We start from the raw sequence: 112,779 nt of genomic DNA, 5'->3' as shown, positions 1-112,779 counted from the left end.
TCGACAGCAATCGCGCCCCCCGGGCATGGGCCTGGCGCAGGGCGGCGAGCAAAGGTTCAGGCACCGCCGCGCTGCGGTCGCGCCAGCCGGGGATGATGATGGTCCGGGCCTCTTCAAGCAGTTCCATCCCGCCGTCGGCCAGCACCTGAATGCCGCCCATGGCACGCATCGGCCCTTGGTCGACGGCGACAATACGATGCTCATACCAAGGGAAATCGAACTCCGGCCGTGCCAGACCGAAGATCTCCACGGCAATGCCGAATTCGAAAGTGCAGAGGCCGTCGTAGGCCAGAATCGCGACCAATCCAGGGGTGGGCTGCATTTGGCGTAAAATTCCCGGTGAGTGTCTTGTGCGCCACTGTAGCGGCAAGCGTAGGGCAGATAAAGTCTTCCCACACCCACCGAGACTTTGGAGTACAGCCCATGCCCAGCCTGGTTCGCGAAATTCCCGCAGCCCCATCTGCCATTGCCCTGATGCATTTCAGCAACCGTCTGACCTTCGAGACCGATTGTTCCGACGTCTTTGGTAGCCAACAGGCCGGCGAGGTGGATTTTGTCCTGGTCGACGTGCGCGGACCGTTGGCGTTCGAACGCGGACATGTGCCGGGCGCGATCAACATTCCGGGGCGACTGATCACGGCTGAAGGCCTGGCGGCCTATTCGAAGTCCACGCTGTTTGTGGTTTATTGCGCAGGCCCCCACTGCAATGGCGCCAACAAGGCTGCGGTGAAACTGGCGGCGCTGGGTTACCCGGTCAAGGAGATGATTGGCGGGGTAACTGGGTGGCTGGATGAGGGGTTTGAATTGAGTGTTGCGGTTGCACGCACCGCAACGGCGGTCATTGGTTGCGAATGCTGACATTCAGGCACAGGTGTTCAACTGTGGCGAGGGGGCTTGCCCCCGTTGGGTCGCGAAGTGGCCCCCAAACCAGTCACCGCGATCCCCAAGGATTTACGACTGCTTCGCAGCCGAACGGGGCGATGCGGCTTTCCGACAAGCCCCCTCGCCACAAAAACCCATCAATTCTCAGATTCAGCGATTAGCTGATGAAGCCGCCCACCACTCATCCAGCGTCACCTGCAACCAGCCAAACACGGCTGCATAGGCGGCGCTGTCCTGTGGACCCCGAGGCAACGGCGATTCCTCGGCAAAGTGCTCATTGAGGGTCGCCACCGATTCAGCATTCCACTCCGGGTGGAACTGCAACCCCACCCGAGTCGCCCCGACGCGGTACATCTGCTGCTCACACACGTCACTGCTGGCCAGCAATTGCGCATCCACTGGCAGATCGATCGCGTCTTCGTGCCATTCCAGCACCTTCAGCGTCTGGCCATCCGCAAAGGTCACGGTCGTCCAGCCAGTTTCGGGGCGAGACATCCGCCGCACATTCCCACTCAGGCTCAACGCCAGCAGTTGCGCGCCCAGACAAATCGCAAACACCGCCGCGTCCTGATCCAGACTGCCCGCCAGCCACTGACGCTCCGCTTCCAGCCACGTCGGCCCGGCGTTGGACTCATAAGGCCCACCCAACAGGATCGCGGGTGCCGCGCTCACCGGCGGCAACTGGCCGAGGTCGGCGCGAAACACGTTCAGCGTAATGCCACGGGCCCGGGCCCATTCGGCGATGGCGCCAGGACCTTCGGCAGGATGGTGCTGGATCAGGTTCAATGCGGGCATCACGCTTCTCTTACGGGGATGGGTTGGCGGGGTCAATGTGCCGCAAAAAAAGCTTCATCGCCAGCGCGACTGTTCAATCGGATCACGCCCGAAATCTTGTAGGTTTTGTCTGAAACAAAGAATTGTCCTACAGCCCTTGCACCACCTTGGCGCACGCTTCAAGTGCCTTGAATCCCGTGGCTGTTTTTCTATAAGTATTTGTCGCTTAAACGCAATTTGCCCTCCTGAAGCCGCTCTAGACTGCCGGCCACTTCGGTCTTCACTAACCGAAAGTTGCCAATCGAAAGCTGCCAATAAAAGCCTCCGCACACAGGAGTTATAAATGAAGAAGCGAGTGATGTTCGGTGCCCTGGCACTGTCGATGTTGTCCCTGACCGCCGTGGCCGAAGACGCCAAGCCGATTCGCCTCGGTATCGAAGCCGGTTACCCGCCATTTTCGATGAAAACCCCTGACAGCAAACTCACCGGTTTCGACGTGGACATCGGCGATGCGTTGTGTGAGCAGATGAAAGTGAAGTGCACCTGGGTCGAGCAAGAGTTCGATGGTTTGATCCCGGCCCTGAAGGTCAAGAAAATCGACGCGATCCTGTCGTCCATGACCATCACTGACGATCGCAAGAAGAACGTCGATTTCACCATCAAGTACTACCACACTCCGGCGCGCTTCGTGATGAAGGAAGGCACCGACGTCAAGGATCCGCTGACCGAGCTTAAAGGCAAGAAAGTCGGTGTGCTGCGCGCCAGCACCCACGACCGCTTCGCCACTGAAGTGCTGGTGCCGGCCGGCATCAACCTGGTGCGTTACGGTTCCCAGCAGGAAGCCAACCTGGACATGGTCGCCGGTCGCCTCGACGCGATGCTGGCCGACTCGGTCAACCTGGACGACGGTTTCCTGAAAACCGACGCCGGTAAAGGCTTCGCCTTTGTAGGCCCGACCTATGAAGACGCCAAGTACTTCGGCGGCGGTGCCGGCATCGCCGTGCGCAAGGGCGATAAAGAGCTGGCGGACAAATTCAACACCGCTATCACCGAAATCCGCGCCAACGGCAAGTACAAGCAAGTGCAGGACAAGTACTTCAATTTTGACGTTTACGGCCATTAATACGCCGTAGAAAAAAGTGGCCACTGTTGACGCGGTGGCCACTTTTTTATGCGCTCACTATTGAGATGAGAGACCTGTGGGAGCGAGCCTGCTCGCGATGGCGGCTTCAGCAACACCTGAAATGCCCCAGCATGCTTCACAGTGTTAGGCTTTGCCCCGAATCCTGCGCTCTGTGAAGGAAGGCTTATGTTGAAGTTGCTCGCTCTGCTCACGCTCTTGGCGTCCGCCGCCGTCCACGCTCAAGCCCCGCTGCACACCGATCTGCCGCTCAAGTACCTGGAGCAGGCCGACTCTGAATCCCGCAACCAACCCTTGGTGATTTTCCTGCACGGTTACGGCAGTAACGAGCAGGACCTGTTCGACATCAGGGATGAATTGCCGCCGCAGTACAACTACCTGTCGGTGCGGGCGCCGATGACCATGGAAGAGGGCAGTTACCAGTGGTTTCGCCAGAAGGGCGAGGGTGCCTATAACGGTGAGACGGACGACCTGAAGGCCAGCGGCCAGGTGCTGAGGGATTTTGTCGCACAAGCGGCGAAGAAATATCACACCGAAGCGGACAAGGTATTCCTGGTGGGTTTCAGCCAGGGCGCGATGATGTCCTACGAGGTCGCGTTGCGTCATCCCGACGCAGTGGGTGGAATTGCGGCACTGAGCGGGCGAATTCTGCCGGTGCTCGAATCCGAGCTCAAACCGGATGAAAAACGCCAGCAGCTGGCGATTTTCATCGGTCATGGCACCGCCGACAAACTCCTGCCCTACAACGACGGTACTGAGGCCGACAGCCTGTTGCAGCGCCTGTCACTCAAGCCCGAGTTTCATGCTTATCCGGGTGTCGGTCACAGCATCAGTGCCACCGAGATGCAGGATTTGAGCGCCTGGTTGCAGCGCCTCAATCCCTGAAACGTTCGGGTTTATTTGCCGCTGACGATTTGTTTCACCAGCGTTTCGTGGCCGGTTTTGTCGTTGGGGCGGGAAATGATCTGAACGATGGCCATGCGCGTGCCGGAAGCGGCCATCAACGTGCTGTCCAGCGTCATGCCACCGCCCTGAGTGGCGGTGCTGTCGAGCTGCCGAAGGCCCAGGCCCGTGCCTTTCTGGGTCAGACTTTTTTCGCTGGTTTTGTTGAAATCCGGCAAGGCGTTGCGTTGCTCGGTGGCAAACGCGGACACGGTGGCGTCAAGGAACTCGCCGTCGTTGTCCTTGACGTTGGCGCCGCCAGGGATGGTGTTTTCAGCGGCGATCACCACGGTTTTGGTGGTCTGGTTGGTGTACATCGTGCCCGTCGCCCCGGCGGTACCGGTGGCCGCATCGCCGGCTGGCAGCGGGTTGGCGATGAAACCCTTGGGCAGAGTGAAGGTGAACTTGCCACCGAGCATCGAGACCTTCTGGGCCGGCGCTTTGTCGCTGGCAGTGACCTTGGCCGCCTGGACATTCATGGCGCCCAGGCTGGCAACCGCCGTCAGCAGCAGAACAACGGCTTTTTTACTCAACAATGACATTCAAACTCTCCATGGGATGATCCGCGCTTTGACGGCGATCATCCCATGGAGGTCAGGAAGCACTCCAGCGCGAATGTGCTGACTGGTTACGCAGTACTGGCGAATGAGTTGGTTGTGGCGAGGGGGGCAAGCGCTCTCTCAAGCATCCACCGGCCACGTCCCACGCCGCACCATCTCCCTGACCCGATCGGCACCGTTGGCGCGCACCAGCAGTTCCATGCGGGCTTTTTCGATGTCTTCGGCGCTCCACTTCTCCGTGGCCATGGTGGCTTTTTCATGAGACCAGCCGTTGTCGTAGTGGCGGACTACGTATTGCTGCTGGTATTCCCACATTTCAGTGCCTGGAATCGGCGTGACGATAAAGGGATTGGCATAAGCCATACCTGCGCCCATCAGGTTGACGGCGTAGTCGATGGTATTACTGATCTGCCCCAGGCTTTCAATGAACGGTTGCTCACCGGCCGAAGCAGGCGGGTTGACGAAACCGAGCATGAACCCACCGGTGACCTGAATCCCGCATTCGGTAAACATCTGAATGATTTCGAAGGTTGCCTGCTGGATGGCGTTGAAGCGTGACTTGTTGGAGTTCACCAGGCTTTCTTCGTTGGCACTCTCCACTGCCAGATAAATGTTGTAGCAGCCGTTCTCGGCGATTGACCGGATGAATGCCTTTGCCGTTAGCCCGCCGCGAATGGCCGCGATGACATTGCGGTAATGGGGGCTTTTGAGTTCCTGTTCGTCGAGTTCGGCCAGAAATTGCTCGCCCTTGTGCAACAGCACCAGATTGAACAAGCTCAGCCCACCTTCCTCGACCCAGGGCAGGTTGTGTTTCTTCAATAATTTGCCGACTTCCATGGCGTACAGCGGGTCGTGCATCAGGTGATCGTCTTCGATCAGCACTTCAGTCACGCCCTGTTTGACCAGGTCGGCCAGGTGCAGATCAAACCAGTCCAGCCCAAGTGCCCGCCAGGGGCCGTTGATCTTGGGGATGTAGCAAAAGTTGCAATTGACGTTGCAGCCGATGGTGGAAAAGATCTGTGCCCAGGCCCCGTTCTTGCGCACCCTGGCCCCGGAGGAGTGATAAGGCTGCAGATAGTTGTTCATATCGAGGAAACTGAAGTCCGGCAGCGGCATCACGCCCAGACGCTCTTCCAGATCCTGCCGGGCCGGGACAATGCTCAAGTAGCTGGATTTGCGTGTCGGGCGAACCAACTGGCCGCTGTAGTTGCGGTAGGCAATACCCGGTACCGCGTCAACATTGCCGGCGTCATGGGTGAGGGCGTCGAGCAACAGGGTGAAGGCACGATCGGCTTCGTTGATCAGCGTGAAGTCGAAGGGCGAGTCGAGCAAGACGTTCTGCCAGTCGCCGCTCGAATGCGCGCCACCGGTGACCAGCAGCAAGTCGGGGTCGATGGATTTCACCAGATCGGCCAGCGCCCGTGCGTTGCCCCACTGCACGGTGTAGTTGCATTGGATGCCGACGATGTCCGGCTGGGCGTCTTCGATGATCTTGCGCATCTGCGCGTCGGTGAGGCCATAGCGGATCAAGTGGCCCTGATCGACTGCCACCAGTGTCTGTTCCTGAGACCAGCCGGCGAACGGCGCATCGACAATTTGCACGTCGTAACCGGCACGCCTGGCCACCGTGGCGATGCGCAACAGGCCGATGGGCGTACCCGCGCGCTTCATGACTTCGAACGTGTCGATGCCGATATCGGCAAACGCGCTGCCCAGCGGCACCGGTTCGATCAACCGTGTGTAGGGTGGCACGAATAGCAGCACTCGCGGGGCTTCGCCGTTGGCACGACGGCGAATGCCGCTGCGGCTCGATTTCAGTGAAGGCAGCCCCAGGTGCTGGAGTGCAGGTCGATTGGGGGCCACGCTAAAACGTGGCAGGTCGCGTTCAGTCCTTACTGTTCCTTCAGAGGCAATCAGGTCCATCTCCACAGCTCCTTTACAACATTGATGTCAGGCTTTGGGCTGACCTGTTCGCGAGGTTGCGATAACGGCGCCGACGATAATCAGCAGGGCGGGAATAATCAGGAACGGGCTGGCATGGCTTTGCCCGATGGCCACCAACAGCAGGGTCGAGATCAGTGGCGCGAGGTACGACAGTGCGCCGAGCATCGACAGGCTGCCGTGCTTGGTCGCGTGATCCCAGGCAAAAAACGCCAGCCCCACTGGCCCCAGGCCGAGGCCGACGATGGCCGCCCATTGGCCGGAGTCGGGGGTGACCGAGGTCTCAAACGCCAGATGACAGACCAGACCTGCCACCGCGACCAGGCCGCAGATGCCGCCGATGATGCTGCTTGGCACTTCGTTGAAGCGCCGGTTGATGACCGAGTAGGACGACCAGACCAACGCGCAGGCGAACGCGGCCAGGTAGCCGGCCACCGGCATGTCGGCGACTTCCGCCGAAGCACGCTGCTGCATGATGAATGCGGTCCCGGCCAGCCCCAGCAGCGCACCGAGCAGTTGGCGTTTGCGTAGCTGTTCACCGGTGGTGAAGGCCGAGAGCAGCACAATCAGCAGCGGCCACAAGTAGGCGATCAGGCTGGCCTCGGCGGCTGGAGCGGCTTTGAGGGCGAAAAAATACAGCGCGTGGTAGGCGAAGATCCCGAGAAAACCGACCGCCCAGACCGACCAGGGCTGGTTCCAGCTGCGAAACCCTGCCACACCGCGTCGCCCGAGAATGCACAGACTCGCCACAAACGCGACGCCGAAGCTCAGGGTCAGCAACTGAAAGGGGGGAATGCCTTCAGTAAGGGTGGTCAATAACGCCAGGCAGGACCATAGAAACACTGCGATCACACCGACGGCAGTGGCGGATGTCGCGGTCTTGGCGGACCCAAGTGTTTTGGTTGTCTGCGTCGCTTCGCTCATCTGTGCCTCGTCTGATTCTTCATGTCAGTGAGGCGATGATAGAAAGGTCTGGTGCGGAGGGTATTGACGGAAACTGCTGAAGATTTGTTCAGGCCTGCCGGATTCACGCCAAGCGTGAACTTCTGCGGACGGCGGCCGGGGTGAGGTCACGGTGCTTTTTCAGCGCATGGGTGAGGGCACTCTGATCGGCATAGCCGACCCGATGAGCGATTTCGGTGATCGACAGCGCGGTCTCGCAAAGCAGCTCGATGGCTCTGTTCAGGCGCAAGCTCGCAATGTGCGCGAAAGGTGTGGTCTTCAAGTGCTGATCGAACAACACGTAGAGGCGCCGTTCGCTGGTTCCGGCCACCCGCGCGATGTCCGTGGCGGTGAGCGCGCTGTCCAGGTTGCTTTCGATACAGGCCAGGGCCCGGGCGAGCGTGAACTGGCTGTGATCGGGGATGTTTCTGGAGGGCAGCGTCAGAGAGGACAACAGCAACGTGCTCCAGGATTCGGCCACCTGAGGCGAGCTGATCAGCATCGGCGCGCTGCGGGCGGCGTAATCGAGCAAATGGCGGATTTCCGGGCGCACCGGGAAGAAGAGTTTGTCGACCAGCAGTCTGCTCGACAAATCGATATTCTGCTGCCCGCCGAAAGGCGCCGCTGGCACGTCGAGCACCAAAAAGGTATTAGCCTTCTGCGCCAGAAACGCATGACGCGCACCGGCGGGAATCACCACTCCCTGGCTCCAGTCGACTTTGCCGCCCTGGCCGTCAACCTCGATGTCCATGGCGCCGGACTGCGGTAGCACGACTTGATGGAAGTCGTGATCATGCAGCTCGACCTGACCCGTATACGAACGCAGGGCCAGTGAAACCGATGGGCTATCGTTGCTGCTCATTACGCCTCTCCGTTGGCTGAAGTTCGCATCATGCCTGAGTCACCGAACTCTGTGCCACCCTCGCAATCGTTCAAGAAAAACGGCCTCTTCATGGGGAAAGGACGGGACGCATCATGCCGTAATGCCTGCGGTTTTTGCCGGCGTGATGTCTAACCGCTGAAAAGCCAAGGCTATCCATTCATCTTGCGCAGCTTTCGTGTTCCTGGTGCATTGTTTCCAGATCGCAAAAGCAAGCGTTTCGTGATCAACAACATTCCCATCGATACTCCCACGCCCAGAACAAACCCCTGCCACCCAAACTGCGGCAGCGCAAGCGCCAACACCAGACAAAACGCCGCAAACGAATACATCCCCGTCGCCGTCGCCCTGAGCAACACCGCAGTAAAAGCAGGCCCACGAGTCTGCTGGGAAAACACCGCCATCACACTGCCCAGCACCGGGAATACCGCGAGCAACCCGCTCCAGCGTTCGCCGACGGTGCTGGCCAGCAACGTCACAGCCAAGGTGAGCAGGGCGCCGGCCATCATGCGCAGCAGCAGTTTGTCGGACTTCGGCGCAGGGCCTGAAACGATAGGCTGCACCGTGGGAAACAGGTACGGTGCGGCCAGCAATGCAGTGGCAGCCGCGATCACCGAGAACACCAGCGACGGCGGGATCAGCGACAGCACAATAGCCGCCAAGGTCCAGACCAACAGCGAAATCGTCAGTGCCCACGGCCAGCTCAAGCGTTGTGCAACCTGGGCGTAGGTCACGCAGAAAGCAATCATCGCGAACATTGCCGATAACGCTGCCGTCGCCGCCTGAGCGGCGAACATCACGCCTTGCTCGATGGCGAGAAAAAACAGAATCGGCCCGACCACCACCGGCAACCCCGATAGCCAACCGGCCACGCTTGGCCCCCAGCGTTTTCCAGCCAGGGAAATCATCAACAGAAATCCCGGAATCACCAGCAGTTTGAGCATCAGCACGCACGCGTCTCCATTCGGTGTGAGCCGGCCACGTTAGCATTGCGGGCGATGGATTGCTCAGGGCGGTTTCTGAGTCGGGAGGTGTCTTGCCAGGCCGGGCCTCTTCGCGAGCAAGCCCGCACACACACATTGGAACTGTGCCGATCACAAAATGTGTGATCAACCCCGATCAACTGTGGGAGCGGGCTTGCTCGCGAAGAACGATGACGCGGTCTCCCGCCCAAACGCCTCGACCAGATAATCGATAAACACCCGGGTCTTGACCGGCATCAACGTGCGGCTCGGGTAATACAACGAGATTGGCCCCGCGTCGGCATGCCAGTCAGGCAACAAGCGCACCAGCTCGCCACGCTGGATATTGGCGACTACATCGGGCAACACCAGCAGCGTCACACCGAGGCCGAGCAGGGCTGCTTCGCGCATGGCGGCCGGGTCATTGAGCACGATGTTTTCACTCAGCTCGGCACTTGCTTCATTGCCCGCGCCATCCTGCATGACCCAGTGACGCAGCCGCCCAGTGTGCACGCCGCGCATCACAATCCCGTTGTATCGAGCCAGGTCCGCCGGGCTGTCGGGCGACGTGCGTCCGGCCATGTAGGCCGGTGAGGCCACTGCCACCACATGCGCCGCCGCCAACGTCCGCGAGATAACCCCGGGCGTCAATTCGAAACCACCGCCGATGGCCGCGTCATAGCCTTCGGCGATCAGGTCCACCTGGCGGTTTTCGAAGTGCCACTCGGGACGAATCAGCGGATAGCGCGCCAGAAAATCCGGCAACAACGGCAATACATGGCCGATGCCAAAAGTCGGCGCCAGGCTGACTTTGAGCACGCCCGCCGGCTCCGCGCGATCACTGGACACTGCACTGATCGCCGCCTGCAACCCTTGCAGATTGCCGCTGATACTCGCCAGAAAACGCTCCCCGGCTTCGGTCAGCGACAACTTGCGGGTCGAGCGCTGGAATAGCCGTACTCCGATGTTGCGTTCAAGCATCGCCACGTTGCGGCTGACGGCGGCGGGTGTCAGTGCGAGCAGCCGCGCGGCGGCGGAGAAGCTGCCGGTTTCGGCGCTGCGCACGAAAGATTCGAGGTTGGCGAGGGTTTCCATCTCAGACACCTGATAGTAATGCTTGAAGATAATTCAAGCTATTACCGTCTAATCAAGTCGTAATGGCAAGCGCAGTATTCACTCCAACGACAACCCACGGAGTGAATTCCCATGACAAACGCTCAACTTCCCCTTGCTGGCAAAACCGCTTTGGTGACCGGCGGCTCCCGTTCCATCGGTGCGGCTATCGCCAGACGCCTGGCTGCCGATGGCGCCAGTGTTGTGCTGACCTACAGCGCATCCCCGACCAAAGCCGCCGAGGTGGTGCACGCCATCGAAGCTGCGGGTGGTCGTGCCCTGGCGATTGCCGCCGATGCCGGTGAACCGACGGCGGTGCGCGCGGCGGTCACTCGCACCGTCGAGGTGTTTGGCAGTATCGACATTCTGGTGAACAACGCCGGCATCGCTCTCGGCGGGCCGATTCAGGACATCAGCTTCGATGACTACCAGCGAATGATCGCGGTCAACGTCACCGGTGTGTTCGTTGCCACACAGGAAGCGGCACGGCACATGAAGACCGGTGGTCGCATTGTGCACATAGGCTCGTCGATGACCCATTACGCGGCGTTCCCGACGGCATCGCTCTACACCTTGACGAAAGGTGCCATCGCCGGCTTCAACCGCAGTCTGGCCCGGGATCTCGGTCCACTGGGTATCACCGTCAACACCGTTCACCCCGGCCCGACCGACACCGACATGAACCCTGACGGCGGTCCGGTGAGCGAAATCGTCGGCCCTGGTATCGCCATCGGCCGTTACGGCAAAGCCGAGGAAATCGCCAGCGTTGTGGCATTCCTTGCCAGCCCGGACGCAGCGTTCGTCACCGCTGCCGACATCGTCGCCGACGGTGGCTTCACCGCCTGACCCCACCTGAACATTAAGGAGAACACCATGAGCACAATCGGAATCATCGGCGCTGGCGCCATCGGCACAGCCTTCGCCAAAGCACTGTCCCGTCAGGGTATCGAAGTCGTCATCGCCAACAGCCGTGGCCCGCAAACCCTGGCCTCACTGGTAGCAGAACTCGGGCCGACAGCGCGGGCCGGCACTCGTGAAGAAGCGGCTGCACAGCCGATTGTTTTGGTGGCGGTGAATTGGTCGAAGTTACCGACGGCACTGGCCGGGCTGCCAGATTTCGGCGGGCGGATTGTGATCGATGCGAACAATTCGATCGAGGCGCCATCGTTCAAAGCGGTGGATTTGCAGGGGCGTCCGTCCAGCGAAGTGTTTGCCGAATGGGTGCCCGGTGCGCGGGTGGTGAAAGCGTTCAATCACCTTCAGGCGCATCTGCTTGAGAGTGATCCGAAAGCGGAGGGCGGTCGGCGGGTGCTTTTTCTCTCTGGTGACGATGCCGAGGCCAAGGCACAGGTGGCTGCGTTGATCGAGCGGTTGGGGTTCTTTGGAATCGATCTGGGCGAACTGAGTGTCGGGGCGCGGCTGGTGCAGTTTCCGGGCGGACCGTTGCCAGTCTTGAACCTTGTGAAATTTGCCTGAGGGCCAGAGACCATAACCTGTAGGAGCGAGGCTTGCCCGCGAAGAACGATGACGCAGTTTATCTGTTGCACCGAGTTATCGTTCTTCGCGGGCAAGCCTCGCTCCTACAAGGATGTGATTAGCGCTCGATCGCCAATGCCACGCCCTGACCACCACCGATGCACAGGGTGGCGAGGCCTCTTTTGGCGTCCTGCTTGATCATTTCATGCAGCAAGGTCACCAGCACCCGGCAACCTGACGCACCGATCGGGTGGCCCAAGGCAATCGCGCCGCCGTTGACGTTGACCTTGTTCAGGTCCCATTCCAAGTCCTTGGCCACGGCCAGAGATTGCGCGGCGAAGGCTTCGTTCGCTTCGATCAGGTCCAGTTGATCGATGGACCAACCGGCCTTGTCCAGGCAGCGGCGAGTGGCCGACACCGGGCCGATGCCCATGATCGCCGGGTCGACGCCCGCGTTGGCATACGCAGCGATTTTCGCCAGCACTGGCAGCCCGAGGGCCTTGGCTTTTTCGGCGCTCATCAGAATCACCGCAGCGGCGCCGTCGTTCAGCGAAGAAGCGTTGCCGGCGGTCACCGAACCGTCCTTCTTGAAGGCCGCTTTCAGTTTGCCCAGGGAGTCGGTGGTGGTGCCGGCCCGAGGTTGTTCATCGGTGGCGAAGGACAGCGGATCGCCCTTGCGCTGCGGGATCAGGATCGGCGTGATTTCATCAACGAAGCGTCCAGCTTCGATGGCGGCCACGGCTTTCTGCTGCGAGGCGGCAGCGAAGGCGTCCTGTTGCTCACGGGTCAGGCTGTATTTCTCAGCCAGATTCTCGGCGGTGATGCCCATGTGGTAATCGTTGAACGCATCCCACAAACCGTCGCTGATCATCGTGTCAACGATCTGCGCGTGACCCATGCGCAAACCGGTGCGGGCGCCCGGCATGACGTAATTGGCCAGGCTCATGTTTTCCTGGCCGCCGGCAATGATCACTTCGGCATCGCCGCAGCGAATCGCCTGAGCCGCCAGATGCAGCGCTTTCAGGCCCGAGCCGCAGACCTTGTTCAGGGTCATGGCCGGCACGGCGAAGGGCAGGCCGGCCTTGATCGCGGCCTGACGTGCAGGGTTCTGCCCGGCGCCGGCGGTCAATACCTGGCCCATGATCACTTCATCGACTTGCGCCGGGTCCAGACCGGTTTGCGCCAGCAACTGGCGGATTACCGCAGCACCGAGGTCAACCGCGGACACATTGGCCAACGAGCCCTGGAAGCTGCCGATGGCAGTGCGAGTGGCGGCAACAATCACGACTTCTTGCATGGAAAAATTCCTCACTGGGCAGCGAACTGCATTTCCGGGACGTGGTCAGGCACGATCAGTTTACCAGCGGTCTTGGCGACGATTTCTTCGACGCTGACGCCCGGCGCGCGCTCTTTGAGAATGAACGCACCGTCCTTGATTTCCAGGTAGGCCAGGTCGGTCAGCACGCGTTTGATGCAACCGGCGCCGGTCAGCGGCAGGCTGCAACGCGACAGCAGTTTCGACTCGCCGTCTTTGGAGGCGTGGGTCATGGTGACAATGATGTTGTCCGCACCGGCCACCAGGTCCATCGCGCCGCCCATGCCCTTGACCAGTTTGCCGGGGATCATCCACGAGGCGATGTTGCCTTCGACGTCCACTTCAAACGCGCCCAGCACGGTCAGGTCGATGTGGCCACCGCGAATCATCGCGAACGATTCGGCGGACGAGAAAATCGACGCGCCAATACGCGCGGTCACGGTTTGCTTGCCGGCGTTGATCATGTCGGCGTCGACTTCGGCGTCGGTCGGAAAGGCGCCCATGCCAAGCAGGCCGTTTTCCGATTGCAGCATGACTTCCATGCCTTCAGGGATGTAGTTGGCGACCAGGGTCGGGATGCCGATGCCGAGGTTCACGTAGTAGCCGTCCTGCATTTCGCGGGCGACGCGTTGAGCCATTTGTTCGCGGGAAAGTGCCATTGTTGTTATTCCTTCATTCGGTCCGGGGGCAGGGGATCACTTACGCACGGTGCGCTGTTCGATGCGCTTCTCGAACGTGCCGCAAATGACCCGGTCGACGTAGATGCCAGGGGTGTGGATCTGCGACGGGTCCAGCTCGCCGGGTTCGACGATTTCTTCGACTTCGACCACGGTGATCTTGCCGGCAGTGGCGGCCAGCGGGTTGAAGTTCTGGGCGGTGTGGCGATAGACCACGTTACCGAAATGGTCGGCTTTCCAGCCTTTGACGATGGCGAAGTCACCGGTGATGGATTCTTCCATCAGGTACTGGCGGCCCTTGAATTCGCGGACTTCCTTGCCGTCGGCCACCGGAGTGCCGACGCCGGTGGCTGTGAAGAACGCCGGGATGCCGGCACCGCCTGCGCGCATTTTCTCGGCGAGGGTGCCTTGAGGTGTGAGCACGACTTCGATTTCGCCGCTCAGCAGCTGCTTTTCGAACAGCGCGTTTTCGCCGACGTAGGAGGCCACCACTTTGCGGATCTGCCGGTCCACCAGCAGCACGCCGAGGCCGAAACCGTCGACGCCGCAGTTGTTGGAGACCACGGTGAGATCACGTGTGCCGCGGTGCTGGATCTCGGCGATGAGGTTTTCCGGAATCCCGCACAGGCCGAAGCCGCCGGAGATCACGGTCATGCCGTCTTCAAGACCTGCCATCGCTTCCTCGTAGGAATACACGCGCTTGTCGAACCCTGCCATATGCACCTCTTTTATTCTTTGTGGGCGGCTGGCTAGCCGGATGGGGAGGGAGTGTCGCGCTGGAGGATTTATTTGTTAAGTTGATTTTTAAGGTTTATTGATAGATAAAACTCACTAATAGGTAGGGGCTGCCGCAGACTGCGCCTACATTGAATGTGCTTACCGTTGGAGACCTTGGTCATGACCGTCAAACAGATCCGCGCATTCCTGGCCGTGGCCCAGAGTTTGAGTTTTGCCGTGGCGTGCGAGCGGCTGCACCTGTCCCAGTCGGCGTTGAGCCTGACCATCAAGGCGCTGGAGGAGGGTTTGGGCGGGCGCCTGTTCACGCGCAATACCCGCAACGTCGCACTGACCGCCGAAGGCGAATCGCTGCTGCCACTGGCCCGTCGATTGATCGCGGACTGGGACAATGCCGAGGATGAACTGCGCCAACGCTTCACCCTCCAGCGCGGCCGCGTGACGCTGGCGGCGATGCCGTCGTTTGCCGGCAACCTGCTGCCGCCGATCCTCAAGACCTTTCGCGCGCGTTACCCCAAGGTCAACGTCACGGTGAACGACGTGATCAACGAGCAGGTGCTGGAAATGGTCCGCGACCGTCAGGTGGAGTTGGGCGTGGCGTTTGAACCGACCCAGAGCTCGTCGCTGGAATTTACCCCGTTGTACATCGACCGGTTTGTGGCGGTGGTGCCCCTCGATTCACCGCTGGCGGAGCTGGCCGACATCGATTGGCAGACCTTGCTCAAGGAACCGTTCATTACCTTGCAGCGACCATCGACGGTGCGGGTGATGCTCGAAGAGCACTTGCAGGCGCGGGGCATGAAGTTGCCGGTGGAGTTTGAAAGTCATCAGTTGGCAACGGTCGGGCGGATGGTGGCCAGCGGATTGGGCGTCAGTGCGGTGCCGGCCTTGTGCGCCGGGCAGATGCGCGAGCTGGGCGCGCGTTGCATAACCCTGCGCGACCCGGTGGTGGAACGGGCGATCGGGGTGCTGACGACAGGGCATGAACTGTCGGCGGCGGCGCAGGCGTTGTTCGATATTCTCAAGGCCGAAAACCTTGGCGAACGCCTCGCCATGCACTGAACACAATCACCTGTGGGAGCGGGCTTTTGTGGCGAGGGGGCTTGCCCCCGTTCGACTGCGAAGCAGTCGTAAAACCAGTCACCGCTTTCTAATTCAAGATCGCAGACACTGGTTTTAGGGGGGCTTCGCGCCCCAACGGGGGCAAGCCCCCTCGCCACAAAAGCCCGCTCCCACAGGCTCCGGTTTTGTCAGTTGCATCCGGGCAAACCGGCCTGCCCTTATTTACGCGCCTCCAGAATCAGGTTGAACGGCGTTTCCGTGGCCCGCCGGAATTGTGTGAATCCCGCCTCGGTGAAGACCTTGCGCAACCGCGCCTCACCCGCCTGGGCGCCGAGTCCGAGGCCGACCTCCTGGGACAGTGAGTTGGGCGTGCAGATAAAGGTCGAGGCGGCGTAGAACAGTCGTCCCACCGGAGTGGTGTTGGCATCGAGCGTGTCGTTGGCGAAGGGTTCTACCAGCAGCACCGAGCCGTCGGGTTTGAGCGATTCATAGGCATGCTTTGCGGCGCCGACCGGGTCACCCATATCGTGCAAACAGTCGAAGTAGCAGACCAAGTCATAGTCGTCGCCCGGATAACTCTTGGCGGTGCCTTGGAAGAACCGCGCCCGGCCGGACACACCACCTTCTTCGGCGCGCTGGGTGGCGACGGTGACCGAAGGCGCGTGGTAATCGAAACCGACGAACCGTGAATTTGGAAACGCCTGGGCCATGATCACGGTCGAGGCGCCGTGGCCGCAGCCGATGTCCGCTACCTTGGCGCCGGCCTCCAGTTTGGCGACCACTCCATCAAGGGCCGGCAGCCATTCGCTGACCAGGTGCGCCTTGTACCCAGGGCGGAAAAACCGTTCGGTGCCGCTGAACATGCACGGATGGTGATCGCCCCAGGGCAGGGCGCCGTTGCCGCGCATGGCATTGACCAGTTTGTCCTTGTCATGGAAAAACGACGCGACCACCCCGATACCGCCGGCCACATAGACCGGTGAGTCTTCGATCGCCAGCGCCAGGGCTTGCTCTTCGGGCAGGCGGAACTGACCGTCGCGGTGTTCCATGTAACCGGAGGCGGCGTGGGCGCTGAGCCATTCACGCAGTAGGCGGGTATTGCAGCCGGTCTTTTCGGCGAGTGCTTCGGGGGTGATTGGCTGACTGTCGGCCATGGCCCGGTACAGGCCGAGTTCTTCACCGAGGATGACGTTGGCGAGCATCGCCGCGCCGCCCATGTCGCTTACCAGTTTGCCCATGAAATCATTGAGTCTGGCCTCGTCCATCATGTGTGCTCCTTCAGCAGGATCACGGTCCAGAGGCATTGTTTGTCGAGGCATGCACCTTTGGGCGGTGATCGTGGGAATGAACAGGACGATAACCGCGTCCTGGCTCCCCTACGGGGGTAATCAATAAGTCTAGTTGGTGTATCCCACTGTATCTGACTGCCTGTCCGATACAGTGGCCTGAGAAGAGCGGCGTTGGTGAACACACACCCGACACACCATGGCGCTTGACTGGGCCTGCCGGCCGGCACTGAGTTTTCAGACGCTGGAGACCGGATCCCAGGATGAGATCGACACCATGCAGACTCCCCTCACATCAGCGAAGGCGAGCGTCGGGCTAGGCTTGCGCCGCGGTTTAATGAAGGACCTTCAAGCGGCCCCGGTGGGCGCTTTCGACTTTCTGGAAGTCGCGCCGGAAAACTGGATCGGCATCGGTGGCGCTCATGGTGCGGCGTTTCGCGCCTTGGCCGAGCGCTATCCGTTGTCCTGTCACGGCTTGTCCTTGTCGTTGGGCGGATCGGCACCGCTGGACGTCGGGTTCCTGCAGGAGGTGCGGGTTTTCCTCGATCACCACAACGTGCCGCTGTACAGCGAGCACCTGAGCTACTGCAGCGATGACGGGCATCTTTACGATCTGCTGCCGTTGCCGTTTACCGAAGAAGCGGTGCGCCACGTCGCCGCCCGAATCCGCCAGTCACAGGACATTCTCGGTCGGCGCCTGGCGGTGGAAAACGTCTCCTACTACGCCGCGCCACAACAGGACATGGACGAACTGACGTTCACCAACGCGGTGCTGCGCGAAGCCGATTGCGACCTGCTGCTGGACGTCAACAATGTCTACGTCAACTCGATCAATCACGGCTTCGATCCGCAGACGTTTCTGGCGGGCATCGATATGGGGAGGGTGGTCGCCATGCATGTGGCGGGGCATTTCGATGAGTCCGACACACTGAAGATCGACACCCATGGCGCCTCGGTAAAACCGGTGATCTGGTCGCTGCTGGCCGACGCTTATGCGCGGTTTGGTGTGCAGCCGACGCTGCTTGAGCGGGATTTCAACTTTCCGGCGTTCTCTGAATTGGTGAGCGAATTACAGACCATTCGCCGCCTGCAAAATGAGGAGGTGAACCGTGGATAAACCTACGCTGTATCAGCAGCAACACACATTGACTCGCTACCTGCGCGACCCCGATCAATGTGCGCCGCCGACCGGGATGGACGTGGCACGGGCACAGGTTTATCGCGACTTGGTGTTCTCGAATCTATCGTCGTTGCTCAGCGGGACTTTTCCGGTGCTGGTGAAGATATTGGGTGATGGTGAGTGGCGTTCCCTGGTGCGTATCTTCCTGCGGGACTACCGCGCTCATACGCCGAAATTCGGCGAGATTGCCCAGGAGTTTGTCGAGTTTCTGGCCTCTGAGCCGCTGGCGCTGAGCGATGGCGCGTGGCCGCCGTTCATGGTTGAGCTGGCGCATTACGAGTGGGTCGAAATGGCGCTGCAACAATCCGACGCCGAGCCATTGCCGGCCAGCGATGCCGGGTTGCTGCTGGATCGACCGTTGCAGGTTTCGCCGCTGGCCTGGCCATTGGCGTATGCCTGGCCGGTGCAGTTGGTGGGGCCGGATTACCGGCCGGACTCGCCGCCGGCTCAGCCGACGTTGCTGTTGGTTTGTCGGGGCGAGGACTGGGGTGTACGGTTTTCCGAACTGAGCCCTTTGGCGTGGCGGTTGTTGCAGCGAATCGGGGAATTTCCTCAGCTCGATGGCCGGGCACAGCTGGAAGGGTTGGCGGTGGAGGCAGGGATGGTTGGGGCGTCGGAATTCATGGACAGTGGGTTGGCGTTGTTGCGGCAGATGCACGGGGAAGGAGTGATCGGCATAGTCGCCTGACCGCACACAATCTCCCAAACACCCAATATCCCTGTAGGAGCGAGGCTTGCCCGCGAAGGCGTAGTGTCAGCCAACATCAATGTTGAATGTGCTGGGCCTCTTCGCGGGCAAGCCTCGCTCCTACAATGATGTAGTCTGAGCTGGCAACTTGAGCTCCGCACACAAACCACCACCGTCACGATTGCTCAATTTCAATGACCCACCAATCGCGATGGCCAACTGCTGGGCAATCGCCAACCCCAAACCGGTCCCTCCCGTACTGCGATTGCGCGAATTCTCCACGCGGTAGAACGGTTCCATCACCTGCGCCAATTGCTCTTCGGCAATCCCCGGCCCACGGTCCATCACTTTCACCGACAAGCAGCCATCAGCCTGCGTTTCCACCCACAACTCTGCGGTGCCGGCGAATTTCAGTGCGTTGTCTATCAGGTTCACCAGCACCCGTCGCAAGGCATGCGGCCGGGTGTTGATCACGGCTGCGCTTTTGCCGTCGAGCCGGACGTCTTTGCCCATGTCCTGATAGTCGAACACCAGGCTGTCGAGGAACGAATCCAGATCGGTGCGACGACTCTCCTCGGTGGCCCCATGAATGCTGCGGGCATAGGCCACGCCTTCGCGCACCAAGTGTTCCATCTCGCCGAGGTCGTTCCACAGTTTGTCTTTCTCGCTGGAGTCATCCATGAACTCGGCGCGCAGTTTCATGCGGGTGATCGGGGTTTGCAGGTCGTGGGAAATTGCCGCCAACAGTTGCATGCGCTCCTTGAGATAAGCGGCAATGCGCGCCTGCATCGCATTGAAGGCCCGCGCAGCGTAGGCGACTTCGGTCGGGCCTTTTTCGTCCAGGTGTACGGCGTGGGTGTTGGGGTCGAGGGTTTCCACCGCTTGGGCGAGGCGGGTGAGCGGGCGAATGGCGATTCTCACGGCCAGCCAGGTGCAGATAATCATCAGCGCCAGTTGTCCCAGCAATACCGCCGGCAACCACGGCGACAACGGCACCATCGACGGCCGCACGTCGATAGTGACAGGGCTGCCGTCCTTGAGTTTCAGATGGGCCTGGAAGTGTTTTTTCGGGCCGGGGATGTCGGTAAAGGTCAGCGGGTAATCATGGCCGATGGCGTCCTGAATCGAGGTCACTGCAATCGACACATCGCGAGCCGCCATCGGCGTGCCCGGCGAGCCTTCATTCAACAGATAGTTGTAGTTGGCGCGTTCCAGACGCGGTAGCCAGTTCGGGCGTTCGTCGGCGGGCAAACGGTCGAGGATGGCCAGGGAGGTCGAAACATCGGTTTCCAGGTTGCCCAACATGGTGTTTTTCGCACTTTCGTAACGCTCGTAGTACTGAGCGCCAAAGGACAGCGCCTGGGCGAGGATCAGGCCCACCAGAAAAATCAGCGACAGCCGCGAGGCCAGTGTGCGGGGCCAATGCAGCGCAAGATTCATGACGGCGCACCGAGCACTTCCACTGGCAGGGAAAACACATAGCCTTCACTGCGCACGGTCTTGATGTAGGCCGGTTCCCGGGCATCGTCCAGCAGGCGCTGACGCAAGCGGCTCACCAGCAAGTCGATGGAGCGGTCGAACAGATCGGCATCGCGGCCCTGGGTCAGGTTGAGCAACTGGTCGCGATTGAGCACCCGCTGAGGATGATCGAGGAACACCCGCAGCAAGCGATATTCCGCGCCGCTGAGGGCGACCATGGTGCCGTCTTCATCCAGCAGATGCCGGGCCGAGGTGTCCAGGCGCCAGCGACCGAATGCCAGCAGGCGACCGCTTTCGGTGATCACCAGGTTCGGCGGCAGCATCCGCGTGCGTCGTAGCACAGCGTTGATGCGGGCGAGCAATTCACGGGCGGCGAACGGTTTGACCAGGTAATCGTCGGCGCCCATTTCCAGGCCGATGATGCGGTCGGTTTCATCGTTGCGAGCGGTGAGCATCAGCACCGGGGTGGCCTTGTGTTTGCCGGCGCGAAGTTCGCGGCAGAGGACCAGGCCATCGTCCCCCGGCATCATGATGTCGAGCACGATCAGGTCCACCGGCGTGGACTCCAGAAACGAGCGCATCTGCCGCCCATCCGCCACCACGGTGGTGCGCAGGCCGTTCTTTTTCAGATAGTTGCCTACCAGTTCCCGGATCTCGCGGTCATCGTCCACGATGAGAATGTGATCGACGTGTTCCATGGTGACCAAGCCTCTTGAATGGGAGTTGTCGCGCAGTCTATCGAGCCTTGGCCCGCTCGCCTGCCGTCGATTGTATTGCAGTGTATCTGGCGTATCAGCAGATACACGGGGACGCAAAAAACAGCCGATTTCAGGGCAATGCTGTTCACTTAAGCGCGACTCTTTGTGGCGAGCGAGCTTGCTCGCGTCGGGCTGCGCAGCGGCCCCAAAAAATCTGACAACCTTTGCCGATTATTGTGAGTGCTACGCACTCAAGCGGGAGCAAGCTCCCTCGCCACAGGTTTCTCACTGACTCAAGACAGCATTGCGATTTCAGAGGGTTTTGTATCGCTGTGTATCGCAGGCCTGCGCGGATACATAGCGATTTACCCGCGCCTGTTCTCGACACAGACGAGATACCTCGCGGGTTTCAAATAGGTTCCATCGAGGCAAACCCAACCGCCTCGGCTCAATCAACGATTGACCTATTGAAGCCTTGAGGAAATCACCATGAACACCAAAGCCGTGTACGCCGCCTGCCTGTTTGCCGCCCTGAACATCTGCACTTTGTCGGCCCGCGCCGAAGCCGATGTAACCCCTCAAACCTACACCTACGGCACGCACCTGGACATCCAGAAAGTGCTGTCGATGAAACAGGACGCCACCCCTACCTGCGGGATTGTGAATGCCCGGATGACCTACCTGGATTCCCAAGGCAAAACCCGGGTCCTGGATTACAGCAAATTCGCTGACGGCTGCAACGAAGGCAGCTGAATCCTTCGACGACCCATTGCCCATCCCCTTTGAAACAGGAAGAACATCATGAACAACATCACCCGCTTTTTCACCGCCCTCGTTTTCTCCGTAGCCGGCGCCGCTGCCCATGCCAACGCTGCGGTAGAACAGAGCAGCTGTGGCAGCAGCACCTGCTTCCAACTGACTCCGCTGCTGACTGAGGATGGTTCCAGCCGCACACCGCAAGGGCAACTGGTTGCAGAGAACGGCTACAGCCGGACGCCACAGGGCCAGCAGCTAGAGGCCTGAAGCCTGCACAGTTCTGTCAATTTCCGCCGTTCCCACATGGGAACTGCGGTGTATCGCCCCTCACATTTTTAAGGTGATCCCCCATGTTCCTCATCGCATTCCTGGGCGGTATTTTGACCGTCCTCAGCCCCTGCATCCTCCCGGTCGTGCCGTTTTTGTTTGCCGGGGTTAAACGTACGCGTTCTTCGATCCTGCTCACCCTCGGCGGCATGGCCCTGACCTTCGCCCTGATCTCCAGCCTGGCGGTGGTCAGCAGCGATTGGGTGGTGCAAGCCAACAACACCGGCCGCCATGTGGCGCTGATTGTGATGGTGCTGTTCGCGCTGTCGCTGATCTCCGCCCGCATCGGTGGCTGGCTGGCGCGCCCGTTCGTGCTGCTGGGCAATCGCCTTGATCCCAACACTCGCAAAATGTCTGGCCCGTTAGGCTCGGTGATGATCGGCGTCGCCACCGGTCTGCTCTGGGCGCCGTGTGCCGGGCCGATCCTCGGGGTGATCCTCACCGGCGCCATGCTACAAGGCGCCAACGCTCAGACCAGTCTTTTGCTGGTGGCGTACGGCCTGGGCAGCGCGTTGTCCCTGGGCACTTTGATCTTCGCCGGTCGCAGCTTGGTCAATCGCTTGAAACCGTCGATTCCGCTCACTGGTTGGCTGCGTCGTGGCACGGGGGCTGCGGTGTTGGTTGCTGCAGCAGTCATCTCCACGGGTGCCGACAACAAATTGCTCGCCAGCACCTCATCCGAAGGCGTCACCATGGTTGAACAACACGTACTGGAAACCATACCGAAAGTGGTCGATTACTTCATCAGCAAGGTCAGGGCCGACTCGACCATGGACGCGGCCAAAGGCGCGATGCCGTCACTCTCTGGCGCGGTCGAATGGCTCAACTCGCCAGCGCTGAGCAACGATGCCCTGCGCGGCAAAGTGGTGCTGGTGGACTTCTGGACCTACGACTGCATCAACTGCCAGCACACCTTGCCCTACGTGAAGGACTGGGCGAAGAAATATGAGAAGGACGGCCTGGTCGTGATCGGCGTGCACACCCCTGAATACGGTTACGAACGCATCATCAACAACGTCCGCGACCAGGTGAAAAAACTCGGCATCACCTACCCGGTGGCGATCGACAACAACTACGCGATCTGGCGCGCCTTCAATAACCAATACTGGCCCGCTCACTACCTGATCGACGCCAAGGGGCAGGTGCGTTACACCCACTTTGGCGAGGGCCGTTATGAAACCCAGGAGCAGATGATTAGGCAACTGCTGGAAGAGGCCAAGACGCCCGCCGCATAACCCGTTTAGGCGACGCAAGCCAATCTGTTAATGCCGCGTTACAGATAGGCGACCATGCATCGGAGAATGCCATATTTCGTGAATTCTCCGGACGATCGGCAGGACGCCGGCGTATCCGGGAGCGATAGTTTGTGGACGACGGGATCATTGCGACCCTGTCATCACCCACAAGAAAAGGAACTTGCCATGCCTAAATACATTATTGAACGCGAGCTTCCGGGTGCCGGCGGACTGCCGCAACAGGAGCTCAAAGCGATCTCGCAAAAATCCTGCGATGTGTTACGTGAGATGGGGCCGGAGGTGCAGTGGCTGGAGAGTTACATCACTGGCGACAAGATTTACTGCGTGTACATCGCGCCGAATGAGGGACTCATCAGGGAGCACGCCCAAAAAGGTGAATTTCCCATCACCAGCGTTTCCCGGGTCATGAACATCATCGATCCCACCACGGCGGAGTGAGTCGGGACGCGTTCCAATCCGCAACGGAGCAGACTCCATGAGTACCCCCATTGACCTCACTGCCCTGAAAAATCGTCAAATGGCCACATGGGCCAGCGGCGACTACGCCGTGATCGGTACCACCTTACAAATCGTCGGCGAACAACTGGCCGAAGCCTGCGACTTGCTCTGTGATGAGCAGGTGCTGGACGTCGCCGCCGGCAACGGTAACGCAACGCTCGCCGCCGCGCGCCGGGGCTGCAAGGTCACGTCCACCGACTATGTGGCCAAGTTGCTTGAACGCGGCGAAGACCGCGCGCGGGCGGAACATCTGGACGTGACCTTTCAGGTGGCCGATGCCGAGGACTTGCCGTTCGAGGACGCCAGTTTCGATGCCGTGCTTTCGACCTTTGGTGTGATGTTTACGCCGGATCAAGCCAAGGCCGCCGCGGAACTGGCGCGGGTGTGTCGCCCGGGAGGCCGGATCGGCCTTGCCAACTGGACGCCTGAAGGCTACATCGGCCAAGTGTTCAAGACCCTGGGCCGCCACATGCCGCCACCGCCAGGCGCGCAACCCCCTTCGAACTGGGGCTCCGAAGCCTGGTTGAACTCGCACTTCGACCAGCGCGACTTCCAGCTCCAGGTGACACGGCGGTTGTTCAACTTCCGCTATCGCTCGGCCGCACACTGGATTGACACCTTCCGTACCTGGTATGGGCCGGTTCACAAGGCCTTTGCGACCCTGCCACCTGAAGAGGGCACGGCCCTGGAAAACGAACTGACCGAACTGCTGAATCGCCTGAACCGAGCGGGGGAACGGTCGCTGGTGGTACCCAGTGAATACCTCGAGGTGGTGATTACACGGCGTTGAAACGACAACACAAATCCCCTGTGGGAGCGGGCTCTGTGGCGAGGGGGCTCCCACAGGGGTATGTGCAGAATTGACTACCTGACCAGCCCGATCATTCATCCAGCCGCTCGGTATAGACCACCCAGACACTGCACGGCATTTTGTACAGCAGATGCTCCACCGTGCTGCCGATCAACCGGCCCATACCGCGATGGCCGACCCGGCCCATCACAATCACGTCGACGTCATAAGTATCGGCATAGCGGGTGAGCACTTTGGTCGGGCTGCCCATGAGCATGTGCCGTTGCTCCGGCGCGATGCCGTTGCGCGCGGCCAATTCGTTGAAGGCATCCTCCTGGAAGTCGAACAGGGTCTTGGCCTTGTCCGAAGCAAAAAACGCCGAACCGTTCTCGAAGCTGAACTCGTCCGAGCTGATGGACGAAAGGTCATAGGCGTAGACCACGTCGAGCTCGGCATTGCAGGCGCTCGCCAGTTTTGACGCTTCGTGCAGAATCCGGTCATTGAAGCTTTTGTAGTGATCATCACGATGGAACGGATCGACCGCGGCGACAATCTTGCGCGGCAACGCATGCTTGGCATGGCTGACGAAGTGCAGCGGCACCGGGCATTCGCGCAGTAAATGCACGTCGAGAGGGGTAAACACCAGCCGCGACAGCCGTGATTGATGCTCCAGCGCCTTGATCAGCACATCCATCGGCTGCTCTTTGAGGTGAGTCAGGATTTCTTCCAGCGGATTTTCGACCCATGCCACCTCCGTAGTGACGTGCACACCGATCTTGCGCAGGGGGCGGGCCTGTTCCTCAAGCCACTGGCGGTGGCGCTCGACATAGCCCAGACGCATCTGCTCCAGGGCCTTTTCGTTGACCAAGCCGGCGGTCGCCAGACCCTCCAGGTAGTCGAAAGCTACGATGTGCAAGGCTGCATCCTCAGCCTTGGCCAGCGCCGCGGCACGGTCGAAGGCAGGGCTGTGTTCCATCAGGGGCGAGGCGACCAGCATGAAACGAGCTTGACCAGACATGACAAACCTCCCGTGGGTAAACGAGCAGACGACGGTCCCCCTGGGCTGTGATGGGGGAGGGACTGTGCGCCCGACGTGTGGTCATTCGATAGCCATTCAATCCTCTAAGTATTGACCATGATCAACCTCTCGTCCGCAAGGCAGGTGCGGGCTGAAGTTCGTGCTGCATTCAAGTGCAGAGGTGTCACACCGAAGTTCAATTGTGGGAGCGAGCCTGCTCGCGATGGCGGTGTGTCAGGCAACATTGATGCTGAATGGGCTGGCCTCTTCGCGGGCAAGCCGCGCTCCTACAGGGGATTTGTGGTGTTTTCTTTATCTAGACAACCTTCGCGCCCCGTGCCTCCAGCAACTCCCGTAACACGGAACGGTGGCAGTGGGCCTCGTCCTCGCAATAACACCCCACGGCCAGAGACGTTTGATGGGAGAGGGCGGCCAGCAGGTCGAGCAGCTGACTGGGTGCGGGATGGTTCATCTCGGCCTTGAACTTGCGCTTGAAAGCATCCCAGGCTTTGGCATCTTCAGCCGCTTTGGCTTCGGCCACCAACTCGGGGCTGGGGGACAGCAGCGGTTGCCACACGTCGTAAAAATCCCGGCTGGCAAATTCGGCCTTCGGTACACCGCGGGGCGGGCGGCGTACCGTGCCCAGGCGCAGGCCTTCATTCGCGGTGCGGGGTGAGCCGAGTTGCACGATGTGGATCGGCATGATCGCAGTGCCTATTTGAGCCGCGAGCCGTCGAACCACTCCAACGCTGTGCGCCAGAAGCAGATCCCCAGGAAGTACGCCGACATTAGCAGCCAAAGGCCCATGACCAGTGGATTGATGACCGGGTGGTTGACCACCAGCGACAAGCTGCACAGCAGCCAGATGGCCGTCACGGCAATGTTGATCGGCATGAACCGGCGCACGCGGAACGGGTGCAGGAATTTCATTCGGGTCACGGTCAGCAGCGCCAGGCCGATGACGGTGAGCAAGGTGATCCATGGCGATGGGTCGATGATGTACAGGCACAACGCGACCACATTCCACGCGGCGGGGAAGCCCTGGAAGTAGTTGTCTTTGCTCTTCATGTTGACGTTGCAGAAGCAAAACAGCGACGACACCAGAATCAGCGACACGGTCAGTAGCAGGGTGTAGTCCGGCAACGGGATGTAACGGTAGATGAACAGTGCTGGGATAAACACGTACGTCAGGTAGTCGATCACCAGGTCGAGGATCGAACCGTCGAAACTCGGTAGCACCGACTGCACATTGACCTTGCGCGCCAGCGCGCCGTCCAGCCCGTCGACGATCAGCGCCACGCCCAGCCACAGCAGGCAATTGGTGGGCTGGTTCTCCAACAAGGCGAGGGTCGCGAGGAAGGCTGTGACCACGCCAGTGGCGGTAAAACCATGGGCGCCCCATGCTTTGAGCCTGGCAATGTGTACAGTGGATATCACGGGGGCGTTCTCCAGAAAGTGAAGCAAGCCAGTTATCACCCTCTTGTTGAGGGCGTCGGCAAACCGGGTCGGGTTGCAGGTATCGACCGGATTTTCGGGAATAAGGTTCACCACCTATGAATCTTAGCCGCCGCGCAAAAAAATACCCCGGAAATATCCGGGGCAGGTATTGAGCGTTGACCGATGTCGAGACGGGTGTCAGTTGAGCGAGGGGCAGAACACGCGCAGCCGATGGTTATCCGGGTCGAGCGCGACGAAGGTGCGCCCGAAATCGAGTTCTGTCGGCGGTTGGGCCATGGTCAGCCCGAGCGCGCTCCAATCGGCAAACAGTGCATCGACCTGCTCGACGGACTCCACCGGGAACGCCAGTTCGGTTCCACCGCCCGTCGCCCCCGCAGCAGGTTCGGCGGTGTGCCGTGACCAGAGCCCCAGTTTGTAGCCACCATCTAGCACAAACAGCGCGAAAGTCGGCGACTCTTCCACGGGCATGCGCTCCAGCAGAAACTCATAGAACCGTGCACTCACGGCGGGGTTTTCCACGTAAAGCAAAATAAAACGGGGAGTGATCATTGGGCTGCTCCATTCAAGGTGGGGGCAGCATAAAAGGAGGCGGTGTCAGTTTCTGTCAGGAGTGTGAAGGGCAAGAGCAACACACATGACTTCAGCCAGACGGAGTTGGCGGAATGTCTGGCGGGGACTATCGTTGCCTGACTGAGTTTGTGCCCATTAATGAGGACGTCGTCATGAACACCAGCGATTTGCTTGAGCAATTACTGCGGGCCGGCCAGGGCTCGCAGTCGCAACAAGGTGGCGGTGCGGCGTCAGCTCAAGGAGGTTTGGGCGATCTTGGCGGATTGCTGGGTGGTCTGTTAGGGCGCGGCGGGGGCGCCGGTGCGGGCGGCGCAGGTTTAGGTGGTTTGCTCGGTGGTCTGCTGGGCGGCGGATCACCCATGGGCGGTTCGACGCAAACGCGTTCGGGCGGCACCAACTACGCGGCATTGGCTTCTTTGGGGATGATGGCGTTCCAGGCATATCAGGCCTGGCAACGCAGCCAGGCCTCGGCACCGCAACAGGCACCGCGCACCGTTGACCTGTTGTCTGGCCCGGAAATCGAAGACCACAGCCACGCCATCCTTCGTGCGTTGATCGCCGCCGCCAAGGCCGATGGTCGCATCGATGATGCCGAGAAACAAATGATCAGCACCGAAATCGGCCGCCACACCGACGACCCGCAACTGCAGCAATGGCTCGATGACGAAGTCGCCCGACCGCTGGATGCCGCCGATGTGGCGCAGTCGGCCCAAGACCCGGGCATGGCCGCCGAGATGTACCTGGCCAGCGTGATGTTGGTGGACGATCAGCAGGACGCCGAGCGCAACTATCTGGATGAACTGGCTGCGGCGTTGAAGATCGATCCCGAGTTGCAGCTGCACCTGGAGCAACAGGCCAAGAGTGGTGCGGCCTGAACGTTCCCCTACGCGTGTCCTGGTGATTTTGGCAGCAGAAACGTAACACCGAAGCCTTCAGATATCTCCAGTATCCGAGGCAGGTCTTCGGGCACTTTGAGCTGATCCAGCGCCGCAAAGAACTGACCGCCGCGTGGATCGGAAACCACGCCGATCATTTTCGCGGTAGGGCTGATGTTCTTGTAGGCATGGATCGACCCGGCGGGGATGTGCACGTAACCCCCGGGCGAGACGGTAGTGGATTGACCTGCGACGGTCACTTCAACCTGTCCATCGATGACATAGAACGCTTCGTCCCAAGGGTGAAAGTGCAGCGGTGGCCCGCCACCTTGTACACCTTCCTGGATGTGCACTTCAAAGGGTTTGGTCAAATCGCCACCGGCAAGAATAGTGATCGTCTCTCCAACAACTTTGACCGGTGCGGGGGTTCTCCCGGCTTCGATGACGTGAACCGTGCGCATGATTGCTCTCCGAGGTATGAGTCCCCCTCCGCTGAGTATATTCACTGCGCCGTCAGTAAGTGCCGCAACACCGGTCCGTCTGTCCGGGCAATTTCAATGTCAATATTAGTGCTGTCATTTAATTGGCATGAGTGACCGGGCATTCATGAGGCTTGTTGATTTGCTCACCCTTTCATGAATGTTTTTCCCCATGGAAGAAATGCAGGTACTTTCATTTGACATTCTGGATCCAATGTCTAGACTCGATCGCATGAGTCCTCTCTGGGGGGCTGAAAAGTATAAAAGTAAAGGGACGATACAATGCATGGAAGCTCTCCGCGTCACCGTATTGCAGTATGCAATACCTTCATATTGCACCTCGCAACAGCCATCACTGAATTTCCCGCCCCGTCGCATCGCGATGTGAATTTTATCGCTCGCATACGATTTTAGTTAGTTTCGATTTTCCTGCATGTAATGGTTTTGGTTAGTAATAGCCAAAACTTATCATGTCTGGCTTGCCATGGCTCGTTATTGGCAAATTCGCACTTTCGATAGAATTCGAAAGGGCTGGCGTGATTCGCCCCGAAAAAATCTGGCTGATCAAATGGAATTCTGATTCTCGCTAAAGGAGTGGCTTGGCCATGTTTAAAAGACGCAAGCGTATCGCGCTGGATGATCCCAGTCTGGAACGTGTGAAGTTGACACCTCAGATGCTCACCTACGATCAATTCGCCAGTCGCAGTCGTTCCCAATACCTGCCTTATGTGATGGGTTTCAATGCCGCCGACTACCGTTCGGAATCGATCAATACCGATCGGCTCGGATTTCGCCTGGCCCATGATGCGCAAGGCAGGCCGATCAGTGTCGGCACCCTGGAGGCCAGCGCGCTGTCAGAGGTGAATTTGCTGGTCGGGGCCTCGTCAGCCTTGGGTTACGGGGCTTCCAGCGATGCCGCTTCGGTAGCAAGCCGCCTGTCCACGTATGATCCAGACGATACGCCATGGCTGAATTTTGCCGGGCATACCTTCAATGCGACCCAGGAATTGATGCTGTTCGTGCTGCATGCCCATCGACTGCCCAAAGTGCGACGCATCGTGATCATGGGCGGCTTCAACACTCTGGTCATGGCGCGTCTTCCTGAGTTCATTCGAGGTGATCTGCCGCCGTTCTACTTCTGCGGTGACTACTACGAAAAGTTTGATGAAATTGCTGAGGAGAATGGCGCAGAACTGCCGCCTGGCAAACTTCCAAAGTGGCCCGCCGAAACGACCGAGGTGCCGCCAATTTCGCAAACTCTGGTGCGCGCTCTAAAAGACACTATGAATTGTCTGACTACTTGGAAGCGACTCGCGGAATCTTTGGATGCGGAACTTACGTTTGTTCTCCAGCCCTTGGCGACGTGGGTAAGAACGCCGTGCGCCGAAGAGCAGAAATTGTTCGATGAACTTGATCGGATTTCCAGGTTTGGTACTTGGCAGCAGTTGTATGGCGACATATCCGCGCCCGCTGTCGCGGAATATTACGCTGATAGTTTGGCCAATAGTTGTCATGACTTGGGTATTCGATTTGCCAGTCTAATCGATGATTTTAGAGAACGTCCGGCCGATGAATGGTTGTACGTTGATCGTGCGCACTTTACCGACCTCGGCAGTGATGTCGTAGCACACGCCATTCATCGATACCTTCAGTGAAAGTTTAGGAGGCTCTATGTTCCAGCGAATTCGCAAGGCACTTGGTTCTTTGTTCAAGAGAAAGAAAAAAGCCAAGAAGAAAAACAATTCTTCCATCTATCCAATGCACTGATGAAGACTAATAGGCAAATCTTTTCCAGTTTCCTCGGGGCAGAGACCGGGGGAGAGGCCAGGCGCATGTTCACGCCGGTCACCCTGCGCACTTGCCTGGGTGCGGTGCATGGCACGGAGCTGGCAGACGTCGACTTCACCAGCGCGCCAGCCTTGGCAGGGCTGGCGAGCGTTGCATGCGAACGGCTTGGGCCATTGCGCGACGGATTCCGACGGTTGGCACAGGCAGTCGAGACGAACGAAGCGGATGCCCAGGCGCTGGGCGCCAAGGCGGCACTGGAGTCGGCTCCCTTTCTGATCGGCAGCCAGCACCTGATTCATGGGCTGTGTGGCAGTTGGAATAATGAAGCGCGCCATGCCATGGCAGCGCTGAGTATCCATGCGGCGGATGTGGGTGCCGGTCAGCCGGGGGCCAGTCGTATCCAGCGCTACCAGGAATTGCTGCGTCAGCATTCGCTGGCAGATGCTGGCGAAGATCTCCTGCGAGCGGTGGCCGACCCAAGGATCTCGGACGGGGCCTTCAACGTTGCCTCGACCCTAGTCGTACTGGGGCATTTCCCGGAGTCGCTGACGGCCCAGATCCTGGGGGTCAATCTTTACCTGCGCCATTGCGGGCTGCTGCCCTCGTTCGAGTTCATCGCCCGTAATGAGCCGTCCGCCCGCCAGTTTCTCGATCTGCGTCACGACCCCGCCGGTAGTACCGATGATCTCGCCGTGCTCGCTGAAGTGGCCGTCCGGGAATTTCTCGTGCAAATGGGAGCGGCCGGAAACGATGGGGTGCGCCAAGGCTACCTGTGGGCGCGCCGGCAGGTCGAGGAGATGAACGAAGCGCTGCTCAATTTGCTTGAGCGCTGGCTCGATCCGAGAGAGGCGGCATGCCACCTGATCAGCCGACGTCGGCTGGATGCTTGCCAATACCATGACAAGACACGGCTGAATAAGGTGCCGATGAAGCCCTTGCTCGCGGTCGACGACTCGTTGAAGTTCCTCGACCATCTTGCCGCCAGCGCCTACGTGCGTGCGGGCAAGCCAGAAGCGAGTCCACTGCTCACCAGCCTGATTTCGCCGCGGGGCAAGATGTTCCGAATCTTCAGTCGCGACGATATCGCCATTCTTCACCGCTGGATCTCCAGCTTGCCTTACTCCGATGCGCCCATGCAGCCCCCGGCTTTCCAGGTATGGAAAGACGACGGCAGACTCGCCGGGACTCTTCGCGAGAATGCTGAAACCCAAGCGTTGGTCGCCAGATTCAGTCCACGAGAGGCTTACCCACGCCTGTTGCGTATGGAGCTCACGTCGTCAGAGGAATCCTTTGCCGGTCACTACGTGAAGAGTTGGCTGGCCAGGGCCGCCCGTGGCGTCGCCAAGGGGCGTTGCTCGTTGCCAGAGCATTGGGCGCCCGGTGTCCTGCAGCAGTGGTTGCAAGGCCAGCATGAAGCGTCCAACCAGGCACTGGAGCAGAACGAAGAGCTGCCATCTCGCGATGAGGTGGTCGCCGATATCCTGTCCTTGGCGCCGCTGACAATGATCGACGGGGCTTGGCTGGCCGGGTTCGCCCACCCGGCGGTAGCCTCCACGGCGTACGGCAGCCGACTGTTTGAAACGCTTTTCGATGAGTTGGGCAACGGAATCGAGGCGCAGAACCATCCCGTCATCTACCGCCATCTGCTCAAGGCAGTGCATGGCGAGTTGCCGGCCACCGCCGACCCTGGCTACGCCAACGCAGCTTGCTTCAACGACGAGGACTTCGAGCTGCCCGTGTTCTGGTTGTCCATCGGACGATATCCCCAAACCTATTGCCCGGAGATTCTCGGGCTGAACCTGGCGATGGAGCTATCCGGTGTAGGTGGCGGTTATCGGCGTACCCACAAGGCGTTGGTCGCCTACGGCTATCCGACGATGTTCGTTGATCTGCACAACTCCATCGACAACATCTCCACCGGGCATACGGCATGGGCTGCCGCGAGTCTGGATACCTACCTTTGCGCATTTTCTAGAAGTGACCGTGATGAACTTTGGGCGCGCGTGCGTAATGGATTCGTCGCGCTCAATCCACCCAGGGAGCAAACAATGCTGGATAAGTTTCGCGAAAAAGTGAGGTCGCTGCTATGACGATAACGCTTGGCATCTCTGCCTTTTATCACGACAGCGCGGCCACTCTGGTTGTGGACGGCAAGATCGTCGCCGCCGCCCAGGAAGAGCGTTTCAGCCGGATCCGACATGACCCGGGTTTTCCATGTAGGGCCATTGAGTACGTTCTGAAGTACGCAGGTATAAACCTGGCCGATGTCGACCATGTCGCCTATTACGAAGACCCGGCGCTCAAGTTCCGTCGGGTGCTCTCGACGGCAGCCGTGGCCGGGTTTTCGGCAGCGCGCACCTATGCACCGGTGATTGGCGAATGGCTATCGAAAAAGCGCCGAATGGACCGTGAGGTCGTGCGTCATCTCACAGCGATGGGAGACCGGGACGGTCGCCGAATCGAAGTGCATGGCCACCACGAGTCTCACGCTGCATCGGCGTTCTTCCCCAGTCCGTTCGAGAGCGCTGCGATCCTGTGTATCGACAGTGTCGGCGAATGGGCCACGACCACTCTCTGGCACGGTAAGCCAGACGGCATCAAGCTGGTCGCGGAGTTGTCCTTCCCCCATTCGCTCGGCCTGCTCTACTCGGCTTTCACCTATTTCTGCGGCTTCAAGGTGGACTCCGGCGAATACAAACTGATGGGGCTTGCGCCTTATGGCAAGCCTCACTACGTCGACACGATCCTCTCGCATCTGATCGATGTGAAGCCCGATGGCAGCTTCAGGCTTGACTGGACCAAGTTCGAGTTCATCAAGGGCCAAGTCATGACGGGCGATGCCTTTGAGCAGCTATTCGGTGGCCCCCGGCGCTTGCCCGAGGCACCACTTACCGATCGCGAGTTCGATTTGGCAGCATCGGTGCAGAAAGTCACGGAGATAGTCGTTTCGCGCCTGGCCAAGACCGCCCGTGAGCTCACTGGCGAGACATCGCTATGCATGGCCGGGGGCGTTGCCCTTAACTGCGTAGCCAACGGAGTGATTTCACGTGAGCGGACTTTCGACCGGCTGTGGGTGCAACCGGCGGCAGGCGATGCGGGTGGCTCGCTGGGCGCCGCGCTGTTGACCGACCGCAAATATCGTTGGGTAACAAGCCGCGAACTACCGGCTGACGTCCGTGATGGCATGAGCGGAGCGTTGCTTGGGCCGGAGTACAGTGAGGAGCAGATCAGGGACGAACTGGAAGCCTGCGGCGCTGTTTTTCACCGGCTTTCGCAGGAAGAGCTCGACCAGCGGGTGATCACCAGCATAGAGGGCGGAGGGGTCATCGGCTGGTTCCAGGGTCGAATGGAGTTCGGTCCACGATCACTTGGCAGCCGTTCGATCCTGGGTGATCCGCGTCGCTCGGACACCCAGTCAAACATGAACCTGCGCATCAAGTTTCGCGAGTCCTTCCGACCCTTCGCTCCCGTGGTGCTTGAGGAGAAAGCGGCAGACTACTTCGACATCGTCGAGGAAAGCCCCTACATGCTGGTGGTCTCGCCCATTGCAAAGCACATTCGCAAGGCGATCCCGCAGGAGAATGCGCGGCTTACCGGCATCGACTTGCTCAAATTGGTGCGTAGCGATCTGCCGGCAATCACCCACGTGGATTTCTCGGCAAGGGTGCAGACCGTGGACCGGGAGCGCAACCCGCGGTTCCGAGCGCTGCTTGAACACTTCTACCAGCGTTCAGGGTGTCCTGTACTGGTCAACACCTCGTTCAACGTGCGCGGTGAGCCCATTGTGAACACGCCGTTCGAAGCTTATCGCTGCTTCATGCGTACCAACATGGATGTGTTGGCGATCGGCGATTTCTACCTCGATAAATCGGAGCAGCCTCAGTTTGAGGAAGCGGTCGACTGGCGCGAGACAGTACCGCTGGATTAACTATTTCATACACTAGGGAAGGTGCACTATGGATTATGTTCTGCTCTACCTGATCCTGCCGTTGGGGATATTTATCCGGCGAACCAAAGCGTTTGCCCATCGGCCAGACCCCACGGTCACCTCATACCTGAACCGCAAATCATGAGCGTCATGGCCTTGGATGTTCAGGAGGCGTCGTTGGTCCAGGTGATGGTCGTCAATGATCCCGACCTGACCGGGCTGAAGGACTGTCGCGTGAGGTTGGCCGAAACGCCGCACTGCGCTGACAGTGTGGGAGCCGTCGGCGGGGACTGGCTCGGCACAGTGTTGGGCCGGGATGTCGTCGAGGCGATTCGCGCATTTCCCGCCAGCCCGCACAAAGCGTTGCTCATCAGAGGTATTTCGCTCTCTACGGACGTCGCGACGCCGCGCAATGGCTTCCTGCCCAATGCCGAGTGCGTTCTTGATTTTGATCTGCTGCACTTTGGCATGTTGCGGTTGCTGGATGTCAGGCCGCATGCCGTCGAGTATGAAAACTTCGGCAAGCTGGTCAGAAACGTCGTTCCGGTTCCAGAGGCTGCGGGCACCACGAGTTCTTGGGGTGCGGATGTGGAGTTTTTCTGGCACACCGACAACCCCAACTGGCCCTTCGCCGATCAAAGCCGAAGTGTCGCGACCTCCGTGCCGAACTTTTTGGCCTTCACCGCCGTGCGCAACTTTGAAGGCGCCTCCACCGACATTGTTTGTGTGGATCATGTCCTTTCACAGTTGCCTACCTGGGCGATCGCCCAGTTGCAGAAGGCTGCCTACACCTTTGGTGCCCCAGCCTCCAACGAGGGCTTCGATGGCCAGCCGAGGGTGCTGCCGGTGCTGGAGCAGGACGAGGGCGGTTATCGCCTGCGCTTTGACGACGGCATCGTGGCCGCGCTCGACCGGGACAGCGAAAAGGCGCTTGCGCTGCTGCGCCAGTGCCTGCGTGATGCCCAGGGTATAGAGGTGGTGCTGCAACCAGGCGACTTCTTCATTTTCAAAAATGCCCGCGTGCTGCACCGACGCAAGGCGTTCCAGCCTTTGCTCAACGGCAAGGCGCGCTGGCTGCGCAGGGTGTACGGCAGTTGAGCCTTTTCTTCAAAAACCATCACACAAGAACCATCCCAATAGACATGGAGTTTATGCATGAATAAGCGTATCGCAGTAGTCGGTGGCCGCCCCGCGCCCATTCACGGTGCCAAGGAACTGGGCATCGACGTGGTACTGGTGCATCAAGAGGGTGACTACGAGCAGGAGATCCTCGCCCATTGCGAGCAGGTGGTGCATGCCAGGCTTGACGACGCCGAGGCCATTATCAAGGTCCTCGAACCCCTGCACCGCGCCCGTCCATTCGATCGCATCATTACCACCACCGAAGTGGCGGGCGAGTCAACGGGCAAGGTGGTCGATCACTTTGGCCTCACCGGGGTTTCCTATAAGACTGCGCGCCTGCTCAAAGACAAAGTGGCCATGCGCGAGTTGCTGGTCGAGCACAACCTGAGCCCGGTCGCCTATCGCCATGTCACCTGTGCGCAGGATGCCATCACGTTCGTCAAAGCGCATGGCAAGTCGGTTCTCAAGCCAGCCGAAGGCGTAGCCAGCCTGCACATCCATCCCTGCGATGACGAAGCTTCCGCTTCCAAGGCCTGGCAAGCGCTTCAGGATGCCGACGTCAAGCACATCATCATCGAGGAGTACCTGGAGGGGCCGGTCGTCAGCGTCGATTCCTTCTCGTTCAAGGGACGCCATCTTCCGATTGGTTACTCCCAGTACCGCATGAACGACAAATACGTTGAGTGGGAGGTCAGCACGCCGAGTACTGAAGCCAGGAAATGGCTGAGCGAGCTGAAGGAAATGACCTGCCGCCTGCTCGACGCCGTAGAGCTGGAGGAGGGGCCTTCCCACAGCGAGTTCGTGCTGACCCCGAAAGGTCCTCGTGTACTCGAATCCCACGCTCGCCTGGCGGGCTCGGGTGCTCCGGAATTGGTGCGGCGCGCGTTCGGCCTGGACCTGAACCGCATGTTTCTGACTGTGCCACTGGGTATCGACACCCTGCCGGATGTGTCGCCCGAGCCGATAGCGGGTGCAGCGATCCAGTTCTTCGTACCGACTCCGGGCAAGGTAAGAAAGGTCGAGCTCGATCTCAAGCCTGACGTCGATGTGCGCCATACCAAGCCAGGCGAGACTCCACTGGTGTTCCTGCCGTTCCTGTTCGAACTGGGCGCAGCCGAGCGTGCCGTGGTCATCCAGAAGCATGAGGGCGACAAGATTCCGCCGCTCGACACCGTTGCCGACTGCGTTTCAGGGTATGTCCTGGCAACAGGCTCCTCGCGTGAAGACGCCGTTCGTATCGGCGACGAACTGGTGGAAGCGGTCCACTTCATCGTGGACCCCACGGCATGAGATATGTCCTCTGCTTGCACCGTTGGGTCGGCTACCAAGCGCTCTACGACCGATACGAACTGCCTGCGGGAATGCAAATTCGGGCGATCTGCACGCCCGAATCCCTAGCGTCCCTGCCGAGCGAGCGTCTGGCGTCAAGCTCGACGCTCGCCTCGCTGGACGATGCTGAGGCGGTCATGGTCGAGGTTGAGCGCCTGGTCGAGCAACATGGCGTTCCAGCGCTGGTGGTTGCCCTTAACGAGGGCGACCTGCTCAATGCTGCTTCTATCCGCGAGCGATGGCAGATACCGGGAGATCTTGTCGCGTGGACCGAGCGGTTCCGCGACAAGCTCACCATGCTGCAGGTCGCAGGCCGGCAAACGTCGATCGGCGTGCTGCCTGCCTCGGCCGCCGATTCCCGCGAAGCGGTGGAGCGACTGGCGGACGAACACGGTTATCCACTGGTGCTCAAGCCGCGCTATGGCACGGCGAGTCGCGGCGTAAAAATTCTTCGCGGCCCAAAGGATCTTGATCAGATCCGGCAGGCAACAGAGCCGATGATGGTCCAGGCTTACTGCGCGGCCCCCATCCTGCACGTAGACGGCTGGTGGGATGGGCAACGGATTGTGGTGGTCACGGCGTCGCGTTATGTGAATAGCTGTGCCGATTTCGGTCCGGACAGCCCGCTGGGTAGCATCGAACTCGAGGAGGGCGATGACGAACAGCGGGTTGCAGGACGCGTCGAGCAACTGCTGGCAGTCTTCGCGCCTGAGCGAGAAATCGTCTTCCACCTCGAACTGTTCGACCTGGATGACAAATGGCTGTTCCTGGAAATCGGTGCCCGGGTCGGTGGCGCCGAAATCCCGTTCCTCTGGCGAGAGGTGAGGGATATCGACCTGCTGGGGATCGCTTGGGAAATCCAGACAGGGGCGTCTACCCGCTACAGGGACCTTGCGCGCAGCCTTAGCAAGGAGGGCAGGCCATTGCACCGCGAGCGGGGGGCATGGGTGATCGCCCGCCGTAACAGCTCGCCGCGCGATGGCTTGGGTACCCTGTACTGGGCTCAGCCGCAGAACCTGGATCGCCTCGCCAGTGGTGTTTATGAGGGCGCTGGCACCCGTCTTCGCCTGCGCAGCTTCGATCGTCCCGCGCTGGTACGCGACGTGGGGAAGATCTTCGAACAGTTATCCGAGTCATGGGAGGCTCAATCTTGAAAACAGCAGTGGTTACGGGTGCCAGCAGTGGCATTGGCGAGGCGTGCAGCCGTACCTTGGCCAGTCGTGGCTGGCGGGTATTCCTTGTGGCGCGCAGAGGGGATCGGCTCGAACAGATTGCCGGCGAAATCCGCGGACACGCCATTGTGCTGGACGTGACACAAGCGCGAGAGGAGGACTTGGTGCAGATATCCGAGTGCGATCTTCTAGTGAACTGTGCGGGTGGTGCGATCGGCCTGGATGCGGTAGACAGGGCCAATGCCGAGGATTGGACGAACATGTTCAACAGCAACGTACTGGGGACTTTGCTGATGACCCAACTGATGTTGCCTCGGCTCATCGCATCCCAAGGGGCCATCGTCAATATTACCTCTACGGCTGCCCTGGCCAGTTATGAGGGGGGCGGCGGCTATTGCGCGGCCAAGAGTGCTCAGCGTGCACTGACCCATTCCTTGCGGCTGGAGATGAAGGGCGTACCGGTGCGCATCACCGAGGTGCTCCCCGGCATGGTGCATACGCCAGAGTTTTCCTTGAAGCGTTTTCGCGGCGACGCCGAACGGGTCAACGCCATCTACGAGGATGTCGACCGGCCTTTGAGCGCGGACGATGTCGCCCAGGTAGTGGCCTGGGTTGCCGATCAGCCGGCACATGTCAATGTCGACGAAATCGTGGTTCGGCCAGTGGCACAGCGCGCTCAGCATGCGCTGTTCCGAGGCAATCTCGGCTGGCTCGAGCAACAGCGGGCCGACCAAGCCCCTTTGAACGAAGGAGCACTCTAATGATGGCACTGGAAAACCTGGCCGGTGTGGCCATCATCTCCTTGGGCATGGTTCTGACACCGGGTCCCAACATGATCTACCTGACCTCGCGGGCGATTTCCCAAGGGCGGCTGGCCGGGATGATTTCGCTGGCGGGTGTGGCGCTAGGCTTCGTGTGCTACCTGCTGGCTGCAGGGCTGGGGCTGGCAGCCTTGTTCAAAGCGGTGCCAGTTGCCTACGATGTCGTCAGGATCGCAGGCGCATTCTATCTGGGCTACCTGGCCTGGAACATGCTGAAGCCCAGGGGCGCTTCCCCCTTCGAGGCGCGCGAACTGCCACCTCACTCGCCGAGACGGCTGTTCACGATGGGGCTAGTGACGAACCTGCTGAATCCGAAGATTGCGCTGATGTATTCAGCGCTGATTCCCCAGTTCATCGACCCTTCCGCAGGGTCTACCTTCCAGCAATTCATCCAGATGGGGCTGGTACAGATCACCATTGCCGTCACAGTGAACGGCATCATCGTCCTCGCCGCTTCCAGGGTCAGCGGATTCCTGGCCAAGCGACCCTCTGCCATGCGCACCCAACGCTGGGTGTCCGGGACTGTCCTGGGCGTCTTCGCGGTCGATATCCTGCTGCGTAAACCGCTCACCTGATAAACGACCGAGTGTTTCGCAAGCCCTGCAACGACAAGGCCCGGCCAATAGCCGGGTCTTGTCGTTTGGCGGCCTCGGTACTCATGTTTTGCAAGACTACTGAACCTTCGCGCACTCATCCGGGGTCTCATGACAATAACGGTTTGATTCAGTCATAAACCCTGTGGAGGGCGCCATGGACAAGCCGCTCGAAAAGTACAACAACATGAGGGACTTCGAAAAAAGTCCCGAGCCTGCCGGTGTTTCCAAACCCACTAAAGGCAGACGACAAGGCCAAGCACATGCGCTGCAATTCTGCATTCAGAAACATGACGCTTCGCACCTGCACTATGACTTTCGCCTGGAACTCGACGGCGCGCTGAAAAGTTGGGCCGTGCCCAAGGGGCCGTCGCTGGACCCCAAGATCAAACGCCTGGCCATCCACGTTGAAGACCATCCGCTGGATTACGCCACGTTCGAGGGCACCATTCCCGAAGGGCATTACGGCGCCGGCGATGTGATCGTCTGGGACCGTGGGGTGTGGATTCCTCAGGATGATCCGGCCAAGGCGTACACCAAGGGCCGGCTGAAATTCGAGCTGAAAGGAGAAAAACTCGGCGGCCTGTGGAACCTCGTGCGCACGCACATGCCGGGCAAGCAGGAGCAGTGGTTTCTGATCAAGCATCAGGACAGCGCCGCCAGACCCGACAGCGAATACGACGTGGTTGCCGCCGAGCCGGACAGCGTGCTCAGCGATCGCACCATTCTGGAAAAAAAGCACGGCGCTGAAAAAACCAAACCGATCAAAAAAGCCCCGGCCAAGGCGCGCAAGGAAAAGTCGCCGCAACTGACGGGCGCGCGCAAAGCCAGGCTGCCGGAGCTGCTCAAACCCGAACTGGCAACGCTGGTGGAATCCGCGCCGAGCGGCGAATGGAGCTATGAGATCAAGTTCGACGGCTACCGGGTCATGGCGCGCATCGACCACGATGAGGTCAAACTCTTCACCCGCAATGGTCACGACTGGACCCACAAACTGCCCGGGCAAGCCGAGGCACTGGCAGCGCTGGGCCTGGAATCGGCCTGGCTCGACGGCGAAATGGTGGTGGCCAACGAGCAGGGCGTTCCGGATTTCCAGGCGCTGCAAAACGCGTTCGATTCCGGCAGTAGCGCCAGCATCGTTTACTACCTGTTCGATTTGCCCTACCTCAATGGCGTGGACCTGCGTGAAGTACCCGTCGAGGAGCGCAGGGCGGCGCTGGCGACGGTGCTCAAACTCAATGAAAACCCGCTGTTGCGATTCTCCGACGCCTTCGACGAATCCCCGGAGGCCTTGCTCAACAGTGCCTGCGAAATGCAGATGGAAGGGCTGATTGGCAAGCGCCTGGGTTCGCCTTACGTGTCTCGGCGCACCCGTGACTGGATCAAACTCAAGTGCAAGCATCGGCAGGAATTCGTTGTGGTCGGCTTCACCGACCCCAAAGGCGCACGCAGCGCCTTTGGTGCGTTGCTGCTGGGGTTGCACGACCGTGACAGCGGTGAATTGCGCTATGCCGGCAAGGTTGGCACCGGGTTCAACGAGGTGACCCTCAAGCGCATCTACGAACAATTGAAACCGCTGCAGACGAAGAAGCCGTCGGTGGTCAATCCGCCCAGCGGTTTCGAAGCCAAGGGTGTGCATTGGCTTAAACCCACTTTACTGGCGGAAGTGGCCTTTGCCGAAATGACCAAGGACGGCTCGGTGCGCCACGCCGTGTTCCATGGTTTGCGCGATGACAAGCCTGCCGAAGAAATTACCGAGGAGCTGCCGAACGCTGTGAACACTTCAGCCTCGAAAACCGCCGCGCCAAAATCCGCAGCGAAGAAGAAATCCGCCGCTGAGAAACCTGACGCCGCGGAGCCAAAAAGCGCCCAGTCGACTGTCGCGCCGTCGCAGATCGGCCTGGCCAGCGGCAAGGTGCGCATCACGCACCCGGACCGGGTGATCGACGCCAGCAGCGGCACCACCAAGATGCAACTCGCGCAGTACTACGCCAGCGTCGCCGAATGGATACTGCCGCAACTCAAGGACCGGCCGGTGGCGCTGGTGCGCGCGCCGGACGGCATCGCCGGCGAACTGTTCTTTCAGAAGAACGCCGAACGCCTGGCCATTCCGGGGATTGTTACCCTGGACAAGGAACTGACGGGCCAACCGGTGATGATCATCAACAACGCCAAAGCGCTGATCGGCGCGGTGCAGATGAGCACGGTGGAACTGCACACCTGGAATGCCACGTCAGTCGATCTGGATAAACCCGATCGATTCGTCCTCGATCTCGACCCGGATCCGGCGCTGCCCTGGAAAAGCATGATCGAAGCGACCCAGCTGACGCTCACAGTGCTGGATGAGCTGGGGCTCAAGGTGTTTCTCAAAACCAGTGGCGGCAAGGGGATTCACCTGGTGGTACCGCTGACCCGCAAACACGGCTGGGACGAGGTCAAGGACTTCAGCCATGCGATCGTCAGCCACATGGCCAAATTACTGCCGGATCGTTTTTCCGCGGTGTCCGGACCGAAAAACCGCATCGGGCGTATCTTCATCGACTACCTGCGCAACGGTCTGGGCGCCACCACTATTTGCGCCTACGCCGTGCGCACCCGCGAAGGGCTGCCGGTGTCGGTGCCGATCTTTCGCGAGGAGGTGGCCGAGCTCAAGGGTGGCAATCAATGGAACGTGCACAACGTGCATGAGCGCCTGGCCGAGATCGGTGATGAACCCTGGGCCGACCTGAAGAAAACCCGACAGACGATAACCGCCGACATGCGGCGGCGGGTCGGGATGAAAAAATAGTGAATCAGAAGGAAAGTGGCGAGGGGGCTTGTCGGAACGCCGCATCGCCCCGTTTGAGTGTGTAGCACTCACAAAACTTTGGTGTATCAGAGATTTTGGGGCTGCTTCGCAGCCCAACGGGGGCAAGCCCCCTCGCCACAGGCAAGCCCCCTCACCACAGGCTCGCCGCCTAGACGACTATTGCTTGCCGAGCGCGGCAGCCAGCAGCGGCGCCGCCTGTTCATCGGTCAATGCGGCGTGGACTTCCATGCTCATGAGGTCGCTCCATTCCAGCACCCACTTCTGAATCGACACCGGATCACTGGCCTCTGCAATGCCAAAACCACTCGAGCCACCGATGGCATGCCAGCGCCCCAGCATCTTGACGTCTGCGGGTGGCGCGCCACCGGTCTTGAGAAAACGTTCGATTGCGCTGTTACGATTTTGCGGACTGATGGACCAACGGACGATGAATAACATCTGCCACCTCCTGCTACGGATTGGCACCTTTATCTTCGCGCACCTGGCTGGCGCCGGGGCCACGGCCACGTTTGTGTTTCCAGTTCCATCCTGGCTGGCCTGAAAGTCTTTCTCCCATGAGAAGGCATAGCAGTGGCCCGCATTTCGCGTACGACCGCTGATCCTCTTTCAGGCATTTGAAACGAACATATCGTGATAACCGCGCAAACCATCAGGCATCACGCAACAAGTCGTTGGCATTGAGCAGCTCGTAGGCAATCTCCGGGCGCTTCTCCAGCCCTCGACGAATCGCCGCCGGAATCGACTGACGGGTTTTGCGGCACAGGCCCGGCAGTTCGCCGAGGGTGATGTTGATGCCGCGCATGGTGCGCACTTCATTGAAGCCCGGAACGATCTCGACGCGCAGACCCAATTGCTCGTACATCCGGCGTTGCAGCCGCTCCAGATCGCTCAGGCTCTGAAGGTTTTCCAGGCGTTCGACCAGGCGCTTTTCCTCCGATCGGGTCAGGCTCAGGATGCGCAGATCCGCGCCGGGGGTTTCCAGCAACGGCTCACGCTCGCAGATGCAGGCACCGGGCGGGCAGGGTTGGCGGATCGGAAGAGAGGTCGTCATGGGGTTCAATCATAGAGCGCTATGGTCGGGTTTGCCCATGGGGTTGTTGTGCCGTTGAGCGCGATGTCTGCATCCCGGGCTTGCTGGGCTCGGCTGGTTTTATCGCGGATCGTGTATTTCGTACCAGGGCGCTTTCGAGGATACACAGACATGTTTCTGCTTTTTCGCCAGTAATGGCGTATCCAGCGTACCTATCGCGACAGAAATCCAGTCCTGAAACGATCCTTTCGAATCAGACCAGAACAACGAGGAGCCACAGTTGGAGCAGAACTGTCGTGTTACGCCTTCGGACGACTGATAGCCCTTGAGCGTCTCTGTGCTGGTCATGATCGAAACCGCTGACCTGGGGGCGCTGGCATACGTCGCGAAGGCTGCACCATGCCCCTTTCGGCATTGGCTGCAATGGCAATGGGTGACGGCTTTCAGTTCAGTTGAGACCTGATACTTCACCGCGCCGCATAGGCAGCTACCTTGGTGAAACCCATCCATGTTCATCGTTCCCCGGATTTTGATCGCGCTACTTTAGATGGGAGGGTGGGGTTTGGGGAATGGCTGCTATTGACTGTGGATTCAACCGGTTTCTGAAGCCATCCAGGTCAAAAAACTATGTAGTTGAGTCGTAAACTCTTTTGGATTAGCGTACGGGGTCCTTGCCTGGGACAAGAAAAAAGAGATCTGCATTCTCATACACGGGTAATGCTGAACAAACAGCTCGACATGTTCTTCCAGTGTTTGCGGCCACATCAAGTCCTGTTCAGAGCGAAGTACTTGAGTTGACCGGATGAGTTTGCGCGAGGCTTCGCGTTGCAAGCGTAGCGATTGCGTCGGTGTCGCCGCCTGATCGATAAGATCGGCATACTCGGTCAGAACGGATTCGAAGTCACCATTTACGGCAATGGCGATATCACGCGACGGCTTGAACCGGTCGAAGCGCTTGGTCAGATCATTCCCCCATAAGCATCTACAGTGATGCTTGAGCCAATACCCCCAGCTCAATCGATTGTCAGCCGCCAATACTTCAAAACGACTACCGATATCGAAATCGATCTTGATGACTTCGGTATGCCGACTTTCCAGCGTGCGCCTTTTCGACTCCAGCATTTCCAGAGCCTGCGATGCAGGAGGGCTATGCAGGACAAGGGTTAGATCCAGGTCGGAAACCCCCGGCACGGCGTCGCCTCTAGCGACGCTGCCATAAAGATAAATCCCGTCCAGTAGAGGTTCCGACCGAGTGAGCGTCATGCAAACATCCGCCAGCAAATCCTGAAACTGTGGCTGCACCTCGACATTGGGCACGGTGAGGATATAACCATCTGCATCAATGCCACTAGGATGGAATCGTTCCATGAAGCCGTCCGTGAGTTGTGTTCGGAGAGGTACCTTAACAGAGCCAATAGTGTCTGCTTCTGGCCGTATTCTGCCGATCGCTTCTTCGAAGGGCATTGGCGAGTCGAGTGTAAACGCTACTCAGCACTAAAGTGACTTGTGATGGTCAATAAATCCCGCAACGACCATCAGTAGTCGTACTGCTCGGAACCAACCGGATCCGCATCGACATTTTGATCAAGGACAGTGAAAGCATGCTCGCCGCACTATAATCAGCAACCGCCTCCACCAGGTTCCGTGAATCGGGACTCGCCGTACGTTTACCCCTCAATCCAATTCGAAGATTTAAAGCATGCACCTACGCAAAATTGCAGTTGGGCTGTCGGCCCTTGTTTTGCTCTCGACCGGGGCGCAAGCCCGCAGTCTGCTGGATCTCATCAAGCCGCCCACCCAGCATCAGGAACAAGTATCCCGCTCGGGCTCGATCAGCCAGAGCGCGGCCCTGGGCCTTTATTCGAACAAACAGAAACAGGCATCGTTTGATGGCTGCGCAGAACTGTTCCCGGGGGCGAAACCGATCAACACGGCCACTGTGCCTGCAACCATGAAACCCCTGGCCCTGTGTTCCGACAACTTTGCGGTGCTGTACTCGCAAACCAGCAAGACGCCGTTGGTAGTCGTCGAACGCCTTAATGCCGCCCAACTGCTGGATGCCAAAGGCGAGGAGCGCACCAACCAGTTCTACCCGGACCCACGCATCCCCAAGAGTGGGCGGGCAGAGTTGAGCGACTACCGTAGCCAACATCCGGCCGTGGACCGCGGCCATCAATCCCCGGCAGCCGATGCGCCGAACCCCAATGCAATGGCCCAATCCTTTGCACTGTCGAACATGGTGCCGCAAGACCCAACCAACAACCGGAAGATCTGGAGTAAGGTCGAGTCCGATGTCAGAAAGTTTGCCAAGCGAGCCGATGGTAATGTTTTTGTCTTTACCGGCCCGCTCTTTGATTCAGGCCACACCACCATCGGCGACAACAAGGTCTGGGTGCCGACGCGCCTGTTCAAGCTGGTTTACGACGCATCGTCCAAGCGTGCCTGGGCCTACGTATTGCCCAACGCTGAAACTCGTATCGAGCGACCGATGGACTATGACGCTTTCGTGAAGAGTACCGGGCTCAAATTGCTGGGGAATCTACCGGTCACAGGTTCCGCAGGGCGCTCTTGATGGCTTGATGAATTGCACCCCAAAGGCTGGAGGCAACCGATGGGGTGTTTCATTCTGGCCCAATATTTTAAGCTGATATCATTCAAGAGCTTACAAACCGAGTAGAAAAATATGAATCGTCGTAAAAAAATACAGCAGTTATTAAAGGCTCACGCCAAAAAGGCCAGTGCCAAATTGGCACCGCCAAGCAAGTCTAAATACATTAGTAAAGCTGACCGATTGAAGCTGGCCGCTGAATCCAGTCAGGACTCAATCGTTTCTTCTGAGAACTGAGCGAAGAAGATCGTCAGTAGCATCTCCACGGTAAGACCGCCCATGGTCACGCCGCCCAGTGCGATGATGCCCAGGATTGCGACGTAGCCTGGCGGCGACTGAAACACCAGCCGCGTCGGCACCACTCCGATCAAGCCCAGCGGTGCGGTCAGCACCACCATCCACACGCGAGAGAAGCTCTGCAGCTGCAGCTGCAGCTGCAGCATCAGCAGAGCCACCGCCAGCAGCGCCTTTTTGGCTTTGTCACTTTCCCCCACCACGCCGCCCACCGATCAGAAACTGGCCCTCGGTACAGCCCGAATTGCTTCGTCAAAATTAATGACAAAAATATCAATATTGAAATATGTCTCAATTTTACATACCTTCACCTTGCCTGACGATGAGATCTCCACGTCTCACGACTTCAATCACAACAAGGGCTCGAGATGAACAACAAGAAAAGTACCGAACTGCCTCCCACCACCGTCGATGTGCTGGTCGTCGGTAACGGTCCGGTAGGGGCGACAATCGCGGCGCTGCTCGGCCGCTATGGGGTAAAGACACTGGTATTGGACAAGACCCATGACGTCCTGCTAATGCCCCGTGCCATCGCTCTGGACAACGAGGCGCTTCGCATCCTGCAACTCGCCGGATTGTCGGAAGAAGCTTTCGAGAAGATCATTATCCCTGAAGTGAAGATGCACTCGCCGGTCCTCGGGCAATTCAGTCGGGCCAACACCGCCGGGTGCATCGACGGCCATCCCAAACTGGTGACTTTCTATCAACCCGACCTCGAGCACGCGATGCGTAAACAGGTCTCTGGGCTGAAGTCAGTGACCAGCCTGGGTGGATTCGAGCTCGAGAATCTGGTTGAGGAACCGGATTGTGTCGTCGCCTCCGTGCGGGATCAGGACGGCCATCTGCATTTCGTTCGCGCCCGATATCTGGTCGGTGCCGATGGTGCAAGCTCCAGGGTCAGGGCCTTGATTGGCCAGGAGTTCGAAGGACAGACCTATGCGGAGGATTGGCTGATTGTCGATGCCAAAAACCGGCATAAGTCCGCCATTGATCACATTGAGTTTATCTGTGATCCGCAGCGCCCAACGCCGCACATGCCCGCTCCCGGCGGCAGGGAGCGTTGGGAGTTCATGCTACACCCAGGCGAATCCCGGGAAGAGCTGGGAAGCCCGGAAAGCATAGCCCGGCTGATCGCGCCATGGATCAATCCGCAGGAACTGGAAATCGAGCGCAAGGCGGTGTATCGATTCCATGCACGTTGCTGCAACAGATTCAGCAAGGGGCGAACTTTTCTTGTCGGGGATGCAGCCCACATCACTCCGCCCTTTGTCGGGCAAGGTCTGGTAGCGGGGCTTCGAGATGGCGCCAACCTTGCCTGGAAACTGGCGTGGGTCCTTCAGGGCCAAGCCTCGCCTTCAATACTCGATACCTATGACGTAGAGCGCCGCCCCCATGCCCAGGCGATGATCAATCTGGCGAAACTCATGGGCCGTCTGGTGATGCCGAGAAACAAGGTCGCCGCTTTCTTCATCCACGGAATAATGCGCGCGCTGGCGTTGACTCCCGCTTCCAGAAAGTACTTCGAGCAACTGGACATCAAGCCGAAGAACATCTTCAAAGACGGTTTGTTCGTGCAGCATCGTCGGGGCGACAAGCTGGTGCGTGGCAGTCTGTTTCCCCAGGCCTGGGTTCGCAACACGCAACAGCAGATCCAACTGAGCGACGATGCTCTTGGACACAACCTGACCCTGGTGGGATTCGGTGTTGACCCGTTGTCACTGCTGAGCGCTGCCGAGGTCTTTTCCTGGATAAAGATGGGAGGTGACTTCTTGCAGATCGGAACCCGCGGTCAGCGCTCGGGCAGCGCTTGCGACTTCATCGAAGACTTGAACCATGACATCCTGCCGCTGGCTGCCAAAGGCACGCTCGTCGCGATCCGCCCCGACCGTATCATCATGCACAGCGCTACCGGCTTCGATGCAGGCAGTCTGGTTCGAGACTGCCTGATGCTGATGGGGAGCGCCGATTCCACTGCCGATAGCGTTTCCATTACCATCAATGAACCCCCTCGATTAAGAGCCTGAAGATGCCTTCCCCCACTTTTCCTTCAGAAGCAACTGAGCAAGAGCCTCTCACTCGGGGCCACAAGAAACGTGAACGCACCCGTCGCGGCCTGGTGGATGCGGCATTGCGTCTTGTCGCACGAAAGGAGGTGGGGGAGATTGCATTGCTCGATGTCGCCTCGGAGGCCGCGGTATCCAACGGCACCATCTACAACTATTTTCGAACACGTGACGAAGTGCTCGAGGCGGTTGGCATCGCCATGGCGAGCGAGTTCTCCGATGCCATTTCCGCCCTGAGTTCGGACGTGCACTGCGGTGCACAGCGGCTTTCGATTGGTGTGCGCATGTTCGTATGCCGGGCCGCGTACGACCATCAATGGGCCAACGCACTGCTGCGCATCATCCATTCCGACCAGGCCATGCGCTCGCGCCTGGCTACCCATGTGCTTGGCGACCTGCGTGAAGGTCTGCGCGCGGGTACTTTCGCTTATGAGGACGAAGGGATCGCCCTGGACATGGTTGTATCGTGCACAACCGGCGCCATGCGCTCGGTTGTCGAGGGGCGTACGGTGGCGGAGCACGATCTGTTGGTTGCGGAAATGATTCTCAAGGCTCTGGGCGTAACACCTGCCAAAGCCAAGAAAATCGCCGGTAAGCCGCTACCCTGATGTCATCCTCGACCCGCTAGGCCTCAATGCCGATAAGAAGGACTTTCTGGCTTCGTGCATTCCCCGTAGCAGCTGCCGAAGGCTGCGTTCGATCGCGCGCGATCGCAAAATCAGGCACCGCGGTGTTACAGGTTGATCTGAACACGCGTGTTCATTTGTGTCAATTCTGAGTGGCCTTCATTGACTTTGATGTCACTCGCTACGCCCAGAATTTATAAGGCACATAACGGTTTTTATCGAGGGAAAGCTTTTTAATCAAAAAACGTTGTTGACGGCGAATGAACACGCGTGTTCAATTGGGCCATAAGGTAATCCTGGAGAGAGAACCGTGGAATCCCTAAATCCAACACAGCGCCGCATTCATCAAGCCGCCTTTCGCCTGTTCGCTGAAAGAGGCACCTCACAAGTGAACATTCTCGACCTTGCACAAGAGGCCGGCGTGGCGCGCGGAACGGTCTATAGCAACATCGACAGCATGGAAAGCTTGTTCGAGGCAGTCGCCAGCCATCTCGCCAAGGAGATGCATGAGCGCGTCAACAAGAGCTTCAATTCCCTTATCGATCCGGCTCAGCGTCTTGCCAATGGCATTCGATTGTTTATTCGTCGAGCGCACGAGGACTCCCAGTGGGGGGCGTTCATCCATAAATTCGCCATGAGCAATGCTTCGTTGCGCGAAATGTTCAGCAGCCAAGCGACGACGGACCTTCTGAGCGGACTGTCCAGTGGGCGGTACACGTTTGAAAAGGAGCAATTACTTTCGGTAATGACGCTGATATCGAGCAGTGTCCTGGGCTCGATTTTCCTGGTGCTGGAAGGGCACAAAACGTGGCGCGAATCGGGCTCTGACACCGCCGAGCTGGTGCTGCGGGCATTGGGAGTGCCGCTAGAGGAGGCTCGTGCGCTGGCGACCACAGAGTTGCCAACACTTCCTTCTATCGACTGAGTTAGTTAACCGACTCAACCAGACATCCCTGGATTTTCAGGGGTGCGGGGACGGCTTTACCCTGAAAACCGGAAAACAAGAACAATGACGAACAAAAATGAATTGCCCAGGCTAGCGACACCACAACCTGCCCGGCATCCGCAGCCGACGGTGAAGGCCCGGGATCTGACTCACCTGATCTTTCAACGGCCGGACTTGAACGAGGCGGCGCGGTTCCTGACCGACTTCGGCCTGTCGGTCAGTCAGCAGGACGCCGATACGCTTTACCTGCGCGCCACCGCCCCCACTGCTTACTGTTACCGTGTCCATCGTGCAGAACATGCACGTTTTGTCGGGTTCGGACTGGCAGTCCAGTCGCTCAAGGATCTGGAAAAACTGACGCGTATCCCAGGCGCGTCATTGGTAGAAAAATCAGAACATCCTGGTGGTGGGTATTGCGTCAAACTCACCGATCCTTCCGGATTCATCGTGGAAGCTGTTTGCGATCAGACGGCAGGTATAACGCTGGGACACCGGGCTCCTCTTTCCTGGAATCTGGCGCAAGAGCAACCGCGAATCAACGCCACGCAGCGCCCGCCGATTGCTCCGTCTGAAGTCCTCAAACTGGGTCACATCGTCATCGAAGTGGCCGACTACCAGGCGACCTGTGCCTGGTATACGGAGCATTTCGGGTTTATTCCCAGCGATGTGCAGGTACTCCCCGATGGCACGCCTATCGTCGCCTTCATGCGCCTTGACCTTGGTGACATTCCCGCGGCTCACCATACGCTCGCGATAGCGCAAGGGTTCATGGCGACCTATAGCCATAGCGCCTATGAGGTCGTCGATGCAGACGCTGTGGGCATGGGGCAGCGCGTCTTGCGCGAGCGCGGTTGGGAGCACTCATGGGGGATCGGCCGACACATTCTGGGCAGTCAGATCTTCGATTACTGGCAAGACCCTTGGGGTGATAAGCACGAGCACTACTGCGACGGGGATATTTTCACGGCTGCACAGCCTACGGGCATTCATCCCGTGAGCCCCGAGGCAATGGCGCAGTGGGGGCAGCGCATGCCCAAGCGTTTTACGAAACCGAAGATGAGCCTGGCCAATCTGCGTGCGCTGTTGCGCAACCTGCGACGCAGCCCGGACTTGAGCATTCGCAAGTTGATAACACTCATGCGGATGTTCGGGTAGAGCAGCCGCCATGTCGGGCACTGCAACCAGGTATGGCCGTCGGGATGTGCTCAAAGCCGGCGCCTTGATCGTCGGCGGCTCGTTGGTCTACAGCGTTGCCAGCCCCCCCTCAGAACAACACCACAGTTCTCGCGCCGCCGAGCGCGGGACAAACGCCGCTCCAGGAGTACCTTCAATGTCTGCTGTACACGTAGTCCGCTTCGAATTTCAGAACGGTATCCACTGGGGCGTGCTACGCCAGGGCCGTATCACGGTTGTCCCCGGTGCTTTTGAAACCACCGGTGATTTCATTCGCGAGAACAGTATCGACGACCTCGCTCAATTGAAAGGTACGGAGCTTGCGGAGGGCGAAGTGAAACTGCTGTCGCCGGTGACCCGCAACCAGCAGTTCGTCTGCCAGGGCGCCAATTATCGCCAACACATGATCGAGTCGGGCATGGACCCGGATGCGAAGAAATTCAACATGATCTTCACCAAGGCGACGAGTTGCCTGGTGGCGGCTGACAGCGACCTGATCAAGCCGCGCACCGTGCGCTTCCTCGACTACGAGATCGAACTGGGGCTGGTGATGAAACGCGCGATCACCGGCGCTGTTGCTGTCACCGACGCCAATCTGCATGAGTTCATCGCAGGCGTCGTTATCGTCAATGATTACTCGGCGCGTGACATTCAGATTCCTCAGATGCAGTTTTACAAGGGCAAGAGCTTCCGCACTTTTGGCCCGGTCGGCCCGTACCTCTGCCTTCTGGATGCCACGAACATTCGTTACCTGAAAGAGCTGCAATTGCGCCTGACGGTCAACGACCAGGTGCGACAGAACGACAGCACGGCCAACCTGGTTTACGGCCCCGCTGAAACCCTGACTGAACTCTCTGCCTTGCAAGATCTCGCCGCTGGAGACTTGATCGCCACCGGTACGCCTGCCGGTTGTGCGCTCACGGTGCCTTCGCCTGCCAAGCAGCGTATTGCGGCGCTGATGCCGGAAGCCACCAAATGGAAGCTTTTCCTCAAGGCGCAGGAAGGTCGGACGCAATATCTCAAGCCAGGTGACGTAGTCGAGGCGCGCATTCGCAGCGCCGATGGTGTGATCGACCTCGGCGTGCAACGCAACCGAGTCGTGGAGCAAGCCTGATGGTTGTGCAGACCCTGAGTAACATCGAAAGCCTCGAACAAGTCCCCCTGTCGGAACGTGGCCTGGCATCCAGTACTTATGAAGCGTTGCGACAGGCAGCCCGGCGCTCCCCTCAGGCACCGGCGCTAAGCTTTTTCGCCGATGCCGCCGATTTCAAGCGCACCTACAAATGGAACTACTCCCAGCTCTTCGCCGATATCACCCGCGCGGCAAATGCCTTCGATGACCTGGGTATCAAACCGGGCGAGGTACTTGCCTTTATCTTGCCCAATCTGCCGGAAACCCATTTCACGATATGGGGCGGGGAGGCGGCGGGCATCGTCATGGCGATCAATCCGCTGCTCGAGGCCAAGCAGATAGCTGGCTTGCTGAATGCCGCGAAGGCATCCGTGGTAGTGACGCTCGCGCCGACGGCGGGCAGCGATCTGTGGCCCAAACTGGCTTCGCAACTGGATCAGTTACCCTCGGTCAGGTCTGTCGTGTGGGTCAGCATGGAGCCCTATGTCGCCGAACCCGTGCGTGGGGCCCTGAAAGCAGCGGCACTGAAGGAACGAGACTTACACCGAGATATCGCGATCCACGATTGGCAATCGCTGATGAGTACTCAGCCGCACACACACCTGAAGAGTGGTCGGCAAATCCGCCAGGATGAGTGCTCCTCCTACATCTGCACGGGCGGCACCACCGGGCTCCCAAAGATCGCCGCGCGTACCCATGGCTCGGAAGTATTCAATGCATGGGCCATGGCTGCTCATATGCAGCCACGCAGTAGTGGTCAGGTTATCTTTTGTGGTCTGCCGCTGTTTCATGTCAATGGACAACTGGTGACGGGACTGATGCCTTGGACTCAAGGCGACCATGTGATCCTCGGGACACCTCATGGGTATCGTGGCGAGGGTGTGATCCCGCGATTCTGGGAGATGGTCGAGCACTTCGGTATCAACTTCTTTTCCGGTGTGCCAACTGTCTATGCCGCACTTCTGCAAAATGAATGTGAGGGCCGCGACCTGTCCAGCCTTCGCTATGCAATGTGTGGCGCCGCCCCCCTTCCGGCTGAGCTTTTCCGGGAGTTCGAGCGCCGGACCGGGCTAAAGATCCTTGAAGGCTACGGTCTTACCGAGGGTGCCTGTGTTTCCTCGGTCAATCCGCCCCATGGCGAGCGCCGTATCGGCTCCATCGGGATACGGATCGCCTACCAGAATATGCGCGCGGTCGTGCTCAATGATGCTGGAGAGTACCTGCGCGACGCCAACGTGGATGAGATCGGCCTCATCACGATCAGTGGTCCGAACCTCTTCGATGGCTATCTGGAGGAGCGTCATAACCAGGGCCTTTGGATCGATATCGACGGTCAGCGCTGGCTGAATACGGGCGATCTGGGCCGTCAGGATGCGCAGGGTTACTTCTGGCTGACCGGACGCAAGAAAGAGTTGATCATTCGCGGTGGCCACAACATTGATCCCAAGCAAATCGAGGAGGCTCTGCAGGCGCATCCCGCCGTCGCCTTGGCCGCCGCAATTGGCAGCCCCAATGCCTACTCGGGCGAGGTGCCAGTCGCCTACGTTCAACTGCGCCCCGGTCAAGTTTGCAACGCCGAAGAGCTTGAGGCATTCGCTCTTCTAAACATCAGCGAGCGAGCAGCAGTCCCCAAGCGCATTGAAATCCTCGAGGCGTTGCCACTGACTGCCGTGGGCAAGATATTCAAGCCCGCTTTGCTACAGCGCGAGATTGCCAAAGTAGTCCAGGAAGAAGTGGAACGCCTGGGGCTTTCGAATATTGCTGTTGAGGTCGTGCAGGACAATCGCCGTGGGCATGTCGCCTGCATCAAGGCCGGAACTGGCCAAGAAGTTCTGGCTCCGCTCTTGGGGCGCTATAGCTTTCAAGTCGAGTGGCTTAATTGAGTCTCTGATTCACATCTGTAAGTCCAGCAGTCATGCCCTGGCGCTGTTCGGTCAGGTTGTTTAACACAACTTCGATCAATTCCAACCGGCACTGAAAAGTGCACAGGAAGGCGAAGCCTTGCCTGCGTGCAATCAACAAAAACAATAAACAAGAGGTGGACAATGAAACTGAATAGCCGTGTGATCCCGTGTCTCTCTGCTCAGCGAAAGTATGCTGTCTGGATCAAGTTCACCAGTGCCATGGCCCTGCTCAGCGCCTCTTCTATTGCAGGTGCCAATGGCATTGCTCTAAACGAACAAAGTGCAAGCAGTGCGGGAACTGCTTATGCGGGAAGGTCGTCTTCCGCGCTGGACGCCAGCACGATCTTTGGCAACCCTGCAGGCTTGACCAAGTTGAAGCGTAGCGAGATTTCCGGCGGGGCAGCGGTGGTCTCGGTTAGCGACGACATCAGTGATGCGCAGAGCAGTGCCCCAGGCACGAATGAGGGGGACTCGGTACCTTTGGGGGCCGTTCCTTTCGCCTATATGTCGACACCGCTTGATGATCGTTTTTCGATAGGTCTGGGCCTCTATGCTCCGAGTGGTCTGATCAATGATTACGAGGGCTCTTTTCAGGGCCGCTACCATGGCTCCTACAGCACGACCAAGGAAATAACCCTGCAGCCCACCATTGCCTGGCGAATCAATGATTACGTATCCATTGGTGGCGGACCGACCCTGAACCGTTTCAATGCAAAGCTTGAGAATTACCTGGCCACCGGTGCCCTGAACAACGGGCAGGACACACAAGTGACCATCAAAGGCGATGACACGGCACTTGGCTACAACATCGGCGTCCTGTTTGACTTGAGTGATGCGACCCGCTGGGGGATTAACTATCACTCGAAGGTGAGCTATGAACTCAAAGGGCACACTGAGGTTTCCGGCTCCCCGAGCGTTATCCCGCTGGATGGAAAGTATGACAACAAGATAGACCTCACGATGCCCGAATCCGTGGACACGTCCATCACCCATCATTTCAATAGTCGCTGGACGGGATACCTGGGGACCACCTGGAAACGTTGGAGCCGTATCCAGAAGGTCGAGGCAGTCAACAGCGGTCTTTCCCCCGTGGGCGAGGCGGCTGGCCTGGGACGTGTGACCGAAGAAATGAACTGGCGCGACACTTGGTCCACCGCAGTTGGCGCATCTTATCAATTGAACCAACAATGGCTGCTGCGTGCAGGCTACGCCTATGATCCGTCGCCCATTAGAAATGCCGATCGCAGCGTGCGCGTTCCGGTCGGGAATCGTCAGGCCGTGACCTTGGGCGGCGCTTACTCGCCGAATTCCGATCTGACAATAGACTTTGCTTATGGCTATCTGTGGGATTCAAAAGCCTCGGTAAAACACTCGAACAACTCCGGTCTTCAACCGGAATACAGTGCCAATTACGAAAACAGTGCGAATGGAATCGCAGTGCAGGCAACCTATCGGTACTGATCGATACGCCTTCCACCTTTAATCGATAAGCAACTATCCCAACGGGGCGTGATGCAGTTCTGCCTGTCAGTCAGTACCCACTGCCGCGAATACTTTTGCGGTAGTGGGCGGGGTAGGCCGGCCCGATGCGCTTGGCTATCGGTCCAGCAGAGGTGCCAACAATGCACACATGCTGCGCCAGTGCGAACCCTCCCAGTAAACCCGTTGGCAGGCGTCGCAGCGCAGGAAGTGCGAATAGAGGGCGCCCACGCGTGGCGGCACCTGCGGCCGGGCCAGTTCCGGGCTGATCTCGTGCAGCGGCAGGTTGCAATGAAGGCACAGGCTGAATGGCCGCGCGCAACGCGCCAGGTCGAGGCGCTCGTACAATTCGCGCAGTTGCAGCGACGGTTTCAGGGCATGCACGTAACAGCCGTGGCTGATGATCCGCCGCTTGAGCAATTCGCGGTCGCGGGTAAGCACGATGCGTCCTTGCTGCGCTGCGATCTCGGCGATCTCGCCATCCTGGAAGCCATTGTCGTAGAGGGTGTCGAAGCCGCTCATGCGCAGCAGGTTGGCCAGCCCGCCAAGGTGCGCATCAGCGACGAAGCGCAGTACCCGTAAAGGTTGCACACGAACTTTTAGCAGAGGGCTGATGTCCAGCGCTTCGAACTTGGGATACACCGCCAGCCGGTCACCGTCGAAGATCACCCGCTCGAAGCCCACCGACTCGCCGTTGAGCAGCACTAGCTCGACCTCGGTGTGCGGTATTCCGAGCGCCTCGATCATGTGCTTGACCGTCGCCCCTCGCGCGCACTCGCAGGTAAAGGACTGCCGCCGCCGATCGGCCGGCAGGAAATCGTTGAGCTCCTCGTAGAAGCGGAAGGTTGCACGAGTCATGTTGAACAGTATGGCAGGGCTGCGGGGTGAGTGAGTCTAGTGCGGACATTTTCAAGGTCTGGAGAGGGGCATGACCACCACGCAAAAACTGAGTGCAATGTCAGATTAAAGGTTATGGGTTGTCATGAAATGAAAAAACGCTGTCGCCAAATGAAAGGCTGGCGCACGCCAAGTCTATAAACTCCTCCTCAAGCTTGCGCAGCAAGCCCAGCTATTTGGCTGTTGGCGCTCACGGACGCGAAACCCTAATAAAATTTACGTTAAAAATGCGTTCCTAAATCACATTGCTGAAGACAAAAATAAGTAATAGTTTTTGCGATTTGTTTTTTGTTATATTCATCGATTGTGCAATCAAAAACCATGACAAACTTTGCAAAGATATCACTTAAATGCCCTCAATGCTGGAAGCTCGATATAAATAATCGAATCCTGTTTGACGGTACCCATCAAATACACTTGACAAATATTGAGAGCGTAATTGTAAAGAATATGCTCCTCAAGGAGGAGCGCGTAATCAGTAGGGCAGAGCTGATTAGTAGTATTGGGAGAGAGCCTGGTCTCTATCGTGGCCTGGAGATGAGTTTGAGTAGACTGCAAGTAAAGTTCAAGAAAAGCGCTGGAGGTAGGTATCTCTTTCGCGCAGTCAGAAATCGTGGCTACTGCCTTACTCAAACCATACATATCAATGGGGCGCCGTCTCGGGAGTTTACGTGAGGTAGGCGGCAATACTCCCCCCTCGCATGCTCATATGGCTGATGATGACTAATGAACTTATGAATTTAGGGAGGGCGCAGCGTTTAAGATGAGGGAGGTATTTTTTACGATGGGCTTTGCGCTTTGATACGGGTGCGGCGGATTTGAAAATGCCGTCGCATAACTTCTGAGTTCTGCGGCGACTTGACCAGTGACTCCGATTTTCCGATCCGCACTCTTTGGCGTTGGTTGCGGAGTTTTCTTTATTGTTCTTTCATTCATCCATTGCTTTTTCTTGTTCTGCCGATACCTTGTTTTGAGGTTGATAGAGTCGCGGTATGGTTGTGTACCCGGTACGTGAAGCGGCATTGCCAGTCGCTCTCTGTAACCTTGCTTTTTCCTCTTTCAACCATTCGTCCATTGCTCTTTCTTGCTCTTCCGACACCTCGATTTGAGGTTGGTTGAGTCCCGGTGCGGCTGTATATCCACTGCCGTCATAACTGGGCTCGTCGTTTTTAACGGTGGCATCCTTCAAGCGCTCCGATGAACCAGCAATGCCTCCTAAACTTCTATCGTCATTTTTAGTTTCAGTCGTAGCCTGGCTTGAGTTCTGACTGACAGGGTTTTCACTCGATTTAACGGTGTTTGCGGTGGGTGTATCACTAACTGTGTCAGATTTCGGGGCCGCGGGAGCAGAGACGATCTCTGCTGTAACTTTTGATTTGTTTTTATTTGCCAATTTATTTCTGCTTTTTTTGACTTTCTTAGTCGTTGAAAAAGCAGGGTTCAGTTCCGTTTTGTTCTTGCGAATAAGGTTGTCAATTGGAACGTAGCTAATGATTTTGTTGGGTTTTCTTTTGATGTTCGAGTTATAAAATTTAACTTGCTTCTGTGTTAGCTGGATGTCGGCAATAGGCGGTAACCGAATGAGACCAATAATCGCCTCGCGAGCAATGGCATAGGTGAGTTGATCAAAGCTATAAACGAAACTATTACTTGATTTTGGCAGGCTAGGGGAGAGTGTCATTACTTCAATGGCGCTATCACGCTTGGCGAGTGTTTTTCCTGCCACTAAATCTTTATATGTGTAAACAACATTGCACTTCGATCGGACGCCGCCCCAGGCGTTGCTTATAGACACTGAAGAGACTTCTGCGCTTATTTCAATGCGCCCACTGTAATGTCCAAATTCGATAAAGCGATCACTGTTATGAATTTCTTTCTGGGTTGCATTCTTGATAGCAGTTCCCCAGTTTGAAATCTGTAGTTCACCTGAAAAACTATTGTCAATAGTTACGTTTTCTTTGTTTTTTGTTTCTGCGGGAAGCACAATAACATCTACATTGTATGCAAGGTCATAATAATCGATATCAGGAACAATGCTCTTGTCTCTTTCGCTTGAGATTTCTGAATAGTTTCTTATGTTGGCACAACTTGTAACTCCGAAAAAGCAAAAAGCCAGCAAGAGTAAGGCCGTTCTTTTTTTTATCGACATGTTACTCTCCTGGCTTTGTCGCTAACGTATAACAGTGATTAGACCGGATTCGGCGATAACGAAATAATAGAAGTCCCTAGATAACTCTGCGCTACCGATTCCGACTTTTTTTAAAAGTCCCTATAAATCATAGGCCTATATTTCACGCCCAACACCCCAGCACCACTAGCCGATGACAGGCCGCGATCAATAGGTGGTCGAGGAAACTGAGTGCATCCCTTGGCTTTGGGAGGCCGCCTTTGGCCCAGGCTGGCGTGACTGGCCGAAATCCCCCCGGGCGGACGTTCAGGGAAAACGAATCCGTCGCCCTTTGCCCCGGCGTCAAACCAAGGTTTCGGCGAGAGCAGACCCCATGCATGTTCCGAATGGAATTGCGCGCAAAGGTGCAGTACTTTGTATTTGTAGCACCCTCGTGTTGCAGTCCTGTCCAGGTTGAGAGGTGGCCTTCATGAACAACATCATCTACATCGTTGGGGTCGTTGTGATCGTCGTGGTTATTCTGTCGTTCCTCGGGTTTGCATAGCTTCGAAGACCCACTGAACGATTGCCGGGCGCCTTGCAGATGCATCTGAAGCAGTCAAGCCTTGACCCACCGTTGACGGCTCCAGTTGCTCAATGTATCGACGGCGAGTACCAGTAACAGCATGGCCAGAATAACCGTGCTGGCTTGAGCTTCCTGGAACAGGCTGAGGCTGACATAGAGCATCTGCCCCAAACCACCGGCGCCGACGAAGCCGAGCACGCTGGCCATGCGGATATTGTTTTCCCAGCGGTACAGGATGTAGGCCAGTAGCTGGGGCAACAGGTTGGGCAGGGTGCCGTAACAGAAAGCCCATACAGCGTTGCCGCCCTGCAAGCGGATGGCTTCGGCGGGTTCCGGTGGGGTGTTTTCCAGTGCTTCGGCGAACAGCCGGCCGAGTACCCCGGTGGTGTGCAGGGCCAATGCCAGGGTACCGGCATTGGGGCCGAGACCGGCGGCAAGGACCATCAGCGCGGCCCACACCAGTTCCGGAACGGCGCGCAAGGCGTTGAGCACCAGGCGCGATGCGCTCTGCAATGGCCAGCCGAAGCGTCCGGCCGCAGGCAATGCCAATAGCAGACCGAACACCGCCGCGAGCAGGGTGCCAAGGGCCGACATGGCAATGGTTTCCAACGCACCGTGGGCGATGGCTTGCAGATGCCCGGGGCTCAGGTCCGGGCTGAGAAAACGCTGCGCATAAGCGCCCATCTGCTTCAGGTTGCCGGTGCCGCCCAGCTCGCCGAGGTCGATGCCCAGGTAGATGAACGAGGCGACCACCGCTGCCCCGATGCAGAGCAGCAGTGCCAGGTTGATCAGGCGATTCATGCCAGCCTCCAGCGCAACAGGCGGCTGAGTTGATCGGCGAGCAGTACCAATACGAGGAACGTCAGTAACAAACTGGCCACTTCGCCGCCGGCGAACATGCGCAACGACAGATCTATTTGCTGGCCCAGACCGCCGGCACCAACGAAGCCCATCACCACCGAGGCGCGGATGGCGCATTCCCAGCGGTACACCGTGTACGACAGCAGCTCCGCAGCGACATTGGGCAGGATCCCGTAGCAGAAGGCTGCGAGCCGACCGCTGCCCGATTGCAGTAGCGCGTGAGCCGGGCGCTGGTCTACCGACTCGAAAATTTCCGCGTAAACCTTACCCAACATGCCGCTGTAGGTAATGGCAATGGCCAGCACCCCGGCAGTCGGGCCGAGGCCGACGGCGCGCACGAACAGCAGGGCCCAGACGATTTCCGGCACGCTACGCAGGAAGATCAGTAAACCGCGTATCGGCCAACGCAGCAGTTGGCCCCAATAACTCGGGTGGCCGGCACGGGAGGCAGCAGACAGCGACAGAGCACGGCTGGCCAACAGGCTGGCGGGGACTGCTAACAGCAACGCCAGGGCCATGCCGGCCGTGGCGATGGCCAGGGTCTGCAGGGTGGCTTGCAACAACAGCTCAATGAACTCTTCGCCATGGGCCGGTGGCCAGAAGGCGGACACAAACCGGCCCATCTCGCTCTGACTGTCACTCGCCACCAGTACGCTGAGGTCCAATTCGCTGAAGTGGATCCCTGGCCACAGCAAGACGAGGGCCAGTAAGGTGAGCAGCAGGCGGGGCCGGGTGGCCGGATCTCGGGTATCACGGGTCAGCATCGGGGAATCTGCACACTCAAGGGCGCCGGAGCAAAAATCGGTGGGGATAGCAGTTGTTCGTTGGCGTAGAGCTTGTCGAGCAACTCACGGTCGACTTCGCTGGCCTGAAGGTCGAACAGGATCTGTCCATCACGCAAGCCGATGATGCGCGAAAAGTGCGCCAGGGCCAGTTCCACCGCATGCAGGCTGGCGACCAGGGTGACGTTGTGCTGCCGGGCATGGCTGCAGAGCACCGAAAGCGTGTGCTGGGCCAACACGGGGTCCATGGCCGAAACCGGCTCATCGGCCAGCAACACCTCGGGCGCTTGGTACAACACGCGGGCAATGCCCACGCGTTGCAGCTGTCCACCGGACAATTGCTGGCATTGCGCGAACAACTTGTCACTCAGGTCCAGCTTGGCCAATGCCGTGCGTGCGCCCGGAATATCCAGTGGATGCAGCAGGTTCAGCAGGCTCTTGCCCAGACCCCACTGACCCAGCTTTCCGGCCAGAACCGCAGTGACCACGCGCTGGCGCGGTGGCAGTGGGGGCACTTGATGGATCAGGCCGATGCGTGCGCGCAGACGCTGACGCTGACGGGCAGAAAGCTGCCAGGCTTGCTCGCCGAGCACCTGCAACTCGCCGTTGCCCGGTCGCAGGGCGGTGGCCAGCAAGTTGAGCAGGCTCGACTTACCTGCGCCAGACGGGCCGATGATGGCGACCTGTTCGCTTGCACCGATGTGCAGGTCCACGCGACGCAGCGCCTGGACGCCGTTGGCGTGGGTAAGGCTGACCTGGGTCAGATGCAATGTCATTTGAGCAGGTCGGCGGCGCGTGCGGCTTCCTCGATGCCCTTGTAGTTCTCGGGCTTGGTTTCGATGAATCGGCTGGCGGCCTGCAAATCCAGAATCTCCTTGTCCGCAGGCTTCGCCGGATCGAGGGTCAGGAAGGCTGCTTTAATCTTGGCCGCCAGCGCTGGGTCAAGAGTCCCACGCACCGTCCAGTTGTAGTCGAAGTAAGCCGGGGTGGTCGCAAACACTTTGACCTTGGCGGTATCGACCTTGCCGGCGGCGACCAGTTTTTCCCACACGCTGGCGTTCAGTACCCCGGCGTCCACTTTGCCGGCCTGGACCCAGGCGACAGTGGCGTCATGGGCGCCGGAGTAGCCGACGCGGCTGAAGTAGGTTTCAGGCTTGATGCCGTCCTTGAGCATAAAGTAGCGCGGCATAAGACTGCCCGATGTGGAGGACACCGAGCCGAAGGCAAAGGTCTTGCCCTTGAGATCGGTGAGGGACTTGACGGCAGGGTCGGCGGTGATGAATTTGCTGGTGAATTGGGCGTCCTGTTCGCGCTGTACCAGCGGAATGGCATTGCCGGTTTTCAGGCGTGCCTGCACGAACGTGAAGCCGCCCAGCCAGGCCAGGTCGATTCGGTCGGTGGCCAGCGCCTCGACCACGGCCGGGTAGTCGCTCACGGGCACGAACTCGACTTTCATGCCCAACTGTTGTTCCAGATAGGCGCCAAGCGGCTTGAACTTTCGCAGCAGTTCGGTCGGGGCTTCATCGGGAATCGCGCTGACTTTCAGCGTATCGGCGGCCTGAGCCAACAGGGTGCAAAAAGGCAGGATCAAGCTGACGGCCAATGCCAGGGTACGCTTGAGCATGGAAAATCTCCGGTGTATTAACGAAAGAATGTCGAGGCGCCTGGCACACGCTTATCGCTGCCTGGCGCTTTGTGAGGGTAGACGAAAGGAGCGATATTGACCGGTTTTGGCCCAATTGCAATCGCTCATGAGCGGACGAAATATTTGGACCAGAATCGTTACGTTGTCGGGCTTGTTGCTTCCAGGTTACCGAGCAACCACTCGCTGAAGCTTCGTGCATTGCTCTCACTGTCTCGATGGGTCAGCAAGGCCCAGTTCGGGCCGCGAATGGTTTGCTCCACCAAGGGCTGCAACAAGCCGTTGGCGCGCGCCTGCTGACTCAGTAATTGGCTGACCAAGGCGATACCGAGCCCTGAGCACGCGGCATCCAGCAGCAGGCCGGGGTCGGAGAAGTTCAGCCCCTGATCTTGCTGGCCTACATCGATGCCGGCTTCCACCGCCCAGTGACTCCAGTCCATTTCCCGCTCGCCATGAAGCGTGGTGCGTTGTTCCCGTGGCAGCGCCAACAGGTTCGGGTGACAAGCCGGGTAGAGGCGGTCTGCGTGCAGCACCTTGAAGCTGCACTCGGCTTGGGAACTGATGTCGTCACGCACGGCGAGGTCGATGGTCTGGCTGGTCATGTCCGGGACTTCATCGGTACTGAAAATCCACAGATCGACTTCCGGATGCTGACGGCGAAAATCCCCCAGGCGCGGCAGCAGCCAATGACGGGCGAACGCCGGGGTGGTGTTGAGCACCAGTTGGTTGGGTTTCTGATACTGCCCAAGCCGGCGTATGCCGACGGCCAGTTGTTGCAGCAGCGTCTGGGTGGTGCTGAGCAAGTCGTGACCCGCATCGGTCAGGCTGACGCTGCGTCCACTGCGAAAGAACAAGGGCTGTTCAAGGTACGCCTCAAGGCTGCGAATCTGCTGACTGATGGCGGACTGGGTAAGGTGCAACTCGTCGGCAGCCTTGTGGAAACTGCCCAGCCGGGCAGCGGCTTCAAAGCCGCGGAGGGTGCCGAGCGGTGGCCAGTGCTTGAGCATATCGATAAGTTCTCCTAATCAGTTTTCCGCAAAATCCATCGTTTGTTTGCCCTTTTTTACAGCCGTAGCATGCATGCCAAGACCGCCAGTGCAATTTTCATTGAACACAATGGCTTAACTTAAAGGTACTTGTCATGCAGCAGAATGAAATTCGAAACAGTGGTTGGGTGATGCCGGCAGAGTGGGTCAGGCACACCGCGACCTGGATGGTTTGGCCACATAACCAGGCGCTCTGGGAATCGGGTTGGGGCGTTACGCTGGCGCTGGTCCAAGAGGACTTCGCCCGCGTGGCCAACGCCATCGCCCGTTTCGAACCGGTGAAGATGGTCGTCGACCCCTCTGCAGTCTCCAGTGCCCAAGCGCTGTGCGGACCCAACATCGAACTGATCGAGCTGGCGGTGAATGACAGCTGGTGCCGGGACTCCGGCCCAAGCTTCGTTTGCCACCCGCAACAAGGCCTGGCCGGTGTGAGCTGGCGCTTCAATGCGTGGGGCGGCAAGTCGGCGCATGATCTGGACGAAAGCCTGGCGCGCCGCGCACTCAATCACCTGGGCGTGCAGTGTTTTGGTACACCGCTGAGTAACGAAGGCGGCGCCATCCATGTCGACGGCGAAGGCACGCTGATCACTACCGAGTCGGTGCTGCTCAATCCCAATCGCAACCCGGGCATGAACAAGGCCGAGATGGAAGAAATCTTCACCCGCTTGCTGGGTGTGAAGAAAACCATCTGGCTACCGGGCGATCCGGACCATGTAACCGGCGACATGACTGACGGCCACGTCGATGGCGTGTGCGCATTCGCGCGTCCTGGCGTGTTGCTGGTGGACGCCACTCACGACAAGCACTCGGTGTATGCCGAGGTGGTACGGGAAAACCGTCGCGTTTTGGAGCTGGCAACAGATGCCCAAGGCCGAAAATTCGAGCTGATCGAGTTGTATGAAGCGAGCGATGCCGTGGACACCGACGCTGAAGTGTTCTGTGCCTCCTACACCAACTTCTACATCGCCAACAACGCCATCATCATGCCGGCCTATGGCATCGATGCTGACCATGCGGCTGCGAAAGTGTTGGCTCAAGCCTTCCCCGAGCACGAAGTGGTACCGGTGCGGATCAATCATCTGGCGCATGGCGGCGGCGGGGTGCATTGCATCACCCAGCAACAACCCGCCTGGCCATTGGAGGGTTGATGCCATGACCCTGTTGACGATTGCCACCACCCAGATGCCCTGCACCTGGGACTTGCAACACAACCTCGATCAGGCTGAGCGGTTGGTGCGTGAGGCGGCTGCCAAGGGCGCCCAGGTCATCCTGTTGCAGGAGCTGTTTGCCACACCGTATTTCTGCATCGAGCAAAGCCATAAACACCTGGCGCTGGCCGAAGAATATCGAGACAGCCCTGTACTCAAGCGCTTTGCCGCTTTGGCCAAAGAGCTGGGGGTGGTGCTGCCGCTGAGCTGGTTCGAGAAGGCAGGCAATGCCTACTTCAACTCGTTGAGCGTGGCCGATGCCGATGGGCGCCTGCTGGGTGTGTATCGCAAAACCCATATTCCCAACGCCATCGGTTATCAGGAGAAGGAGTACTTCAGCCCCGGCGATACGGGCTTCCGTGTCTGGGACACGGCTTTTGGGCGCATCGGTGTAGGGATCTGCTGGGATCAGTGGTTCCCCGAGACCGCGCGTTGCCTGGCGTTGATGGGGGCCGAAGTCTTGCTGTTTCCCACCGCCATTGGCTCTGAACCTGGCTGCGCAGCGCTGGACTCACGTGACCACTGGCAAATGACCATGCGCGGCCATGCTGCTGCCAACATCCTTCCGGTCGTGGCGGCCAATCGCGTCGGCCCAGAGGTGGCGACCACCGATCCGACCCTGCAGATGAACTTCTACGGCTCGTCCTTTATCTGCAACCACAAGGGCAAGCTGCTCGCCGAGGCCGACCGAGACAGTACCGGCGTGCTGGTTCACAGCCTGGATTTGACCGCCATGCGTGAAGAGCGCCTGAGCTGGGGCATTTACCGCGACCGTCGTCCGGAGATGTACGGGGCGCTGTTAAGCCAGGATGGTCGTCACCTCAATGCACGCTGGAACACTCAAGGGGTTTGATATGCGCATGTCCAACAAGCTGTTGATCGGCGCGCTGGGATTGGCGCTTGGCGGTGCCTTGCCGTCGCTGCACGCGCAGGAGAAAACCCTCAGGCTGTACAACTGGGCCGACTATTTCGCCGAGGACACCCTGACCCGATTCACCGCCGAAACCGGGATCAACGTGATCTACGACGTCATGGATGGCAGTGAGACGCTGGAAGCCAAGATGCTGGCGGGCGGCAGTGGTTACGACCTGATCTTCCCGGGCGACACCGTGGCCGAGCGCTTGATGCGCGCTGGCAGCCTGCTGCCGCTGGACCGGTCAAAACTCACGGCCCTGGATGACATCGAACCCGGTTTGCAGAAACTGCGCACGCATTATGTGCATTCGAACCAGGCCACTGTCCCTTACACTTGGGGCACCATCGGCCTGACCTACAATGCCGAGCAGATCAAACAACGCATGCCCGATGCCCCGGTCAACAGCCTGGACATGCTGTTCAAACCCGAGCTGGCCGCCAGGTTTGCCGACTGCGGTATTTCGATGATCGATTCGCCGGACGAAGTGCTGGCGGTGGCGCTCAATTACCTCGGTCGTGAGCCACGCAGTGCAAAGCCTGAAGACCTGGCTGCGGCGAGTGAACTATTGCTCAAACTACGGCCGTACATACGCAAGTTCCAGTCGCAGCCGGTGACCGATCTGGTGAACGGCAACCTGTGCCTGTCGCTCGGTTACAGCGGGGATATGACGCAGGCGCAACGGACGGCGGACACCGCCGGTAAGAAGACCACGTTCCAGTACCGGATTCCCCGTGAGGGCACCACGGTGTGGATGGATACCATGGCGATTCCCGTCGACGCCAGACATCCGGAGTACGCCTATGCATTCATCAACTTCGTCATGCGCCCGCAAAACATGGCCGCGATCAGTAACTTCACCGGTTATCCCACCTCCAATGCCAAGGCACGTCCGAGCGTCGATGCAACCATGCGCAACAACCCGGATATTTACCTCGACGAGGCCACTTACGAGCGGCTGATTCCTGGCAAGGACATTCCCCAGCCCGACATGCGGGCGCGCATGCGAACCTGGACCAAGTTCAAGACAGCCACCACGAAATGACTTCAGACAAACACTCAGGAATCATCATGTCGACTCGTCGAGAGTTCATCAAACACCTATCGGTAGTGGCCGGTTTGGGCGCTGCAGTGTCCATCGGACTTGGCCTGACGCCCTTGAACGCACGAGCGGCCACACAAGGTGTCTGGCGCATGCCGGATGAGGGCGACAAACACCGGCGAGCCTTCGTTGCGTTTGGCGCACAGGAGGCCATCTGGGAGGATTTCACCCCCGATGTGCAAGAGGCCATTGGCCTGATTGCTCGCACCATTGCCCACTATGAGCCGGTGACCGTGTTCTGTCGCAATAGCGAGCGGAGACTGGCCGAAGAACATTGCGGCACGACTAACATCACTTACGTCACCACCGAACTCGACGATGTCTGGATGCGTGATATCGGGGCCAATTTTGTCATCGATGGGGCCGGCGAGCTCGGCGCCGTGGATTTCAACTTCAATGGCTGGGGCAACAAGCAGCAGTACAGTAAGGATGCGCAGGTGGCCGCTCTGGTTGCCGACACCGTGGATGCCGATCACATCCGCAGCGAGTTGGTGGGCGAGGGCGGTGGTATTGAAGTCGATGGTCATGGCACGGCGATCATGACCGAAAGCAGCTGGATCAACAGCAACCGCAATCCCGACTGGAGCAAGGCCGAGGTCGAGCAAGAGCTGAAAGCCCGCCTGGGCTTGCGCAAAATCATCTGGCTGCCGGGCATCAAAGGCAAGGACATCACCGACGCCCACGTCGACTTCTACGCCCGCTTCGTCAAGCCAGGCGTGGTGATCGCCAACCTCGACAACGACCCTGAGTCCTACGACCGGAAAGTGACACTGACCCACCTGGAGATTCTCAAACAGGCCACGGATGCCGACGGCCGCAAACTGCAGGTGCATACCGTGTCGCCACCGCTCAATCCACGCAAGAGCAAGTTCAGCCGCAACAACCCGGACTTTGCCGCCGGCTACATCAACTACTTCGTCATCAACGGGGCAATCATTGCGCCCGAGTTTGGTGACAAGGCAGCAGATACCAGAGCCTTTGATCTGTTGTCTGAGCTCTACCCGGACCGTGAGGTGGTACAGCTCAACATCGACGCGATCGCCGCCGGTGGTGGCGGAATCCACTGTGTGACCAGTCACCAACCGCAGGCGTAGTCTGGACCAGCGCGTCGGTATGCCCTCGCATCCGCGGGCGCTGGTTAACCCTCCAGAGCCGCTTCGATCGCTGCGATGTCGATCTTGCCCATCCCCATCATGGCGTCGAACGCGCGCTTGGCCGCCGCTCGATCAGGATTGGCTATCGCGGCGGTCAGGACACGTGGAGTGATCTGCCACGACAGCCCCCACTTGTCCTGGCACCAACCGCATACATTTTCCTGGCCGCCATTTCCGACGATCGCGTTCCACAAGCGGTCGGTTTCGGCCTGGTCGTCGGTCGCCACCTGGAACGAGAAAGCCTCGTTGTGCTTGACCCCCGGCCCGCCGTTCAGCCCGAGACAAGGGATCCCCATCACCGTGAACTCCACCGTCAAGACATCGCCCTGTTTGCCCGCCGGATAGTCGCCAGGCGCGCGAAGGACAGCGCCCACGGCGCTGTCCGGGAACGTCTCGGCGTAGAACGTCGCAGCGTCCAGCGCGGTGCCGTCGTACCAGAGACAAATCGTGTTCTTGCTGATCATCTTGGTTCTCCAGAGTTGGGATGGGTACGTGGATTTTAGCAGTGCAGGCGACCGTTTTTCAGCGCGACAGGTACTCAAAACCGGACTGAAAATCGCACTTCTACGCGAAATCCACATCTGCTGACGTGCCGATAAGTTTCAGATTTAACGTAGACGCGCACACTTCAATTTTGGCGAAGCGTTTTTACACACTTTGGGTCGATTGCTGCCCGTAGCGAAGGGCTACAGTCGGCCTAGCGGTCAATTGACTGGTGCCGTTATCTCCTCGGTATGGGCCAACCTCCTCAGAGCGCTCTCCACGAATACACCTAGACCCTTATGGCCAGTCCAACAGTAGGAGTTCGCAGAAGGTGTCTATAATTGGGTGTGATAGGAAAGGCTGCCTGGGATACCACTTCCTCAGGTAAATACGGTTGTGAGAAATGATGGTATGAGAATGTATCATGAGCGAAACAGATGAAATTGTCCGTGAATTTGCCTTGCAGAGAATTGCGTACATCTTCAATGTTCCCGTGGATTCTCTTAACAAAGAGGCGGTATTTGGGAGTGACTTGAAAGCTACCCACCCTCCCGGTCTATTTAATCCGAATGAATATGATAAAGTTGAAGGCGATATTCTCGATGTATGTGATAGAGAAACATACAAAGTAATAAGCTCTGGCAATTTAACCATTCGCGCTGTCGGCGACTATTGCGACCACATGATTAAATGCTACAAGAAAAACCCAAAGGATGTTATTCAGACATTGAAAATAACCCCGCTCAGCTAACAAAATGTTGGGGCGTAACGGAAGTCGCATATGCTCTGGATAATTCTACAGCTGATACTCTTATGGTGTGTATTTATATCAACCGCAATGGCGTTTGCACCAGAGCGGGTGCTCAACTATGTAAAGCAAAGTCGTATCTGGATGTGGTCTATGAGAAACATGTTTAGCATTACAAACGAATCTCTTAGTAGTAAAACAGCTGCTCGGTGGGTGCGTATTCAAGGAGGAGTCGGTTTGGTTGCGGCACTGCTGGCGGAGTATGCTTGGTTTATTAATCCTGCCTCTAGTCCATAGACTGCCGTTCATCGGTGCCAATATCCGCCGTCCGCGAATGACAGTTCTGGGTCGATTTCTGCCTGTCACGAGGGGCTCTGACCCGTCAGGCGACTCTCTTTCCCAACGTTCAAGGATCGGCTGCCCCAGAAAATTCTCCGTTAACTCAAAACGGTAAAGGTTGAGCTCTTGGGTGAGATGTGCCGGCCTCTGCTCAGCATTCACTGGTGGTTGAGGCACTTTATTTAGGTGGTTTTCGACGTTTGTACTGAGTGACGTCTATTCTCGATATGCTCTTAACGGCGATTTGGGAGAGCATAGGATGACTAAAAACGAAAGTTTTATCGTGCCATGAGGTTCCGTAAAAAAAATCAACCATAGACTTGATACGGACGCTATCCGCGCTCGCCATTGGAGGCAAATTTGATTACCGTGACCTATGAAAGTGCCGCACTTGCCATACCGGCCAAACCTGCTAAACCAGCTACACAAAACTCGCCAGGGGCTCCTGCGGTACCTGCAACGCCCGCTGTTCAGGGCTGGACAGGTTTTTCCCCTCAGGGACCTAATAAAGACACGAAAATGTCAGAGACGGAGCACACGCGAATCATAAATGAAGCGATTAACATTGTAAAAAGCAAGTCTTATACTAATGAAGAGTTGAGTGGGAATGCTTCAAAAGATAGCTTGCGTACATTCAAAGAAGCATGTGACGATCAAGATAACAATGTTCTGAGAGTTATCAAAGGAATACATCAGAGGCTTGATGCGCATATTCGGGCAAAACTGGTGAAAAATGGTGTTGATTACCACTTGAATGTTATGGGTTCAAGTGCAACCGGCGACTTTGTCAGTGAGGACGATATTTTTCATTGGAAAATCGTATCTATCAGTGCGAAAGTCGATAATACAGAAGAACTGTTGCTCGTAGACAATAGGGTAGGGCTTTTTAAGCCGGAGTGGAGGAGAAACAGTATTTCCTTCGCAGATTACAATGCACAAATAAAAAGGGAAAAAGCGGCAGCGGAAAATGCCGAGAAACAAAAAAAATCTGATTTGATAATAAAAGTAATAAGTCAGAAGCTTCAATGCGTGCCTGTAAAAAGTAAAGATTTTTCGTCTGATTTGCTAAGTGGTAGTCCAGTGAAATTTCGATTAACAACAAAAGACAAGTCAGAAATGACTTGTATTTATAATTTAGTTGAGAGCTCGGTTGAAGGAACGTTGGAAAATGGCCAAAAGAAAAAATGCTACCTATAGAAAGCTCAAATTTTAAGCATGGATGGTAAGCGTTCCGCAGTAGTTGCTTTGCTGGAGCCCTTACCACTGTTTTGATGCGGTCTATAAATGAACGACTGCTCTTGGCCGGTTACTACCCGTGGCGAGAGGCAGTAACTGCCCGCCCCCCCCCCGGTTTAGTAAGGGCTGCTCTCAACCCATGGCAATCATCCATCAGAACGCGCCACCCCATTTGTGGGATCACCCTCGGCCAGCATCTGCCTCATGATTTCCCGCTCCTGCGGGCCAGGCAAAACGCCGCTGGTTTCTCCTTCCAGCACGGTAATGGCGTCCTCGTTGGTCATCGTGATAACCGCCGTGGCACGACCTTTTTCATCCATGTCCTTGATGAGCCAATGGCAAGTGACGGTATCCCCTGGATAAACGGGGCGTTTGAAGTGGAATGTCATCGCTGAGGCCAGCCAGCCAATCTGGCCGCCGATTTCAGTCATCAGGCTGGCCGTCAGCAGGCCATGAGAAACCGGCGCTTTAAAGCGTCGGGTTTCGGCGAAACGAGCATCAAGATGCACCGGATTGTAGTCGCGGGAGATCTGCGCGAAGCGCTGGATATCTTCCTGCGTGAAGCAGCGGGAGAGGGTGAAGCTGTCACCGGTCTGAAGCCCTTCGGCTGCACGCTGTCTGAAGCTTTTCATTGAAGTCCCTTGTACTGTCGACTAGAAGGAATGCTCGTCCCCTGGAAAGTCGCCCGCTTGCACATCGCCGGCGAAGTCGCGCGCGGCCCCGAGCAGCACGCCCCGCATGTCGGCGTATTGTTTGACAAACCTGGGCAGAGGCCCGGTACGCAGCCCCGCCATGTCCTGCCAAACCAGTACTTGAGCGTCGCAACCGTTGCCGGCGCCAATGCCGACGGTAGGAATGGACACGGCGGCAGTGATGCGTGCAGCGACTTCAGCAGGCACCATTTCAATGAGCAGCGCGAAGGCGCCGGCGGCCTCGAAGGCGCGGGCACTTTCGATCAGTCGCTGCGCGCCGTCACCTCGTCCTTGAACACGATAGCCACCGAGTTGATGTTCAGCTTGCGGGGTAAAGCCGATGTGAGCCATTACCGGAATCCCCGAGCGGGTGAGCTTCTCGACTTGCGGCAGCATCTCAACGTCCCCCTCGATTTTCACCGCATGGGCGCCACCTTCCTTCATGAAACGCACGGCGGTGTGAAAACATTGCTCGGCAGAGGCCTGGTAGGAGCCGAAGGGAAGGTCGGCAATCACCAATGGTCTGCGGGTTGATCGGGTGACGGCCCGTACCAGTGGAATCAGCTCGTCAACCGTGACGGGAAGCGTGGATTCATGACCGTAGACATTGTTGGATGCCGAGTCGCCCACCAGCAGAACAGGAATGCCGGCTTCTTCGAAAATCGTGGCCGTGTACATGTCGTAGGCCGTCAGCATCGCCCACTTCTGGCCTTGCACTTTCATCTGTTGCAGATGAGGAATCCGGATGCGTGATTTCACATTCGACACTTCGTTGTTGCCGTAAGGCGAGAACGTGTCACTCATTATCTTTTCCTCCGAGATGAATAAACGCTCAGTGCAAGATCTGCTCGATCAGCAACAGCACCGCGATAATGATCATGATCGCCCCCGAAAGCCGACTGACCACTTGAGCCGCAACGGGGCGTGCCTGCAACACGATTCGAGAGCCGAACCCCACCAGCAGATAAATCACGCCGCAACTGAACGCGTGGAGCAGGCCTAACGCGATAATTTGCATCGGCACCGGCCAAGAGGCTTTCGGGTCGGTGAATTGAGGCAGCAACGCCAGGAACAGCAGGAATACCTTGGGGTTGAGGCCGCTCACGCAAAGCCCTTTAAAGGTCCAGCGCGTCCAGGAGGCGGATTCCTGGGCCTGTCCCGCGCGAGGAACCGAGGGATGCACAAGCATGTTGATGCCCAGCCATAGCAGATACCCAGCCCCACCCACGGTGAGCACCGAAAGGGCAACGGGGTTGCTCGCAACAAGTCCGCCGACACCGGCCGCCACGACCAACGTTGCGACTAAATGCCCGATCAACAGCCCGGCCACGGCGGGCATCACGACACGCCCAAACAAGCCCGCCGAGATCGCGTACGCCCAATCCGCCCCCGGTGTAATCACAAACAAAAACGACACAGCCCAGAATGCGGCGAGAACACTAGGGGTCATATTCGCCACCTTCTTATTTCAACGGGTACTTGCATGTTTCTATCTCGCAGACATTGAGAGTCGGTCCGACTTGTTTCGAAAAGTGCGGACGACCAGCCATAAAGTTCACGGAAAGAATAATTGAAACCGGCTAGAATATTTTCTCTATTATTCCAGTCTGGATATCGCGTTGAGGGAGATTCTTCTATATGGACAGGATTGATCTGAAAATTCTTGCCGAGCTTCAGGCGGACGGGCGCCTGTCGGTGACTGAGCTGGCAGAGCGGGTCGGTCTTAGCCTGTCCCCATGCCATCGTCGGGTGCGTGCCCTGGAGGAATCAGGCGTGATTCTGGGTTATCGCGCACAGTTCGCTCCCGCCGCGCTCGGCCTTAACTTTTCGGCAATGGTGTTTGCGACGCTTCGCGAGGGCGATCGCCGGGCGGTTGAAGCATTCGAGGTTGCGCTTCAGGCGATCCCCCAGATAGTGGAGGCTCAAAGGCTTTTTGGAGAGCCTGATTACCTTCTCCATGTCGTCACCCGAGATCTGCCAGCGTTCCAGCAGCTTTACGATGAGCGCCTTTCCACGTTGCCTAACGTTCAGCGCCTGACTTCCACTCTGGTGATGAAACGAGTCATTCAAGACCGTTCGCTTCCTCTGTGACTTGAGCAAGTTTCATCGTCGACAGGCGATCCGAAGGCCTCGGCCCTTCGCTAATTACCGTCCGCCACCTTGCGTTCTATCTCCGCTATTTTTCGCCTGAGCTCTTCAGCCTCCAGCTCCTGGGCATGAGTTTCATTTATACCTTCGGCGTCACTGTCGCTGTCCTCAAGCTCTCCTTCGATCACATCGACGGGTTTGCCAGACGTATCGGCAGGCGGGACGTTCGAGGTCGTTTCTGATTTGTCGTCATTAACACGGTCATCATTGTTCATTTCACTCACCTCCATTGGCCTACACATTGGATTCAGCGGTATGGAGGGAGTTCGGGTTTTTCAGCCTTTATGACGCGGCTCAATGCTTTCCGTTTTTAGTAACGCCTCTCCCTTGCCTTAATGGCATGTCGCAAACGCTCTCTCGCGTGTCGTCCCCGGCCAACCGCGCCAAACACAGGTGCGCTTGGTAATTAGCTTTATTAGGGAATGATCTACGCAATAGCATTCCAAAAGCGACCCGATTCTTTTCTGTAAGCGACCACGTCGTTTTTTGAATCAATAAATAACTATCTGAATACAAAGAAAAAATACCAAAAAATCAGCGAATATTTCTTGTGTTTTATATGTATACACAAGAAATACAATCTATTGACCACCCCAAAAACCCGTGCGAGTCTGGACTCATCAGTCAGGCGCACTGACGGCAAAACCACCTCTGGAGGTCGTTTGTGAAAAACGGCAAAACTTGTCTCTACGAAGACTTGAAACGTCAAATTTTGACGATGGAACTCGATCCTGACGAAGCGCTGGATGAAGTCATTCTCAGCGAGCGTTATGGCCTGTCACGCACTCCTGTTCGAGAAGTTTTTCGCCGCCTGGCCGGTGAAGGTTATATCGACATTCGGGAAAACCGCGGTGCTCGAGTTATTCCGATGAATCACTCGACACTGCGAAACTTCTTTCTGGTTGCGCCGATGATGTACGCAGCCATCGGTCGCTTGGCCGTTCAAAACTTCAAGCCACGTCAACTGATCGATTTAAAAGACACGCAATACCGCTTCCGCCATGCCACCACTTCAAGGGATGCGCTGGCGATGGTGGTCGAGAACAATCGCTTCCACGCGATTATGGGTGAGATGGCGGGTAACCAATATCTGCAACCCAGCCTGGAAAGACTGCTTATCGATCACGCCCGAATCGGTAATACCTTTTTCCGGCCTCAGAACGAGGATATGGAACAACGCCTTGATCTGTCCGCCTGCCACCACGATTCATTTATCGAGGCCATTGAGCGTCGCGATGAAGGTGCAGTGGTTGATCTTGTGTTTGAACATTGGGAACTGTCCCGAGAAAACATGGAAATCTTTATCGCGCCCCAAGGCATCAAGGCGGACGCGCTCGTTGATCTTCCACGTCATTCATCTTCGGAGAAGTCGTCTTGAAATTTGAAGGTATTTATACGCCAGCAGTGACTCCGCATAAACCTGATGGGGAGATCGACTGGAGTGTGTACTCGGAAGTTTTGGAATCGCTGATTGAGGCGAAGGTACACGGCATTATTATCGGCGGCTCGACCGGCGAATATTATGCGCAGACTTCAGAAGAGCGTACTGAGCTTGCCGCTTATGCCAAGGATGTCATCGGTACGCGGGTTCAACTGATCGTGAGTACCGGGGCCATTCGCACCGAAGATGCCGTTCAATACGCCAAGGATGCCAAAGCGATCAAGGCGGACGCCATTCTCGTCACCAGTCCTCCTTACGCGCTGCCGACCTCTCGGGAAAACGCGATCCACGCCCTGACCATTGATCGCGCCGCCAACCTGCCGATCATGCTTTACAACTACCCGGGTCGCATGTGCGTTTCGATGGATGAGGAATACCTCACCCGAGTGAGCGAATCGAAAAACGCCATTGCCATCAAGGAAAGTTCCGGCGACATGGGGCGTGTACATCTGCTCGCTCGCGAGTTTCCGAATATCGCACTGTCATGCGGTTGGGACGACCAAGCGCTCGAGTTTTTTGCCTGGGGCGCCAGGAGTTGGGTCTGTGCAGGGTCCAACTTCCTGCCAAAGGAACACGTAGCGCTTTATGAAGCTTGCGTGATCGAAAAGAACTTCGATAAAGGCCGTCAAATCATGTCGGCGATGATGCCGCTGATGAATGCATTGGACGGTGGCAAGTTCGTGCAGTCGATCAAATACGGTTGCGAGGTTGCAGGATTGAAAGTAGGGGATGTGCGGTTACCGCTTCAGCCTCTGGATCCTGAAGAAAAGCAAAGCCTTGAATCCGTCATCGCCGAACTGAAACGCAACGTAGCAAACATTACGTCGGGAGCCAGCCATGGGTGATCTTCTGAGCAAGGCCGAATATGCCGCTATTGCCAAAGACATTTCGTTGCCGTCCAACGCCTTCATCAATGGCGCGTTCAAGCCCGCGATCGCTGGCAAAACGTTCGCCACGAACAATCCGGCGACGGGTGAGTTTTTGACTAACGTCGCTGCTTGTTCGTCCGAGGATGTCGACTTTGCGGTGGCTAATGCCAAAGAAGCTTTTGAGGACGGGCGCTGGAGATCGATTGCTCCCAGGGAGCGCAAAGCTGTTCTGCTGAAGTTCGCGAATTTGCTTGAACGCCATCAACATGAACTGGCAGTTCTCGAGAGCCTCGACAGCGGCAAGCCCGTTAGTGAATGTCAGTTGGTTGACGTGCCGGACACCATTCACACACTGCGCTGGCACGCGGAACTGATCGACAAGATTTATGACAACACCGCCCCGGTGGGCAGCGACGCGCTGACCATGGTTGTCCGTGAGCCGATTGGCGTGGTGGGCTGCGTATTGCCCTGGAACTTCCCCCTGCTGATGCTGGCCTGGAAAATCGGCCCGGCGCTCGCGGCAGGATGCTCGGTGATCGTTAAACCCGCCGAGCAAACTACGCTGACCACATTGCGAGTCGCGGAGTTGGCGTTCGAAGCCGGCGTGCCTGCCGGTGTACTCAACATCGTGACCGGCACCGGCAAAGAAGTCGGCGAGCCGATTGGCTTGCACAACGACGTCGACATGGTGAGCTTCACTGGCTCTACCGCGACCGGTCGCCGTTTCCTGCATTACTCAGCCGATTCAAACCTGAAACGCATCGTGCTCGAGTGCGGCGGGAAAAACCCTGCTGTGGTGATGGACGACGCGCAAGACCTGGATCTCGTGGCCGAGCACGTCGTCAACGGCGCGTTCTGGAACATGGGCGAAAACTGCTCCGCGACTTCGCGCCTGATTGTCCACGAGTCGGTCAAAGATGAACTGCTGCAGCGCATGGGCGCCTACATCCGCGAATGGAAGATGGGCGACCCGCTGGATCCGCAAAATCGCGTGGGGTCGCTGGTCAGCCCAGAGCATTTCGAAAAAGTGAAGTCGTACCTTGAGCACGCCTCCGCCGCAAAGCTTGAAGTTGTGTACGGCGGAGCTACGAAAGACGGTGCCTTCGTAGAGCCAACGGTGATAGACGGTGTGGATCGGGACAGTCGTCTGTTCCAGGAAGAGATCTTCGGCCCGATTCTTTCGGTCACCACCTTCAACACGATCTCTGAAGCCATTGCCCTGGCCAATGACACGGTATACGGCCTGGCCGCCTCTGTTTATACCGGCAGCCTGCGACGGGCAATCAAGTTATCGCGGGAAATTCGCGCCGGCATCGTCACCGTCAACTGCTTTGGCGAAGGTGATGCGTCGACGCCATTCGGCGGCTACAAAGAGTCGGGTTTCGGTGGTCGGGACAAATCCATTTTTGCTCACGATCAGTACACCGAAATCAAAACCATCTGGATCGATGTGTCTGATCGGTCGGTTGATGAGACCGAAAAATGAGCACCCATACCATCAAGCGCCTACCGGTCGACACCGGGGTTTCAGGTTGGGAGGCGATTTCCATACGCACGGCTCCTGTCCGCATGCTTGATGGAAACGTGGCGGCGGATTGGCTGATTATCGGTGCAGGCTTTGCCGGTCTCTCCGCCGCTCGCAGGCTATCCCAGCTGCATCCAGGCGATAGCATTGCGATCGTTGACGCCCATGAAGTTGCGAAGGGGCCGGCAGGCAGAAACTCTGGCTTCATGATCGACGTGCCGCACAGTCTTTCATCGGGGGAATATTCGGTTGCCGGTGAGTCTGCAACGTCGCTGGAAATTGCCCAGAACCGCTTTGCCATCGCTTTTGCAGCTGAAGCCGCCCGCGAATACGGCATGTCTACCGAGACCTTCGATCCCTCGGGAAAGATAAACGCGGCAGCGACAGAACGTGGGATGAAGCTCAATGCCAATTTTGCCAAGTCGCTTCAAAGCATTGGTGAACAGTACGAGTTGCTGGACGCCGCGCAGATGCAAGAGATCACCGGTTCCAGCTATTACCACAGTGGGCTGTATACGCCCGGTGCGGTGATGATTCAGCCGGCTCAATACATTAGAGATCTCGCATTCGGGCTGGATAAGAACGTCAGCCTTTATGAACGGTCGCCGATTATCGAGTTGTCCAGAACGGGAAATAGCTGGAAGGCGAAATCTTATCGTGGCGCTGTTAATGCGCCCAAGGTGATTCTCGCAGTCAACGGTCATGTCGAAGACTTCGGCCATTTTCAAGGTCGCCTGCTGCACGTGTTTACCTACGCGTCGATGACGGCTGCTTATAGTCATGATGAGTTTGAAAGAGCGGTGACAGGCAAGGCTCGATGGGCTTTGTTACCAGCGGATCCGATGGGCGCGACCGTTCGCAAAATTTCTTCAAACGGTCTCTCGCGAATCGTCATTCGGACCAAGTTCACCTATGACCCCAGTATTCAAGTGACGCTGAGACGGGTTGCTGCAGTCGCCGAAGAACAGCGCTGTTCTTTGGATGCGCGCTTTCCCGAATTGAAATCGACACCGTTCGAATTCAGCTGGGCCGGGCGCCTCTGCTTGAGCCACAACAGTGCCCCGGCGTTTGGAGAAATAGAAGAAAACCTGTATTCGGCGTGCTGTGAAAATGGGCTGGGAACGGTCAAGAGCACCTTGGCCGGCGTGATGGCAGCTGAGTTAGCCACAGGCTCTCATTCGAGGGTTTTAGAAAGTTTCAGTCGTACTCCAGGGCCGAGCAGGCTTCCGCCAAAGATATTGACGAAGCTGGGTGTCAACTCGGTTATTCGTTGGCAGGCACTGAGAGCAGGGCGAGAGGGCTGAATTGCTTCAAACAACCGGCTTTTATTCTATGAAGGCCTAATCTCTAGTTGTAAACGTAGATCGGAGTTCGCCATGAAACAGATTTGGAAGGCAATCTGCGCTGTCGCTGTGGCTGGCATGATGTGTTTGCCCGTTCACGCAGAAGAAAAAACAATCACCATGGGCACACTTTCATGGGAAGACTTGACGCCCATTACCGGTATAACAAAGAAGGTGCTTGAGGACTCCGGTTATAGCGTAAAAGTCATAGAGTTTTCCGAATGGGGTATTGCTTACGCCGCATTAAGTAAAGGTGATATCCAAGTACTTGCTTCGCAAACCGACTATGCGGCGAACGATTATTGGAACAAGAACAAAAACCGTCTGGAAAAACTCTCCCCGGTTTCTTACGGGCTCTACCAGGGTATTGCAGTACCCAAGTATGTGGATATCGATTCTGTCGAGCAGTTGAATGACAACGCTGAAAAGTTTGGCGGCAAAATCATCGGTATCGAGCCGGGTTCGGGTTTGATGAGCGATGCGACCAATGCGGTCAACGCCTACGGCATCAAGCTGAAATTGCTGGAAGGCAGTACCGCGGCCATGACCGCGGCGTTGAAGTCGGCTGTCGATCGTAAAGAGTGGGTGGCTGTCACCGTTTGGGAACCTTCATGGATGGCGCAAAAGTTTGACCTGAAGTTCCTCAAGGATCCAAAAGGTATTTTCCCTCCACCACAAGGTTATTACTGGATTGGCCACAAAGATTTCTCAAAAGCTTACCCACGCGCGCGTGAAGTTATGGCAAGCGTATATGTACCGATTGCCGATATCACCGCGATAAACGGCGAGGTCAAGGATGGCAAAACCATGGAGCAGGCAATTAAAGGCTGGACAGATAACCATGCCGAGCTTTTGAAACGCTGGGAAAATATAAAGAAATAACGAACGTACTTTTCTCCGCCACTGCCGCCCTTTGATTTAATTAGAGAAACCAGCAAAAACTGGTTCGACGGGTTACGAAATGACAACGGCCAAAATAGACACTAATGAAGTGCTGATAGATTGCCAGTCAGTCTGGAAAATCTTCGGAAAAGCCGCCCCTGCAGCGATGAATGCTGTCGTCAAGGAGGGGCTAACCAAGACTCAGATCCTGCAAAACTACGGCTGTGTGGTCGGAGTCTCCGACGTCAGTCTCCAGCTTCGCCGAGGAGAAATCTTTTGCATCATGGGATTGTCGGGCAGTGGCAAATCTACTCTGATCAGGCTTCTGAACAAACTCATCACACCCAGCGCCGGTAAGGTTCTGGTCAAAGGCAAAGACCTTTCATCCCTGACGCCCGCACAGCTGCGGGAGGTGAGGGCGCGGCATATCGGCATGGTCTTTCAGAGCGTCGCCTTGCTGCCTAACCGCACGGTTCTGGAGAACACGGCGTTCGGCCTGGAAGTGCAGGGCGTGGGCAAGGCCGAGCGTTACAAAGTGGCCGAACAGGCGTTGGCCAAGGTGGGTTTGAGCGATTGGATGTCGCGCTACCCAAGCGAGTTGTCCGGTGGCATGCAACAACGGGTGGGGCTGGCGCGGGCGATCACGGCGGATCCTGAAGTGATCTTGATGGATGAGCCGTTCAGTGCGCTTGACCCCTTGATTCGTCGGCAGTTGCAGGATGAGTTCCGCCAGCTGACCAAGGAGCTTGGCAAGTCCGCGGTATTCATTACTCACGACCTGGACGAGGCGATCCGTATTGGTGACCGCATCGCGATTATGAAAGACGGCGCGATCATTCAGGTGGGCACTGCCGAGGACATCGTCCTTAACCCGGCTGACGACTACGTAGCGGAATTTGTCGCAGGTATTTCCAGATTGCATCTGGTCAAAGCTCAATCGGTCATGACGCCCGTCGAGCCTTACAAGGTTGCGAACCCTGGCTGCGACATCTCCAGGCTGGCCAAAACCTCGCCCGATGCGGATATCAACGAGCTTATCGGATTGACGATGAAGTCCGACCGCGATGCACTCGCTGTCGTCGATAACGGCGCAGTGGTAGGCGTCATTACGCTGCGTGATCTGCTTCGTGGCGTTCAAGGTATTCCGAATGAGTTCGCGGCCTCGTCAGCCGCCACTGTCCTGGAGGCGTCAACATGAGCACGCCTGACTTTTCCAACCAATTCGATTCGGCTGTCGACTCGAGCCTGGAATGGCTGATGGATAACGGCGAGTTTGTGTTCGACACCGCTAATACGATGCTGAAGGGCGTTTACGAAAGCGTTTTGTGGTGTATTGCCTATCCCCCTTATTACGTCATCGCGATTGTCCTGGCCTTGATCGGCTGGCGGGCGGTTGGCGTTCGATTCGCGATGCTCACAGGCTTGGCGTTGATATTCTGCGACGTCATGGGCTTGTGGCCGGAGACGGTCAGTACCCTTGCCTTGGTACTGACCGCCACCGTGTTGGCGCTGGTTGTTGCGATTCCATTGGGGGTGTTGGCCGGTCTTGCGCCGTCATTTGATCGACTCGTGGATCCGGTTCTGGATCTGATCCAGACCATGCCGCCTTACATCTATCTGTTGCCGGCAATTGCATTGCTCGGCTACGGCCCGGCAACCGCACTGTTGGCGACCTTTATCGTTGCCGTGCCCCCGGCCATGCGGCTGACCTCTCTGGGGATTCGCATGACTCCACAGGAGTTCATCGAGCTGGGGGATGCCAGCGGCGTCACCCGGTGGCAGATGTTTTTCAAGATCCGGTTACCGTTCGCCATGCCAAGCATCATGGCCGGTGTTAATCAAAGCCTGATGATGGCGTTCGGCATGGTCGTGATCGCCGGCATTGTGGGTTCTGGCGGGTTGGGCGAATCCATCTATGGGGCGGTACGCACACTGGATATCGCCAAGTCGATCAACGCGGCCATTGCCATCGTCATTTTGACCATGATTCTGGATCGGTTGGCGCAGAGTGCTGCACGGTCTCGGATGGGAGAAGCGCAATGACTACAATGGACATCCAATTTTCTCCAGGCGAGTTTCTGGCGCCCGCTGTTGACTGGCTGAACGCTAATTTACACGGGTTGTTCAAGGGCATTAGCCAAGTCATCGAGGCGATACTCGGCTTCGTTGAAACTGCACTGCTTGCTCCCCATCCTTATTTGTTCATTGGCCTTGTCGTTGTAGCGGCGTTCTTTTTCGCTAACAAGCGAGTCGCTGTTTTCGCTGCTTTGATGTTGGCTTTTTGTTTGTTCTCTGGCCTCTGGGTCGCTTCCATCCAGACGATTGCGCTCGTGTCCGTGGCGGTCTTGATATCGGTCTCCATCGCTTTTCCGCTGGGTGTCCTGGCGGCCCGTGTGAAGCGTGTAGATGAAGCCTTTCTGCCGATTCTTAACATCATGCAGACGGTGCCGCCTTGGGTTTACCTGATTCCCGCGGTAATTCTCTTTAACCTGGGGCGCGTGCCGGCAATCATCGCGACGATTGTGTACGGCATTCCACCGATGCTCAGGTTGACGACCCTTGCCTTCAAGCAGCTGCCTAAGGATCTGCTCGAGTTGGGCCAGGCGTCCGGTGCTTCGCCAAGGGATATTCTGTTCAAGATAGAACTTCCAACTGCCGCACCCACGCTGTTGGTCGGGCTGAACCAATGCATCCTTATGTCCCTGGCGATGGTGGTGTTGGCAGGTCTGGTGGGGGCGGGTGGTCTTGGGGCTGAAGTGACCCGTGGCCTCTCCAGGATGGAGATGGGATTAGGACTTCGAGCCGGCTTGGCGATTGTTGCTATTGCTCTGCTGCTGGATCGTCTGTCGCGCGGCGCATTGCAGCGTCATTCCCCAAGCAAACTTCTCTGAAAGGGTTTCAGCATGCGACGTAGCTTTTTCTGCATTGACTCCCATGCGTGCGGAAACCCGGTGCGGGTGGTGGCGGGTGGCGGGCCTTTGTTGCCGTCCGTTTCGATGGCCGAACGACGTGAGATTTTCGTTCGCGATCATGACTGGGTTCGAACCGCATTGATGTTCGAGCCCAGGGGCCACGACATCATGTCTGGCGTGATCATCTATCCGTCCACGCGCGATGATTGTGACTTTGGTGCCTTGTTCATTGAAGTCAGTGGCTGCCTGCCGATGTGTGGGGCGGGCACGATCGGGCTGTCGACCGTGGTCATTGAAGAAGGCCTGATTACGCCGCGGGAACCCGGCAAGCTGGCGATCGAAACGCCGGCCGGACGCGTGGATGTCGACTACACCATGAACGGCGAGTTCGTTGACTCTATTCGTCTGTTCAACGTCGCCAGTTATCTGCACAGCGCCGACGTGGTGGTGAACGTGCCCGGCGTCGGAGAGCTCATTGTGGACATTGCCTTTGGCGGCAATTTCTATGCGGTGGTCGAGCCGCAGGAGAACTGGGCTGGCTTACAAGGGCTGACCACGGCAGACATCGTTGACCTGAGCCAGAAACTGCGCTCGGCGCTGGCAGAAGTCTGTGATCCCGTGCACCCCGAGAACAGCAGGATCAGCGGCGTCCACCATGTCATCTGGTGTGACGACCAACACAGCACCGCAGCCGATGGACGTGGTGCGGTGTTCTACGGCGACAAGGCGATTGATCGGTCTCCGGGCGGCACCGGCACCTCGGCGCGCATGGCCCAACTGTTTGCCAAGGGACGGTTGCGCGTAGGCGATACGTTGCGCAATGAAAGCCTGATAGGGACGATCTTTGAAGGAAAGGTCGAAGCATCGGTAAAAGTCGGAACGTTTGACGGTATCAAGCCAAGTATCGGTGGCTGGGCGCAGATCACCGGCCACAACACCATTTTCGTCGATGATAAAGACCCGCTTCGTCACGGCTTTCAACTGGCCTGATCGGTCGCATAATGGTGCTAGGGCTTTTTGAGCTTCTGCAGGTAGCATGACGCTTTATAAGCGCACCAAATGACAGATTGGCTAACGTAACCGAGTGGGTCGAACATTGATCGAACGACGTCAATTCAGCGGAGGCATGAAGGGGAAAAACCTCCGCTATCTGAATGAAAACACTGGCGAGCCTGCTCGAATGACTCGGGCGGGCTTTTTGCTGCTCGAGCATTTCTCGCTGCCCGCGTTCACGCAAGCACTGGACACGATTGTCACCGCGAATCTGCTGCGCCCCGGGTTGTTCTCTTCCCGAACGTTCGGCTTGAATGAGGGGGAGGTCATCAGTGATCTGGGCCTGGTCATCCGGCCGGATGCACGTATCGATTCTTCAGCCATTCACAACCTGGACCTGCTGGTCATTTGCGGTGGCTACAGGACAGAACTGAAGGCGACTGATGAGTTCATCAGCCTGCTGCGAGCGGCGGCAGATCAGGGTGTCATTCTGGCCGGGTTGTGGAATGGTGCATGGTTCCTGGGCAGCGCAGGCTTGCTCGATGGATACCGTTGCGCCATTCACCCCGAACATCGTCCCGCACTCGCAGAGATCTCCAAGGCGACCCATGTCACCAGTGAGCCCTATGTCATTGATCGAGACCGGCTCACCGCGTCCAGTCCCTCTGGGGCATTTCATATGGCGTTGGACTGGATCAAGGAACTGCACGATAAAGCCCTGGTCGAGGGTATCGAGGACATTCTTGCTTTCGAGGAGTCTCGTTATCGGCGCATCAAACCGGCTGAAAATATCTGTGTGAGCGCGCCATTGCGAGAGGTGGTCAAGCTGATGGACGCCAACCTCGAAGAGCCTCTGGAGCTGGAGCAACTGGCAGTCTACGCGGGCCGTTCCCGGCGACAACTCGAACGCTTGTTCAAGGAGCAACTCGGGACAACGCCGCAGCGATATTACATGGAGCTGCGCATCACCGAAGCGCGTCGACTCCTTCAGCACACAGAGCTGTCCCAGGTAGACGTGCTGGTTGCCTGTGGCTTTGTGTCGCCCAGTCATTTCAGCAAGTGCTATAGCTCGTACTTCGGCTATAGGCCTTCCAAGGAAAAACGGCTGGTCAAATAGCCGCTTTTTGAATCCCGGTGAGGATCTCCCGACGGCGCAAAATCTGCCGTCGGGAATGGCCCGGTGGCGGCCGCTCGCTGGAGCCGGGCCACCGGATCAGTCCGCAGACTCAGCGCTTGGCCGCCATTGCGGTGACTTCCACGCGCATACCTTCGACCGCCAATGAGGCCACGCCAACGGCGGCGCGAACCGGCCAGGGCTTGGCGAAAAAGCGCTTGTAAACTTCGTTGAAAGCGGCGCGGTCGGCCATGTCAGTGAGGTAGATGGTCAGATGCAGAACCCGGTCCATGGAACTGCCGGCAAGTTCCAACGCTACCTTGAGCGCTTGCAAGGTGCATTCGCTCTGCTCGGTGATGCCACCCAGTTCCAGACTGCCGTCGGCGCGGGTAGGGATTTGAGTGGAGACCAACAGGCCACCGAAACCGGCGACGTCGGAGGAGATGGATTCCGGGTCTGGGTCGGGGAGAAAGGTGATGTCGCGATTTGCCATGTGGGATCTCTTGCTTGAGGTGGTAAAAGGCGGTTGTGTATGGGGCAGTTGTAGCAGCGTTCGCATTATGACTTAAGGTACCGCGGTCAGTTTATAGCATGAGACTATCTGCCAGCCTCATGGCCTGCTGAGTCGCGGCCTTGCGCGCACTCAGGTCAACGTCTTCCCCCAGGATGGTTTTCTCGACAATCACCGAGTGCACATCGCTCACGCCGATAAATTGCAGCCAGGCTTCCACGTAGGGCTTCTGAAAGTCGAAGCGCTCCGCTGGCGTGATCGACTGCGCCGAAAAATCCAGGCCGCGGGCGTACATCACCACGGCGGTTTTATTGTGCAGCATGCCTTCCAGACCGCGCTCCGGGTCGAAGCTGAATAAAATGTCTTTCTGCGACACCAGGTCGATGAAGTGTTTGAGCTTGTACGGGATGCTGAAATTCCACAGTGGCACGGACATTACCAGGACGTCTGCGCGGTGCAGGAACCCGGCCAGGTCTTTCAAGGTGTTCCAGGCGTCTTGCTGCGCCGGGCTCAAGGGCGTGCCATTGAGCCCGGCGTATTTGGCGTCCATTGCCAGCTCATCGAATTCCGGCAAAACCATATTCCAAAGATCGAGGGTGATGATCTCGGTGTCCGGGGTGTTTTCTTGATAGCGCGCAATGAAGCCGCGGGCGACTTCAAGGGAGGCCGAGCGCTGTTTGCGCGGGGAACATTCGATATGCAGAAGGGTGGTCATGGCGTGTCTCGGGCGGGGAAGTTGAATCATTGCAACATAGTTTTGTTTGGAATATAAATCGTGAATAAATAAGCCATTAATCACGAATGGAACTATGTTCGATATTCTGCTGTTAAAAACATTCGTCACCGTCGTCGATGAAGAGGGTTTCAGTCGCGCAGCCGAAAAGCTGCACCTGACCCAATCTGCGGTCAGCGGTCACTTGCGGCGACTTGAAGATCAAGTCGGAAAACCGCTGTTGACGCGTACGACCCGTTCCCAGCAATTGACGCCCGATGGCGAGCGCCTGATCGCCTATGCGCGGACGATCCTCGCGCTAAACCGTGATGCCTGGGCGCAACTGACGCGCACACCGTTTCACGGACGGGTGCGGATCGGGGTGTCGGAGGATTTTGTCGAGCCGCGATTGCTGCGGGCTTTTCAGGATTTCGCGGCGCAGTACCCGGGCATGGAAATCGACGTGCAGGTGGGCATTCCTGGCACGTTGCTGAACCTGATGAAGCAAGGCGATCTTGAGCTGGTCATCGGTTCTCTGTGCGAAACCAGCGAAGCGGGGTTGCTACTGTGGCAAGAACCGCTGGTGTGGGCCTGGTCGGCGCAGCCCGTCACCCAGTTACCGACACCGTTGCCGCTGGCGCTGTTTCCTGAGCCTTGTCCTTATCGTGAGATCGCGCTGAGGCGGCTGGCTCAGGCGGGGATCGCCCAACGTACGGCGATGTCATGCACCAGCACGTCCGGGCTGCGGGCGGCGGCGCTGGCTGGTTTCGCGGTGGCGCCCATGACGGTCAGTCAATTGGGGCAGGGGCTGGCAGCTCTGGGTGCGGAGCAAGGATTGCCGGATTTGCCGGATGCGCAGTTTCGATTGTTTGCCTCTGCTGAAGCGGATCAGGCGATTGTGGCGGCGCTCACTCAGCTCATTGTGGAGTATTGCTCCACGCGAAGGGCTTGATCGTCATTTTCGAGGCTGCGATCAGCCCGGTAGGAGCTCCCATAGCGGATCAGCGTGCGGCCGGGCGGTCGTGAGATAGACTGATCAGCGGGCATCGGACGGTGGGGGTGACAGGTGGCGCGCTTCAGATGGATTCGCTGATCACAGCGGCAGCGCGTGCGCTCGCGGCGGGTGATCCCCTCGGCGCACTGAACCGCATCGCCTTGCGCGACGATGCGCCTGCGCTCGCGCTTCGTGGCATCGCGATGGCGCAGCTGGGCGATCTGGTGCGCGCGAAGGCGCTGGTGCGCAGCGCCGCACGTGCTTTCGCGCCGAAAGAGGCGTTGGCTCGGGCGCGATGTGTCGTCGCCGAGGCCGAGATCGCGCTCGCCTCGCGGGACCTGAACTGGCCAACCAAGGCTCTCGACGCCGCGCGGGCGACGCTTCAGGCGCACGGCGACTGGGTCAACGCCGCCCATGCGCGGTACCTCGAAATCCGCCGCTTGCTGTTGATCGGGCACCTCGACGAGGCTGAGCACCGGCTCGCCGAACTCGATCCGACGCCGTTACCACCCGCATCGAGGGCGGCTTACGAGCTGGTCGTGGCAGGCATTGCGATGCGTCGCCTGCAAACAAAAACGGCACGCGCTGCACTCGAACGGGCCGGGCGTGCCGCACAACACGCCGCTATCCCCGCGTTGACGGCCGAGGTCGAAAGCGCCGCCCGCATCCTCGACACGCCGGCGGCGCGGTTGATTGTCGGTGGCCAGGAACAGCCGCTGCTGCTCGATGAGATTGAAGTGTTATTGGCATCCCCTAAGCTGGTCGTGGACGCCTGCCGGTATGTCGTGCGCGATGCAGGCTCGGCGGTTTCACTCGCCCGGCGGCCGGTGCTATTCGCGCTCGCCCGGGCGTTGGGCGAAGCGTGGCCTGCCGACGTGCCGAGGGAGACGCTGATTGCGCGAGCTTTTCGTATGAAAGTCGCGGATGACTCCCATCGCGCGCGGTTGCGCGTCGAGCTCGGGCGGCTGCGCGCGGCGCTGCACCTGATCGCCGATGTCGTCGCGACCCCGCGAGGGTTTGCGTTGGTGCCGCACGATGCGCGTGACGTCGTGGTGTTGGCGCGGCCTGTCGAAGAGCAACAGGCGACGCTGCTCGCCTTCCTCGCTGATGGCGAATCATGGTCGAGTTCGGCTCTGGCGTTAGCGCTTGGCGCCAGTCAGCGCACCGTGCAACGAGCCCTCGACACGCTGGCGGCTGGCGGCAAGGTGCAGTCGTTCGGTCACGGCCGCGCCCGTCGCTGGATGACCCCGCAGGTTCCAGGATTCGCGACGGTATTGTTACTCACAGGGTTGCTGCCCAATGACTAGCATCCACTTCACCAACCCAGTGAACGAGGAGCAAGACATGAAACATTCAACAGCCGAAATCATCCGCGAATACGGGCCTTTCCCAGGCGTCGACAGCGTACATGGCGTCACCCATGACGGCCGGCAGGTCTGGTTTGCCTCCGGCGACAAACTCAACGCCCTGGATCCTGCGAGCGGCAAAACGCTGCGCTCGATCGATGTCGCCGCCCATGCCGGTACAGCCTTCGACGGTCAGCACCTGTTTCAGATCGCCGAGGATCGCATCCAGAAAATCGACCCACAAACCGGCCGTGTGCTCTCCACCATCCCCGCGCCCGGCGGTGGTGGCGACTCGGGGCTCGCCTGGGCCGAAGGGACGCTTTGGGTGGGGGAGTATCGCGAGCGCAAGATTCATCAGGTCGATCCCCAGACCGGGGCAGTGCTGCGCACGCTCGAATCCAACCGCTTCGTTACCGGGGTAACCTGGGTCGAAGGCGATCTGTGGCACGGCACCTGGGAGGGTGACGAGAGTGAGCTGCGGCGAGTCGACCCGGCAACGGGCGAAGTGTTGGAGAGCGTCCAGATGCCGGCTGGCGTCGGGGTCTCGGGACTTGAGTTCGATGGTCACGACCGGTTTTTCTGTGGCGGCGGCAACAGCGGGAAGGTGAGGGCGGTGCGCCGGCCTTGATAAGCGTTGGGGGCGGGTATCGGGCCGCAATACCCGCCCAGAAAAAACGAACTTGCGAAGCGGCCGCGTCTCGAATTTAAAAGACTCGAGAAGAAGGCGCCCAATGAGCAAGTCGATCGGCGCAAAAGACCTGAGTACTCACCGCAGACCTCTGCCGGTCATGACGCCCAAGAAGCACCCGCGATACGACCTGGCGCTGTTGATTGCCTTTCTTCTTATCGTCGCAGCGCTGGGGATTTCACCCCATAGCCGAGTGGATTGGGTCCTGGAAAACCTACTGGCCCTGCTGCTGGTGATGGTCCTGGTGGGCGTTTACCGACGGTTCCGCCTGTCTGCCGTTTCCATCAGCCTGGTGTTCGTATTTCTCTGTATTCATGAGCTGGGGTCGCATTACACCTATGCGCTGGTGCCCTACGACCGCTGGTGCTCAGCCTTGACCGGGGTCAGCCTGAACAAAACCCTTGGGTTTGAACGCAATCATTACGATCGGCTGGTCCATCTGACGTATGGACTCTTGCTGGTGTATCCGATTCGGGAAGTGCTGGTGCGAATCACGCCGCTGCGGGGTTTCTGGGTTGGTTTTGTCGCGCTGAACATTGTGCTGTCGACCTCGGCTGTCTATGAAATCGTGGAATGGATAGGTGGGCAGTTCCTGGGAAAAGACACGGCGAAGGCATTTGTCGCTGCACAAAATGACCCATGGGACTCTCAAGCCGACATGGCGTTGGCCGTGGTAGGTGCGTTCTTTACGTTATTGGTTGTCTGGTTCCGGCGACGGTTGTTTCGGGTAAGTTAAGCCATTCAGCTGCTACAGGATCAGGTCGTATAACCGGATGGAACTGTTGTCACAGGCGCACCGTCAATCGAGGATAAGGCCGCCAGACCTCGGCGAATAGAAACGCCGAGACGCTGGAGGCCTTAATTCTTCGACCCCATGACGGAGGGCCTCTCCATGAGGATCGCTCAGATCGCGCCGCTCACCGAACGTTGTCCGCCCCGTTTGTACGGTGGCACTGAGCGGATTGTGTCTTACCTGACCGAAGAGCTGGTGCGCCAGGGCCACGATGTCACGCTCTTCGCCAGCGGCGATTCGCAAACCTCGGCACGTCTGGAGTCAGGCGCGCATCAGGCCCTGCGGTTCGATCCACACGTCAAGGACGGAGCGCCTCATCACATTCTGATGCTCGATCAAGTGCTGCGTCAGGCGGATCAATTTGACGTGATGCACTTTCATGTCGATATCTACCATTTTCCCCTGATTCGACATTTGGCCGGGCGCAGCGTGACTACGCTTCACGGGCGTCTGGATATTGGCGATTACCAATCCTTTTACCCTCACTTTCCCGAAGTGCCGCTGGTCTCGGTGTCCAAGGCGCAGCGCAGTCCGGTGAAGGGCGACGTCAATTGGGTGGGCAATGTCTATCACGGTATTCCGATCGATCTGCTGGCCTTCAACCCTGAACCGAGCGGCGATTATCTGGTGTTTCTGGGGCGCATTTCTCCCGAAAAACGCCCGGACCGCGCCATCGAGATTGCCTCGAAGGCCGGCCTCCCATTGAAAATCGCCGCCAAGGTCGACAAGGCCGATCAGGTGTATTGGGAAGAAGTCATCGCACCGATGATCGCCACCCGTGCGGGTGTCGAATTTCTCGGCGAGATCGATGAATCGCAAAAGGCAGATTTGCTGGGCAATGCCCGCGCCTTGATCTTTCCCATCGACTGGCCCGAGCCGTTCGGCCTGGTCATGATCGAAGCCATGGCGTGCGGCACGCCGGTGATTGCGTTTGGTCAAGGCTCGGTGCCGGAAGTGATCGACGAGGGGGTATCCGGTTACATCGTCGATGGTGTCGCAGGAGCGGTAGCGGCGGTGCAGCGGTTGGGAGAGCTGGATCGGCGCAAGGTGAGGGCCAGGTTCGAGGAACGGTTCACGGTCGAGCGCATGACCAATCACTATCTGGAGTTGTACCGCCATCTGACGGCGGGCAACACCTATGGTCATCCCTCCACACCCTTTGATATTCCGGCCACCGCGTCGCTGCAAGAGCTGCGCTTGCGCAACCTGAAAAACAACGACACCTTCGCGGTGTTCGATCCCAATGGCGATGTGCTGTTTGCCGACGACAGCCCGCAAGGGATTTTCCATACCGATACCCGCCACCTTTCCGGGCTCTACCTGACGCTTAACGGCGCGCGGCCGCTGTTGCTCAGTTCGACGCTGCGTGACGATAACGCGATGCTCACGTGCGACCTGACCAACCCGGATCTGTTCGACACCCATGGTGAAAAAATCCTGCACCACGATTTGATCCATTTGCGCCGCTCACGGTTCTTGTGGAAGGGCTCCTGCTATGAACGCCTGACGCTGCGCAATTTCGATGATTCGCCCCAGCATCTGCAATTGAGAATTCAGTTCGCAGCCGACTTCAAAGACCTGTTCGAAGTTCGCGGCGCCCGGCGTCCGCAACGCGGGGAGGGGCACCGGGCAGAGATTACCGAGGAAGAGGTGGTGCTTTCCTATACCGGCCTGGACCACAAACGGCGCATGACCCGCCTGCGTTTTGCCCCGGTGCCGGCCAGCCTGACCTGCGATTCGGCGTTGTTCGAGGTTCGGCTGGCCCCTGGGGAAAGCCAGTCACTGTTCATGGACATCAATTGCGGTGTACAAAACCCGCCGTTTACGGTGCGCCACGGGTTCTTTATTTCATTGCGCGATTCCCGGCGCGAGTTACGCACATTCTCTTCGCGGGCGGCCTCTGTGGTGAGCTCCCACGATGTGTTCAACGAGGCGGTCAGCCGCAGCGTTTCCGACCTGTACATGCTCATGACCAAGACCCGCGAGGGGCTCTATCCCTATGCCGGTATTCCTTGGTTCAGCACCGTTTTCGGACGAGATGCGCTGATCACGGCATGGGAGATGCTGTGGTTTGATCCTGGTATTGCCAAAGGCGTGCTCGGGCATCTGGCCGCCAACCAGGCAACCATCGTTGACCCCCATGCCGATTCCGAGCCCGGTAAAATCCTGCACGAGATAAGGCTGGGGGAAATGGCCGAATTGGGCGAGGTGCCGTTCCGGCGTTACTACGGCAGCATCGATTCCACGCCGCTGTTCGTCATGCTGGCCGCCGCGTACCTGGAACGCACCAATGACCTGGGCACACTGCGTCAGCTCTGGCCTAATATCGAAGCGGCGCTGAGCTGGATCGAGGAGTACGGTGATCGGGATGGCGACGGTTTTGTCGAGTATGGCCGACAGTCCGCCGAGGGGCTGATCAACCAGGGCTGGAAAGACAGCCACGATTCGGTTTTCCATGCCAATGGGCAACTGGCCGTGGGCCCGATTGCGATTGTCGAAGTTCAGGCCTACGTGTATGGCGCCTGGACTGGTGCCGCTAAAATCGCTCGTCGGCTGGGTGATCCGGACCGGGCTCAACGCCTTAAATACAAGGCTCAACGCTTGCGCGAAGAATTCGATAACCGCTTCTTCGACGAAGAACTGGGCACTTATGTATTGGCCTTGGACGGCAACAAGAAACCCTGTCGAATCCGTACCTCCAATGCAGGTCATGCCCTGTTCGCCGGCATCGCTTATCCGGAACGCGCGCCATCGGTCGTCAGCGCGTTGATGGACCGCTCATCCTTTTCCGGCTGGGGCGTGCGCACTGTCGCATCCTCCCAGGCACGCTATAACCCGATGAGTTATCACAACGGCTCCGTCTGGCCCCACGACAATGCGCTGATCGCCGCCGGCTTCGCCCGCTACGGTTACCGTCGGGACGCGGCGCGGATTTTCGAAGGGCTGTTCGCCGCGTCGACCTACATCGATCTGCGGCGCCTGCCTGAACTGTTTTGCGGCTTTGCCCGGCAACGTACCCAAGGGCCAACCTTCTATCCCGTCGCCTGCATGCCCCAGGCCTGGGCCGCTGCGGCGCCGTTGTCGATGATTCAGTCGTGCCTGGGGCTGAGCTTCAGGCCGAGGAAGCTCAATATCCTGTTCGACGAACCGGTACTCCCGGCATTTCTGGACACCATCGCCTTGCGGCGTTTGGCAGTGGGTGCTGAATGTGTGGACTTGATGCTCCGGCGCTCGGGGGAAAACGTCATGATCGAGGTTCTCAATCGCCAGGGCCCGGTGCGGATTTTGAGTACCAGTTAGCAAGACCGGCTTAGCAAGATCGGCGCCAGTGTGTCAGAAGGTGAATGCTTGTGCCGACGAACGCTGAGCCATTTCAGTCTCCAGCAGATGCTCAACCAGCACATCGTTCAAAAAGCGGAACTGATCGTTGAGCCCGACCACTTCGTTACTGAAGTGGTTGGCCGCTGCCGGCATCAGCAAGGCCTCGAAGTGCTCGTCGAACACCAGCGCGACTGCTTTGCGAGACACGACCTGCTGCGAATAATAGTTGCTGCCCAATACCGGGAAGCTCACGGCGAGGCTGACGGAATGAATCATGATTTCGGCTCCTCGGTTTGACCGATATCCAGCACGAAGCGGGAAAACAAGGTCAGGGTGACGGCCGTCAGGGCCAGGCAGGTCAGGAGATGGATCAACATGATTTGGCCCTCCGGTGCGGGGTTTGAATAGGGATGGGATTGATCCTGCACCTGATGGTTTTTTTGCGGAAGGCATTCGCGGCGATGGTGAATATTGACGTGAATGATGGTGGCGGTCTGCGCAGGGGATTAGGGATCCAAGTGATCTATTGTGGCGAGGGAGCTTGCTCCCGCTCGGCTGCGAAGCAGTCGTAATAAAAGACGCCTGCGTTATATCTGAACCACCGCGGTGGCAGGTTTCAGGGCCGCTCCGCGCCCCAGCGGGAGCAAGCTCCCTCGCCACACCCCGCCCCCGACCTATACTCAAATCAGCACGCTGTTTAGCGTTGGACACTTCGTTCGACGCAGTCTGTAGGACCCCGCGATCTTGAACCTGCGTTCGCTGATCGTCGCTGTGTTGGTGATATTGGCGGGATGCGCCACGCCCACGCGTGCCCCGGTAATCGTGGTGCCAGTAGTGATATCCCAGAGCACCTGGCAGCAGGTGGACCGGGAGATTGTCGCCGCTTCGCAACAGGCCACCGAACAGGCCAGGGTCTACGCCCGCGGGTCCATGGAGCACTGGCGCACGCGGGTTTATCAGCAAACCGAAGAAGTCTTCATCCCTTGGTTCAGCAGCTACTGGACCCAGGAATGGCTGTCGATGAAAGTCAGCTGGTACACCATCAATGCCGGCGACGAGCAGGATGCGGCGACCAAACGCCTGGCGGCCTATCTGCTGGAGCAATATCACCGGCGCGTGCTGGAACCGGTGGCGGTGGAGATCGATCCCGACGCGATCCTCGGCCAAGCGACAGAGTTTTATGTGCAATTGATGGGGCAGCAGCTCGAAGTTATTTCCAAACGTCATGGCGTGCCAATGGCGCAGCTCAACGGTCGTATCCAGAAAATTCCGGCTATTTCACTGGGCCCGCCGCCTGCCCGTGACGCTTCGCTGTATCAGGTGGTGCATGCCGAACTGAGCAAATTGCCGGCCTATCTGGCACTGATCGACACGATCCACACGGCGGGCGGCGAGAAGGGCATCGCCTCGACAGACGCTGGCATGGCGCCGGTGGCCAAGCGTGCCAGCAAGCGAATACAAGCCGAAATGGCCCCGCGAGGGGCGGCCAGTGCCGTGGCGGCAGTGGCAGGGAAGGCGGCCGGGGCGTTGATTTCCGTGGGGGTGGCGGGAGTGCGGGCGATCATTCAGGCCAACGACCGGCCCGACAGCGAAGCGCTGATCCGCAGCAGCTTGGGTAACTCATTCGACAAGGCATGGGTGAAGCTGGTGAATAACCCCGCCACCGGCGTCATGGCCGGAACGCTGTACATGGCCAGGCAGATCGAGGGCAGCCTGGCCCTCACCCTCGAACAGCCAGTCGAACCGTCGGTCGGTCTGGATGCAGGAACTGTCGATTTTAGCCACGTTGATTCGACTACCCAGCAGATCACCCCATAACCCGAGGAGAACGATCATGGCTTACGTTGATGGCTTCGTCGCTGCAGTACCCACCGCCAACCGCGAAAAATTCAAGCAACATGCGCAATCCGCCGCCGAGATTTTCAAGGAAAACGGCGCACTCAGTCTCGCCGAATGCTGGGGCGATGACGTGCCTGATGGCAAGCTGACCTCATTTCCCATGGCAGTAAAACTCAAGGAAGACGAAACCGTGGTGTTTTCCTGGATCGTCTGGCCGGACAAGGCCACCCGTGACGCCGGGATGGCGAAACTCATGAGCGATCCGCGGATGCAGCCGGACGTCAATCCGATGCCGTTCGACGGCCAGCGGGCGATTTTTGGCGGTTTCGAGATGCTCGTCAAAGCCTGAACATCGTCGCAGGATCACTCCAGCGTGGGGGTGGTCCTGCAACTCTTGCGGTTACGAATCTGGCTGTCCGTCGGCCGCTCCTTGATGAACTCGAAGCGCGGCTCGCCTTCGTTGTAGTGAACCAGCCAACCCCATTCCAGCTCGGATTCATCCTGGCCCGGCTTGGGTGGCACAGCCCACCATGGCTCTTTGCTGATGACCTGACGCATGGCGCCCTCCCGTCGATTCGGTTGCTTCAACTATAACGCGCCTGCCGGGCGGTGCCAGAAATGCACTTGCTGGCGTGGTATCCCTTTGTAAAATCAAAGGGACTCCGAAGCCTTGAGGTGGCAGACATGAGCGATGAGTCCCGTGAGCCGTTCAAACGGCTGTTCTTCGCCCTCAACTGCGCCCCCGAACAACGCCGGGCCATCGCCCAATGGCGCAGCGCGCTGGGGCTCAACATCGGGCACCCGGTGCCGGCGGAAAACTTTCATCTGACGCTGCTGTTTCTCGGCACGGTGGGGATGGCGCAGATAGCGGGCGTCTGCAAGGCCGCCGCCAATGTCCGGATGCCCGGCATGCCGTTGACGGTTGTGCTTGATCGTCTGGAAGTCTGGCGTCGCTCCGGGGTTCTGTTGCTGGCGCCCGAGCAGGCAGCACCTGAGTTGCTGCGGTTGGTGTATGCGCTGGAGCAGGCCATGTTGCCGTTTGGCTTTGAAGACACCCGGCGAGAATTTCGTCCGCATTTGACCCTGATGCGCGACTACCGGGCACCGGTCCCCGAATCCGCTACGCCGCCAGAGTTTTTCCTGCGTGCCGAGCGCTTTACCTTGTTCGAATCCCATAAAGGCCGGTACCGGGCGCTGGCCGAATGGCCGCTGGTTTGTGCATAAGCCCACAAAAAAAAGGCGCCCGAGGGCGCCCGAAATTCACCTTAACCGAGGAAGCCAGGTGAAGCCGTTCTTCTTCAGAGGAGTGCAGCGGTGGTAAGGCGCTGCGTGAACGGAAAATGGTTGAAACCTTGCCAGAGCCGAACGCGGAGCGTCCGTGGAGGCATTCCCACGCAGAGCGTGGGAACGATCAAAGCTGTCATTGATGCTGGATGTAATGGCCTCATCGCGAGCAGGCTCGCACAGGGGATCGGCGTCGTTAACAAATCTGCGTTCCACCACGGACTACTGTGGGAGCGAGCCTGCTCGCGATAGCGATGTCAGGTTCAACAGTGATGCCGAGTGAATCACTTACCCAGCTTCACCCGCGTCCAGCCCCGGGTCATCACCCGCTGAATACCGATCGGCATATCCGGAATCGCATACAACGTCGCCATCACTGCTTGCGGAGGATAGGAACCCGGGTCGTCGCGAATGGCTTCATCCACCAATGGCGTGGCCGCCGCATTGGCGTTGCTGTAGCCGACGCTGTTGGTGACTTCGGCAATGATGTCCGGGCGCATCAGGAAGTTCATGAACAGGTAGGCGTTGTCGACATTCGCTGCGTCCCGTGGGATGGCGACCATGTCGTAAAAGCTGCCGGCGCCTTCTTTCGGGATGCTGTATTCGATCTTCACCTTGTCGCCGGCTTCCTTGGCGCGGGCCTTGGCTTGCAGCACGTCGCCGGAGTAACCGACCGCTACGCAGATGTTGCCGTTGGCCAGGTCGGAGATATATTTCGACGAATGGAAGTAAGCCACCGACGGGCGAATCTTCATGAACAGCGCTTCGGCTTCAGCGATCTGCGCCTTGTCCTGAGAATTCACCGGGTAGCCCAGATAGTGCAGGGCAGCCGGGAGCATTTCTGTCGGTGAATCAAGGAAGCTGATGCCGCAGGCTTTGAGCTTCGCGGCGTTTTCCGGTTTGAACAGCAGGTCCCAGGAGTTCACTGGGGCATTAGTGCCCAGCACTTCCTTGACCTTGGCCGGGTTGTAACCGATGCCGATCGAACCCCACATGTACGGGAAAGCGTGGCCATTATCAGGGTCGCTGGCCGAGGCGTTTTTCAGCAGCACCGGGTTGAGGTTTTTCCAGTTCGGCAGCTTCGACTTGTCCAGCGGCTGATAGACGCCAGCCTTGATCTGCTTGGCCAGGAAACTGTTGGACGGCACCACAATGTCGTAGCCGGATTTACCGGCCAGCAAGCGTGCCTCAAGGGTTTCATTACTGTCGAACACATCGTAGGTCACGCGAATGCCGGTCTCGTCTTCGAACTTTTTCACGGTGTCCGGGGCGATGTAATCCGACCAGTTGTAGACGCGCAATACCTTGTCATTGGCCTGGGCACCGGTAGCCATCGCGCCCAATAAGGACAGTGTCAGCAGAGTCCTGCCAAACATTTTCATCGGTACAACTCCATTTTCTTTTTATAGAACACAGTAGGAGCGAGGCTTGCCCGCGAAGAACGATGACGCGTAATGCCTGAAAAACCGCGGTGTATTCTTCGCGGGCAAGCCTCGCTCCTACAGGATTTTCACTAGGCCGTCGCTTCGACCCGCTGGTTTTTCGGCTGCTGCCAGGATTCGCTGGCGGTCTGGTCCATGGCTTCCTGGATCGCCCGTTTGCGAGTGGCTTCGGCTTTGCGGCTGAAGTACCAGACCATGAACGTGACGAGCGACACTGCCAGTAGAATCAGACTGGCCACGGCATTGATCTCAGGCTTCACGCCCAGACGCACCGCCGAGAACACTTCCATCGGCAACGTCGTGGAGCCCGGGCCAGAGACGAAACTCGCCAACACTAAATCATCCAGCGACAAGGCAAACGACATCATGCCGCCCGCCGCCAGCGACGGCGCAATCATAGGAATGGTGATTAAAAAGAACACCTTGAACGGCCGTGCACCCAAATCCATGGCTGCTTCTTCGATCGACAGGTCCAGCTCACGCAAACGCGCCGATACAACCACCGCCACATAGGCTGCGCAGAACGTGGTGTGCGCAATCCAGATCGTCACCAGGCCACGTTCCTGTGGCCAGCCGATCAACTGCGCCATGGCCACGAACAGCAGCAACAGCGACAGACCGGTAATCACTTCCGGCATCACCAACGGCGCCGTCACCAGACCACCAAACAGCGTACGACCCTTGAAACGCGTCACACGGGTAAGCACGAAAGCGGCGAGGGTGCCCAACGCCACTGCGGCAATCGCCGTGTAGCAGGCGATTTCCAGCGAGCGCACCACCGAACCCATCAGTTGCGTGTTGTCGAGCAGGCCGACGTACCACTTCACCGACCAACCGCCCCACACTGTCACCAGTTTCGAGGCGTTGAACGAGTAGATCACCAGAATCAGCATCGGCAGGTAGATAAACGACAGGCCGAAAATCAGCATGAACTTTGCAAACCCGAAGCGTTTCATCCCCGTCCCTCCATCTCTTTAGCCTGGCTGCGGTTGAACAGCAGAATCGGCACAATCAGGATCGCCAGCATCACCACCGCCAGGGCGGATGCCACCGGCCAGTCGCGGTTGTTGAAGAACTCTTGCCACAGCACCCGGCCGATCATCAGGGTCTCCGGGCCGCCCAACAGCTCCGGAATCACGAACTCACCGACCACTGGAATGAACACCAGCATGCACCCGGCAATGATGCCGTTCTTGGCCAGCGGCACAGTGATTTTCCAGAAGTTGTTGAAGTTGCTCGAACCCAGGTCCGACGCGGCTTCCAGCAAGCTGTGATCGTGCTTGACGAGGTTGGCGTACAGCGGCAACACCATGAACGGCAAGTAGGCATAGACCACGCCGATGTACACCGCGGTGTTGGTGTTGAGGATCTCGATCGGCTGCGACGTGAGCCCGGTCCACATCAGGAACCCGTTGAGCAAACCGTTGTTGCTGAGAATGCCCATCCACGCATAGACGCGAATCAGGATCGCGGTCCAGGTCGGCATCATGATCAACAACAGCAGAACGTTCTGCGTTTCCTTGCTGGCTTTGGTGATCGCGTAGGCCATGGGAAAACCGATCACCAGGCACATCAGCGTGCTTAAAAACGCGACCTTCAACGAGCCGAAGTAAGCCGAGATGTACAACTCATCTTCGGTTAGCAGCGAGTAGTTGCCGATGTTCAGCAGCAGCTGGAATTTCTGCTCGGCGAAGGTGTAAATCTCAGAGTAAGGAGGAATGGCCAGGGCCGCTTCCGAGAAGCTGATCTTCATCACCAGGAAGAACGGCAACAGGAAAAACAGACACAGCCACAGGAACGGAATGCCGATGACCAGTTTGCGACCGCTGGGCACCAGGCGCAGGAACTGCTGATTGAAGGTTCTCATGAGCGCAGTACCACGCCGCTGTCGTCTTCCCACCACACGTAGACCTGATCGTTCCAGGTCGGGCGCGCGCCACGGCGTTCGGCGTTGGCCATGAACGACTGGACGATTTTGCCGCCGGGCAGTTCCACGTAAAACACCGAGTGGCCGCCGAGGTAGGCGATGTCATGCACCTTGCCTTCGGACCAGTTATAGCGAGTCTCGGGCTTGAGGGTGCTGACCAGCATTTTTTCCGGGCGGATGGCGTAGGTGATCGACTTGTCTTGCACCGACGTGCTCACGCCGTGGCCGACGTAAATCTTCTGCTCAAGGTCCGGGCTGTGAATGATCGCGTGACCTTCCAGATCCTCGACCACCGTGCCGTCGAAGGCATTCACGTTGCCGATGAACTCACACACCATGCGGCTGACCGGCGCTTCATAGATGTCGACCGGGCTGCCGATCTGGGCGATCCAGCCCAGGTGCATGATTGCGATGCGTTCGGCCATGGTCATGGCTTCTTCCTGATCGTGGGTCACCATCACGCAGGTCACGCCGACGCGCTCGATGATCTCCACCAACTCCAGTTGCATCTGCGAGCGCAGTTTTTTATCCAGCGCGCCCATCGGTTCGTCGAGCAACAACAGCTTCGGACGCTTGGCCAACGAGCGGGCCAACGCCACACGTTGACGTTGGCCGCCAGACAACTGATGCGGCTTGCGCTTGGCGTATTGGGTCATGTGCACCAGCCGCAGCATCTCTTCGACACGAGCGTCGATTTCACTGGCGGGCAAACGGTCCTGCTTGAGGCCGAAGGCGATGTTCTGCGCCACCGTCATGTGCGGGAACAGTGCGTAGGACTGGAACATCATGTTGATCGGCCGTTCGTACGGCGGCATGTCGGTGATGTCGACACCGTCGAGCAGAATCCGCCCTTCGGTCGGTCGCTCGAAGCCGGCGAGCATGCGCAGCAGCGTCGATTTACCCGAGCCGGAACCGCCGAGCAGGGCGAAGATTTCGCCTTGATGGATCTCCAGGGACACATCGTCCACGGCGGTGGTTTCGTCGAATTTCTTGGTGACACGGTCGACTTTCACCAACACCTTTTTCGGTGCCTGGTGACCTTCAAGAGCCTTCCTGTAGATGCTGGAGGCGTTTGCCATATGAAACTCCCAACAGGTTTCAGTCGTCGGGCCAACGCGGCCTGACTTAAGAGTGGATTGCAAGCCCTGGCCGGACGGTGCCAACGCGATCCCTGTAGGAGCGAGGCTTGCCCGCGAAGACGGTGTGTCAGTCGACATCATCGTTACCTGATACACCGTCTTCGCGGGCAAGCCTCGCTCCTACAGGGATTTGCGTTTATCCGTACCGGCCGGGCTTATTCGGCACTGCCATCCTGGCTGCCTGGTCGTACTTGTTGTTATTGCGGTTCATCTATTACGTGAGCGACCGGCGCGCAAAGGCACGCCCGCCAGACTCACGGGGGCAGTTAAATCGTTGAATGCTTTTTGAAGTCAGTGCGTATTACGCAGCGCCGCCCGTTGCCGGCACGCGTCGCCAAACGCCTGGAAAATACTCAAGTAGGGGGGATTCGAAAGCACCTGCCATTCCGGGTGCCATTGCACGCCGACGGCGAAGGCCTTGCTGTGCTCGACCGAAATCGCCTCGATCAAACCATCCGGCGCGACAGCCTCAGCGCGCAGGCCGGGCGCCAGTCGGTCGATGCCCTGGCTGTGAATCGAATTCACCTGAAACACCTGCGGCAGGTCCAGCGCTTCGAACACACCGCCCGGTTGCACATTCACCGCATGGGCCGGTGCGTACTGCACGGCCAAATCCGGATGATCCGCTTCCCGGTGATCGAGCATGCCGGGCAGTTCATGCACCTTCTGATGCAGGCTGCCGCCGAACGCCACGTTCATTTCCTGAAAGCCCCGGCAGATGCCGAGCACCGGAACACCGGCGGCGATGGCTGCGCGCAATAAAGGAAGGGTGGTGGCGTCCCGTTGCGGATCGTGATCCGTGCCGGGGGCGCTGGCCGGGCCTTGATAGTGGAAGGGCTCCACATTCGACGGCGAGCCGGTCAGCAACAGACCGTCGAGCTGCGCGAGCAGGTCATCGATTTCGGTCAGTTCGCCTAAGGAAGGAATAACGACGGGCAGCCCCAAAGCCGCGACGCTGACAGCACGCAAATACTTGTCGCCGCTGACGTGGTAGGGGTGCAGGCCAATCTGTTTGATGCACGCAGTAACGCCGATCAATGGCTTGAATGCCATTTTTATCACCTCGAAGTTTCACACTTGAACGAGCTTTTCCGGAGCTTAGCCTTGTTGATTTTAATTAACAACTCTCATGTAAAAAATTCTAAACGCCACACGTCCGATCTTCAGGGTTTACGTGGTGCGCAAGACTGATCTGGCACTCTTGTGCCCAAAAAAGGCCCGAAAATAAAGGTTGAAAGGCCAAGTGTTCGCTATTGACTTCACTTTGTCTTTCGGATTGACTGGGCTCGTGAAAGGGTAGTGAACATAATAATTAACAGCTAATAGGTGCATCATGTCGGTCCCTCTGCGTGCCGTTCAACTCAACGAAGCAAACGCATTCCTTAAGAAATATCCTGAGGTTTTGTACGTCGACCTTCTGATTGCGGATATGAACGGTGTGGTGCGCGGCAAGCGCATCGAACGCACCAGTCTTCATAAGGTTTACGAAAAAGGCATTAACCTCCCGGCGTCGCTGTTTGCCCTGGACATCAACGGTTCTACGGTGGAAAGCACCGGCCTGGGTCTGGACATCGGCGACTCGGATCGAATCTGCTTCCCCATCCCTAATACCCTGAGCATCGAGCCTTGGCAGAAGCGCCCGACCGCGCAGCTGTTAATGACCATGCACGAACTCGAAGGCCAGCCGTTCTTCGCTGACCCGCGAGAAGTGCTGCGTCAGGTGGTGAGCAAGTTCGATGACATGGGCCTGACCATTTGCGCGGCGTTCGAACTGGAGTTCTATCTGATCGACCAGGACAACGTGAACGGTCGTCCGCAGTCGCCACGTTCGCCAGTTTCCGGCAAACGTCCGCACTCGACTCAGGTGTACCTGATCGACGATCTGGATGAATACGTCGATTGCCTGCAAGACATCCTCGAAGGCGCGAAAGAGCAGGGCATTCCTGCCGACGCCATCGTCAAGGAAAGCGCCCCGGCGCAATTCGAAGTGAACCTGCATCACGTCTCCGATCCTATAAAGGCCTGCGACTACGCGGTGTTGCTCAAGCGTCTGGTGAAGAACATCGCCTACGACCACGAGATGGACACCACCTTCATGGCCAAGCCGTATCCGGGCCAGGCGGGCAATGGTTTGCACGTGCACATTTCGATTCTCGACAAAGCAGGCAACAACATCTTTGCCAGCGAGGATCCCGAGCAGAACGCCGCACTGCGTCACGCGATCGGCGGTGTGCTCGAGACCCTGCCGGCGCAGATGGCGTTCCTCTGCCCGAACGTCAACTCGTACCGCCGTTTTGGTGCGCAGTTCTACGTGCCGAACTCGCCAAGCTGGGGCATCGATAACCGTACCGTTGCGGTACGCGTGCCCACCGGTTCGGCGGATGCCGTGCGCATCGAGCATCGTGTAGCCGGCGCCGATGCCAACCCGTACCTGCTGATGGCGTCGGTGCTGGCTGGTATTCACCATGGCCTGACCAACGAAATCGAACCGGGCCCACCGGTCGAAGGCAACAGCTACGAGCAGAACGAGCAAAGCCTGCCGAACAACCTGCGCGATGCTTTGCGTGAGCTGGACGACAGCGAAGTCATGGCGCGCTACATCGACCCGCTGTACATCGACGTGTTCGTGGCGTGCAAGGAAAGCGAACTGGCCGAGTTCGAGAACTCCATCTCCGACCTTGAGTACAACTGGTACTTGCATACGGTTTGATGGGCCTGAACGGTGGGTCAATGCCATTGATGTTGGATGTGAGGCCCCCTTCGCGGGCAAGCCTCGCTCCTACAAGGGACACATCATCCCTGTAGGAGCGAGGCTTGCCCGCGAAGACATCGGCACAGCCACCATCGAAATCACCTGACACACGACATTCTCCGGCATCAATAGAACGATCACCTATTCCTCTGCGTAGAGTCACAACCATGACAAACACTCGCAGCGACTGGGAACAACGTTTCCAGTCCCTCACACTAGAAGGCCGCGCATTCATCGACGGCCAATACTGCCCGGCGCTCAGCGGTGACACCTTCGAGTGCATCAGCCCGGTCGACGGCCGCTTCCTGGCGAACATCGCCAGCACCGACGAAGCCGACGCCAATGCGGCAGTCGCCGTCGCACGCCGCACATTCGAATCCGGCATCTGGGCGCGGTTGGCACCCGCAGAACGCAAGCGCATTTTGATTCGCTTCGCGGACTTGATCCTGGCCAACCAGGAAGAACTGGCGCTGCTCGAAACCCTGGACATGGGCAAACCGATCAGCGACTCCATGAGCATCGACATCCCAGCGACCGCCAACGCGATCCGCTGGAGCGCCGAGGCCATCGACAAAATCTACGACGAAGTCGCTGCCACACCGCACGACCAACTCGGCCTCATCACCCGCGAACCGGCAGGCGTGGTCGCCGCCATCGTGCCGTGGAATTTCCCGCTGATCATGGCCAGCTGGAAGTTCGCCCCAGCCCTCGCGGCAGGCAACTCGTTCATCCTCAAGCCTTCGGAAAAGTCACCACTAACGGCGATCCGCATCGCGCAGCTTGCTCTGGAGGCTGGCATCCCCAAAGGCGTGTTCAACGTTCTGCCAGGCTTCGGTCACACCGTCGGCAAGGCGCTGGCGCTGCACATGGATGTCGACGTGCTGGCCTTCACCGGCTCCACCGCGATTGCCAAGCAACTGCTGATCTACGCCGGGCAAAGCAACATGAAACGCGTCTGGCTGGAGGCGGGTGGCAAGAGCCCGAACGTGGTGTTCGCCGACGCACCGGACTTGCGCGCAGCCGCTCAGGCAGCGGTCAGCGCGATTGCCTTCAACCAGGGCGAAGTCTGCACCGCTGGCTCACGTCTGCTGGTGGAGCGCTCGATCCGCGAGCAATTCATTCCGCTACTGCTGGAGGCGCTGCAAGCCTGGAAACCGGGACATGCTTTGGACCCGGAAACCACCGTCGGCGCGGTCGTCGATCAGCGCCAACTGGAATCGATCTTGCGCTACATCGAAATCGGCAAAGAGCAAGGCGCTCAGCTGATCGCGGGTGGCAAATGTACCCTCGAAGCCACCGGCGGCCTGTACGTGGAACCGGCGATTTTCGACGGCGTCACCAACGCCATGACCATCGCCCGGGAAGAAATCTTCGGCCCGGTGCTGTCGCTGATCACCTTCGACACCGCTGAAGAAGCACTGCAGATCGCCAACGACAGCATCTTCGGTCTGGCGGCCGGCGTGTGGACCAGCAACCTCAGCAAGGCCCACACCTTCGCCCGTGGTCTGCGCGCCGGCAGCGTCTGGGTCAACCAGTACGACGGCGGCGACATGACCGCGCCGTTCGGCGGGTTCAAGCAGTCGGGTAATGGTCGGGACAAATCGCTGCACGCGTTCGACAAATACACCGAACTCAAAGCGACCTGGATCAAGCTCTAACACTTTTACAGCGGCGGTCGCAGGCGAGAGTTTGCGGCCCTCGGAGAAATGTATGAAACAAGACTCTGTTAAACAAAAGCATGTAAACAGCTACTACGCCGCCACCCGCAATCAGACCGGTGATTACCCGATTCTTGAAGAACTGGTGGAATGCGACGTCTGCGTGATCGGCGCCGGCTACACCGGTTTGTCCTCGGCGCTGTTCCTCAGCGAAGCGGGCTACAGCGTGACCGTGCTCGAAGCAGCCAAAGTCGGTTTCGGCGCCAGCGGTCGCAACGGCGGCCAACTGGTCAACTCCTACAGTCGCGACGTCGATGTCATTGAAGAGCGCTACGGCGACAAAACCGCCGAGGTGCTTGGCAGCATGATCTTTGAGGGCGCCGATATCATCCGTTCGCGCATCAAAGAGTACGATATCCAATGCGACTACCGCCCCGGCGGCATTTTCGCGGCGCTGAACAAGAAACAACTCAATGGCCTGGCTGAGCAGAAGAGCAACTGGGAGCGCTACGGCAACCGCAACCTGAAAATGCTCGACGCCTCGGACATCCAGCGCGAAGTCGGTTGCGACAACTACGTCGGCGGTCTGCTCGACATGCAGGGCGGCCACATCCATCCGCTGAACCTGGCCCTCGGCGAAGCCGCCGCGATCATCCGCCTCGGCGGTAAGATCTACGAACAATCCGCCGCCGTGGAAATCACCTACGGCGAGCCGATCACCGTGCGAACCGCCAAAGGTGTAGTGCGGGCCAAGTACCTGCTGATCGCCGGCAACGCCTACCTGCCACAAGACCTCGACAACCGCGTCACGCGCAAAAGCATGCCGTGCGGTTCGCAAATCGTCGTCACCGAACCGTTGTCCGAAAAAGTCGCCCGCAGCCTGATCACCAACAACTACTGCGTCGAAGACTGCAACTACCTGCTCGACTACTACCGCCTCACCGCCGACAACCGCTTGCTGTATGGCGGCGGCGTGGTCTACGGCGCTCGCGAGCCCGACGACATCGAGCAACTGATCAAACCAAAAATCCTCAAGACCTTCCCGCAACTCAAGGGCGTGAAGATCGACTATCGCTGGACCGGCAACTTCCTGCTGACCATGTCCCGCATGCCGCAATTCGGTCGCATCGAAAAGAACGCCTACTACATGCAAGGCTACAGCGGTCACGGCGTCACCTGCTCGCACCTGGCCGGCAAACTCATCTCGGAAATGATCCGCGGCGACGCCGAACGCTTCGACGCCTTCGCCTCCCTGCCACACATGCCCATGTTCGGCGGCCGCACCTTCCAGGCCCCGCTCACCGCCATGGGCGCCGCGTATTACGCGCTGCGCGACCGGTTTGGTATCTAAGCTGAACCTGCCGGCGTCCCCCAAAAAGGTGCCGCCGGCCAATGCCACACCACAATCCCTGTGGGAGAGGGCAAGCCCGGCTCCCACAGGGAATTGGCGACCTACAAAACTTTTGCGAACAACACCGACCACTGTGGGAGCGGGCTTGCCCGCGATGAGGCCATATCAGCCACCATCGATGCCGCCTGACCCACCGCCATCGCGGGCAAGCCCGCTCCCACAGGTTTCGTGCATGGACGGACGGCTATCATTCTCCTATTCGATTTATCAGCCGTTTATCGAACCTGCTGAGCAACACCAACAAACGTGATTTAATACCCGCCTTCCACGGTTCCGGGACGGGAAACGGCGTGATCCGCGGCCACCAGTCGCCCGCCACCCACCCCCATTACCCCTTAAGTATTCTTCGCATAAGGCTGTCATGGACACGGGCTCACGACTCAAATTAGTACGCGAAAGCTACAAACTGTCCCAGCGCGAGCTGGCCCGGCGTAGCGGCGTCACCAATGCCACCATCTCCCTGATCGAACAGAATCGCGTCAGTCCCTCCGTCAGCTCCCTCAAAAAACTGCTCGAAGGCATCCCCATGTCCTTGGCGGACTTCTTCACCTTCGACCAACCGCCGCGTGAGCATCAGTACGTGTTCCGCGCCAATGAGCAGCCGGATCTGGGGCGTCATGGGCTGCGGTTGTTGCTGATCGGCGCTTCGGTGCCGAGTCGGCAGATGCGGCTGTTGCGCGAGCAATACGCGCCTGGGGCGAGTTCGGGTGAAGAGCCGATTGTGCACTCGGAAGGGGAGGAGTGTGGGCTCGTTACGCGGGGGACGGTTGAGCTGACTGTTGATGGGCAGATTAGTGTGTTGAATGCTGGGGATGGGTATTACTTTCCGACGACGTTGCCGCATCGGTTTCGGAATATTGGGGCGGATGAGGCTGAGATTATTAGTGCGAATACGCCGGCTAACTTCTGATACCTGATGATAGAAGCGGCGGATGGCCGCTTCTCCCGTTCATACGATCTCAGAGGCTTTTACTGAACCATTGTTTATCCAGCTCTCTCAGCGTCATTTCTGGCGTCAGTCGTAGCGCCGCTCTAAACGCCTTGATTAGTTCGGCGTAGTGGTTAGCGATGTCCTTGACCTGGCGGTTGCTATCCGTTTTAACGCTGATGCCGGCGCCGTTGAGGGCGCGACGATCCAGAACGGGGATGAGATCTATGAAATGCGCTGCCATTAGCGCTGAAGCGTAAGACGGCCCCAGCCCTCGGATTTTACTTTTCGGTTTTGTTGTTAAAGCGAGGAAGTCTGTGCAGCGACCAGTCAGTTGAGTCAGCTCCTCTTCTGTCAGATTATTCAGGGGCTTTTTCTTAAAGGTTGTTTCGATGTCCCTGAGAGCAATTTCGTAGTATTTCAGCTTCGCAGGCAGCGTTGCCATCGGCTCTGTTATAGAAGCATTCCCACCCTTGAAGTTGCTTACGTGCAGGAGGTCGACCAGCGAAAGCTCCCAGGTTAACTTCTTATTGCGAATGTGCTCCTGGAAATGGGACATGGCCTCATTCAGCATCTCCCAGGTTGTTTCAGGTTTTCTCGCCATATTTGTATATTTCCAGCGCCAATGAACAACAGTAACGGAATAGATGACAGCGCTCATTCGATCAGCGTGCTCAAGGCGTCGGCAGTGATAACCGATCCAGAGCACAGCCGTTGGCCGGAGACTGCTTCGCCTGAAAGAGTCGAGCCCCGGAAGCCAGATCAACGATGTTGATCTGGCAGCCGCTCATGACATTGGGGCCCTCGATGATGCCGCCCTTGATCACATAGCGGGCGCCCGGCATGAACTCACTGACAAAATCGACCGTGCATCTGCGGTTGCCGCTGGCCCCGCCCTCCAGCACCAGGTGGATCGGTTTGCCCGCTTCAATGGCTCGAAAACCTTCGGGGGTCGATGGGTGCCCACCGCTGACCGAGAATAGTTCCCGAGCGGGTGTCACGGGTACCGACCTGCCGTACTTGCAGGCCGTGGTCGGCGCTGCGCTAAGGGTCAGGTAGTTGCGACGGTTGGTCATTGCGTCCATTTCACTGCGAATCTGCGCTTGGGGGGCATTGGCAGGGGTTTCGTATTGCGGGATCGGCGAGCAGCCCGTAATCAGAAGCAGGAGCGAGCCTAAATACAGCGGTTTCATGGGCGTTTCTGTCCGTAGCGGTTTGAGGTGGCACTCTAATACTATTTGTTGAAAGTAGGATAAATAGATCTGCCCCATTTTTACTCGATAACTAGTTTTGCGATTTCGGGAGCTGGGCTGAAAAAAGTCAAATTGGACGCTACGTTGAACGCAGCTGATTTTTACCGGCGATGCGGTTTCGTCGGTGACGAACGTGCTATTTACCATTCACCTTCCGGGCTTCAGTTGGCTTGTGTGCCTATGGTGAAGGGGCTTTTGCCTTTAACTGGGGAAGCGAGAGGTTAAAAACAGATCATGAAAAACCCGCAGTGATGCGGGTTTTTTGCTTGAAATATGCTTATGGCTCTTTTCGGGGGATCCGTTCAATCAGTGCTTGAAGGATTCACATGAGTCGCGCAGGCCGCAGTTGTTGATATTCCCGCAACCGAGGTGAATGGGGCTGCCAAGTAGGTAATAAAAAACCCGCAATAGTGCGGGTTTTTTACGGCTGCAATGTGGTCGCAGGCCTTAAGGCATATCAAACCCACGCTGCTCAATCACCCGAAACACATCACTCACATCCTGAACCATGATCCGGGCGATGTTGGTAACAGTGTTGATGTCGTGCTCGGCGTAGTCGGGGAGGCTGGTGCAGGCCATGAGGTTGAGGTATTTGAGGACGGCGCTGAGGCGTTCGCTGAGGCAGTTGTGGAGTTCGCGCAGTGGGGCGTCGGCGTCGATGAGGAGGACGGGGTGGTCGGTGGCGAAGTGGGACATGGGGGTGTAGTGGCGGAGCGGGTGTTGAGTTGTCATGGTGTTAATCCTAATAAAAGTAGAATTGCCACCGTTCTGCTGCGAAACAAAATGGGTGGCAGCTATGCGCGGGTTCGCAGACCGGAGGATTAACACCAAGACCCGGCAGACCCGAAGGTCTCCCACGCACAACCGCCATAAAACGATACGCAGCCGGGAGTCGGCCGTGCCTGACGGAACAAGGTGTCAATCTTAAGGGCTGCGAAACCCTATCGCCAACTGCGGTCAGCGACAGACCCACTCTAGGCAGCGATTTCGGTAGCCGCAATCGGGCTGTAGGACGCCAAGATTGTCATTTTGGCGAGGTGGCTCTTCCCCGTTCTATGTCGTAACGCAGTAAAACCGGGCGTTACGGTTTGTCTGAGGAAATGGGCTAGCAGGGTTTGGGGCTGCTTCGCAGCCCAGCGGGAGCAAGCTCCCTCGCCACAATCGGTTATTTCCTACGAGATTTTCGGACTTCAAAATCCTCGCCGTGCCTTCATCGAACGTTCAGGCGCGGGATTTTCGGCGGTGAGTGACGCTTGCTTCCGTTCAGCATCACCATAGTCGTAGACTGAACGCCAACGGGAATTCAAGGATGGAACGCGCCCATGATCGAAATCGGCAGCCGCAACAACGCCCCCACGCCGCAGCACAAAACCCAGGATATTTACCTCTTCCACATCGACCTTTCCCGGCCGGGCACGCCGTTTTGTTTCGAGCAGTCCATCGGTGGCGGTCATTGCGAGCAGGGTGGGGCGGCGTGGTTGGCGGTGTCGGAGTTTGAGGCTTGGCCGGGTGAGTGGCGTCAGCATGTGCAGAAGTCCGGTTGTGGCTGGGTCGCTGAGCTGGTGGAGGGTCATCCGGGTGTCGATCAGGCGACGCTGGTGTCGATGATTCTCGAGCGCCACGCCGAGGGCGCCAAGCGCAACATTCAAGTCGCCGGCCGCTACGGCGTTTAACCCGAGGAGAATCCCATGAGCCAGACACTGGAACGCGCCATTGCCATCGCCGCTGCGGCGCATGAGGGGCAGGTGGACAAGGGCGGCGCGCCTTACATCTTGCATCCGCTGAAAGTCATGCTGCGGGTGAACACGCTGGAAGAGCGCATCGTCGCGGTATTGCATGACGTGGTCGAGGACTGTGGCATCAGCTTCGACGATTTGCGTAACGAAGGCTTCAGCGAAACGGTGCTGATGGCGATTGCGTCGGTGACCAAGGTGCCGGGCGAGTCCTACGAGGCATTCGTCGAGCGCGCGGCGCAGAACCCGATCGGGCGGGTGGTGAAGCTGGCGGACCTGGAAGAGAACAGCGACTTGTCGCGGATTGCCCAGCCGTCCTGGGAGGATCTGGAGCGCGTTGAGAAGTATCGGCGGGCGATTGGGGTGTTGCGTTCGTAGCGGGTGTGTACCTGTCCCCTTGAAGTTGATTTCACAGCCGAACAGTGTCTTGTCTGCGCGGCGGGTTTGATGGCTGAGTGGCGCGATGCTGATTTATCGACTGAACTGCTGCTCAGGTTTCAGGAGGAAATCAGATGGCGCGGCTCATTCTCGGTCATACCACCGATACGTCGATTAAAGTGTGGGTACGCGCCAGCGAGCGTTGGCCGGTGGCCTTTGTTGATGTAGTGGATTGCGACAACAACGCGACAGGCCCCACCAAGGTGCTCGAAGCCCAGGCAGAGGAGTTTTATACCTGCGTTCTGGAGTGGAAAAAGCTCAATCCCGATACGCCCTATACCGTGAAGGTGGCCTTCGGCAAGACCCGAGGGGCAGCACCCGATGAGCGCGTTCGTGATGCCTATACCGAAGGGCGCTTTCGTACCTTTCCCGCGGTAGAGCTGACCGGATCATTCTCTTTCGTGCTCGGCTCCTGCAATTTGCATTCGCTCGGGATACTGGAGAGACCCGACCGCGCCTGGGTCGAGATTTCTCGTGTGGCCAAGAACAACGACGCACGCTTCATGATTCATTGCGGCGACCAGATTTACTCGGACATCCCGCGCCAGCCTTCCATCGATGTGCAGTTCTTTCGTGACAAGTATCTGGATGCCTGGGAGGACTGTGTGCCCGCGCGCCGGACGCTGACAGAGTTGTCGCATTACATGATTCTTGACGACCATGAACTGATCAACAACTTCGACACGGCCACCGGCTCGTCCACGCAAGCGCTGGCGAACGCCGCCATCAAGGCGTATTGGGAGTTTCAGCATTCGCACAACCCTTCGAGCCGTCATGTCGAGCATCATTACCACTACGAGTTCAACTACGGCGCGGTGAAGTTCTTCGTCATGGACACCCGTTATTACCGCAGCACGGCGCAAAGGCGTCTGCTCGATGAAGTCCAGGAAGACGACCTGTTGCGCTGGCTGTCACGTTACCGTGATGACCTGAAGTTCGTTGTCACCAGCGTGCCATTCGTGGGCGTGGTGAAAAACTCTGAAGGTGACAAATGGTCGGATCCTGCTTTCGAAGAACAGCGAAGCCGCATCCTTGAACATGTCCTCGAAAAAAACGTGTCACGCCTGACCTTCCTGACAGGCGACATGCACACCTCTTATCACGCCACGCTTGCGGTTTCGCGCGGCGAGAAAAACACGCTGATCAATGAGTTGATGTCCAGCCCGATAAACCAGTACACCCCCAACATCAGGCCCGAGCAGATCTACAACATGAACCACTCGCACACCCTGCCTAATGGAATTTCCACGCTGTCGTGTATCGATCCGGATTCCTTTTACGGTAATCACTCGAATGTCATGGTGATCGATGTCGATATGACGTCAGCCAGGCAGACGGTGGGCTATAAGATTTTTCGCACAACCAAAACGAGTGCGGGGCCGACTGGGAAGTTCCTCCCTTAGACGGGAAGGGGGATTGCGAGGAATCCCCTCCAAATCTATTCCAACAAAAACATGCACCTGTTGACGTACGTCGTCCCGCAATACGTGCTCAAGGCTCTCGAAGGCCATTGCTACAGTCATCGCACGAAATGCCCGCGCAAATCGTAAGGGCAACAGCCCTGAACCTCGCCGATCTTCCTGCCTGAATGCATCCACAATTTGACGCCGGAATAATGGCCATCTAATATCGCGCCACTATTGTGATATCACTTTGTTGTGGCGAGGGAGCTTGCTCCCGCTGGGCAGCGAAGCGGCCCCAAAACCAGTGAACGCGTTGTGAATGATTCACCGCATTGTTGGGTTTTGGAGTCCTCCGGTCTCCAGCGGGAGCAAGCTCCCTCGCCACAGGTGAACATGCATTCACCTGCCTTCGTGACGAGCTTGTGCCCGATTTTACTGTGCCTTTGTCCGCCAAATCGTCCCTGACGCGCTAGCCGAGCGCGAAGCGCCGATCTATTCCCGCGTGGATGTCTTCCTCTAAATTCTGCTTTAACGAGATTCAAATCATGGACGTTCGTCAACTGGCCTTCCTCGCTGGCCAGCCCGCTGCTGCGGTCAAAAACCGTGA

At 58.2% G+C, this 112,779-nt stretch carries 112 protein-coding genes (1 of these 112 only partly in view); 64 read left to right on the top strand and 48 right to left on the bottom strand.

Going from position 1 to position 112,779, the window contains the following annotated elements; translation table 11 throughout:
* Positions 1-322: the 5' portion of a transcriptional regulator FtrA gene (gene ftrA, locus PMI18_RS25160; protein WP_007896038.1), read on the bottom strand. The gene continues 653 nt to the left of window position 1, outside the view; 322 of the gene's 975 nt are visible here — the first part of the coding sequence; it begins with the start codon at positions 320-322; its stop codon lies off the left edge, out of view.
* Between the two features lie 101 nt (positions 323-423).
* On the opposite strand from ftrA, the gene PMI18_RS25165 reads away from it, so the two are divergent.
* Entirely contained in the window at positions 424-858 is a 435-nt protein-coding gene (locus PMI18_RS25165) for a rhodanese-like domain-containing protein (RefSeq protein WP_007896037.1), read from the top strand.
* Between the two features lie 174 nt (positions 859-1,032).
* Here the strand turns inward: PMI18_RS25165 and PMI18_RS25170 are convergent, their stop codons facing one another.
* The gene (locus PMI18_RS25170) at positions 1,033-1,677 is read right to left on the bottom strand and encodes a type 1 glutamine amidotransferase (protein WP_007896035.1); all 645 of its coding nucleotides are present in this window, start codon (positions 1,675-1,677) and stop codon (positions 1,033-1,035) included.
* Between the two features lie 322 nt (positions 1,678-1,999).
* On the opposite strand from PMI18_RS25170, the gene PMI18_RS25175 reads away from it, so the two are divergent.
* Both PMI18_RS25175 and PMI18_RS25180 read left to right on the top strand, forming a co-directional pair.
* On the top strand, positions 2,000-2,779 hold the full coding sequence (locus PMI18_RS25175) for an ABC transporter substrate-binding protein (protein ID WP_007896033.1): 780 nt from the start codon (positions 2,000-2,002) through the stop codon (positions 2,777-2,779).
* A gap of 186 nt (positions 2,780-2,965) precedes the next feature.
* Positions 2,966-3,682: an alpha/beta hydrolase gene (locus PMI18_RS25180; protein WP_007896031.1), complete on the top strand. Its 717-nt coding sequence runs from the start codon at positions 2,966-2,968 to the stop codon at positions 3,680-3,682.
* A gap of 11 nt (positions 3,683-3,693) precedes the next feature.
* Here the strand turns inward: PMI18_RS25180 and PMI18_RS25185 are convergent, their stop codons facing one another.
* The 6 genes from PMI18_RS25185 to PMI18_RS25210 form a co-directional block, all read right to left on the bottom strand.
* Positions 3,694-4,281 carry a hypothetical protein gene (locus PMI18_RS25185; RefSeq protein ID WP_007896029.1) on the bottom strand — a complete coding sequence of 196 codons (588 nt, stop codon included), beginning with the start codon at positions 4,279-4,281 and terminating at the stop codon, positions 3,694-3,696.
* A gap of 138 nt (positions 4,282-4,419) precedes the next feature.
* Positions 4,420-6,222, bottom strand: coding sequence for a B12-binding domain-containing radical SAM protein (locus tag PMI18_RS25190; RefSeq protein ID WP_007896027.1), 1,803 nt, complete (start codon positions 6,220-6,222; stop codon positions 4,420-4,422).
* Positions 6,223-6,249: 27 nt separating this feature from the next.
* Positions 6,250-7,164, bottom strand: coding sequence for an aromatic amino acid exporter YddG (yddG, locus tag PMI18_RS25195; protein WP_007896026.1), 915 nt, complete (start codon positions 7,162-7,164; stop codon positions 6,250-6,252).
* Positions 7,165-7,267: 103 nt separating this feature from the next.
* Entirely contained in the window at positions 7,268-8,044 is a 777-nt protein-coding gene (locus PMI18_RS25200; protein ID WP_007896022.1) for a helix-turn-helix domain-containing protein, read from the bottom strand.
* A 170-nt stretch (positions 8,045-8,214) separates the two neighbouring features.
* Positions 8,215-9,012: a hypothetical protein gene (locus PMI18_RS25205; protein WP_007896020.1), complete on the bottom strand. Its 798-nt coding sequence runs from the start codon at positions 9,010-9,012 to the stop codon at positions 8,215-8,217.
* 159 nt (positions 9,013-9,171) lie between these two features.
* Entirely contained in the window at positions 9,172-10,119 is a 948-nt protein-coding gene (locus tag PMI18_RS25210) for a LysR family transcriptional regulator (protein WP_007896019.1), read from the bottom strand.
* A gap of 111 nt (positions 10,120-10,230) precedes the next feature.
* Here PMI18_RS25210 and PMI18_RS25215 point away from each other — a divergent pair, with 111 nt between their 5' ends.
* Positions 10,231-10,983 carry a 3-oxoacyl-ACP reductase family protein gene (locus PMI18_RS25215; RefSeq protein ID WP_007896018.1) on the top strand — a complete coding sequence of 251 codons (753 nt, stop codon included), beginning with the start codon at positions 10,231-10,233 and terminating at the stop codon, positions 10,981-10,983.
* 12 nt (positions 10,984-10,995) lie between these two features.
* A complete protein-coding gene (locus PMI18_RS25220; protein WP_274517911.1) occupies positions 10,996-11,613 on the top strand; it encodes an NADPH-dependent F420 reductase in 618 nt (205 codons plus the stop codon).
* A 118-nt stretch (positions 11,614-11,731) separates the two neighbouring features.
* Here PMI18_RS25220 and PMI18_RS25225 read toward each other — a convergent pair whose 3' ends face one another.
* From PMI18_RS25225 to PMI18_RS25235, 3 genes are read right to left on the bottom strand one after another with little or no spacing between them, the layout of a single operon-like run.
* Complete coding sequence (locus PMI18_RS25225; RefSeq protein WP_007896016.1) at positions 11,732-12,910, bottom strand: acetyl-CoA C-acetyltransferase; 1,179 nt, start codon at positions 12,908-12,910, stop codon at positions 11,732-11,734.
* Between the two features lie 11 nt (positions 12,911-12,921).
* Positions 12,922-13,587, bottom strand: a complete 666-nt coding sequence (locus tag PMI18_RS25230) for a CoA transferase subunit B (protein WP_007896015.1) — start codon at positions 13,585-13,587, stop codon at positions 12,922-12,924.
* A gap of 36 nt (positions 13,588-13,623) precedes the next feature.
* Complete coding sequence (locus tag PMI18_RS25235) at positions 13,624-14,322, bottom strand: CoA transferase subunit A (RefSeq protein ID WP_007896014.1); 699 nt, start codon at positions 14,320-14,322, stop codon at positions 13,624-13,626.
* Between the two features lie 180 nt (positions 14,323-14,502).
* Between PMI18_RS25235 and PMI18_RS25240 the strand changes: the two genes are divergently transcribed.
* Positions 14,503-15,402, top strand: coding sequence for a LysR family transcriptional regulator (locus PMI18_RS25240; RefSeq protein WP_007896013.1), 900 nt, complete (start codon positions 14,503-14,505; stop codon positions 15,400-15,402).
* 218 nt (positions 15,403-15,620) lie between these two features.
* On the opposite strand, the gene PMI18_RS25245 is transcribed toward PMI18_RS25240, so the two are convergent.
* Positions 15,621-16,667, bottom strand: coding sequence for a class I SAM-dependent methyltransferase (locus tag PMI18_RS25245; RefSeq protein ID WP_033035830.1), 1,047 nt, complete (start codon positions 16,665-16,667; stop codon positions 15,621-15,623).
* A gap of 298 nt (positions 16,668-16,965) precedes the next feature.
* Between PMI18_RS25245 and PMI18_RS25250 the strand changes: the two genes are divergently transcribed.
* Together PMI18_RS25250 and PMI18_RS25255 are read left to right on the top strand one after the other, a co-directional pair.
* The gene (locus tag PMI18_RS25250) at positions 16,966-17,805 is read left to right on the top strand and encodes an HvfB family MNIO-type RiPP peptide maturase (RefSeq protein ID WP_033035828.1); all 840 of its coding nucleotides are present in this window, start codon (positions 16,966-16,968) and stop codon (positions 17,803-17,805) included.
* Positions 17,798-18,556, top strand: a complete 759-nt coding sequence (locus PMI18_RS25255; RefSeq protein WP_007896010.1) for an HvfC family RiPP maturation protein — start codon at positions 17,798-17,800, stop codon at positions 18,554-18,556. The genes PMI18_RS25250 and PMI18_RS25255 overlap by 8 nt, the downstream gene beginning before the upstream one ends.
* 120 nt (positions 18,557-18,676) lie before the next feature.
* Here PMI18_RS25255 and PMI18_RS25260 read toward each other — a convergent pair whose 3' ends face one another.
* Positions 18,677-19,996, bottom strand: a complete 1,320-nt coding sequence (locus PMI18_RS25260; RefSeq protein WP_007896009.1) for an ATP-binding protein — start codon at positions 19,994-19,996, stop codon at positions 18,677-18,679.
* Complete coding sequence (locus PMI18_RS25265) at positions 19,993-20,733, bottom strand: response regulator (RefSeq protein WP_007896007.1); 741 nt, start codon at positions 20,731-20,733, stop codon at positions 19,993-19,995. The genes PMI18_RS25260 and PMI18_RS25265 overlap by 4 nt, the downstream gene beginning before the upstream one ends.
* A gap of 489 nt (positions 20,734-21,222) precedes the next feature.
* Between PMI18_RS25265 and PMI18_RS25270 the strand changes: the two genes are divergently transcribed.
* The 5 genes from PMI18_RS25270 (at position 21,223) to PMI18_RS25290 (ending at position 24,360) form a co-directional block, all read left to right on the top strand.
* The gene (locus tag PMI18_RS25270; RefSeq protein WP_007896006.1) at positions 21,223-21,486 is read left to right on the top strand and encodes a DUF2790 domain-containing protein; all 264 of its coding nucleotides are present in this window, start codon (positions 21,223-21,225) and stop codon (positions 21,484-21,486) included.
* Between the two features lie 48 nt (positions 21,487-21,534).
* Positions 21,535-21,756: a hypothetical protein gene (locus tag PMI18_RS25275; RefSeq protein ID WP_007896005.1), complete on the top strand. Its 222-nt coding sequence runs from the start codon at positions 21,535-21,537 to the stop codon at positions 21,754-21,756.
* 83 nt (positions 21,757-21,839) lie between these two features.
* A complete protein-coding gene (locus tag PMI18_RS25280; RefSeq protein ID WP_007896004.1) occupies positions 21,840-23,051 on the top strand; it encodes a cytochrome c biogenesis protein DipZ in 1,212 nt (403 codons plus the stop codon).
* 186 nt (positions 23,052-23,237) lie between these two features.
* The gene (locus PMI18_RS25285) at positions 23,238-23,510 is read left to right on the top strand and encodes a DUF4242 domain-containing protein (RefSeq protein ID WP_007896003.1); all 273 of its coding nucleotides are present in this window, start codon (positions 23,238-23,240) and stop codon (positions 23,508-23,510) included.
* A 37-nt stretch (positions 23,511-23,547) separates the two neighbouring features.
* Positions 23,548-24,360: a class I SAM-dependent methyltransferase gene (locus tag PMI18_RS25290; protein ID WP_007896002.1), complete on the top strand. Its 813-nt coding sequence runs from the start codon at positions 23,548-23,550 to the stop codon at positions 24,358-24,360.
* A 91-nt stretch (positions 24,361-24,451) separates the two neighbouring features.
* Here the strand turns inward: PMI18_RS25290 and PMI18_RS25295 are convergent, their stop codons facing one another.
* The 4 genes from PMI18_RS25295 to PMI18_RS25310 form a co-directional block, all read right to left on the bottom strand.
* Positions 24,452-25,378: a universal stress protein gene (locus PMI18_RS25295; protein ID WP_007896001.1), complete on the bottom strand. Its 927-nt coding sequence runs from the start codon at positions 25,376-25,378 to the stop codon at positions 24,452-24,454.
* 316 nt (positions 25,379-25,694) lie between these two features.
* A complete protein-coding gene (locus PMI18_RS25300) occupies positions 25,695-26,081 on the bottom strand; it encodes a DUF488 domain-containing protein (RefSeq protein WP_007896000.1) in 387 nt (128 codons plus the stop codon).
* Positions 26,082-26,092: 11 nt separating this feature from the next.
* Positions 26,093-26,815 carry a phosphatidylcholine synthase gene (pcsA, locus tag PMI18_RS25305; protein ID WP_007895999.1) on the bottom strand — a complete coding sequence of 241 codons (723 nt, stop codon included), beginning with the start codon at positions 26,813-26,815 and terminating at the stop codon, positions 26,093-26,095.
* 198 nt (positions 26,816-27,013) lie between these two features.
* Positions 27,014-27,385, bottom strand: a complete 372-nt coding sequence (locus tag PMI18_RS25310) for a VOC family protein (RefSeq protein ID WP_007895998.1) — start codon at positions 27,383-27,385, stop codon at positions 27,014-27,016.
* Between the two features lie 113 nt (positions 27,386-27,498).
* Between PMI18_RS25310 and PMI18_RS25315 the strand changes: the two genes are divergently transcribed.
* Complete coding sequence (locus PMI18_RS25315; protein WP_007895997.1) at positions 27,499-28,281, top strand: tellurite resistance TerB family protein; 783 nt, start codon at positions 27,499-27,501, stop codon at positions 28,279-28,281.
* Positions 28,282-28,289: 8 nt separating this feature from the next.
* Here the strand turns inward: PMI18_RS25315 and PMI18_RS25320 are convergent, their stop codons facing one another.
* Entirely contained in the window at positions 28,290-28,742 is a 453-nt protein-coding gene (locus PMI18_RS25320; protein WP_007895996.1) for a cupin domain-containing protein, read from the bottom strand.
* Positions 28,743-29,365: 623 nt separating this feature from the next.
* Here PMI18_RS25320 and PMI18_RS25325 point away from each other — a divergent pair.
* The 9 genes from PMI18_RS25325 (at position 29,366) to ligD (ending at position 42,301) form a co-directional block, all read left to right on the top strand.
* The gene (locus PMI18_RS25325) at positions 29,366-30,415 is read left to right on the top strand and encodes a hypothetical protein (protein ID WP_007895995.1); all 1,050 of its coding nucleotides are present in this window, start codon (positions 29,366-29,368) and stop codon (positions 30,413-30,415) included.
* A gap of 177 nt (positions 30,416-30,592) precedes the next feature.
* Positions 30,593-32,638: an iron-containing redox enzyme family protein gene (locus tag PMI18_RS25330; RefSeq protein ID WP_007895992.1), complete on the top strand. Its 2,046-nt coding sequence runs from the start codon at positions 30,593-30,595 to the stop codon at positions 32,636-32,638.
* On the top strand, positions 32,635-34,476 hold the full coding sequence (locus tag PMI18_RS25335; protein WP_007895991.1) for a carbamoyltransferase family protein: 1,842 nt from the start codon (positions 32,635-32,637) through the stop codon (positions 34,474-34,476). Before PMI18_RS25330 ends, PMI18_RS25335 begins: the two co-directional genes overlap by 4 nt.
* A gap of 141 nt (positions 34,477-34,617) precedes the next feature.
* Positions 34,618-35,574 carry a TauD/TfdA family dioxygenase gene (locus PMI18_RS25340; RefSeq protein ID WP_007895988.1) on the top strand — a complete coding sequence of 319 codons (957 nt, stop codon included), beginning with the start codon at positions 34,618-34,620 and terminating at the stop codon, positions 35,572-35,574.
* Positions 35,575-35,631: 57 nt separating this feature from the next.
* Positions 35,632-36,888: an ATP-grasp domain-containing protein gene (locus PMI18_RS25345; protein ID WP_007895987.1), complete on the top strand. Its 1,257-nt coding sequence runs from the start codon at positions 35,632-35,634 to the stop codon at positions 36,886-36,888.
* The gene (locus PMI18_RS25350; protein ID WP_007895986.1) at positions 36,885-38,081 is read left to right on the top strand and encodes an ATP-grasp domain-containing protein; all 1,197 of its coding nucleotides are present in this window, start codon (positions 36,885-36,887) and stop codon (positions 38,079-38,081) included. The genes PMI18_RS25345 and PMI18_RS25350 overlap by 4 nt, the downstream gene beginning before the upstream one ends.
* Positions 38,078-38,860: an SDR family NAD(P)-dependent oxidoreductase gene (locus PMI18_RS25355; protein ID WP_007895985.1), complete on the top strand. Its 783-nt coding sequence runs from the start codon at positions 38,078-38,080 to the stop codon at positions 38,858-38,860. The genes PMI18_RS25350 and PMI18_RS25355 overlap by 4 nt, the downstream gene beginning before the upstream one ends.
* The gene (locus PMI18_RS25360) at positions 38,860-39,495 is read left to right on the top strand and encodes a LysE family translocator (RefSeq protein WP_007895984.1); all 636 of its coding nucleotides are present in this window, start codon (positions 38,860-38,862) and stop codon (positions 39,493-39,495) included. Before PMI18_RS25355 ends, PMI18_RS25360 begins: the two co-directional genes overlap by 1 nt.
* A gap of 175 nt (positions 39,496-39,670) precedes the next feature.
* A complete protein-coding gene (ligD, locus tag PMI18_RS25365) occupies positions 39,671-42,301 on the top strand; it encodes a DNA ligase D (RefSeq protein WP_007895983.1) in 2,631 nt (876 codons plus the stop codon).
* A 177-nt stretch (positions 42,302-42,478) separates the two neighbouring features.
* On the opposite strand, the gene PMI18_RS25370 is transcribed toward ligD, so the two are convergent.
* From PMI18_RS25370 to PMI18_RS25380, 4 genes are all read right to left on the bottom strand, one after another.
* A complete protein-coding gene (locus PMI18_RS25370) occupies positions 42,479-42,760 on the bottom strand; it encodes a DUF3303 domain-containing protein (protein ID WP_007895981.1) in 282 nt (93 codons plus the stop codon).
* A 211-nt stretch (positions 42,761-42,971) separates the two neighbouring features.
* On the bottom strand, positions 42,972-43,373 hold the full coding sequence (locus tag PMI18_RS25375; RefSeq protein ID WP_007895980.1) for a hypothetical protein: 402 nt from the start codon (positions 43,371-43,373) through the stop codon (positions 42,972-42,974).
* A 99-nt stretch (positions 43,374-43,472) separates the two neighbouring features.
* Positions 43,473-43,862 carry a GFA family protein gene (locus tag PMI18_RS30015; protein WP_081499813.1) on the bottom strand — a complete coding sequence of 130 codons (390 nt, stop codon included), beginning with the start codon at positions 43,860-43,862 and terminating at the stop codon, positions 43,473-43,475.
* A gap of 81 nt (positions 43,863-43,943) precedes the next feature.
* The gene (locus tag PMI18_RS25380) at positions 43,944-44,720 is read right to left on the bottom strand and encodes a nucleotidyltransferase domain-containing protein (RefSeq protein WP_007895979.1); all 777 of its coding nucleotides are present in this window, start codon (positions 44,718-44,720) and stop codon (positions 43,944-43,946) included.
* 331 nt (positions 44,721-45,051) lie between these two features.
* Between PMI18_RS25380 and PMI18_RS25385 the strand changes: the two genes are divergently transcribed.
* A complete protein-coding gene (locus PMI18_RS25385; RefSeq protein WP_007895978.1) occupies positions 45,052-45,924 on the top strand; it encodes a DNA/RNA non-specific endonuclease in 873 nt (290 codons plus the stop codon).
* A 111-nt stretch (positions 45,925-46,035) separates the two neighbouring features.
* Positions 46,036-46,197, top strand: coding sequence for a DUF2986 domain-containing protein (locus tag PMI18_RS30010; protein ID WP_007895977.1), 162 nt, complete (start codon positions 46,036-46,038; stop codon positions 46,195-46,197).
* On the opposite strand, the gene PMI18_RS25390 is transcribed toward PMI18_RS30010, so the two are convergent.
* A complete protein-coding gene (locus PMI18_RS25390) occupies positions 46,167-46,466 on the bottom strand; it encodes an efflux RND transporter permease subunit (protein ID WP_033035815.1) in 300 nt (99 codons plus the stop codon). The genes PMI18_RS30010 and PMI18_RS25390 overlap by 31 nt on opposite strands.
* Before the next feature lie 156 nt (positions 46,467-46,622).
* Between PMI18_RS25390 and mhpA the strand changes: the two genes are divergently transcribed.
* From mhpA to PMI18_RS25425, 7 genes are all read left to right on the top strand, one after another.
* Positions 46,623-48,278, top strand: coding sequence for a bifunctional 3-(3-hydroxy-phenyl)propionate/3-hydroxycinnamic acid hydroxylase MhpA (mhpA, locus tag PMI18_RS25395; protein ID WP_007895974.1), 1,656 nt, complete (start codon positions 46,623-46,625; stop codon positions 48,276-48,278).
* 2 nt (positions 48,279-48,280) lie between these two features.
* A complete protein-coding gene (locus tag PMI18_RS25400; protein WP_007895973.1) occupies positions 48,281-48,925 on the top strand; it encodes a TetR/AcrR family transcriptional regulator in 645 nt (214 codons plus the stop codon).
* Between the two features lie 328 nt (positions 48,926-49,253).
* Complete coding sequence (locus PMI18_RS25405; RefSeq protein WP_007895971.1) at positions 49,254-49,868, top strand: TetR/AcrR family transcriptional regulator; 615 nt, start codon at positions 49,254-49,256, stop codon at positions 49,866-49,868.
* 84 nt (positions 49,869-49,952) lie between these two features.
* Positions 49,953-51,044 carry a VOC family protein gene (locus PMI18_RS25410; RefSeq protein ID WP_007895970.1) on the top strand — a complete coding sequence of 364 codons (1,092 nt, stop codon included), beginning with the start codon at positions 49,953-49,955 and terminating at the stop codon, positions 51,042-51,044.
* Positions 51,045-51,219: 175 nt separating this feature from the next.
* On the top strand, positions 51,220-52,176 hold the full coding sequence (locus PMI18_RS25415) for a fumarylacetoacetate hydrolase family protein (RefSeq protein ID WP_007895968.1): 957 nt from the start codon (positions 51,220-51,222) through the stop codon (positions 52,174-52,176).
* Positions 52,176-54,077: an acyl-CoA synthetase gene (locus PMI18_RS25420; RefSeq protein WP_007895967.1), complete on the top strand. Its 1,902-nt coding sequence runs from the start codon at positions 52,176-52,178 to the stop codon at positions 54,075-54,077. The genes PMI18_RS25415 and PMI18_RS25420 overlap by 1 nt, the downstream gene beginning before the upstream one ends.
* Before the next feature lie 162 nt (positions 54,078-54,239).
* The gene (locus tag PMI18_RS25425) at positions 54,240-55,559 is read left to right on the top strand and encodes an outer membrane protein transport protein (protein ID WP_007895966.1); all 1,320 of its coding nucleotides are present in this window, start codon (positions 54,240-54,242) and stop codon (positions 55,557-55,559) included.
* A 135-nt stretch (positions 55,560-55,694) separates the two neighbouring features.
* Here the strand turns inward: PMI18_RS25425 and PMI18_RS25430 are convergent, their stop codons facing one another.
* The 7 genes from PMI18_RS25430 to PMI18_RS25460 all read right to left on the bottom strand — a co-directional run bounded on the left by PMI18_RS25430 (position 55,695) and on the right by PMI18_RS25460 (position 63,459).
* Positions 55,695-56,435, bottom strand: coding sequence for a Mut7-C RNAse domain-containing protein (locus PMI18_RS25430; RefSeq protein ID WP_007895964.1), 741 nt, complete (start codon positions 56,433-56,435; stop codon positions 55,695-55,697).
* A gap of 967 nt (positions 56,436-57,402) precedes the next feature.
* Complete coding sequence (locus PMI18_RS25435) at positions 57,403-58,623, bottom strand: hypothetical protein (protein WP_007895963.1); 1,221 nt, start codon at positions 58,621-58,623, stop codon at positions 57,403-57,405.
* A gap of 577 nt (positions 58,624-59,200) precedes the next feature.
* Positions 59,201-59,968, bottom strand: coding sequence for a phosphonate ABC transporter, permease protein PhnE (gene phnE / locus PMI18_RS25440; protein ID WP_007895962.1), 768 nt, complete (start codon positions 59,966-59,968; stop codon positions 59,201-59,203).
* Positions 59,965-60,792: a PhnE/PtxC family ABC transporter permease gene (locus tag PMI18_RS25445; RefSeq protein WP_007895961.1), complete on the bottom strand. Its 828-nt coding sequence runs from the start codon at positions 60,790-60,792 to the stop codon at positions 59,965-59,967. Before PMI18_RS25445 ends, phnE begins: the two co-directional genes overlap by 4 nt.
* Positions 60,786-61,586: a phosphonate ABC transporter ATP-binding protein gene (locus PMI18_RS25450; RefSeq protein WP_007895960.1), complete on the bottom strand. Its 801-nt coding sequence runs from the start codon at positions 61,584-61,586 to the stop codon at positions 60,786-60,788. Before PMI18_RS25450 ends, PMI18_RS25445 begins: the two co-directional genes overlap by 7 nt.
* Positions 61,583-62,434, bottom strand: a complete 852-nt coding sequence (locus PMI18_RS25455; RefSeq protein ID WP_007895959.1) for a putative selenate ABC transporter substrate-binding protein — start codon at positions 62,432-62,434, stop codon at positions 61,583-61,585. Before PMI18_RS25455 ends, PMI18_RS25450 begins: the two co-directional genes overlap by 4 nt.
* Before the next feature lie 158 nt (positions 62,435-62,592).
* Positions 62,593-63,459 (bottom strand): LysR substrate-binding domain-containing protein, encoded by an 867-nt coding sequence (locus tag PMI18_RS25460; protein WP_007895958.1) that lies wholly within the window; start codon positions 63,457-63,459, stop codon positions 62,593-62,595.
* A gap of 134 nt (positions 63,460-63,593) precedes the next feature.
* On the opposite strand from PMI18_RS25460, the gene PMI18_RS25465 reads away from it, so the two are divergent.
* From PMI18_RS25465 to PMI18_RS25480, 4 genes are read left to right on the top strand one after another with little or no spacing between them, the layout of a single operon-like run.
* Positions 63,594-64,646 (top strand): agmatine deiminase family protein, encoded by a 1,053-nt coding sequence (locus tag PMI18_RS25465; protein WP_007895957.1) that lies wholly within the window; start codon positions 63,594-63,596, stop codon positions 64,644-64,646.
* A 4-nt stretch (positions 64,647-64,650) separates the two neighbouring features.
* Positions 64,651-65,559 carry an N-carbamoylputrescine amidase gene (gene aguB / locus PMI18_RS25470; protein ID WP_007895956.1) on the top strand — a complete coding sequence of 303 codons (909 nt, stop codon included), beginning with the start codon at positions 64,651-64,653 and terminating at the stop codon, positions 65,557-65,559.
* 1 nt (position 65,560) lies between these two features.
* Positions 65,561-66,664 (top strand): extracellular solute-binding protein, encoded by a 1,104-nt coding sequence (locus PMI18_RS25475; RefSeq protein WP_007895954.1) that lies wholly within the window; start codon positions 65,561-65,563, stop codon positions 66,662-66,664.
* 26 nt (positions 66,665-66,690) lie between these two features.
* Positions 66,691-67,815 carry an agmatine deiminase family protein gene (locus PMI18_RS25480; RefSeq protein ID WP_007895953.1) on the top strand — a complete coding sequence of 375 codons (1,125 nt, stop codon included), beginning with the start codon at positions 66,691-66,693 and terminating at the stop codon, positions 67,813-67,815.
* A gap of 44 nt (positions 67,816-67,859) precedes the next feature.
* On the opposite strand, the gene PMI18_RS25485 is transcribed toward PMI18_RS25480, so the two are convergent.
* On the bottom strand, positions 67,860-68,339 hold the full coding sequence (locus PMI18_RS25485; RefSeq protein ID WP_007895952.1) for a VOC family protein: 480 nt from the start codon (positions 68,337-68,339) through the stop codon (positions 67,860-67,862).
* 443 nt (positions 68,340-68,782) lie between these two features.
* Here PMI18_RS25485 and PMI18_RS25490 point away from each other — a divergent pair, with 443 nt between their 5' ends.
* Together PMI18_RS25490 and PMI18_RS25495 are read left to right on the top strand one after the other, a co-directional pair.
* Positions 68,783-69,109: a hypothetical protein gene (locus PMI18_RS25490; RefSeq protein ID WP_007895951.1), complete on the top strand. Its 327-nt coding sequence runs from the start codon at positions 68,783-68,785 to the stop codon at positions 69,107-69,109.
* Positions 69,110-69,814: 705 nt separating this feature from the next.
* Entirely contained in the window at positions 69,815-70,642 is an 828-nt protein-coding gene (locus PMI18_RS25495) for a hypothetical protein (RefSeq protein ID WP_238542582.1), read from the top strand.
* Between the two features lie 185 nt (positions 70,643-70,827).
* Here PMI18_RS25495 and PMI18_RS25500 read toward each other — a convergent pair whose 3' ends face one another.
* The 3 genes from PMI18_RS25500 to PMI18_RS25510 are packed head-to-tail and all read right to left on the bottom strand — an operon-like array spanning position 70,828 to position 72,823.
* A complete protein-coding gene (locus tag PMI18_RS25500) occupies positions 70,828-71,313 on the bottom strand; it encodes a MaoC family dehydratase (RefSeq protein WP_007895949.1) in 486 nt (161 codons plus the stop codon).
* Between the two features lie 21 nt (positions 71,314-71,334).
* Positions 71,335-72,177 (bottom strand): 3-methyl-2-oxobutanoate hydroxymethyltransferase, encoded by an 843-nt coding sequence (panB, locus tag PMI18_RS25505; RefSeq protein WP_007895948.1) that lies wholly within the window; start codon positions 72,175-72,177, stop codon positions 71,335-71,337.
* A gap of 28 nt (positions 72,178-72,205) precedes the next feature.
* Positions 72,206-72,823 (bottom strand): LysE family translocator, encoded by a 618-nt coding sequence (locus PMI18_RS25510; protein ID WP_007895947.1) that lies wholly within the window; start codon positions 72,821-72,823, stop codon positions 72,206-72,208.
* Positions 72,824-73,011: 188 nt separating this feature from the next.
* Between PMI18_RS25510 and PMI18_RS25515 the strand changes: the two genes are divergently transcribed.
* Positions 73,012-73,464: an Lrp/AsnC family transcriptional regulator gene (locus PMI18_RS25515; protein WP_007895945.1), complete on the top strand. Its 453-nt coding sequence runs from the start codon at positions 73,012-73,014 to the stop codon at positions 73,462-73,464.
* A gap of 50 nt (positions 73,465-73,514) precedes the next feature.
* Here the strand turns inward: PMI18_RS25515 and PMI18_RS25520 are convergent, their stop codons facing one another.
* On the bottom strand, positions 73,515-73,736 hold the full coding sequence (locus PMI18_RS25520) for a hypothetical protein (protein WP_007895943.1): 222 nt from the start codon (positions 73,734-73,736) through the stop codon (positions 73,515-73,517).
* 449 nt (positions 73,737-74,185) lie between these two features.
* Here PMI18_RS25520 and PMI18_RS25525 point away from each other — a divergent pair, with 449 nt between their 5' ends.
* From PMI18_RS25525 to PMI18_RS25570, 10 genes are all read left to right on the top strand, one after another.
* Complete coding sequence (locus PMI18_RS25525; RefSeq protein ID WP_007895940.1) at positions 74,186-74,899, top strand: GntR family transcriptional regulator; 714 nt, start codon at positions 74,186-74,188, stop codon at positions 74,897-74,899.
* Positions 74,896-75,807: a dihydrodipicolinate synthase family protein gene (locus PMI18_RS25530; RefSeq protein ID WP_007895937.1), complete on the top strand. Its 912-nt coding sequence runs from the start codon at positions 74,896-74,898 to the stop codon at positions 75,805-75,807. The genes PMI18_RS25525 and PMI18_RS25530 overlap by 4 nt, the downstream gene beginning before the upstream one ends.
* On the top strand, positions 75,800-77,317 hold the full coding sequence (locus PMI18_RS25535) for an aldehyde dehydrogenase (RefSeq protein ID WP_007895934.1): 1,518 nt from the start codon (positions 75,800-75,802) through the stop codon (positions 77,315-77,317). Before PMI18_RS25530 ends, PMI18_RS25535 begins: the two co-directional genes overlap by 8 nt.
* On the top strand, positions 77,314-78,660 hold the full coding sequence (locus PMI18_RS25540; RefSeq protein WP_007895932.1) for an NAD(P)/FAD-dependent oxidoreductase: 1,347 nt from the start codon (positions 77,314-77,316) through the stop codon (positions 78,658-78,660). Before PMI18_RS25535 ends, PMI18_RS25540 begins: the two co-directional genes overlap by 4 nt.
* Before the next feature lie 72 nt (positions 78,661-78,732).
* Positions 78,733-79,581, top strand: a complete 849-nt coding sequence (locus PMI18_RS25545) for a glycine betaine ABC transporter substrate-binding protein (protein WP_007895929.1) — start codon at positions 78,733-78,735, stop codon at positions 79,579-79,581.
* A gap of 79 nt (positions 79,582-79,660) precedes the next feature.
* Entirely contained in the window at positions 79,661-80,779 is a 1,119-nt protein-coding gene (locus PMI18_RS25550; RefSeq protein ID WP_007895924.1) for a quaternary amine ABC transporter ATP-binding protein, read from the top strand.
* A complete protein-coding gene (locus PMI18_RS25555) occupies positions 80,776-81,624 on the top strand; it encodes an ABC transporter permease (RefSeq protein WP_007895923.1) in 849 nt (282 codons plus the stop codon). Before PMI18_RS25550 ends, PMI18_RS25555 begins: the two co-directional genes overlap by 4 nt.
* The gene (locus PMI18_RS25560) at positions 81,621-82,472 is read left to right on the top strand and encodes an ABC transporter permease (RefSeq protein ID WP_007895922.1); all 852 of its coding nucleotides are present in this window, start codon (positions 81,621-81,623) and stop codon (positions 82,470-82,472) included. The genes PMI18_RS25555 and PMI18_RS25560 overlap by 4 nt, the downstream gene beginning before the upstream one ends.
* A 12-nt stretch (positions 82,473-82,484) precedes the next feature.
* Complete coding sequence (locus tag PMI18_RS25565) at positions 82,485-83,483, top strand: 4-hydroxyproline epimerase (protein WP_007895918.1); 999 nt, start codon at positions 82,485-82,487, stop codon at positions 83,481-83,483.
* 106 nt (positions 83,484-83,589) lie between these two features.
* Positions 83,590-84,603 (top strand): GlxA family transcriptional regulator, encoded by a 1,014-nt coding sequence (locus PMI18_RS25570; protein WP_177319009.1) that lies wholly within the window; start codon positions 83,590-83,592, stop codon positions 84,601-84,603.
* Between the two features lie 109 nt (positions 84,604-84,712).
* Here PMI18_RS25570 and PMI18_RS25575 read toward each other — a convergent pair whose 3' ends face one another.
* Both PMI18_RS25575 and PMI18_RS25580 read right to left on the bottom strand, forming a co-directional pair.
* A complete protein-coding gene (locus PMI18_RS25575) occupies positions 84,713-85,093 on the bottom strand; it encodes a RidA family protein (RefSeq protein WP_007895916.1) in 381 nt (126 codons plus the stop codon).
* A 91-nt stretch (positions 85,094-85,184) separates the two neighbouring features.
* On the bottom strand, positions 85,185-85,826 hold the full coding sequence (locus PMI18_RS25580; RefSeq protein WP_007895915.1) for an FMN-dependent NADH-azoreductase: 642 nt from the start codon (positions 85,824-85,826) through the stop codon (positions 85,185-85,187).
* 94 nt (positions 85,827-85,920) lie between these two features.
* Between PMI18_RS25580 and PMI18_RS25585 the strand changes: the two genes are divergently transcribed.
* From PMI18_RS25585 to PMI18_RS31425, 5 genes are all read left to right on the top strand, one after another.
* Positions 85,921-86,775: a LysR substrate-binding domain-containing protein gene (locus PMI18_RS25585; RefSeq protein ID WP_007895914.1), complete on the top strand. Its 855-nt coding sequence runs from the start codon at positions 85,921-85,923 to the stop codon at positions 86,773-86,775.
* 128 nt (positions 86,776-86,903) lie between these two features.
* Positions 86,904-88,124 carry a hypothetical protein gene (locus PMI18_RS25590; RefSeq protein WP_007895913.1) on the top strand — a complete coding sequence of 407 codons (1,221 nt, stop codon included), beginning with the start codon at positions 86,904-86,906 and terminating at the stop codon, positions 88,122-88,124.
* Positions 88,125-88,161: 37 nt separating this feature from the next.
* A complete protein-coding gene (locus PMI18_RS25595; RefSeq protein ID WP_007895912.1) occupies positions 88,162-88,791 on the top strand; it encodes a Vgb family protein in 630 nt (209 codons plus the stop codon).
* 103 nt (positions 88,792-88,894) lie between these two features.
* The gene (locus PMI18_RS25600) at positions 88,895-89,587 is read left to right on the top strand and encodes a DUF2238 domain-containing protein (RefSeq protein ID WP_007895909.1); all 693 of its coding nucleotides are present in this window, start codon (positions 88,895-88,897) and stop codon (positions 89,585-89,587) included.
* Between the two features lie 156 nt (positions 89,588-89,743).
* Positions 89,744-92,944, top strand: coding sequence for a glycogen debranching N-terminal domain-containing protein (locus PMI18_RS31425; RefSeq protein ID WP_007895907.1), 3,201 nt, complete (start codon positions 89,744-89,746; stop codon positions 92,942-92,944).
* Between the two features lie 33 nt (positions 92,945-92,977).
* Here the strand turns inward: PMI18_RS31425 and PMI18_RS25605 are convergent, their stop codons facing one another.
* Positions 92,978-93,241, bottom strand: a complete 264-nt coding sequence (locus PMI18_RS25605; RefSeq protein WP_007895905.1) for a hypothetical protein — start codon at positions 93,239-93,241, stop codon at positions 92,978-92,980.
* 468 nt (positions 93,242-93,709) lie between these two features.
* On the opposite strand from PMI18_RS25605, the gene PMI18_RS25610 reads away from it, so the two are divergent.
* Both PMI18_RS25610 and PMI18_RS25615 read left to right on the top strand, forming a co-directional pair.
* Entirely contained in the window at positions 93,710-94,783 is a 1,074-nt protein-coding gene (locus tag PMI18_RS25610; RefSeq protein ID WP_007895903.1) for a hypothetical protein, read from the top strand.
* 16 nt (positions 94,784-94,799) lie between these two features.
* The gene (locus PMI18_RS25615; protein WP_007895902.1) at positions 94,800-95,153 is read left to right on the top strand and encodes a DUF1428 domain-containing protein; all 354 of its coding nucleotides are present in this window, start codon (positions 94,800-94,802) and stop codon (positions 95,151-95,153) included.
* A gap of 14 nt (positions 95,154-95,167) precedes the next feature.
* Here the strand turns inward: PMI18_RS25615 and PMI18_RS25620 are convergent, their stop codons facing one another.
* Positions 95,168-95,362, bottom strand: coding sequence for a hypothetical protein (locus tag PMI18_RS25620; RefSeq protein WP_007895901.1), 195 nt, complete (start codon positions 95,360-95,362; stop codon positions 95,168-95,170).
* Positions 95,363-95,488: 126 nt separating this feature from the next.
* Between PMI18_RS25620 and thpR the strand changes: the two genes are divergently transcribed.
* Positions 95,489-96,028 (top strand): RNA 2',3'-cyclic phosphodiesterase, encoded by a 540-nt coding sequence (thpR, locus tag PMI18_RS25625; RefSeq protein ID WP_007895900.1) that lies wholly within the window; start codon positions 95,489-95,491, stop codon positions 96,026-96,028.
* A gap of 344 nt (positions 96,029-96,372) precedes the next feature.
* Here thpR and PMI18_RS25630 read toward each other — a convergent pair whose 3' ends face one another.
* The 5 genes from PMI18_RS25630 to PMI18_RS25650 all read right to left on the bottom strand — a co-directional run bounded on the left by PMI18_RS25630 (position 96,373) and on the right by PMI18_RS25650 (position 101,649).
* The gene (locus tag PMI18_RS25630; RefSeq protein ID WP_007895899.1) at positions 96,373-97,470 is read right to left on the bottom strand and encodes a polyamine ABC transporter substrate-binding protein; all 1,098 of its coding nucleotides are present in this window, start codon (positions 97,468-97,470) and stop codon (positions 96,373-96,375) included.
* 131 nt (positions 97,471-97,601) lie between these two features.
* Positions 97,602-98,486 (bottom strand): ABC transporter permease subunit, encoded by an 885-nt coding sequence (locus PMI18_RS25635; RefSeq protein ID WP_007895898.1) that lies wholly within the window; start codon positions 98,484-98,486, stop codon positions 97,602-97,604.
* The gene (locus PMI18_RS25640; protein ID WP_162131368.1) at positions 98,483-99,364 is read right to left on the bottom strand and encodes an ABC transporter permease subunit; all 882 of its coding nucleotides are present in this window, start codon (positions 99,362-99,364) and stop codon (positions 98,483-98,485) included. The genes PMI18_RS25635 and PMI18_RS25640 overlap by 4 nt, the downstream gene beginning before the upstream one ends.
* A 29-nt stretch (positions 99,365-99,393) precedes the next feature.
* Entirely contained in the window at positions 99,394-100,536 is a 1,143-nt protein-coding gene (gene potA, locus PMI18_RS25645) for a polyamine ABC transporter ATP-binding protein (protein ID WP_007895896.1), read from the bottom strand.
* A gap of 351 nt (positions 100,537-100,887) precedes the next feature.
* On the bottom strand, positions 100,888-101,649 hold the full coding sequence (locus PMI18_RS25650; protein WP_007895893.1) for a gamma-glutamyl-gamma-aminobutyrate hydrolase family protein: 762 nt from the start codon (positions 101,647-101,649) through the stop codon (positions 100,888-100,890).
* A gap of 280 nt (positions 101,650-101,929) precedes the next feature.
* On the opposite strand from PMI18_RS25650, the gene PMI18_RS25655 reads away from it, so the two are divergent.
* The 4 genes from PMI18_RS25655 (at position 101,930) to PMI18_RS25670 (ending at position 107,327) form a co-directional block, all read left to right on the top strand.
* On the top strand, positions 101,930-103,306 hold the full coding sequence (locus PMI18_RS25655; RefSeq protein WP_007895891.1) for a glutamine synthetase family protein: 1,377 nt from the start codon (positions 101,930-101,932) through the stop codon (positions 103,304-103,306).
* 209 nt (positions 103,307-103,515) lie between these two features.
* Entirely contained in the window at positions 103,516-105,006 is a 1,491-nt protein-coding gene (locus PMI18_RS25660) for an aldehyde dehydrogenase (protein ID WP_007895889.1), read from the top strand.
* 52 nt (positions 105,007-105,058) lie between these two features.
* Complete coding sequence (locus PMI18_RS25665; protein ID WP_007895888.1) at positions 105,059-106,357, top strand: NAD(P)/FAD-dependent oxidoreductase; 1,299 nt, start codon at positions 105,059-105,061, stop codon at positions 106,355-106,357.
* A gap of 421 nt (positions 106,358-106,778) precedes the next feature.
* Positions 106,779-107,327 carry a cupin domain-containing protein gene (locus tag PMI18_RS25670; protein WP_007895886.1) on the top strand — a complete coding sequence of 183 codons (549 nt, stop codon included), beginning with the start codon at positions 106,779-106,781 and terminating at the stop codon, positions 107,325-107,327.
* A gap of 49 nt (positions 107,328-107,376) precedes the next feature.
* Here PMI18_RS25670 and PMI18_RS25675 read toward each other — a convergent pair whose 3' ends face one another.
* The 3 genes from PMI18_RS25675 to PMI18_RS25685 all read right to left on the bottom strand — a co-directional run bounded on the left by PMI18_RS25675 (position 107,377) and on the right by PMI18_RS25685 (position 109,330).
* Positions 107,377-108,006, bottom strand: coding sequence for a hypothetical protein (locus tag PMI18_RS25675; RefSeq protein ID WP_157221664.1), 630 nt, complete (start codon positions 108,004-108,006; stop codon positions 107,377-107,379).
* Between the two features lie 13 nt (positions 108,007-108,019).
* The gene (locus tag PMI18_RS25680) at positions 108,020-108,538 is read right to left on the bottom strand and encodes a hypothetical protein (RefSeq protein ID WP_033035809.1); all 519 of its coding nucleotides are present in this window, start codon (positions 108,536-108,538) and stop codon (positions 108,020-108,022) included.
* Between the two features lie 507 nt (positions 108,539-109,045).
* Positions 109,046-109,330 carry a hypothetical protein gene (locus PMI18_RS25685; protein WP_007895879.1) on the bottom strand — a complete coding sequence of 95 codons (285 nt, stop codon included), beginning with the start codon at positions 109,328-109,330 and terminating at the stop codon, positions 109,046-109,048.
* A 590-nt stretch (positions 109,331-109,920) separates the two neighbouring features.
* Between PMI18_RS25685 and PMI18_RS25690 the strand changes: the two genes are divergently transcribed.
* From PMI18_RS25690 to PMI18_RS25700, 3 genes are all read left to right on the top strand, one after another.
* A complete protein-coding gene (locus PMI18_RS25690) occupies positions 109,921-110,271 on the top strand; it encodes a hypothetical protein (RefSeq protein ID WP_007895877.1) in 351 nt (116 codons plus the stop codon).
* A 15-nt stretch (positions 110,272-110,286) separates the two neighbouring features.
* On the top strand, positions 110,287-110,709 hold the full coding sequence (locus PMI18_RS25695) for an HD domain-containing protein (RefSeq protein WP_007895876.1): 423 nt from the start codon (positions 110,287-110,289) through the stop codon (positions 110,707-110,709).
* 134 nt (positions 110,710-110,843) lie between these two features.
* Positions 110,844-112,172 carry an alkaline phosphatase D family protein gene (locus PMI18_RS25700; RefSeq protein WP_007895874.1) on the top strand — a complete coding sequence of 443 codons (1,329 nt, stop codon included), beginning with the start codon at positions 110,844-110,846 and terminating at the stop codon, positions 112,170-112,172.
* Positions 112,173-112,779 lie beyond the last annotated feature (607 nt).

Source organism: Pseudomonas sp. GM102 (genome assembly GCF_000282555.1).
GTDB lineage: Bacteria > Pseudomonadota > Gammaproteobacteria > Pseudomonadales > Pseudomonadaceae > Aquipseudomonas.
Note: the sequence above shows the minus strand (reverse complement) of the source record. Positions and strands in the feature narration are given on the sequence as shown.

Bases quoted from the DNA above. Each gene is read 5' to 3' on its own strand.
- PMI18_RS25165 (WP_007896037.1), top strand. From the start codon at position 424: ATGCCCAGCCTGGTTCGCGAAATTCCCGCAGCCCCATCTGCCATTGCC.
- PMI18_RS25170 (WP_007896035.1), bottom strand. From the start codon at position 1,677: ATGCCCGCATTGAACCTGATCCAGCACCATCCTGCCGAAGGTCCTGGC.
- PMI18_RS25175 (WP_007896033.1), top strand. From the start codon at position 2,000: ATGAAGAAGCGAGTGATGTTCGGTGCCCTGGCACTGTCGATGTTGTCC.
- PMI18_RS25180 (WP_007896031.1), top strand. From the start codon at position 2,966: ATGTTGAAGTTGCTCGCTCTGCTCACGCTCTTGGCGTCCGCCGCCGTC.
- PMI18_RS25185 (WP_007896029.1), bottom strand. From the start codon at position 4,281: ATGTCATTGTTGAGTAAAAAAGCCGTTGTTCTGCTGCTGACGGCGGTT.
- PMI18_RS25190 (WP_007896027.1), bottom strand. From the start codon at position 6,222: ATGGACCTGATTGCCTCTGAAGGAACAGTAAGGACTGAACGCGACCTG.
- yddG (WP_007896026.1), bottom strand. From the start codon at position 7,164: ATGAGCGAAGCGACGCAGACAACCAAAACACTTGGGTCCGCCAAGACC.
- PMI18_RS25200 (WP_007896022.1), bottom strand. From the start codon at position 8,044: ATGAGCAGCAACGATAGCCCATCGGTTTCACTGGCCCTGCGTTCGTAT.
- PMI18_RS25210 (WP_007896019.1), bottom strand. From the start codon at position 10,119: ATGGAAACCCTCGCCAACCTCGAATCTTTCGTGCGCAGCGCCGAAACC.
- PMI18_RS25215 (WP_007896018.1), top strand. From the start codon at position 10,231: ATGACAAACGCTCAACTTCCCCTTGCTGGCAAAACCGCTTTGGTGACC.
- PMI18_RS25225 (WP_007896016.1), bottom strand. From the start codon at position 12,910: ATGCAAGAAGTCGTGATTGTTGCCGCCACTCGCACTGCCATCGGCAGC.
- PMI18_RS25230 (WP_007896015.1), bottom strand. From the start codon at position 13,587: ATGGCACTTTCCCGCGAACAAATGGCTCAACGCGTCGCCCGCGAAATG.
- PMI18_RS25235 (WP_007896014.1), bottom strand. From the start codon at position 14,322: ATGGCAGGGTTCGACAAGCGCGTGTATTCCTACGAGGAAGCGATGGCA.
- PMI18_RS25240 (WP_007896013.1), top strand. From the start codon at position 14,503: ATGACCGTCAAACAGATCCGCGCATTCCTGGCCGTGGCCCAGAGTTTG.
- PMI18_RS25245 (WP_033035830.1), bottom strand. From the start codon at position 16,667: ATGGACGAGGCCAGACTCAATGATTTCATGGGCAAACTGGTAAGCGAC.
- PMI18_RS25250 (WP_033035828.1), top strand. From the start codon at position 16,966: ATGCAGACTCCCCTCACATCAGCGAAGGCGAGCGTCGGGCTAGGCTTG.
- PMI18_RS25260 (WP_007896009.1), bottom strand. From the start codon at position 19,996: ATGAATCTTGCGCTGCATTGGCCCCGCACACTGGCCTCGCGGCTGTCG.
- PMI18_RS25265 (WP_007896007.1), bottom strand. From the start codon at position 20,733: ATGGAACACGTCGATCACATTCTCATCGTGGACGATGACCGCGAGATC.
- PMI18_RS25270 (WP_007896006.1), top strand. From the start codon at position 21,223: ATGAACACCAAAGCCGTGTACGCCGCCTGCCTGTTTGCCGCCCTGAAC.
- PMI18_RS25275 (WP_007896005.1), top strand. From the start codon at position 21,535: ATGAACAACATCACCCGCTTTTTCACCGCCCTCGTTTTCTCCGTAGCC.
- PMI18_RS25280 (WP_007896004.1), top strand. From the start codon at position 21,840: ATGTTCCTCATCGCATTCCTGGGCGGTATTTTGACCGTCCTCAGCCCC.
- PMI18_RS25285 (WP_007896003.1), top strand. From the start codon at position 23,238: ATGCCTAAATACATTATTGAACGCGAGCTTCCGGGTGCCGGCGGACTG.
- PMI18_RS25290 (WP_007896002.1), top strand. From the start codon at position 23,548: ATGAGTACCCCCATTGACCTCACTGCCCTGAAAAATCGTCAAATGGCC.
- PMI18_RS25295 (WP_007896001.1), bottom strand. From the start codon at position 25,378: ATGTCTGGTCAAGCTCGTTTCATGCTGGTCGCCTCGCCCCTGATGGAA.
- PMI18_RS25300 (WP_007896000.1), bottom strand. From the start codon at position 26,081: ATGCCGATCCACATCGTGCAACTCGGCTCACCCCGCACCGCGAATGAA.
- PMI18_RS25310 (WP_007895998.1), bottom strand. From the start codon at position 27,385: ATGATCACTCCCCGTTTTATTTTGCTTTACGTGGAAAACCCCGCCGTG.
- PMI18_RS25315 (WP_007895997.1), top strand. From the start codon at position 27,499: ATGTCTGGCGGGGACTATCGTTGCCTGACTGAGTTTGTGCCCATTAAT.
- PMI18_RS25320 (WP_007895996.1), bottom strand. From the start codon at position 28,742: ATGCGCACGGTTCACGTCATCGAAGCCGGGAGAACCCCCGCACCGGTC.
- PMI18_RS25325 (WP_007895995.1), top strand. From the start codon at position 29,366: ATGTTTAAAAGACGCAAGCGTATCGCGCTGGATGATCCCAGTCTGGAA.
- PMI18_RS25330 (WP_007895992.1), top strand. From the start codon at position 30,593: ATGTTCACGCCGGTCACCCTGCGCACTTGCCTGGGTGCGGTGCATGGC.
- PMI18_RS25335 (WP_007895991.1), top strand. From the start codon at position 32,635: ATGACGATAACGCTTGGCATCTCTGCCTTTTATCACGACAGCGCGGCC.
- PMI18_RS25340 (WP_007895988.1), top strand. From the start codon at position 34,618: ATGAGCGTCATGGCCTTGGATGTTCAGGAGGCGTCGTTGGTCCAGGTG.
- PMI18_RS25345 (WP_007895987.1), top strand. From the start codon at position 35,632: ATGAATAAGCGTATCGCAGTAGTCGGTGGCCGCCCCGCGCCCATTCAC.
- PMI18_RS25350 (WP_007895986.1), top strand. From the start codon at position 36,885: ATGAGATATGTCCTCTGCTTGCACCGTTGGGTCGGCTACCAAGCGCTC.
- PMI18_RS25360 (WP_007895984.1), top strand. From the start codon at position 38,860: ATGATGGCACTGGAAAACCTGGCCGGTGTGGCCATCATCTCCTTGGGC.
- ligD (WP_007895983.1), top strand. From the start codon at position 39,671: ATGGACAAGCCGCTCGAAAAGTACAACAACATGAGGGACTTCGAAAAA.
- PMI18_RS25370 (WP_007895981.1), bottom strand. From the start codon at position 42,760: ATGTTATTCATCGTCCGTTGGTCCATCAGTCCGCAAAATCGTAACAGC.
- PMI18_RS25375 (WP_007895980.1), bottom strand. From the start codon at position 43,373: ATGACGACCTCTCTTCCGATCCGCCAACCCTGCCCGCCCGGTGCCTGC.
- PMI18_RS30015 (WP_081499813.1), bottom strand. From the start codon at position 43,862: ATGGATGGGTTTCACCAAGGTAGCTGCCTATGCGGCGCGGTGAAGTAT.
- PMI18_RS25380 (WP_007895979.1), bottom strand. From the start codon at position 44,720: ATGGAACGATTCCATCCTAGTGGCATTGATGCAGATGGTTATATCCTC.
- PMI18_RS25385 (WP_007895978.1), top strand. From the start codon at position 45,052: ATGCACCTACGCAAAATTGCAGTTGGGCTGTCGGCCCTTGTTTTGCTC.
- PMI18_RS30010 (WP_007895977.1), top strand. From the start codon at position 46,036: ATGAATCGTCGTAAAAAAATACAGCAGTTATTAAAGGCTCACGCCAAA.
- mhpA (WP_007895974.1), top strand. From the start codon at position 46,623: ATGAACAACAAGAAAAGTACCGAACTGCCTCCCACCACCGTCGATGTG.
- PMI18_RS25400 (WP_007895973.1), top strand. From the start codon at position 48,281: ATGCCTTCCCCCACTTTTCCTTCAGAAGCAACTGAGCAAGAGCCTCTC.
- PMI18_RS25410 (WP_007895970.1), top strand. From the start codon at position 49,953: ATGACGAACAAAAATGAATTGCCCAGGCTAGCGACACCACAACCTGCC.
- PMI18_RS25415 (WP_007895968.1), top strand. From the start codon at position 51,220: ATGTCTGCTGTACACGTAGTCCGCTTCGAATTTCAGAACGGTATCCAC.
- PMI18_RS25420 (WP_007895967.1), top strand. From the start codon at position 52,176: ATGGTTGTGCAGACCCTGAGTAACATCGAAAGCCTCGAACAAGTCCCC.
- PMI18_RS25425 (WP_007895966.1), top strand. From the start codon at position 54,240: ATGAAACTGAATAGCCGTGTGATCCCGTGTCTCTCTGCTCAGCGAAAG.
- PMI18_RS25430 (WP_007895964.1), bottom strand. From the start codon at position 56,435: ATGACTCGTGCAACCTTCCGCTTCTACGAGGAGCTCAACGATTTCCTG.
- PMI18_RS25435 (WP_007895963.1), bottom strand. From the start codon at position 58,623: ATGTCGATAAAAAAAAGAACGGCCTTACTCTTGCTGGCTTTTTGCTTT.
- phnE (WP_007895962.1), bottom strand. From the start codon at position 59,968: ATGAATCGCCTGATCAACCTGGCACTGCTGCTCTGCATCGGGGCAGCG.
- PMI18_RS25445 (WP_007895961.1), bottom strand. From the start codon at position 60,792: ATGCTGACCCGTGATACCCGAGATCCGGCCACCCGGCCCCGCCTGCTG.
- PMI18_RS25450 (WP_007895960.1), bottom strand. From the start codon at position 61,586: ATGACATTGCATCTGACCCAGGTCAGCCTTACCCACGCCAACGGCGTC.
- PMI18_RS25455 (WP_007895959.1), bottom strand. From the start codon at position 62,434: ATGCTCAAGCGTACCCTGGCATTGGCCGTCAGCTTGATCCTGCCTTTT.
- PMI18_RS25460 (WP_007895958.1), bottom strand. From the start codon at position 63,459: ATGCTCAAGCACTGGCCACCGCTCGGCACCCTCCGCGGCTTTGAAGCC.
- PMI18_RS25465 (WP_007895957.1), top strand. From the start codon at position 63,594: ATGCAGCAGAATGAAATTCGAAACAGTGGTTGGGTGATGCCGGCAGAG.
- aguB (WP_007895956.1), top strand. From the start codon at position 64,651: ATGACCCTGTTGACGATTGCCACCACCCAGATGCCCTGCACCTGGGAC.
- PMI18_RS25475 (WP_007895954.1), top strand. From the start codon at position 65,561: ATGCGCATGTCCAACAAGCTGTTGATCGGCGCGCTGGGATTGGCGCTT.
- PMI18_RS25480 (WP_007895953.1), top strand. From the start codon at position 66,691: ATGTCGACTCGTCGAGAGTTCATCAAACACCTATCGGTAGTGGCCGGT.
- PMI18_RS25485 (WP_007895952.1), bottom strand. From the start codon at position 68,339: ATGATCAGCAAGAACACGATTTGTCTCTGGTACGACGGCACCGCGCTG.
- PMI18_RS25490 (WP_007895951.1), top strand. From the start codon at position 68,783: ATGAGCGAAACAGATGAAATTGTCCGTGAATTTGCCTTGCAGAGAATT.
- PMI18_RS25500 (WP_007895949.1), bottom strand. From the start codon at position 71,313: ATGAAAAGCTTCAGACAGCGTGCAGCCGAAGGGCTTCAGACCGGTGAC.
- panB (WP_007895948.1), bottom strand. From the start codon at position 72,177: ATGAGTGACACGTTCTCGCCTTACGGCAACAACGAAGTGTCGAATGTG.
- PMI18_RS25510 (WP_007895947.1), bottom strand. From the start codon at position 72,823: ATGACCCCTAGTGTTCTCGCCGCATTCTGGGCTGTGTCGTTTTTGTTT.
- PMI18_RS25515 (WP_007895945.1), top strand. From the start codon at position 73,012: ATGGACAGGATTGATCTGAAAATTCTTGCCGAGCTTCAGGCGGACGGG.
- PMI18_RS25520 (WP_007895943.1), bottom strand. From the start codon at position 73,736: ATGAACAATGATGACCGTGTTAATGACGACAAATCAGAAACGACCTCG.
- PMI18_RS25535 (WP_007895934.1), top strand. From the start codon at position 75,800: ATGGGTGATCTTCTGAGCAAGGCCGAATATGCCGCTATTGCCAAAGAC.
- PMI18_RS25540 (WP_007895932.1), top strand. From the start codon at position 77,314: ATGAGCACCCATACCATCAAGCGCCTACCGGTCGACACCGGGGTTTCA.
- PMI18_RS25545 (WP_007895929.1), top strand. From the start codon at position 78,733: ATGAAACAGATTTGGAAGGCAATCTGCGCTGTCGCTGTGGCTGGCATG.
- PMI18_RS25550 (WP_007895924.1), top strand. From the start codon at position 79,661: ATGACAACGGCCAAAATAGACACTAATGAAGTGCTGATAGATTGCCAG.
- PMI18_RS25555 (WP_007895923.1), top strand. From the start codon at position 80,776: ATGAGCACGCCTGACTTTTCCAACCAATTCGATTCGGCTGTCGACTCG.
- PMI18_RS25560 (WP_007895922.1), top strand. From the start codon at position 81,621: ATGACTACAATGGACATCCAATTTTCTCCAGGCGAGTTTCTGGCGCCC.
- PMI18_RS25565 (WP_007895918.1), top strand. From the start codon at position 82,485: ATGCGACGTAGCTTTTTCTGCATTGACTCCCATGCGTGCGGAAACCCG.
- PMI18_RS25575 (WP_007895916.1), bottom strand. From the start codon at position 85,093: ATGGCAAATCGCGACATCACCTTTCTCCCCGACCCAGACCCGGAATCC.
- PMI18_RS25580 (WP_007895915.1), bottom strand. From the start codon at position 85,826: ATGACCACCCTTCTGCATATCGAATGTTCCCCGCGCAAACAGCGCTCG.
- PMI18_RS25585 (WP_007895914.1), top strand. From the start codon at position 85,921: ATGTTCGATATTCTGCTGTTAAAAACATTCGTCACCGTCGTCGATGAA.
- PMI18_RS25590 (WP_007895913.1), top strand. From the start codon at position 86,904: ATGGATTCGCTGATCACAGCGGCAGCGCGTGCGCTCGCGGCGGGTGAT.
- PMI18_RS25595 (WP_007895912.1), top strand. From the start codon at position 88,162: ATGAAACATTCAACAGCCGAAATCATCCGCGAATACGGGCCTTTCCCA.
- PMI18_RS25600 (WP_007895909.1), top strand. From the start codon at position 88,895: ATGAGCAAGTCGATCGGCGCAAAAGACCTGAGTACTCACCGCAGACCT.
- PMI18_RS31425 (WP_007895907.1), top strand. From the start codon at position 89,744: ATGAGGATCGCTCAGATCGCGCCGCTCACCGAACGTTGTCCGCCCCGT.
- PMI18_RS25605 (WP_007895905.1), bottom strand. From the start codon at position 93,241: ATGATTCATTCCGTCAGCCTCGCCGTGAGCTTCCCGGTATTGGGCAGC.
- PMI18_RS25615 (WP_007895902.1), top strand. From the start codon at position 94,800: ATGGCTTACGTTGATGGCTTCGTCGCTGCAGTACCCACCGCCAACCGC.
- PMI18_RS25620 (WP_007895901.1), bottom strand. From the start codon at position 95,362: ATGCGTCAGGTCATCAGCAAAGAGCCATGGTGGGCTGTGCCACCCAAG.
- thpR (WP_007895900.1), top strand. From the start codon at position 95,489: ATGAGCGATGAGTCCCGTGAGCCGTTCAAACGGCTGTTCTTCGCCCTC.
- PMI18_RS25630 (WP_007895899.1), bottom strand. From the start codon at position 97,470: ATGAAAATGTTTGGCAGGACTCTGCTGACACTGTCCTTATTGGGCGCG.
- PMI18_RS25635 (WP_007895898.1), bottom strand. From the start codon at position 98,486: ATGAAACGCTTCGGGTTTGCAAAGTTCATGCTGATTTTCGGCCTGTCG.
- potA (WP_007895896.1), bottom strand. From the start codon at position 100,536: ATGGCAAACGCCTCCAGCATCTACAGGAAGGCTCTTGAAGGTCACCAG.
- PMI18_RS25650 (WP_007895893.1), bottom strand. From the start codon at position 101,649: ATGGCATTCAAGCCATTGATCGGCGTTACTGCGTGCATCAAACAGATT.
- PMI18_RS25655 (WP_007895891.1), top strand. From the start codon at position 101,930: ATGTCGGTCCCTCTGCGTGCCGTTCAACTCAACGAAGCAAACGCATTC.
- PMI18_RS25660 (WP_007895889.1), top strand. From the start codon at position 103,516: ATGACAAACACTCGCAGCGACTGGGAACAACGTTTCCAGTCCCTCACA.
- PMI18_RS25665 (WP_007895888.1), top strand. From the start codon at position 105,059: ATGAAACAAGACTCTGTTAAACAAAAGCATGTAAACAGCTACTACGCC.
- PMI18_RS25670 (WP_007895886.1), top strand. From the start codon at position 106,779: ATGGACACGGGCTCACGACTCAAATTAGTACGCGAAAGCTACAAACTG.
- PMI18_RS25675 (WP_157221664.1), bottom strand. From the start codon at position 108,006: ATGAGCGCTGTCATCTATTCCGTTACTGTTGTTCATTGGCGCTGGAAA.
- PMI18_RS25680 (WP_033035809.1), bottom strand. From the start codon at position 108,538: ATGAAACCGCTGTATTTAGGCTCGCTCCTGCTTCTGATTACGGGCTGC.
- PMI18_RS25685 (WP_007895879.1), bottom strand. From the start codon at position 109,330: ATGACAACTCAACACCCGCTCCGCCACTACACCCCCATGTCCCACTTC.
- PMI18_RS25690 (WP_007895877.1), top strand. From the start codon at position 109,921: ATGATCGAAATCGGCAGCCGCAACAACGCCCCCACGCCGCAGCACAAA.
- PMI18_RS25695 (WP_007895876.1), top strand. From the start codon at position 110,287: ATGAGCCAGACACTGGAACGCGCCATTGCCATCGCCGCTGCGGCGCAT.
- PMI18_RS25700 (WP_007895874.1), top strand. From the start codon at position 110,844: ATGGCGCGGCTCATTCTCGGTCATACCACCGATACGTCGATTAAAGTG.